Raw genomic sequence first — 110997 nt, 5'->3', positions numbered from 1 at the left:
GGCGGCGGACTTCTTGGCGGTGGAGGAGCGACCGCCCGTGGTGCGCTTGTCCGGCTGGGCGGACTTGGCCTGGGCGGACTTGTCCTGCGCGGAGGACTTGGCCTGGCCGGACTTCGACCGGGTGGATTTCGACGGCGCGCTCTTCGCCGTCCCCTCGGCCTTGGCGGCCTCTCCCTTCGCGCTCGCGCTCTTCTTCGCGGGTGCCTTGCGTGCGGTGGACTTCCGCGCGTTCAGCTGGGTGACCTCGGCGACCGTCTCGCCCTCGCCCTCCCCTTCGCCCTCGTGCTCCTCGCCGCGCGCGGCCTTCGCGGCCTTGACGCTGTTCTCGAGCGCCGCCATCAGGTCGATGACCTTGCCGCCGGGCGCGGCCGGGGCCGTTTCCGTGGCGGGCACCGCGCCGTCCGCCTTCGCGGCGATCAGCTCTTCGACGGCGGTGCGGTAGTCGTCGTGCAGGGTCGACATGTCCACTTCGCCGAGCGTGTCCATCAGGGCGTCGGCCAGGTCGAGTTCGGCCTCGCGGACGCTGACATCGGCCTCGGGCGCGGCCTCGTCGGACGCGCGGATCTCGTCCGGCCACAGCAGCCCGTGCATCGCGATCACGTCGTCGACCACGCGCAGCATCCCGAGCCGTTCCCTCCCGCGCAGCGCGTATTTGGCGATGGCGACCTTGCGGCTGCGCTTCAGGGCCTCGCGCAGCAGGGTGTAGGGCTTGGCGGCCGGCACTCCGTTGGCGGAGAGGTAGTACGCGGAGTCGATCTGGAGCGGGTCGATCGAGTCGGCCGCCACGAACGCGACGATTTCGATCGTCTTGGCCGTGGGCAGCGGCAGGGAGGCCAGATCGGTGTCGGTGATCGGGATCATCGACCCGTCGGCGTCCTCGTACGCCTTGCCGATCTCCTCGCCGCTCAGCTCCTCGCCGTCCAGTTCGCACACCTTGCGGTAGCGGACCCGGCCGCCGTCCGCCGTGTGGATCTGGCGGAACGAGATCGAGTGGTTCTCGGTGGCGTTCACGAGCTTGATCGGGATGCTGACCAGGCCGAACGAGATCGCGCCGTTCCAGATGGATCGCACTGTTTCTCCTCTTCGTCCCCGAGGAGTGCGGTTTGGGTGGTTCGTGGGACTCTCATCGTATGACGCCGATCACCGAGGTGGAGGGGCGGCGGATCGCCCTGTCGAACCTGGAGAAGGTCCTGTATCCGGCGACCGGGACCACCAAGGGCGAGCTGCTGCACTACTGCGCGTCGGTCGCGGACCCGCTCCTGGCCCATTTGCGGGGCCGGCCGGTGTCGTTCCTGCGCTTCCCGGACGGGCCCGACGGGCAGCGCTTCTTCACCAAGAATCCCCCGCCCGGCACCCCCTCCTGGGTGAATACCGCGAAAGTGCCGCGCTCGGACGACAAGGCCGCGCGGCAGGTCGTGGTGGCGGATCTGGCGACGCTGATGTGGGCGGCGAACCTGGTGGTGGAGTTCCACACCCCGCAGTGGCGGGCACAGGCCCCGGCCGAGGCGGACCGTCTCGTCCTCGACCTCGACCCGGGGGCGCCCGCGAGTGTGGTCGAGTGCTGCGCGGTGGCGCTCTGGCTGCGGGAGCGGCTTGCGGCGGACGGGCTGCGGGCGTACGCCAAGACCTCGGGGTCCAAGGGGCTGCATCTGCTGGCGGCGCTCGATCCGACGCCCTCGGAGCGGGTGTCGGCGTACGCGAAGGTGCTGGCCAGGGAGGCGGAGGCGGCGCTTCCCGACCTGGTCACGCACAAGATGGCCAAGGCGCTGCGGCCCGGCAAGGTGTTTGTCGACTTCAGTCAGAACTCCGCCGCCAAGACGACGGCGACGCCCTACACCGTGCGCGCCAGGGAGCGGCCCTCGGTGTCCGCGCCGGTGTCCTGGGCGGAGGTCGAGGCGTGCGGCGCGCCGGACGATCTGATGTTCCTGATCGGGGACATCGGGCCGCGTCTGGAACGCGACGGCGACCTGCTCGCCCCGCTGATGGCTCCCGGCGGCGCGGGCCGGCTGCCGTGAGCGACGGCCCGGGCCCGCCGGTCGAACCCGGCCGCATGGATCACGGCGCGCCGGACGTGGCCCTCCGTCCGCCGGTCGACGTCATGCGCCCCCGGCGCGCGGACGAGATCCCGGCGCAGAACGGCACGCCGGGCGGGTACCAGTACTCCCTCAAGCTGGACGGATTTCGCGCCCTGGCCTTCGTCCTCGACGGTGGACGGGTCTTCCTCCAGTCACGCTCCCGCCGGGACCTCGCCGGGGAGTTCCCGCAGATCCGCGCGTATCTGGGGACGTGCCTGCCCCCGGGCACCGTCCTTGACGGTGAACTCTGCGCATATCGCGAGGGCCGGTTGAGCTTCACCGATCTGCTGAGGTCTCCGGGTGACCGCGCACAGGCGGGGGTGGCGGTGTCCTACATCGCGTTCGACCTGCTCGCGCTGCCGGGCCGGGACGTCAGGGCGCTCCCGCTGCGGGACCGGTGGGACCTGCTCGGCGCCGCGCTCCAGGACGTGGGGCCGCCGCTTCAGCGGGTGCTGGCGACGCTGAACGAGGAGACGGCCCGGGGCTGGTTCCGCGATCTGCGGCCGGTGGGCGTGGAGGGGATCGTGGCGAAGGCGCTGGACTCGCCCTACCGGCCCGGAGGAACGTGGGCGTGGAAGAAGATCCGGCACGCCGACACCCGGGACGCCGCGCTCCTTGGCGTCTTCGGCCCGGCGGAACGCCCCCAGGCGCTCCTGGTCCAGCTGCCCGACGAGCGGATCCTGAAGACGTCACCGCGGCTGACCGCCGTCCAGTCCCGCCAGGTCGCCGAGCTGGTGAGCGGGCGCCTCGGCCCGCCGACCGCCGACCCGGACCACGGCCCCGTCCGCATGCTGACCGGCCCTCTCCTCGTGGAGCTCCGCGAGACGGCGGGCCGCCACGGGACGGCCCGGTTCGTCCGCGTACGGTCCGAAGAGTGAACGCGGCCCCTCACGGGCCGGGTCGGCGACGCCCCCGGGCCAGCCGGGCCCGAGCCCCGGCGGGCCAGGCACCCTTCAGACGCGTAGCCACGTCCTGCGGTCGCGGGCCAGGGCGTACAGGGATGCCACGTCGGCCGGTTTCAGGACGCCTCCCAGGCGGGCGAGGCCCGGGATGTCGCCGTCCTTCAGGACGGTCACGTCGGGGACCGGGCCGCGCTCGACCCGTTCGGCGCCGACCAGGACGAGGACCGGCCGTACGGCGGCAGCCAGCGCGAGACCGGCGCGTTCGGCCTCGTGCCGGATGCCGCGCAGGAGCGGCGCAGGGGCGGCCCGGCCGACGGCGACCAGCGGGTCGGCGATACGCACCCGGCGGCCCCGGGTCGCAACGGAGCGCAGGGTGAACACCCCGGCCGGGCCCACCAGGAGGTGGTCGATCGTGGCCCCGCCGGGCAGCGCGAGCGCGTGCAGGACCCGCCAGCCCGCGCCTTCGAGCCGGTCGAGCGCGTCCCCGGCGAGCTGCTGCGCGGCGAGCGCACGGCGGTGGGGCGCGGTCGTGAAGCGGTGCGCGGGCCACTGCCCGGCCGACTCGTGCAGCAGCGTCTCGCCGGGCCGGTTGGGCGCGAGGTCGTCGTCGGGGTGGAGGAAGAGCCGGACCAGGTCGGCCGGGGTTGGCACGGGCGGCGGCCCGACGTGGAGTTCCCCTACGGCGTACGGGCGCAGCGCGGCCAGCACCTCGTCCTCGTGACCGGCGAGCAGCAGCGCCACGCGTCCGGTGTCCCGGTCGTACCAGGCGGCGGCGCGCCCGTCCGGGAGGCTGACGTACAGTCGCGCCTGTCCGTGCCGGTGCACCGGTGTGACCCGCAGTCCTGCCATGCCCCATCACCCCACCCCGCCATGGGAACAGCCGTTGCCCGCGAGGGCAATAAGCCGGCTGGGCATCGTGCCCCGACGCCACCGCCACCACGCGAGGTCCGGACGCGATGGACGGGGCGCGGTCATGGCCACGACACTGACGCGCGACACGCATCCATGAATACGGGAGGGGAACCACTCAATGATCATCTTCGGCACCCGGAGCTATCTGTACCAGCTCGCGATGCTCACGCTCGTGTGCGGCAACTGCGGCAATCCGGCGGCGCACGCGGTGCGCAAGTACGTCACGAAGTTCACGCTGTTCTTCGTGCCGCTGTTCCCGTTCTCGACGAAGTTCCGCACGCAGTGCACGTTCTGCGGTCTCCAGCAGCAGATCACCAAGGAGCAGGCCGAGGGGCTGCTCGCGCAGCCGGTCGCGCCGCAGTCCTACGGCCAGCCGCAGCCGGGCCAGATGCAGGGGCAGAACCCGTACCAGCAGTGAGCCCGTCCCGGCCCTTTCGTGCCGGGGGCTACGGCGAAGGCGCGGCGCGCGGTGAAATAGCCTGGGGTCACCGCACGACAGGAGCACCTTGACCCGCTACCGCCGCATCGCACTCGTGGCACCCCTGCTGACCGCAGCGGGTGCCCTGATGCTGTCCGGCTGCGGCGGGGCGGGCCACCTCAAGAGCGCGGGCGCGACGCCGACGGCCATCGGCCCCATCCATCTGTGGCCCGATCTGCCGCCCGCCTCGGCGACCCCCAACGACTACGGCGGGACCGACACCGAGCAGGTGCCCGGGATCAAGGTGTCCGGCGGCGACGTGCGCGAGCTGAACCCGGTCGCCGTGGTCCAGGCCGAGGTGAAGGCGCACCCCCACGCCTACAGCGGCAGCGACGGCCTGTACGACGAAACGGTCCGTCAGCTGGGCACCTGCAAGCAGAAGCCGGCCGGCTGCCCGGTGCTCAGGCCCTACTACCGGGACCTGACGGGGGACGGCAAGGACGAGCTGATCCTGGGCATCCGGATGCCGGACCAGGAGCTCGCGGTGCGCTGCTACATGCCGGCCGCCGACGGCGGCCTCATCCGCATCATGTCCACCGTCGACCAGATCATCAGCGTGGACCTCGCGGGCCGCGACGTGATCCTGCGGTCGGTGTCGGCGGGCATGCCGGGCTATGAGTACCGCACCGCCTGGTCCTGGGACGACCACCAGCACGCGATGCTCCCCACCCGCGACGAGATCGTGCGCCGCAAGCAGGGCGCCGACACCCCCGGCAAGCACCACGCGCCGCCCGGTGCCGGACAGCCCACCCCTAAGAAGAAGCCGCCGACGGCGAGCCCGCCGGCCGGTCCCACGGCGGACGCACCATGAACCTTCCCCGGATAACGCGTCCGTCCCGGCTGCCGCTGCCCGCCTGGACCGCGACGCTCACCTGGAAGTCGGCGGTGTTCATCACCGTGATGTGCTGCGCGCTGGCGTCGCTGCTCGGCGTCCTGGTGCACGTGTCGGTGACCCGCCAGACCGTGGGCGAGGCCCGCGACAAGGCGCTCTCCCGGCTCGCCGACGTCACCCAGATGTACGAGGCGGGCGAGCAGCTGCCGCCGGGCGCGGGCATCGACCCGCCGGAACTGCCGGGCTCGCTGCGCGCGCTCGCCCTGTCCGGCAGGCGCGGCACCCTCGTCGACGACGACCGGGGCCGCCCCACCATGTGGGCCGCGGGTCCGGCGGACGGCCGGGCGCTCGCCGCGGAGATCGACTACACCCAGAGCGCCCGCACCATCAACGGCCTGGACAAGGCCATCCTCGGCTCGTCGATCCTCGCGATCGGGGCGACCCTGCTCGTCGGCGTCTTCGCGGTCACCCGGATCACCCGGCGGCTGCACCTGACGGCGACCGTGGCGCGCCGGATCGAAGCGGGCGACCTCGACGCCCGGGTCAACGACCCCCGTACCAAGGACCCCTCGCGCCCGCAGGACGAGGTGGCCACCGTCGCGGGCGCGCTCGACACGATGGCCTCCACGCTCCAGGGCAAACTCCTCAGCGAGCAGCGTTTCACCGCCGATGTGGCGCACGAACTGCGCACTCCGCTGACCGGGCTGCACGCGGCGGCCGAACTGCTGCCCGAGGGGCGCCCCGCCGAGCTGGTGCGCGACCGGGTCAACGCGATGCGCTCGCTCACCGAGGACCTGCTGGAGATCTCCCGCCTGGACGCGGGCAGCGAGACCGTGGACCTGGACCTGCAACAGCTGGCCCCGGTGGTGGAGCGGGTGGTGCGCGCGTCGGCCGCGTCCGGGACGCCCGAGGCGGACACGGTGGTCACGGTGGTGCGGGACGCCTGTGTGGAGACCGACAAGCGGCGTCTTGAGCGGGTGATCGGCAATCTGCTCGCCAACGCCCACAAGCACGGCCGGGCGCCGGTCGAGTTGACGGTGCACGGCCCGGTCGTCACGGTGCGCGATCACGGCCGGGGCTATCCGGCGTATCTGCTCGACCACGGCCCCCAGCGCTTCCGCACCGACGCGGGCACCAAGGGACACGGGCTCGGCCTGACCATCGCGGCGGGACAGGCGGCGGTGATCGGCGCGACGCTCAGCTTCGGCAACGCGCCGGACGGCGGCGCGGTGGCCAGGCTCGAACTGCGCGAGTACGTCGGCCTGACGGCGCCCGAGGGCCACGCGGGCCCGGACTCCGCGTGACGCGTCGTCACGCTTTGCGGTCCCGAAAAAGCGAATTTAGTGTGAGGCAAGCGAATTGAGGGCCGCTCACGTGCGGCCCCGCCCCTTCACAGGAGGCACCATGTTCCTGCGCTCACCCCTTGCCGCCCTCGGCCTGTGCGTGGCCACCGGCGCCGTCGCCGTGCTCGCCACGGCGGGCACGGCGGCCGCCGAGGACACCGCGCACCACGGGTACAAGGGCCGTGTCACCGCCAAGTCCGGCCTGATCCTGCGCGATCGGCCCACCCGGGGCAGCAGGATTCTCGGCCGGGCCCCCTACGGCTCGGTCGTGCACATCTTCTGCAAGTCCGCCGGCGACCGGGTCGACGGGAACAGCCGCTGGTATCTGCTCACCGACGGCACCTGGGCGTGGGGCTCGGCGGCCTACATCGACAACATCGGGCCCGCGCCCCGCTGGTGCTGACCCGCGCCCGCGTCGCGCGGCCGAGGTGGTTGACGGGAGCGAATCCCGGCGCGACGCCGGCCGCTCCCGCCCCGGTCACCCGTAAGGGCCGGCCGGGGCCTTCCGTCCCGTGGGCACCGCCCGCCGTGACCGCTACGTACAGCGTGAGCCGAGCACCGGGCGCCGGTGACGAGCCGTCAGGCATTCCGCCCGACGTCCAACGACATACGGGGACATAAGACGCGCATCTTGCTACGTTGCCTGCCATGACCGCACCGTCGGCGGCGGATGCCTGCCCACCCGAGCTCCGTCTCCCCAAGCGGCGGGGCGTCGAACTCCTTCTGCTGGCCGGTGCCGTGCTGGTCGTGGTCATCGGCTACGTCGACGTCGGGCTCGCCAGGAACCACACGGTGCCGCCCGACGCCGTGCGCTACGGAGCCGGGCTCGGCCTGCTCGCGCTCCTGAGCCACCTCGTGGTCCGCTTCCGCGCGCCGTACGCCGACCCGCTGCTGCTGCCCATCGCGGTGCTGCTCAACGGGCTCGGCCTGGTCCTGATCTACCGGCTCGACCTGGGCACCCCCGCCAACCGCGCCGCCCCCGCCCAGCTGGTCTGGTCCACGCTCGGGGTCGTCCTGTTCCTGCTCGTCGTCCTGGTCCTGCGCGACCACCGCGTCCTCCAGCGGTACGCCTACGTCTCGATGGCCGCAGCCCTGGCCCTGATGCTCGTCCCGATCCTCTTCCCGCCGGTCAACGGCGCCAAGATCTGGATCAGGGCCGGCGGCTACTCCTTCCAGCCCGCGGAGCTCGCCAAGATCCTGCTCGCCGTCTTCTTCGCCGCCTACCTCGCCGCCAACCGCGACGCGCTCGCCGGCACCGGACGCAGGATCCGGCGGCTGCAACTGCCCACCGGCCGGGTGCTCGGCCCGATCGTGATGATCTGGCTTCTGAGCGTCGGCGTCCTCATCCTGGAACGCGACCTCGGCACCTCGCTGCTGTTCTTCGGCATCTTCGTGATCATGCTGTACGTGGCGACCGGCCGGACCGGGTGGATCGCGGTGGGCCTGCTGCTCGCCTCGGCCGGCGCGGCCGCGGTCGCCCTGTTCGAACCCCATGTGCACGCGCGGGTCACCGACTGGCTCGATCCGTACGCCACCATCGACGCGGGCCTGGGCCCAAGCCAGCTCGCCCAGTCCCTGTTCGCCTTCGCGGCGGGCGGCACCCTGGGCTCCGGGCTCGGTCTCGGCCACTCCCTCCTGATCGGTTTCGCCGCGAAGTCGGACTTCATCCTGGCCACCGCCGGAGAAGAGCTCGGTCTGTCCGGACTCACCGCGATCTTCCTCCTGTACGCCCTGCTCGTGGCCCGTGGCTACCGCGCCGGGCTCTGCCTCCAGGGCCCCTTCGGGCGGCTGCTCGCGAGCGGGCTCGCCTCGATCCTGGCACTCCAGGTGTTCGTGATCGCGGGTGGCGTGATGGGGCTGATCCCGCTCACCGGCATGGCGATGCCCTTCCTCGCCCAGGGCGGCTCCTCCGTGGTCACCAACTGGATCATCGTGGCGCTGCTCATCCGGATCAGTGACTCCGCGCGGCGCCCGCTGCCCCCGGTCGAACCGGGCGTCATCGCGCGGTCCCGGCCGGCGCTTGAGGAGACCGCCTCGTGATCCGGTACATGCGGCGGGCCGCCGCCTTCTGCTTCGTCCTGCTGGTGGCGCTCCTGCTCAACGCCGCCCGCGTCCAGGTCTTCCAGGCCGACGCGCTCGACTCCAACCCCGCCAACCGCCGCCTGGCCATTGCCCGTTACCACCAGCCGCGCGGCGCGATCGTGGTCGGCGAGGAGAGCGTCACCGGGTCGAAGGACACCGGCCAGCAGCTGCGCTACGAGCGCACGTACAAGAACGGGCCGCTGTACGCGAGCGTCACCGGTTACGCCTCGCAGACGTACGGCACCACGCTGGTCGAGAACGCGGAGGACCCGGTCCTCGCGGGCACCTCGCCGCTCCTTTCGGTCTTCCCGCTGTGGAACGACCTGACGGGCAGCCGGCACTCCGGGGGCCGGGCCGTCACCACCATCAAGGCCTCGATGCAGCAGGCCGCGTTCAAGGGACTGGCCGGAAAGAAGGGCGCGGTGGCCGCGCTCGAGCCGGCCACGGGCAGGATCCTCGCGCTGGTCAGCAGTCCGTCCTACGAGCCCGGCGTCCTGTCGGGCACCGGCAGGACGGTGACGGACGCCTGGAGGCGCCTGACCAGCGACCCCGACCAGCCCATGCTGAACCGCGCGATCCGCGGGACCTATCCGCCCGGCTCCGCTTTCAAGATCGTGACAGCGGCGGCGGCGCTGGACGCGGGCGCGGTCACGGATGTCGACGCACCCACCGACACCCCTGATCCCTATGTGCTGCCCAACACCGCCACCACCCTGCCCAACGAGGCGAGCGGCTGCGGCAACGCGTCCCTCGCGTACGCCGTCAACGTCTCCTGCAACACGGTGATGGCGGGGCTCGGCGTGAAGGTGGGTCTGGCCAAGATGGTGGAGGCGGTGGGGAAGTTCGGCTTCAACGACACGGGGATCAAGATCCCCTCGGGTGTCGCCAAGTCCAACTTCGACACCCGGATGAGCCCCGACCAGCTGGCCCTGTCCTCCATCGGTCAGTTCGACACCACGGCCACCCCGCTCCAGATGGCGATGGTCTCGGCGGCGGTCGCCAACGGCGGTGACCTCAAGTACCCCTATCTGGTGGACCACAGGACGACCGCGCGCGGCACGACCGTCTCCACGACCCGGCCGCGCACCTACCGCCGGGCCATGAACCCGGCGACCGCTCTGCGGCTCCAGCAGATGATGGTGGACGTGGTGAAGAGCGGCACCGGCACGAGCGCGGCGATCCCGGGGGCGACGGTCGGCGGGAAGACCGGCACCGCGCAGAACGGCATCGGCAACATCGGCAGCCCCTACGCCTGGTTCATCTCCTGGGCCCAGGCCGACGGCACGTTCCGCCCGGCGGTGGCGGTGGCGGTGGTCGTCGAGGACGCGTCGGCCAACCGGGGCGACATCAGCGGCGGGGGCGACGCGGCGCCGATCGCGAAGGCGGTGATGGAGGCGGCGCTGGCGCCGTGACCCGGGCCCCGGTCAGCGGCGGCGGTCCAGCGTGGTCAGGTCGATCTCGATGGGAAACGGGAGGTCGACCTTGAGCTCCTTGTGGAAGATCCCGACCGGGCCGTACGCGTGGGTGGCCGGGTCCAGCTCGTAGACGTACACGACGGCCCCCTCGTCGCTCTTCTCGACCCGCCAGAAGTGCGGGACGCCGGCGCGGGCGTACTTGCGGGGCTTGACCTCACGGTCCCGCACCATCGAGTCCGCCGAGACGACCTCCACCGCCAAAAGGACGTCCTCCGGTTTGAACCAGGTCTGCTCGGGGCCGTCGTCCGCCGCCACGGGCACCACCAGGACATCGGGTTCGGGCCGGTTTCTCCGGTCCATCCGGACGGTCATCTCCCCGATGGCCTCCAGGTGTTCCGGCGCCTGCTTCGTCAGCTCGCCGACCAGGAAGTGAATGGCGCGCGAGTGAAACCGGGTCTGCGGACTCATGAGGACGAGACTTCCGTCGATCAGCTCCGTGTGCGGAGGGAGATTCGGAAGCCGGTCCAGGTCGTCCGCGGTCCAGCCGCCCGCCGGAGGGCGGGGCCACCGGTACTCGCTGTCCAACCCGTCCTCGTCGTCCAGCCCGTACTCGCGTGCGGCGCTCATGATTGCTCCCATGCGACGGAGTCTGTCTCGCACCGCCAGCCTACTCAGGGACAATCCCGGGAGCATCCACACGGAGGGATGAAAGCCGGTCGCACCGTTGACGACGGGACCGGCGCGACCGGTTTCCCACGCGGCGTCAGGACGCCGCCCCCTCCTCGATCGCCCCCGCCACCTCCGCGACCCGCGCCGCCTCCTCCGCGGCGAAGCGCTCCGCGTCCAGCTGTTCGGCGATCTCCTCGTCCTGGGCCATCAGGAGGTCCAGGTTGGAGTCACCGAGGTCGAAGACGCCCATGTCCACGTACGCCTTCTGGAGGCGTTCGCCCCACAGGCCGATGTCCTTCACGCAGGGCACGATGCGGCTGAAGAGCAGCTTCCTGAACAGGTGCAGGAACTCGCTCTGCTCGGTCAGCTCCTCGGCCTCCTTCTTCGGGATGCCGAAGTTCTCCAGGACCTCCACCCCGCGCAGCCGGTCGCGCATCAGGTAGCAGCCCTCGATGACGAACTCCTCACGCTCCTTCAGCTCGGCGTCGGAGAGCTGCTTGTAGTAGTCGCGCAGCGCCATCCGGCCGAAGGCGACGTGACGGGCCTCGTCCTGCATGACGTACGCCAGTATCTGCTTGGGCAGCGGCTTGTCCGTGGTGTCGCGGATCATGCCGAAGGCGGCGAGCGCGAGGCCCTCGATGAGGACCTGCATGCCGAGGTAGGGCATGTCCCAGCGGGAGTCGCGCAGGGTGTCGCCGAGCAGCGCCTTGAGGTTGTCGTTGACCGGATAGAGCATGCCGAGTTTGTCGTGCAGGAAGCGGCCGTAGATCTCGGCGTGCCGGGCCTCGTCCATGGTCTGGGTGGCGGAGTAGAACTTCGCGTCCAGGTCGGGCACCGACTCCACGATGCGGGCGGCGCACACCATGGCGCCCTGCTCCCCGTGGAGGAACTGGCTGAACTGCCAGGAGGTGTAGTGCAGGCGCAGCTCACCCTTGTCGCGGTCGGTCATCCTGGCCCAGTGCGGGGTGCCGTACAGGGTCATCGCCTCGTCGGGGGTGCCCAGGGGGTCGTGCGGGTCGACTTCAAGGCTCCAGTCGATGCGCTTGGCGCCGTCCCACTGCTTGTCCTTGCCCTTCTGGTAGAGGGCGAGCAGCCGCTCGCGCCCGTCGGCGTACTCCCAGCTGAAGCGGGCGGCGCCGGAGGCCGGCACCTGCCAGAGAGGTTCCTGCGGGCCGTTCACATAGAGATCGTGCGTCGACACGTGCGGCTCCTTCGCCTCGCGGACGGCATCGCCCTGCGGCTCAACTTCTGCACACCCTTGTGCAGTTGGCAGGTTCACACGGTGGTAGACGCGGGGTCAACAAGTGGCGCGCAAGGGATTGACGAGCTTGCTGACAAGGAGTCTCATAAGGGGTGACCCCAGGTAACCCAGCCACGAGGTGCCCCTCGCCATGACAACCGTGACCGAAAGCGAAGTGCTCCGCGACGCACTCGGCCTGCTCAGGGACCGCGAACAGGTCGCCGAGCGGCTGCTCGAATCGTCCGCCAAGCACTCCTTCGACCCCGACAAGGAGCTGGACTGGGACGCGCCCCTGGAGGACGGCAAGTGGTTCTGGCCGCCGGAACTGCTCTCCCTCTACGACACCCCGCTCTGGCGCAGGATGTCCGAGGACCAGCGCATGGAGCTGGCCCGCCACGAGGCCGCGTCGCTCGCCTCGCTCGGCATCTGGTTCGAGATCATCCTGATGCAGCTCCTCGTCCGGCACATCTACGACAAGTCGGTCACCAGTAACCACGTGCGGTACGCGCTGACCGAGATAGCCGACGAATGCCGCCACTCGATGATGTTCGCCCGCATGATCAAGAAGGGCGGGGCGCCGACGTACCCGGTGCCGCGGATCTACCACAACCTCGCGCGCGTCCTGAAGACCGTCTCCACCACCCCGGGTTCCTTCGCCGCCACCCTGCTCGGCGAGGAGATCCTGGACTGGATGCAGCGCCTGACGTTCCCGGACGACCGCGTCCAGACCATCGTGCGCGGCGTCACCCGCATCCACGTGGTCGAGGAGGCGCGCCATGTCCGGTACGCCCGCGAGGAGTTGCGGCGCCAGATGATCTCCGCGCCGCGCTGGGAGCGGGAGTTGACCCGGCTCAGCTGCGGCGAGGCGGCCCGTGTCTTCGCCACGTGCTTCGTCAACCCCAAGGTGTACGAGAACGTCGGGCTCGACCGCCGCGAGGCCGTGGCCCAGGTGAAGGCCAGCGGCCACCGCCGCGAGGTCATGCAGAGCGGCGCGGGCCGCCTCACCGAATTCCTCGACGACATAGGCGTCTTGAACGGGGTGAGCCGCAGGCTCTGGAAGAGCTCGGGACTCCTGGCGTAAAGCCCGCTCACGGGGATTACGCTGCCCCATATGAGCTCACCCGCCGCCACCCCCGCCTACCGCAGGCTCAGCGTCGAGGAGCGGCGCGCGCAGCTCCTCGGCGCGGCCCTGTCGCTCTTCGCGCACCGGGCGCCGGAGGACGTGTCGCTCGACGACGTGGCCGAGGCGGCCGGGGTGTCGCGGCCTCTGGTCTACCGCTACTTCCCCGGCGGAAAGCAGCAGTTGTACGAGGCGGCGCTGCGCTCGGCGGCCGACGAGCTCGAAGTCTGTTTCGCCGAGGCGCCGAGCGGCCCCCTGACCCAGCGGCTCACCCGGGCCCTGGACCGCTACCTCACCTTCGTCGACAGCCACGACGCCGGGTTCTCCGCGCTGCTCCGGGGCGGCAGCATGGCCGAGACGTCCCGCACGACGGCCATCGTGGACGAGGTGCGGCGGGCCGCGGCCGAACAGATCCTGGTCCACCTGGAGGTGGAACGGCCCGGGCCCCGGCTGCGGATGATGGTGCGCACCTGGATAGCGGCGGTGGAGGCGGCCTCGCTGATCTGGCTGGACGAGGGCAAGCAGCCCCCGCTGCCCGAGCTGCGCGGCTGGCTCGTGGACCATCTGGTGGCGCTGCTCACCGCCACGGCGGCCACCGACGGGCAGACCGCCGACGCGCTGCGGGCCGCGCTCGTCCATGAGCCCGCCGACGGCGCGGCGGGTGTGCTCGCGCGCCGCGTGGTCCCCGTCGTGAGCGGGGCGGCCCACCTGCTGTGAGACTTGAGGGGTGCGAAGCGAGAACACCCTCTTTGTGGGCGGCCCCCTCGACGGGCGCGTCCTGCCGGTACTGACCGGCCCGACCGGCAAGCCGCCGCAGTGGTACGAGGTGCCCGTGCCCGACCCGGCGGGCGGCCCGGCCACCGTGTACGCCTACCGGCTCCAACCCGCCTCCCACACCAAGCGGCTCGGCCTGCCGCGCGGCTGGAAGTACACCTACGTACCCGAGGGCCGTGAGCCGCGCCGGTGGCCGTGGACGAAGCCGAAGAAGGGCGGCGCCGCAAGCCCCCGCACCGGGCTGCCGCCGCACGAGTGAGGCCAATGGCCCGTTCGCCCTTTTCCTGGTGATTGTCACCCCGGCGCGTGCCACGATCCGGTCCGGTGGGGCCGGAAGGACCGGCCCGCGACCGGAGGTGAGGACATGTCAGCTCGCGTGCGCCCGGTGTGCGCGGCGGCCGTCGCCGTGGCCCTGGCGGCGGCGACGATGGCACCGGACGCGGTGGCCGCGCCTCCGCCCGGCGAGTCCGCGTCGGCGCTGCCCGGGCAGCCGCCCGAGAGCTCGGCCTCGGTCCTGCTGACCCAGCTCCAGACGCTGTACCGACAGGCGGAGGAGGCGACCGAGGCGTACAAGGCCACTGATGTCGAGCTCAAGCGCCTGGAGGCCGAGGACAAGAAGCTGGGCGCTTCACTGGCCTCGGCGCGAGCCGCGCTCGCCCGCGGGCGCAGCGCGGCCGGCCGGCTCGCGCGCGAGCAGTACCAGGGGCGGGGCGATCTCTCCGGATATCTGCGGGTGCTGCTGGCCGACGATCCGCAGAGCGCGCTCGACCAGGGCCATGTGCTGGCCCACGCGGCCGGCGAGCGCCGGGCGGCGGTGGACCGGCTCACCCGGGGCGAGCGGCAGGCCGCCGAGCTGGCACGGGCCTCGCGCCGGGCGCTTGAGGAGCAGCAGGCGCTCGCCCAGCGCCAGCAGCGCGAGAAGGACGACGTCGAACTCCGGCTCAAGGAGGTCGAGAAGCTGCTCGCCGAACTCTCCCCCGAACAGCTGGCCGAACTGGCCCGGCTCGAACAGCGCGGCACCGACCGGGCCCAGCGCGACCTGCTCTCCTCGGGCGCCCTGAGCGGCACCCGGGCCCCGTCGTCCGAGGGCGACCGGGCGCTCACCTACGCGGTGGACCAGATCGGCAAGCCGTATGTGTGGGGCGCCGAGGGCCCGGAGTCCTACGACTGCTCCGGGCTCACCTCACAGGCGTGGGCGCACGCGGGCCGCTCGATCCCGCGCACCAGCCAGGAACAGTGGGCCGAGCTGCCGCACATCGCGCTGACCTCGCTGCGCCCGGGTGATCTGGTGGTCTACTTCCCCAAGGCCACCCATGTGGCGATGTACCTGGGCGGCGGCCTCGTGGTGCAGGCCCCGCGCCCCGGCGCCCGGGTCAAGGTCTCCCCCATCGCGGCCAACCCGCTCCTCGGCGCGGTCCGCCCCGACCCCGCCGCCGATCCGCTGGCCCTGTCCGCGTACCACCCCCCGAGGCTCCCCGAGGGGGCGGCGCAGGGGGTGGACACGGGATACTCCTCCGAGGACGAGCCCAACTAGGCCTGGGCTGCGCCCACTTCGGCCAGGTAGGCGTTGGTCTTGTCGGGGTCGAAGAAGAAGTTCTCGAAGTCGGCCGGGTTGTCGAAGCCGTTGGCGAAGCGGTCGGCCACCGGCGGGAGCTGGCCGGCCGCGCCGATCAGGTTCAGGACGTGCTCCGGGGGGACCCCCAGCATGGCGTTGGTCCACTTCGTCACGTGCTGGGCGGTGTCCCAGTACCGCTCGAAGGTGGCCCGCATCCACTCCTCGTCGTACGCCTTGTCGCCGTGCTCGACGATCGAGGCGAGGTAGGAGGCGGCGCACTTGGACGCCGAGTTGGAGCCCTGCCCTGTGATGGGGTCGTTCGCCACGACGACGTCCGCGACACCGAGCACCAGGCCGCCGCCGGGCAGCCGGCCCACGGGGTTGCGGACGGTGGGCGCGTAGCGGCCGGCCAGCGTGCCGCCCGCGTCGGTCAGCTCCACCTTGGTGGCCCGCGCGTACTCCCAGGGCAGGAACTTCTCCATCAGCTCAAGGGTGAGCGCCAGGTGCTCGGCGGGGTCGCGTACGCCGGTGAAGGCGTCGACCGGGCCGCCGGGCACGCCCTCCCAGAACAGGATGTCGGCGCGGCCCGACGTGGTGAGCGTCGGCATGACGAACAGCTCGCCCACGCCCGGCACCAGGTTGCAGCGCACCGCGTCGAACTCGGGGTGCTCGGGGCGCGGCCCGAGGCCGTGCACATAGGCGACGGCGAGCGCTCGCTGGGGCTCGGTGTAGGGGGAGCGCGAGGCGTCGCGGCCGAACATCGAGACCAGCTCGCCCTTGCCCGCCGAGACCAGGACCAGGTCGTAGGTGCGTGCGAAGAAGTCCAGGTCGGAGACTGCCGCACCGTGGATGACCAGCTGACCGCCACGCTGGGCGAAGATCTCCATCCAGCCGGCCATCTTGACCCGCTGGTCCACCGACTGCGCGAAGCCGTCGAGCCTGCCCACCCAGTCGACGGCGCGCGAGCCGTCGGGGGCCGCGACGGAGACGCCGACGCCCTCGATCCTGGGGGCCTGGGACTCCCAGAAGTTCAGCCCGAGGTCACGCTCGTGCTGGAGCGCGGTGTGGAACATGCACTGCGTGGACATGACCCGGCCGGACCGGATCTCGTCCGCCGTGCGGTTCGACATCAGGGTGACGTCGTACCCCTGTGCCTGGAGCCCGAGGGCCAGCTGAAGGCCGGACTGGCCGGCTCCGACTATGAGTATTCTCCGCATGCGGGACCGTTCTCCGTTATGTGCGTATCTGTACGTGGCGGGCCATGGGGGGTGGGGTCTATTCGGGGCAGGCCTCGAGCGCGTGGCCGACCAGGCCGAGCAGCGACTCGATCACCGAGACCCGGTCGCGCGCGTCCATGATCACCACCGGGATGTGCGGTGCCACGGTGAGCGCTTCGCGTACGTCCTCGGGCTCGAAGGCCTCGGTCCCCTCGAAGTGGTTGACGGCCACGATGTAGGGCAGCCCGCAGCTCTCGAAGTAGTCGAGCGCGGGGAAGCAGTCCGAAAGGCGCCGGGTGTCGGCGAGCACGACCGCGCCGATCGCGCCGCGCACGATGTCGTCCCACATGAACCAGAACCGCTGCTGGCCGGGCGTGCCGAACACGTACAGGACGAGATCGTCATCCAGCGTGATGCGGCCGAAGTCCATGGCGACCGTGGTGGTCAGCTTGTCCGGGGTCGCGGTGAGGTCGTCGGTGTCCTCGCTCGCCCGCGTCATCACCGCCTCGGTCTGGAGCGGGGTGATCTCCGAGACGGACGAGACGAAGGTGGTCTTGCCCACGCCGAAGCCGCCCGCGACCACGACCTTGGTGGCGATGGGGGCCCGGCTGCGGTCCTGCTGCCAGGGGAGCAACCGCTCATCGGGAAGCAGGAGTTCAGAGGCGGCGGCGGAGTCCACTCAGCACCCTTTCGAGCAGTGCGCGGTCGGGCTGGCCCGGGCCGTGCCCGGTCCCGTACACCCGTATCTTTCCCTGGTCGGCCAGGTCGCTGAGCAGCACCCTGACCACACCGAGCGGCATCTTGAGGAGCGCGGAGATCTCGGCGACGGTCCGCATCGCGCGGCAGATCTCCACGATGGCCAGCATCTCCGGCATGACCCGGTGCGTGCCGCCGCCGAGCTCCTTGCGCTCCGGGGGTGCCTCGATGGCCGCGACGAACGTCTCGACGAACAGCACATGGCCGAACCGGGTGCGGCCACCGGTCAGCGAGTACGGGCGGACGCGGGCGGGCTTCCTGTCCGCGCCGCGTTTGGGCAGCCGCGCGGATTTCTCGGCGGGCGGGGTCACTGGGCGGCCTCCATCGACTGGCGAAGTTCGCTGCGGACTTGGGGGGTCAGGACGTGTCCGGCACGGCCCACGAAGAGCGCCATGTGGTAGGCGACGACGCTCATGTCGCAGTCCGGGGTGGCATGCACGCCGAGCAGCGATCCGTCGCTGATGGACATGACGAAGACGCTGCCCTCCTCCATCGCGACCATCGTCTGCTTGACGCCGCCGCCGTCCATGAGCCGGGCGGCCCCGACGGTGAGGCTGCCGATGCCGGAGACGATGGTGGCGAGGTCGGCGCTCGATCCGCGCGGGCCCTGCCGGGCCACGGTGACCTGGCGCTGCTCCGGGTCGGACGAGAGCAGCAGCAGACCGTCCGACGAGACGACCGCGACGGAGATGAGCCCTGGCACCTCCTCGACCAGGTTCCCGAGCAGCCACTGCAGATTGCGGGCCTCGGTGCTCGCTCCGATCGTGCCGGTGCCGCTGCCGGGACTGCCGGTCCCGGTGCCGGTCGCACTCATCCGCGTACCTCCTCGACTGTCTCCCCCGTGTCCGTGTCTGCCTGCTGTGATGGGTCTTCGAGTTCCGCCGCCACGTCGCGACGGCCTTCCTTGGCGCCCTGCTGGAAACCGCCGAGCCTGCGCCGCAGCGCCTCGGCCGCGTCGGTGCCGCCTTTTCGCTCCCGTGCCTGGGCGGGCCCGGCCTTGACGACCCGGGGGGTCCGCTTGGGCAGCCCCTTGTCCGTGACGCGCTGCTGGGGCACCTGTGCGGGCTCGGGGTCCGGGTTGGGGTGGGGCTCCGCGTCGGGCTCCTGTCGGGGCGCGAGCGGCCGCTGCTCGGGCACGGCGGCCCGTGGCTCGGGCAGGCGCATCTCGAACGTCGGCTCGTCGAGGGGGAGCCGGGGCTCGTCCTCGGCCGGCTCGGCGGGCTCGCGGGACGCGGTCGGCTCGGGGAACGCGGCGGGCCCGGGGGACGCGATCGACTCGGGGGGCCCGGCGGGCTCGGTCGCGGTGGGTTTTGCGACCTCCCCGGAGCGTTCCGTGCGCTCCGGCAGCACATTGGAGTTGGCCTCGGCCAGCGCGCCCGGCAGGGTGAAGCGCGGGGCCGCGCCCTCCGTCGCCATCACGTGGGGCGCCTCGGGCGGCGCGTCCGGCAGGACCGCCTTGGGCAGCACCACGACCGCGGCCACGCCGCCCTGCTTCTGCTCCCGCAGTTCTATGCGCACGCCATGCCGGTGTCCCAGCAGCGCCGAGACATGCAGCCCGAGGCCGCCCGCCTCGGTGCCCGGCTCGCCGGGCTCGTAGGACGCGGGGTCCGCGAGTCGGCGGTTCAGCTCGGCGCGCCGCTCCTCGGGCACCCCGATGCCGCAGTCCTGGATCGAGAGCATGATGTCGCCGCCCTCCAGCTGCCAGCCCGACAGCTGCACCTGGGACTCCGGCGGCGAGAAGGACGTGGCGTTCTCCAGGAGCTCGGCGACCAGATGGCTCAGGTCGTCGGCGGCGTACCCGGCGACCTGCGCGTAGGGCGGCAGCGCCTGGATGGAGACCCGCTCGTACCGCTCGATCTCGCTGAGCGCGGCCCGCATGACGTCGACCAGCGGAACCGGGCCGGGGTGGTTGTGGTGGTGCTCGATACCGGCCAGGACCAGCAGGTTCTCGCCGTGGCGGCGGATGACCGTGGCCAGGTGGTCGAGTTTGAACAGGACGGCGAGCTGGTCGGGGTCCTGCTCGTGCTCCTCCAGGCCCTCGATCACGGTGAGCTGGCGCTCGATCAGGCCGAGGCTGCGCAGGCCCAGGTTGACGAAGGCGTGCTTCACGGTGCCACGGGCCCGTTCGAGCTCGCCCGTCAACTCCCGTACGTGGTCGAGCAGTTCGGCCTTCTCGGCGGCGAGACGGGCCAGCCGGGCGCGCTGCTTGGCAAGGTCCTGGTCGAGCCCTTCGGCCCGGGTGTGCTGCTCGACGGCCTTGGCGTGCAGCTCGTTGAGGGAGCGCACGACCTGGGCGAACTCGTCGTTGCGCCCGGTGAAGCGCACCGGCTCCTCGCTCGCCGGCGCCTGGGCGAGACGGGCCGAGCCGCGCCGCACTACGGCGAGCGGGCGGGTCAGGCTGCGGGCGGTGGCGGCGCTGACGGCGATGGCGAGCAGCAACAGCGCGCCGATCAGGCCGACCCGGAGCTCAAGGGCGCTCACGTCGTCGTCGCGCAGCTGCTCGAACCGCTTGACCTGCGCGGTGGCCAGCGCCGCCTCCGCGCCGCGCATCCGGTCGAGCCGCGCGGAGAGCGCGGCGCCCACCGCGTCCGGGTCGGTTTTGCGTTCGGTGGCGCTGAGCTGGGACTGGTCGGTGAGGCGGGTGAGGTAGCCGTCGGCCGCCTCCACCTCGGGTCCGGTGACGGTCGCGGCGACCTTGTCACGGGCGTCGGCGCCCGCGGCCTGGTCGAAGTCGGCCAGCGCGGACTGCTCGCGTACGTGCGCCTGCTGGGCGGCGGCGCTCAGCGCGTCCCGCGCCCGGGCCGCGTCGCCGTCGTCCTTCTCCTTCTGTACGTACTTGCCGGTGGCCGGGTCGAACGTCTTGGCGGCCGGGCCCGCCGGCACCGAGAGCGCGCCGAGCAGCAGCCCACGGGTCGCCGATGCCTGCTCGACCGCCCGCTCCAGCGCGCCGGGCGCCCGGACGGCGTCGGCCGCGCGCGGGGGCGTACGGTCGGCGAGCTCGTCGGCGACGGCGAGGAGCGAGGCGATGACGCCGGAGTACGCCTTCTGCGCCTCCAGGGCGCCGCCCTTGCCGGTGAGCGCGGCGCGGCGCACGGCGGGCACCGTGGCGAGGTCACGCGCGAGGCTCGCGGGGGCGGTGGCGCGCAGCTCGTCGATCCGGCGGTCCACCCGGGCGGCGGGCTCCTTGAGGGCCGCGTCCTGGCCGCTGGGCCGGCCGGCCGCGATGTACTGCGTGACGCCGTCCCGCTCGTCTCCCAGGGCGTGGGCGAGGCTGACCGTCTGCTGGTTCAACTGGGCCAGGGTGGCCAGGTGCTGGGAATCGGTGAGGTCCGCGGAGGCCGCGAACAGGGTGGGCGCACCGGCTCCGAGCACGATGAGGGAGACGACGGCGACGGAGACGACCAGGCGGCTCCGCACCCGTGCGGGGCGCTGCGCGCGTGTGCCGTCGTCGCCCCGAGGCCGCTTGTTCTGCACCGGTGCTCTCAACCTTCACTCGTGTTTGCCAGTCCACCAAGGAAGCCAAGGTGACGACTGGTCATGACGAGTAGTCACTGCTCGGCCACCTGAACGAGTGAACATCACTTCGGAGTTGACCATCAACTCTGGGAGCGTGCCCGCTCACGCCCCGATGAGACGTCGGTTGGAAGTTCCGCGCGGGCTTTGGCAGGATGCCCGCCCACAGCTGGGCGGAGTGGCGGATTCCTCCCGAGATGAGCCGGGTTCGCCTGCTGGTACGGGCCAATTGACGGGCCGTCCGGCGCTGCGGCGGCGTGCGTGGAGGCGTCGTGAAAGCGTCGTGCAGACTGGCCGGCATGCACATCGAGCTCGCCTCCCTTCCCGGCCGCCTTGACCACCCCAACGAGGACTGGGCCGCCACGGCACTGCCCGCGTGCGGACTGGGCGGCGTGCTGGTGGTCCTCGACGGCGTCACGCCGCTGCCCGGCAATGGCGACTGCGTGCACGACGTGCCCTGGTTCACCGCACGGCTCGGCGGCGCTTTGACCGAACTGTCCGCTTCCCGGCAGGATATGACGCTGACCGAGATCCTGGCCGCGTCCATACGGCGCACGGCGGACGCCCACCGCGACACGTGTGACCTTTCTCACCCTCGTACGCCTCAGGCAACCGTGGTGCTCGCGCGGTGGGACGCGGCGGAGCTGGACTATCTCGTCCTGTCGGACTCGGCGCTGCTCATCGAAGCGGCCGACGGCACGGTGCGGGCGGTTCTGGACGACCGGCTCGACCGGGTGCCGCGGGCCTCCCTCGCGTCCGACGCGCTCGCGGACGCACTGGCCCGCAACAAGGAGGGCGGCTTCTTCACGGCGGCCGCCGACCCGTCGGTGGCCGCGCGCGCGGTGACCGGACGCGAGCCGCTGGCCGGGGTGCGGGCGGTGGCGGCCCTCACGGACGGCGCGACCCGCTGGGTCGAGACGTTCCGCGAGGGGTCGTGGGCGGACTGCGTGGCCCTGATCCACAAAACGGGCCCCGAGGGCCTGATCGCCCGGGTGCGGGAGCTTGAGGCGGGGGACGAGGAGCGGGTGTTCCTCGGCGCCGGGAAGCGTCACGACGATGCGACGGTTGTGCTGGTGGAGGTGTAGGCGCGCCAGGGCCGGACGGCGCGTTTGCCCACCCGCCCACCCGGACACCCGGGTCAAAAGGTGCGGCTCCCTGGGGCTCCGCCCCAGACCCCGTCGCGCCTCAAGGGCGCTCGTCCTCAAACGCCGGACGGGCTCAGGGTGCCCATGCAGGCCAGCACCAGCCCCGCCAGGGGCGCGGGGAACTGCGCGCCCAGCCACGCACGGCCCGCAGCCGGGGTTCCCGGGGTTCATCCCGGATGGGCTGAGGAGGCCCGTGCGGGCCAGCGCCGGATAGTCAGGGGCGCGGGGAACTGCGCGAGAACCGACCACCACCCGCACCCCAAAGCGAACCCGCAGGGTCGAACGCAGGCCTAATTGTCCGCCGCAGCCGCGTTCAGCTGGTGGAGGAGGCGGGCCAGCTCCGAGATCTCCACCCGGTCCCAGTTGGCCAGCTTCCGCACATACCGCTCGCGCCGAGCATCCCGCACCCGCCCGAACCTCGCCGTACCCTCCGGCGTGATGCGGACCAGGGAGGCGCGGCCGTCCGCCGGGTCGGGCTCGCGGGCCACGAGCCCGAGGTCTTCCAGGGCGTGGAGCTGGCGGCTCATGGTCGCCTTGCCCACCCCGAAGTACCCGGCGAGCTCGGTCGCGCGCTGCGGCCCCACCTCGTCGAGCCGTACGAGCAGCCCGTACGCCGCCGGTTCGAGATCGGGGTGGACCTCACGGGCCATCTCGCCGGACGAGGCCCTGGCCCGCCGCAGAAAGACGGCGAGCTCGCGTTCGAGCGCCAGGAACTCCGGATCCGGACCGTGCACATCGGCTCCCATGCCATAGGTGTGTCGTGACGGCACAGTATTTCCCAGCGGGCTGTGCGTCCCGTGGCCCGGATGGCGCCCGGGCCGGGCGCGGCTGAAAGTTTCCGCCAGGCCACGCCGTTCTCGCAGCGTGTCGCGGCCACCAAAGGTCTGAACCATCGGCATAACCTGAAGCCTCTTTCGCGCCAACGGTCTACGTGCGTAGCGTCATCTCTGACATGTCCACAGCGATACGCCGACATGTCGACCCAGGCCGTCAAGTCCCAGCCCCCACCGAGCCTTTCGGAGGCACGCAATGCCCGTGCACAGATCCGGAACGGCCCGCCGCGGACCCCTCACCGCGGCCGGGATCCTCCTCTCCTCCCTCACCCTCGTCCTCGGCTTCACCGGCACCTCCGGCGCCGCCGACACCCCTCCGCGCGGCACCGCGACCCTGGGCATGGGCGTCGCCGCGCACGACGGGGTGGGCGGTCTGCCCCGCGACCTGCGCACCGTCCAGACCGAAGGCGTCGACACCAGCAGCCACAACGGCAACGTCGCCTGGTCCACCCTGGCGAACAGCGGCGTGAAGTGGGCCTACGTCAAGGCCACCGAAGGCACGTACTACAACAACCCCAACTTCCCGCAGCAGTACAACGGCTCGTACGACGTGGGAATGATCCGTGGCGCCTACCACTTCGCCACCCCGGACACCACGAGCGGCGCGGCCCAGGCCGACTACTTCGCGGACCACGGCGGCGGCTGGTCGCGCGACGGGCGGACCCTGCCGGGCGCGCTCGACATCGAGTGGAACCCGTACGGCGCCGCCTGCTACGGCAAGTCGGCTTCGGGGATGGTCAGCTGGATCCGCGACTTCGTGAACGAGTACCGGGCCCGCACCGGCCGCGATGCCGTGATCTACACCGCCACCAGCTGGTGGAGCCAGTGCACCGGGAACTCCGGCGCCTTCGGGGCCACCAACCCGCTCTGGATCGCCCGCTACAACACCGACCCCGGCGCCCTCCCGGCCGGCTGGGACTACTACACGATGTGGCAGTACACCTCGTCGGGCCCGACCGTGGGCGACCACTCCCGGTTCAACGGCGCGTACGACCGGCTCCAGGCGCTGGCCAACGGCTGACCGGGCCGTCACAGGAGAACGGGCCCCCGGCGTCGCGTGCGCCGGGGGCCTTCGCGCACCCCGAACGGGCCATGGACCGCACACATGAGCCCATGCCGCGCCCCGCATGCGTCAGGATGGAGACCATGCGCACCTTGGGAGTGGTGAAGCGGGCGGTGGCCCCGGTCGCGGCGGTCGCCGTCGTACTGCTGGCCGGAGCGGGCTGCGGCGGGCGCGCCGCCTCGTCCCCCCAGTCCGATACGGCACCGTTGGGCGGCACGCAGACCAGCGCCGTGCCGGCGCCCCTCACTCCCTCGGTCGGCGTGCTTGTCAGCGGCGGCGACCACTACTGCACGGCGAGTGTGGTGAACAGTCCGCGTGGCAACGTCATCGCCACCGCCGCGCACTGCGCCGCCGCCCATCCGGCCGACCAGCTGGAGTTCGCGCCGGGCTTCTCGGGGGCGGCGGAGGGGACGTATCCGTACGGGAAGTGGAAGGTACGGGCCGCCCAGATCGACGGCCGCTGGACCACGGACCAGGACGACGCCGGCGACTACGCCTTCCTCACACTGGAACCGGACGCGCGCGGGCGCAGCGTGCAGAGCGTGGTCGGCTCCTCGACGCCGGACTGGGGCGCGGGGCCCGACCAGCGCGTCACCGTCGTCGGCTACCCGGTCGAGGACCACAACCCCGAGAACCGCCCCGTCATGTGCACCACCGACTCCCACCGGGACACCGAGGTCGGCGCGATGATGCGGATGCGCTGCGGGGGCTTCTGGGACGGCACGAGCGGCAGCCCCTGGCTGACCGGATACCAGGGGCCGGACCGCATGGGCCGGATCATCGGGGTGCTCAGCGGCGGCGACACCGACGCCGAGTCGACGGCCGTCCTGTTCGACGCCGGGGCCCGCTCGCTGTACGAACGGGCCACCCGCGCCTGACGGCGGCCTCCCGCGCGAAAGGCCCGGGGCTCAGGCCGCCGCGGCGACCGCGACCTGCGCCGGGGAGAGCGCGATCTCCAGGACCTGGCGGACGTCGGTCACGGGGTGGACCTCCAGCTTCTCCAGGACCTCCGGCGGGACGTCGTCCAGGTCGGCCTCGTTGCGCTTGGGGATCACCACGGTGGTGATCCCGGCGCGGTGCGCGGCGAGCAGCTTCTGCTTGAGCCCGCCGATCGGCAGCACCCGGCCGGTCAGCGACACCTCGCCGGTCATCGCCACGTCGGTGCGCACCTGGCGTCCGGACAGGAGCGAGGACAGCGCGGTGACCAGGGTGATGCCGGCGCTCGGGCCGTCCTTGGGGACCGCGCCCGCCGGGAAGTGGACGTGCACGCCCCGGTCCTTCAAGTCCCCCACGGGGAGCTCCAGTTCGGCCCCGTGCGAGCGCAGGAAGCTCAGCGCGATCCGCGCGGACTCCTTCATCACGTCGCCGAGCTGACCGGTCAGGGTCAGGCCCGCCGCGCCCGTCTCCGCGTCGGCGAGGGAGGCCTCCACGAACAGGACGTCGCCGCCGGCGCCGGTGACGGCGAGTCCGGTGGCCACGCCGGGCACCGCGGTGCGCCGCTCGGCCGGGTCCTGGGCGGACTCGGGCACGTGGTGCGGGCGTCCGATCAGGTCGCGCAGGCCGTCGGGGGTGATGGTGAACGGCAGCTCGCGCCGGCCCAGTTCGTGCTCGGCGGCCACCTTGCGCAGCAGCCGCGCGATGGAGCGCTCCAGGTTCCGTACGCCCGCCTCCCTGGTGTACTCCCCCGCGAGCCCGCGCAGCGCGGCCTCCTCCAGAACCACCTCTCCGGTTTCGAGACCGGCCCGCTCCAACTGGCGCGGCAGCAGGTGGTCGCGGGCGATGACGACCTTCTCGTCCTCGGTGTACCCGTCGAGCCTGACCAGTTCCATGCGGTCGAGCAGCGCCTCGGGGATGGCTTCGAGGACGTTGGCGGTGGCGAGGAACACCACGTCGCTGAGGTCGAGCTCGACCTCCAGGTAGTGGTCGCGGAAGGTGTGGTTCTGCGCCGGGTCGAGGACTTCGAGCAGGGCGGCCGCCGGGTCGCCCCGGAAGTCGGAGCCCACCTTGTCGATCTCGTCGAGCAGCACGACCGGGTTCATCGACCCGGCCTCCTTGATGGCCCGGACGATCCGTCCTGGCAGGGCGCCCACATAGGTGCGGCGGTGACCCCGGATCTCGGCCTCGTCGCGTACGCCGCCGAGCGCGACCCGCACGAACTTGCGGCCCATGGCGTGCGCCACTGACTCGCCGAGCGAGGTCTTGCCCACGCCGGGCGGGCCGACGAGCGCGAGCACGGCGCCCCCGCGACGGCCTCCGACGACCCCGAGCCCGCGTTCGGCGCGGCGCTTGCGCACCGCGAGGTATTCGGTGATGCGCTCCTTCACGTCCTTCAGGCCCGCGTGCTCGGCGTCCAGGACCGCGCGGGCGCCCGGGATGTCGTACACGTCGTCCGTGGTCTCGTTCCACGGCAGTTCGAGGACGGTGTCGAGCCAGGTGCGGATCCAGGAGCCCTCCGGCGACTGGTCGCTGGCGCGCTCCAGCTTCTCGACCTCCTTGAGCGCGGCCTCGCGGACCTTCTCGGGCAGGTCGGCGGCCTCGACGCGGGCGCGGTAGTCGTCGCTCTCGTCCTCCTCGCCGCCCTCCCCGTTCAGCTCGCGCAACTCCTTGCGCACGGCGTCGAGCTGGCGGCGCAGCAGGAACTCGCGCTGCTGCCTGTCCACGCCTTCCTGGACGTCCTTGGCGATGGACTCGGCGACGTCCTGCTCGGCGAGGTGTTCGCGCAGCTGCTCGGTGGCCAGCTTGAGGCGGGCCACCGGGTCGGCCGTCTCCAGGAGTTCGACCTTCTGGGCAGTCGTGAGGAACGGCGAGTATCCGGAGTTGTCGGCGAGCGCGGAGACGTCCTCGATCTGCTGGACGCGGTCGACGACCTGCCAGGCACCGCGCTTCTTGAGCCAGGCGGTGGCCAGGGCCTTGTACTCCTTGACGAGCTCGGCCACGTGGCCCGGGAGGGGGTCGGGCAGGGTCTCCTCGACCCGGGTGCCCTCCACCCAGAGGGCGGCGCCGGGCCCGGTGGTGCCGGCGCCGATCCGCACGCGGTGACGGCCCCGGATGAGGGCGCCGGGGTCACCGTCGGAGAGCCGCCCGACCTGCTCGACGGTCCCGAGCACACCGGTCGCGGCGTACGTCCCGTCGACCCGCGGCACGAGCAGCACCTGCGGCTTGCCCCCGTCCGGCCCGGCAGCGGCCTGCGCGGCCTCGACGGCGGCCCGCACCTCGGCATCGGACAGATCGAGCGGCACCACCATCCCGGGCAGCACGACCTCGTCGTCGAGCGGCAGCACGGGCAGGGTGGTCGGTGTGGACGGTGCCGTGGACTCGGTAGCCATGATCTCCCCTTCGGCAGTCAAGTTGAGCTATGCCGACTCAATGCTTGTGAGTGGAGGAATGTTCCCCGAGAGCCGTTCGCTCTGAGCGATCACCCGGGAACCGTGTGGTCATGGCTCCACGCGGCCCGGTTCGGCGGCTCCGGTTTACGGTCCACGCGGTTCCGCTCCCGGCCTGAACACGGCCAGCGCGAAATTCCCGCGCCGTCCCGCGGCCCGCTCCCCTACCTTCGCCACCATGACGCTCACCCCCGCTCAGGCCGCCGCCCTCGCTCACGTTCGCGCCCTGGCGCGCGCGGGCCGGGCGGGGGCCGGGCGCCGGCTCGGTTGGGTGGACGCGGACGCGCTCGCCTCGTCCGTCCTGCGGCGCGCCCGCATCACGCTCAACTTCCACCCGGACCGGCTGCGTCCCGCCGACGGGCGCACCGTCGCCGAAGCGCTCGCCGAGGACGGGGTCTACCGGAACCAGTACGAGACGGGTCTGTCCAACGGCGGCCGGACGGCGTTCCCCGGCGGGGCGCGGGACGAGTGGGAGCGGGGGCTGTTCGGGGGCGCCTACCACCGGCAGGGGGTGCGGCCCGAGGAGCGGCCCAAGTACGGCGCGCTCAACGTGTTCGGCCACACCGACGGCGCCGCGCCCCGCTTCGGCTCCTGTCACGTACGGCTGCGTACCGAGGTGAGTCGGCGGTCCACGTTCTGTCACGGGGACAGCCACCTCGGGCCCACGGACGTGGGGACCGCCGACGCCTTCGCGTGCGTCCTCGCGGGCCTGGCGCAGGCCGGTGTGGATATGCGCGGCATGGCACCGGATGCGCCGGAAGCGATCCCGCACTCGCCCGGCGCCGCGCCCGGGCCGGGCCGCGGCGGGCACGGGCGGGTGCTCGACGGTCACGTCGAGGCCCAGGTGCACGGTCCCATCGTGCTGGGCCGGGACGCCGAGGCGCTGGTGCTCGACCCCTCGTTCCGGGGCACCCGGACGGCCCGGCTGCTCGCCTCGACCGGCGTGCCCCTGGAGTGGCACGCCGGCTTCGTGCTGGCGCCGCACGAAGTGGACGCGCGGTTCCGGGGGGCGGTCATGGTGGCGCTCGCCGAGTGGATCTGCCGCGCCCACTCCCCGCACGGCCTCCTCGACGCCCGGGTGCTCGGGCACGCGGCTGCGGCCGTCGTGCGCGAGCCGCACGCGTGGGCCGCATGGGGCACGCGGGACGAAGTACTCCAGTACATCAAGCAGTTGTGGCACGTGCTCGCGTGGTCGGGGCGGCCCCACGGCGGTGGGGCGTCGGCGAGTGACGGCGGCCGCGCGTGACGGCGGCCGGTGGTCAGCCCGGCTGCGCCGGGAGGCGCACGCGGCGCACCGCCGGCCAGCACGCCACACCCACCAGGAGCGCTATCGGATGGCCCCACGCGGCCAGCGGATCGGCGATGTCCAGGAGGTCCTGCGCGAGCAGCACTCCCACCACGGCCAGGATCGTCCAGCGGAAGAGCGGCACGAGCAGCCCCGCCAGGGCGCCCACCGTGGCCATCAGGCCGAAGCTGATGCCGTAGTCCAGGCGGTGCAGCGAGCTCTCGGGCAGCTGACCCGCCAGCACGGAGAGCGCGACCGGGATCTCGGTGGCCAGGGTGGCGATCACGTGCCCGAGCAGGAAGACGCCCGCCGTGCGCCAGCCGCCGATGCGGTGTTCCAGGGCGGCCAGGACGAAGACGAAGACGACCGCGTAGGGCGACAGGACGCCGCCCGCGATCCACAGCGCGCTGGCGACGATCGCGAGGACCGGCCGGGTCGAGAGATGGGCCACGTCGGTACTCGACCCCTGGAGCAGCGCGTCCACGGTGTCCCGGTCGCCGTACTGGGCGTACAGCGACGTCGCCAGGAGCAGCAGGGCGTAGCCGAAGGCGAACGGGGCGGCGGGCGACGGCAGCACCCGCCGCATCCGGCCCAGCCCGCGGCCCACGCCGAACGCCGGGCCCGGCTCGTCCGCCGGCCCACCGGTCGCCGTGCCGGGGGCTGCGGCGAGGGTCGTGCCGGGCGCCGTGCCGGGCGCTGTGGCGGACCGGGCGCCACTCGCCAGCGCGGCAGCGGAAGGCAGGGAAGCGGCGGGAGACGGTGCAGCCGACGGCAGAGCGGCACCCGAAGGCAAAGCAGCGGCGGAAGGCAGAGCGGCAGCCGAAGACAGGACGACACCCGAAGGCACGGCGGCACCCGAAGACACGGCGGCACCCGAAGACAGGGCGGCACCCGAAGGCACGGCGGCCGCAGAAGGCAGCGAAGCACCCGAGGGCAGCGCACCCGCAGAAGACAGAGCAGCACCCGCAGGCACGGCAGCACCCGCAGGCAGCGCAGCCCCGGAAGGCACGGCAGCAACCGGACGCACCCTGCGCCGCGTCGCGTTGGGCGGCGTGCTCGTCGGAGGGGCGGGCGGGCGGGTTTCGAGCGGGTGCACCGGGTGAGGCCCCTTCCCCGGACCGCGGCGAACCGCGCCCCGCATCAAGCCGCGCCCGCGTCGCCCGGCCGTGTTCCGTACTCGCTTACGTCCCTACAACGCACACCCTCCGCGAACGACTCCGGCCGCGTCTATGGCGTGCACCACAGCAGACAACCTTTGACGCGTCCTGTGCGTCAGGGGCTACCGGCACGTACCCGGCCCCCGGCCCGGCCAACCGTGGGCACAGCGTCCGGCGCGCGCCGGGCCGGGCCCGCAATTCACGTGCGCGGCGGCGCCACGAACGGCATCCTCACGGGCATGGACGACATCGCCACTCTCGATCGGCGCCAAGGACCCCACGGGGAAGTCGTACTGCGCCGGCGCGGGACGCATTTCGAGATCATCGCCAATGGCTGCTTCCTCATGGATACTTCGGACGGCCGCTCGGAGCGCCTGCTCATCGATGCGGCGTACGACACACTCGCGCCCGGCACCGCCCACCCCTCGCTGCTCATCGGCGGGCTCGGCGTCGGGTTCTCCCTCGCACATGCGGTCAGGGACCCGCGCTGGGGCCAAATCGCCGTGGTGGAGCGGGAGGACGCCATCATCGACTGGCACCGCGCAGGTCCACTCCACGCCATTTCCGGGCCGTCCCTGTCCGATTCGCGTACCCGGATCATCCACGCCGATCTGGTGGATTACGTACGTACCGCCCAGGACACCTTCGACGCGCTGTGCCTGGACATCGACAACGGGCCCGACTGGACCGTCACGGAGGGCAACGACCATCTGTACTCCCCGGCCGGACTCGCCCACTGCGCACGGCGGTTGAGACCCGAAGGGGTACTGGCGGTCTGGTCGGCCCAGCCCTCTCCCGCCTTCGAGCAGGCGCTCCGGAATGCCGGATTCACCGGGGTACATACCAAAGAGATCCGAGTTGCCCGGGGCGTCCCTGACGTGGTCCATCTCGGCGTTCGCCCTGCGTAGCCGAGATGCGGAAAGTGCCTCTAGTCTCTGACCGACACAGGGGATCACCCCACGGATCCCCGGGCGAGCACAGTCAGGGCGGGGCAACCGATGGAGCAGACTCACACCGGCCACAACGGCGTCGCGGCGACGCCCGGCGCCCAGCGCAGGGTTTTGGTCGTCGAGGACGACACGACGATCGTGGACGCCATCGCGGCCCGGCTGCGGGCCGAGGGCTTCCAGGTGCAGACGGCCGTCGACGGCCCCGCCGCCGTCGACACGGCCGAGGCCTGGCAGCCGGACCTGATGGTCCTCGACATCATGCTGCCCGGCTTCGACGGCCTGGAGGTCTGCCGCCGGGTCCAGGCCCGCAGGCCCGTGCCGGTCCTCATGCTGACGGCGCGCGACGACGAGACGGACATGCTGGTCGGGCTCGGGGTCGGCGCGGACGACTACATGACCAAGCCGTTCTCGATGCGCGAGCTGGCGGCCCGGGTCCATGTGCTGCTGCGCCGGGTGGAGCGCGCCGCGCTCGCCGCGAGTACGCCGCGCACGGGCATACTCCGCCTCGGCGAGCTGGAGATCGACCACGCGCAGCGCCGGGTACGGGTGCGCGGCGAGGACGTCCATCTGACGCCGACCGAGTTCGACCTGCTGAGCTGTCTGGCGAACACCCCGCGCGCCGTGCTCTCGCGCGAGCAGCTGCTCGCCGAGGTGTGGGACTGGGCCGACGCGTCCGGCACCCGCACCGTGGACAGCCACATCAAGGCGCTGCGCCGCAAGATCGGGGCCGAGCGCATCCGTACCGTCCACGGCGTCGGATACGCGCTGGAGACCCCGGCGCCATGAGCCGGGCCGGAGACCGGGCCCGGCAGCTGCGCGGCAGTGGCGAGCGGCCCGGCTGGGACGAGCCGGGCCGGCGCGGCAGCTGGGCCAGGGCGGGGCGGGGCCTGGGCGCCCGGATCGCCGCCGGGCTCAGATCGGTCTCGATATCGATCAAGACGAAGCTCGGCTCGCTCGTGGTCGTCTCCGTGTTCATCACGACGGGCCTGCTCATGGTGGCCCTGCAAACCCGCACCGAGCTCCGCTTCATCACGGTCTTCTCGGTGATAGCGACCCTGTTGATCACCCAGTTCGTCGCGCACGGGCTCACCGCCCCGCTCGACGAGATGAACACCGTGGCCCGCGCCATCTCGCACGGGGACTACACCCGCCGGGTGCGCGGCGCCGACCGTCGCGACGAGCTCGGCGACCTGGCCGGCACGATCAACCGCATGGCCGACGACCTGGAGGCCGTCGACCGCCACCGCAAGGAACTCGTGGCGAATGTCTCGCACGAGCTGCGCACGCCCATCGCGGCGCTGCGGGCGGTCCTGGAGAACGTGGTGGACGGAGTCTCCGCGGCCGACCCGGAGACGATGCGCACGGCCCTGAAGCAGACCGAGCGCCTTGGCCGGCTGGTCGAGACCCTGCTGGACCTGTCCCGTCTGGACAACGGCGTGGTGACGCTGCGCGCCCACCGCTTCGAGGTGTGGCCGTATCTGTCGGGCGTCCTCAAGGAGGCGAACCTCGCGGCCGCCCAGCGCAAGCTCTCCTCCGGTTCGGGCAACCACCAGCGCACCGACGTCCATCTGCACCTGGACGTGTCGCCGCCGGAGCTGACCGCGCACGCCGACGCGGAGCGGCTGCACCAGGTCGTGGCGAATCTCATCGACAACGCCGTCAAGCACTCGCCGCCGCACGGCCGGGTGACCGTACGGGCCCGGCGCGGCGCCCAGCCCGGCTCGCTCGACCTGGAGGTCCTTGACGAGGGCCCGGGCATACCGCAGTCGGAGTGGCACCGGGTGTTCGAACGCTTCAACCGGGGCACCGCGCCCTCGCCGCACGGCCCCGGCAGCGACGGCGGCACCGGGCTCGGGCTCGCCATCGCGCGCTGGGCGGTGGATCTGCACGGCGGCCGGATCGGGGTGGCCGAATCGGCGCGCGGCTGCCGCATCCAGGTCACCCTGCCGGGGCAACCCCGCCAGCAAAGTTGACGTAAAGTTCGAACCGGAAGCGGTCGTTCTGCGTGGTGTTCCACGGAGGCGGCCCTTCCGGCGCGCGGTCCAGGGGGCCGTGGCCGTACTGCCGCGTACCCAAAGGGACGCGAGGAAGAGCGGAACCACGCTTGTTTCCCGCCATTTCGCGCTCCGAAACCACGCGTCCGGTGTGACTTACACGACTGTGGCATGCCCGGCCTGCGCGTCCAGGCAAGGGAGGCGTAGCCTTTATTTCCGCTGTCCATCACCTTGTGAAGCGGAAGAGGGCGGTTACCGCCGTGTCGTCTCAGTCCCCCAGTAATTCGAGCGTCTCGACCGACCAAGACGGGCAGGGCAAGAACCCTGCGGCCGGCTTTGGTGCCAATGAGTGGCTTGTCGACGAGATCTACCAGCAGTACCTCCAGGACCCCAATTCGGTCGACCGTGCCTGGTGGGACTTCTTCGCCGACTACAAGCCGGGTGCCACCGGCACGGCGGACAACCCTGTTCAGGGTGCTCCCACCGCGCCCGCGCCCGCCCCGGCCGCCCCGGCTCCCGCGGCGCCGGCCGCCGCGCCGGCGAAGGCCCAGGCCGCTCCGGCAGCCGTCCCGGCTCCGGCCCAGGCGAAGCCCGCTGCGGCCGCGCCCGCCAAGCCCGCCGCCGCGCCGGCCGCCGCGAAGCCGGCCCCCAAGGCGGCGACGACCGGTGCGAGCACCGGCTCCACCGGAACGGCCGGGGCCGTGCAGCCTTCTGGGGCCACCGAGGCCCCGGCGGGCCCGGAGTACGTGACGCTGCGCGGCCCCGCCGCCGCGGTCGCCAAGAACATGAACGCCTCGCTCGAGATGCCCACGGCCACGTCCGTGCGCGCCGTCCCGGTGAAGCTTCTGTTCGACAACCGCATCGTCATCAACAACCACCTCAAGCGCGCCCGGGGCGGGAAGGTCTCCTTCACCCACCTCATCGGGTACGCGATGGTGCAGGCGATCAAGGCCATGCCGTCGATGAACTACGCGTTCGTCGAGAAGGACGGCAAGCCGACCCTGGTCAAGCCGGAGCACGTGAACTTCGGCCTCGCCATCGACCTGGTGAAGCCCAATGGCGACCGCCAGCTCGTCGTCGCCGGCATCAAGAAGGCCGAGACGCTCAACTTCTTCGAGTTCTGGCAGGCGTACGAGGACATCGTGCGCCGCGCCCGGAACAACAAGCTGACGATGGACGACTTCACCGGCGTCACCGTCTCGCTGACCAACCCCGGCGGCCTCGGCACCGTGCACTCCGTGCCGCGTCTGATGCCCGGACAGTCGGTCATCATGGGCGTCGGCTCGATGGACTACCCGGCCGAGTTCCAGGGCACCTCGCAGGACACCCTGAACAAGCTGGGCATCTCGAAGGTGATGACCCTCACCTCGACGTACGACCACCGGGTGATCCAGGGCGCGGCGTCGGGCGAGTTCCTGCGCATCGTCGCCAACCTGCTCCTCGGCGACAACGGCTTCTTCGACGACATCTTCGAGGCGCTGCGCATCCCCTACGAGCCGGTCCGCTGGCTCAAGGACATCGACGCCTCGCACGACGACGACGTCACCAAGGCCGCCCGCGTCTTCGAGCTGATCCACTCCTACCGGGTCCGCGGCCACGTCATGGCCGACACCGACCCGCTGGAGTACCGCCAGCGCAAGCACCCCGACCTGGACATCACCGAGCACGGCCTCACCCTGTGGGACCTGGAGCGGGAGTTCGCGGTCGGCGGCTTCGCCGGCAAGACCCTGATGAAGCTGCGTGACGTCCTCGGCGTCCTGCGCGACTCGTACTGCCGCACCACCGGCATCGAGTTCATGCACATCCAGGACCCCAAGCAGCGCAAGTGGATCCAGGACCGCGTCGAGCGCTCGCACTCCAAGCCGGAGCGCGAGGAGCAGCTGCGCATCCTGCGCCGCCTGAACGCCGCCGAGGCGTTCGAGACGTTCCTCCAGACCAAGTACGTCGGCCAGAAGCGCTTCTCGCTCGAGGGCGGCGAGTCGGTCATCCCGCTGCTCGACGCCGTCATCGACAGCGCCGCCGAGTCGCGCCTGGACGAGGTCGTCATCGGCATGGCCCACCGCGGCCGCCTGAACGTGCTCGCCAACATCGTCGGCAAGTCCTACGCGCAGATCTTCCGCGAGTTCGAGGGCAACCTCGACCCGAAGTCGATGCACGGCTCCGGCGACGTGAAGTACCACCTGGGCGCGTCCGGCACCTTCACCGGTCTGGACGGTGAGCAGATCAAGGTCTCGCTCGTCGCCAACCCCTCGCACCTGGAGGCGGTCGACCCGGTCCTTGAGGGTGTCGCCCGCGCCAAGCAGGACGTCATCAACAAGGGCGGCACGGACTTCACGGTCCTGCCCGTCGCCCTGCACGGTGACGCGGCCTTCGCCGGGCAGGGTGTCGTCGCCGAGACCCTGAACATGTCGCAGCTGCGCGGCTACCGCACCGGCGGCACGGTCCACATCGTCATCAACAACCAGGTCGGCTTCACCGCCGCCCCGGAGTCGTCGCGTTCGTCCATGTACGCCACCGACGTGGCCCGCATGATCGAGGCGCCGATCATCCACGTGAACGGCGACGACCCGGAGGCCGTGGTCCGCGTCGCGCGCCTGGCCTTCGAGTTCCGCCAGACGTTCAACAAGGACGTCGTCATCGACCTCATCTGCTACCGCCGTCGCGGTCACAACGAGGGCGACAACCCGCAGTTCACCAACCCGCAGATGTACAACCTGATCGACAAGAAGCGTTCGGTGCGCAAGCTCTACACCGAATCGCTCATCGGTCGTGGTGACATCACCCTGGAAGAGGCCGAGCAGGCCCTTCAGGACTTCCAGGGGCAGCTGGAGAAGGTGTTCGCGGAGGTCCGCGAGGCCACCTCGGCCCCGGGCGAGATCCACTCCTCCGACACCCAGGCGCAGTTCCCGGTCGCCGTCTCCACGGCGGTCTCGCAGGAGGCCGTCAAGCGCATCGCCGAGTCGCAGGTGAACATCCCCGAGCGGATCACCGTCCACCCGCGTCTGATGCCGCAGATGCAGCGCCGCGCCGCCTCCGTCGAGGACGGCACGATCGACTGGGGCATGGGCGAGACCCTGGCCATCGGTTCGCTGCTCATGGAGGGCGTCCCGGTCCGGCTCTCCGGCCAGGACACCCGCCGCGGCACGTTCGGCCAGCGCCACGCGGTCCTGGTCGACCAGGTCACCGGCGAGGACTACACCCCGCTGATGTACCTCTCCGACGACCAGGCGCGCTACAACGTCTACGACTCGCTGCTCTCGGAGTACGCGGCGATGGGCTTCGAGTACGGCTACTCGCTGGCCCGTCCCGAGTCCCTGGTGATGTGGGAGGCGCAGTTCGGCGACTTCGTCAACGGCGCCCAGACGGTCGTGGACGAGTTCATCTCCTCGGCCGAGCAGAAGTGGGGCCAGACCTCCGGCGTCACGCTGCTCCTGCCGCACGGCTACGAGGGCCAGGGCCCGGACCACTCGTCCGCCCGCCCGGAGCGCTTCCTCCAGATGTGCGCGCAGAACAACATGACGGTCGCCATGCCGACGCTGCCGTCGAACTACTTCCACCTGCTGCGCTGGCAGGTCCACAACCCGCACCACAAGCCGCTCATCGTCTTCACCCCGAAGTCGATGCTGCGTCTGAAGGCGGCGGCCTCGAAGGTCGAGGAGTTCACCAGCGGTGGGTTCCGCCCGGTGATCGGCGACGAGCACGTGGACGCGAGCGCGGTGCGCAAGGTCGTGTTCTGCGCGGGCAAGGTCTACTACGACCTGGTCGCCGAGCGCGAGAAGCGCGGCGCGACGGACGCGGCGGCTGCCAACACGGCGATCATCCGCATCGAGCGCCTGTACCCGCTGCCGGGTACCGAGCTCCAGGCGGAGATCGCGAAGTTCCCGAACGCCGAGAAGTACCTGTGGGCCCAGGAGGAGCCGGCGAACCAGGGTGCCTGGCCGTTCATCGCGCTCAACCTGATCGACCACCTGGACCTGGCCGTCGGCGCGGACGTGCCGCACGGCGAGCGCCTGCGCCGCATCTCGCGCCCGCACGGCTCGTCCCCTGCGGTGGGCTCGAAGAAGCGCCATGAGCAGGAGCAGGAGCAGCTGGTGAACGAGGTCTTCGAGGCCTAGTCCGCGGCTGTCGTACGCGATCGAGGGGCCCGGCATCCCGAGTGGACGGGGATGCGGGGCCCTTCGGCGTACCGGGCGCGGGCGGGCGGCCTTCAGTCGCCGGGGCCACCTCACCGCCGGTGCGGCCTCAGTCGCCCGGTGCCCGGGCCGCCTCAGCCGACGGGCGCCACCTCAGCCGGCCCGCGACGACCTCAGCCGATCCGTGCGACGTCAGCCGACCCGTGCGACGTCAGCCGGTCCGCCCGTCGTCGCCGCCGTCCTGCCGGGCGCTGTCCTCCGCTCCCCCGTCCCCTGCGTCGGCGTCGGCGTCTCCCTCGGCGGCGTCCGCCGCCTGAGGCACGCGTATGACCACGCTGCCGCTGGCCAGGTCTATCGGCCCGCGCCCCGGATCGGAGTCACCGACCTCGTCGAGCGTGATCTCCTGCCGGCGGCGCTCCTCCTCGGTGTGCCGCCGCGCGGGAGCGAAGACCTCGTCGAGCCCTCCGAACATCCGCAGCCACCTCCGTCAGTCGTCCCCTGCCTCATACCCCCACAACGCCGCGCCGCGCCTGTCCGATCCCGATCAAGCGAGCGGATTCGGCGGCCTGGGGGGCAGCACGTGCCGGATACGCTGGGGTGACCATCCCGTACGTCCCAGGAGCAAGTTGTGTACTTCACCGACCGCGGCATCGAGGAGCTGGAGAAGCGGCGCGGCGAGGAGGAGGTCACCTTCGAGTGGCTCGCCGAGCAGCTGCGTACCTTCGTCGATCTGAACCCCGACTTCGAGGTGCCGGTCGAACGGCTCGCCACGTGGCTGGCGCGTCTTGACGACGAGGACGACGACGAGGAGTGAGGGCGCGCCGTCCCGAGCGCGGCCGGATCACGTAATACGCGTCAGTCGCGTGGACAGCGGCCGCCGGGCTGGGCCCGGACGCGGCCGTACGCGAGGCTCATGGCCCCCTGGGCGGTGAGGATCGCGCCCGCCGCGGTCCAGCCGCCGCTGCGGCGGGCCAGCCCCCAGGCCGTGAGTGGCAATCCCACCGCGAGCTGGGCGCCTCCCACCAAGCGCGCCCAGGGTGCGCACACCGCAGGGCTCACCGGGTCGGCCTCGGTCGCCGCGAGCCCGGGGCGCGCGGCGTCGCGCGGGCCGGGCCACTCAATGGTCTCTGCACCCTGTTCGAGGGCCGCCGCGCGCAGTTCGTCGGCCGGTTCGCCCGGTGCGAGGCCGCCGGGCAGGCGGATCCCCGTACGGGCGAGGACCGCGAGCAGGCCGAGCAGGCGGACGCGGGCGTCGGCGGCCGGGTCGGGCCGGGTCAGCGCGTCGAGCGCTGCCACGTCGTGCACGGGGTCGAGGACGAGCCGGGCCGCGAAGGTGCGCATCGCCTCGTCCTCGCCCAGCGGGGTGCCGTCGGCGAGCCAGACGTAACCGACCGGGCGGCGAAAGCCGGAGGCCAGGGTGTATCCCGCGTGGGCGTCGTCCCACCACAGGGCGATCGCGGGCCGGCCCACGCCGATGGCGAGCGCGCCCGCCCAGCCGGTCAGCACCTGGTCGACGGGGTCGGCGCCGGGCCGCCTGCGCTCGTAGGACGGGATCAGCACACTCCAGCCCTCGCCCGCCGCGGTGAGCAGCACCGGCTCGCGCAGCAGCTGGGCGACCGGGCGGACCACCGCGGGTTCGGCGCGGCACAGGAGCAGCGCTCCGGGGGCGAGGGCGACGGGCATGAGCCTCACGCTAGGCCATCTTGACCCGTTTCTGACCCATTTCACCGGTTCGCGAAGGTCGCGACTTTCCCAAGGGCTTGACTTTCCCGGCTCGCGATATAACGTGTTTAGGGGACACGCGATATATTGCGTCTACCCCCCAGCTATCCCACTGCTCGTAGCCGTACGAACGCGGCGTCCAGGAGGTCAGCCATGTCCAAGTCCACGTGGTCCGTCCCAGAGTCGCAGAAGCTCACCTTCGACGAACCGGTGACGAGGGTCCAGGTGCGCGTCGTCAACGGAACGGTGAACGTCGTGGGCACCGAGGAAAGTTCCTCGCGCCTGGAGATCTCCTCGGTCGAGGGACCCCCGCTGATCGTGACGCGCGAAGGCTCGACGCTCACCGTCGCCTACGAGGATCTGGCCTGGCGGGACTTCCTCAAGTGGCTCAACCGCAAGGGCTGGAACCGCAGCGCGGTGGTCTCGCTCGCGGTGCCGGCCGACGCGGACGTCGAGGTCGGCACGGTCGGCGCGGGCGCGGTGGTCTCGGGGATCCGGGGGCGCACGGAGGTAAGGGGGGTCACCGGTGACGCCACCCTGGTCAAGCTCGCCGGACCGGTACGCGCCGAGAGCGTCACCGGCGACGTGGAGGCCCAGCGGGTCACGGGGGAGTTCCGGTTCAAGTCGGTCTCCGGCCACCTGACCGTCGTCGAAGGGGCCGGGGCCACCGTGGCCGCCGAGTCGGTCAGCGGCGACATGCTGCTCGACCTCGACCCGGGCCCCCGGGCCTCCGACATCCGCCTGACCACCGTGTCCGGCGAGGTCGCCATCCGGCTGCCGCACCCGGCCGACGCGCGGGTCGAGGCCAACACCGCCAGCGGGGCCGTCTCCAGCGCCTTCGAGGATCTGCGGATCAGCGGACAGTGGGGCACGAAGAAGATCACCGGCACGCTGGGGGCGGGCAACGGGACGCTCAGGGCGACGACGGTCTCCGGCTCGATCGCGCTCCTGCGCAGGCCCGCCACGGCGGACGAGGAGGGGCCGTTGGAGGACCGGGCGCCGGGCGGCGGGCCCGAGCCGGACGCCGAGGCCCCCGCCGACGCCCAGTCCGACTCGACCGGTTCGACCGGCTCGGCCGGTTCGACCAAGAAGGTGCTCTGACATGGCCCCCGTCTTCGCCCACGGTCGCCTCCGCCTCTACCTCCTCAAGCTGCTCGACGAGGCGCCGCGCCACGGATACGAGGTGATCCGCCTGCTCGAAGAGCGCTTCGAGGGGCTGTACGCGCCCAGCGCGGGCACCGTCTACCCCCGGCTCGCCAAGCTGGAGGCCGAGGGCCTGGTCACGCACACCAGCGAGGGCGGCCGCAAGGTCTACTCGATCACTGACGCCGGCCGCGCGGAGTTGGCGGGGCGCGGCGGTGAACTCGCGGATCTGGAAATGGAGATCCGCGAGTCCGTCTCCGAACTCGCCGCCGAGATCCGCGACGACGTACGCGGTGCGGCCGGCAGTCTGCGCGACGACATGCGCCGCGCGGCGCGCGAGTCCCGTACGGGGTCCTCTTCGGCCGGCGCCGGCAAGGGGTTCCCCGAGGCGTCCGACTTCTTCGACGGCGCGTGGGGCGACAAGGAGGCCTGGCAGCAGGCCAAGGACGAGTTCAAACGGGCGAAGCAGGAGTGGAAGGAGCAGGCGCGGCGCGCGAAGGAGGAGTCCCGCCGGGCCCGCGACGAGGCGGAGCAGGCGCGCCGCCAGGCGAAGGAGGCGCAGGAGAAGGCGCGCGAGGACGTGCAGCGCCAGGTGCAGGAACACTTCGCGCGGGGCGACTGGCCCACGGGGGTACGGGAAGGGCTCGCCGAGCTCACCAAGGAGCTGGGCCGGTTCGGTCTGGGGCAGCCTGCGCGGGAGCGGGAGCGGGAGCGGGAGCCGGAGCCGGAGCGGGAGCCGGAGCGGGAGCCGGAGCGGGAGCCGGCGGAGCCGGAGTGGGCGCGGGAGGAGTCCTCCGGTGACCCGGCGCGGGACCTGGACCGGTTGCTCGACCGGTTCCGCGACGGAATCCGGGACGCGGCCCGGGACCACGGCGTGACGGAGTCCCAACTCCGTGAGGCCAGGCGGCACTTGGCAGAAGCGGCGGCCCGAATCACCACCACCCTCCACCCCTGACAGCCCCACCGGGCCGGGGCGCGGCCTGTAGCTGCGGGCCGCACGTGGCCAGTCACGCACGGGCCAACCCCGCGAGCCCGGCTTACACGTGCGGGCCGTGCGCGGCCGACCGCGCAGTTCCCCGCGCCCCTGACCACTTGGCGCCGGCCCGCACGGGGGCTTCAGCCCGGCCGGCACAGTTCCCCGCGCCCCTGGCGGGATTGGTGCCGGCCCGGGCGGCCATCGTCAGCCTGTCCGGCGTTTGAGGACGAGCGCCTTCAGCGCGAACGGGGTCCGGGGCGGAGCCCCAGGATTTTTCCTTCCACCCCCGGAGGGTTTAGGGAAGGGGCGGGGAGGGGCCCCCGGGGTCTGGGGCGAAGCCCCAGGAGGCCGACCCGCACGTGCGGGCCGTGCGCGGCCCGCCGCGCAGTTCCCCGCGCCCCTGACCACTTGGCGCCGGCCCGCACCCTCGGCCGCACCCAGCACCCCCGCCCCAGCAGGGCTCATGCCGGCCCGCGCGGGCACAGTCACCCCGCCCAGCCGGGGGCGACGCCGGCCCGCGCGCACAGTCACCCCGCCACACCGAAGGCGCGGCGCCCGCCCCCGCGCGCGCAATCACCCCGCCCAGCCGAGGGGGCGGCGCCGGCCCGCGCGCACAGTCACCCTGCCCGGTCGATGGCGCGGTTTGCCGGCCCGCGTCCTAGAGGGCCGCCTCGACCGCCTCGTACGACGCCCCGTACCGCTCCAGCACCTCCCCCTCAACCCCCCGCACGGCCAGCAGCCCCAGCAGAAGGTGCTCGTCCCCGATGGACTTCTCCTTCCGCGCCACCACCACCCGCAGCGCCTTCTCCAACACCCTCTTCGCCCCCTTCGTGAAGGCCGGCCTCCCGGAGGGCCACGCCCTGCCCGGCTCGGCGCGGGAGAGCGCGCCAGGACCGTGCACCCCCTCGACCCTGGCGACTATCTCCGCCACGGAGATGCCAAGATCCGCCAACGCCTCCTCGTCCGCCCGGGACATGCCGCCCCGGCGCCGCGCGGCGGCCAGCCCCTCGGCGATCTCGGCACGCCGGCCGGTGACGCCCAGCGCGGCGAGCACGCGGGCCCCCGCCGTGTCCTCGCGGTCGAGGAGCGAAAGGAGCAGGTGCTCCTCGGTCACCACCGGGGACCCCGCGCGGGAGGCGCGCTCCACCGCCCCCGCCACCACCGCCCGCGCGTCACCCGTGAATCGCTCGAACATCAAGACCTCCCGTGCTTCTTGTGGACGGCCTGCCGGCTGACCCCCAGCTCGGCGGCGATCTCCTGCCATGACCAGCCCTGATCGCGGGCGCTGCGCACCTGTACGGATTCGAGCTGTTCCAGGAGCCGGCGCAGCGCGGCGACGGCCCGCAGTCCGACCCTCGGGTCGCGGTCGCCGGCTCGTGCGGCGAGATCGGTTGCCTTGGTCATGGCGTCAACGTACATTGACAACCGCCCATCGTCAACCAAAGTTGACACCCACGCCAAGCAAAAGGCCGCAGCCCGCGCACGTACACCCCGCGCGAAACCACGGCCCACCCCCGCCCGGCCGGACCGGCGTCACTCCACCGTGAGGACGACCTTCCCGAAGACGTCCCCCGTCGCCACCTTCTCGAAGCCCTCCCGGGCCCGGTCAAGCGGAAGCACCTCGTCGATGACGGGACGCACACCCGTCGCCGAGCAGAACGCGAGCAGGTCCTCCAGCTCGTCCTTCGTGCCCATGGTCGAGCCGACGACCTTCAGCTCCAGGAAGAAGATGCGGGTCAGCTCGGCGTGGGCGGGCCGGTCGCCGCTGGTGGCGCCGGAGATGACCAGGGTCCCCCCGGGGCGCAGGGACTTCACGGAGTGGGACCAGGTCGCCGCCCCCACCGTCTCGATCACCGCGTCCACGCGCTGCGGCAGTCGCGCCCCCGATTCGTACGCCTCGACCGCCCCCAGCGCCACCGCCCGCCGGCGCTTGGCCTCGTCGCGGCTGGTGGCGAAGACCCGGAGCCCCGCCGCCTTGCCGAGCACGATCGCGGCCGTGGCGACGCCGCCCCCCGCGCCCTGCACGAGCACCGAATCCCCGGGCCGCACACCGGCGTTGGTGAACAGCATCCGGTAGGCGGTCAGCCACGCCGTCGGCAGGCACGCGGCCTCCGCGAAGCTCATCCCCTTCGGCTTGGGCAGCACGTTCCAGGTGGGTACGGCGACCTGCTCGGCGAAGGTGCCCTGGTACTTCTCGGTGAGGATCGAGCGGCCCTCGGCGGGGCCGACCCCGTGACCGCTCTGGCCGATCACCGAGTGCAGGACGACCTCGTTGCCGTCCTGGTCGACCCCGGCCGCGTCGCAGCCCAGGATCATCGGCAGTTTGTCCTCGGTGAGCCCGACCCCGCGCAGCGACCAGATGTCGTGGTGGTTGAGGGAGGCGGCCCGTACGTCGATCAGGCTCCAGCCGGGGCGCACCTCGGGGGCCGGCCGCTCCCCCAACTCGAGGCCGCTGAGCGGCTGGTCACGGTCGATGCGGGCGGCGTATGCGGCGAACATGGCCCTGACCTTAGGGTGCGCGGCCCGGCCGCCGGAACCTCCCACGGCTGTGACGCCCCGCACGCCGCGAGAGCGCGAACGGCCGTGCCGGGCTCCCCGAAGGAGCGCCCGGCACGGCCGCGTACGCACAGATCCGGATGCCGCTACCGGCGCGCCACGCCCTCGGCGCGGGCGGCGGCGGCGACCGCGGCCGTGACGGCGGGGGCGACCCGCTCGTCGAACGGCGACGGGATGACGTAGTCGGCGGCGAGCTGGTCGCCCACGACATCGGCCAGCGCGTTCGCCGCGGCGATCTTCATGCCCTCGGTGATCCGGGAGGCCCGGACCTGGAGGGCGCCCGCGAAGATGCCGGGGAAGGCGAGCACGTTGTTGATCTGGTTCGGGTAGTCCGAGCGGCCGGTGGCCACGACCGACGCGTACTTGTGCGCGACGTCGGGGTGCACCTCGGGGTTCGGGTTGGCCATCGCGAAGACGAAGGCACCCGGCGCCATGGAGGCGACCGCGGGCTCGGGGACCGTACCGCCGGAGACGCCGATGAAGACGTCCGCGCCGGCGAGCGCGCTCTCCAGGGAGCCGGAAAGGCCCGCCTTGTTGGTGAGTTCGGCGAGCTCGCGCTTGACGTCGGTCAGGTCCGTACGGTCGCTGCTGACGATGCCCTTGCGGTCGGCGACCGCCACATCGCCGAGCCCGGCTTCGAGCAGGAACTTGGCGATGGCCACGCCCGCCGCGCCGGCGCCCGAGATCACCGCGCGCAGGTCGTCGAGCGTGCGCCCGGTGAGCTTGGCGGCGTTGCGCAGGGCGGCCAGGGTGACGACGGCCGTGCCGTGCTGGTCGTCATGGAAGACCGGAATGTCCAGGGCCTCCTGGAGGCGCCGCTCGATCTCGAAGCAGCGCGGGGCCGAGATGTCCTCCAGGTTCACCCCGCCGAAGGAGGGGGCGAGCCGGACGACGGTCTCGATGATCTCGTCCGTGTCGGTGGTCGCGAGCGCGATCGGCACCGCGTCGACGCCGCCGAACTGCTTGAACAGGATCGCCTTGCCCTCCATGACCGGGAGGGAGGCCTCGGGGCCGATGTCGCCGAGCCCGAGCACCGCGGTGCCGTCCGTCACGACGGCGACGACCTGCGACTTCCAGGTGTAGTCGTGGACCAGCTCCGGATTCTCGGCGATCGCGCTGCACACCTTGGCGACGCCCGGTGTGTAGGCGAGGGACAGGTCGTCCTTGTCCCGGATCGGCACGGTGGCCTGCACGGCCATTTTGCCGCCCCGGTGGAGCGCGAAGGCAGGGTCGAAGGATTCGACGGAATCTCCGTAACCCTCCGTGGTGCTTTCGCTGCGAGGATTGACGATCTCCGCTGCCATGGTGTTGTACCCCTTAAGTCTTCATCAGTTGAGGGTGGCCACTCCTTGTTGAGGAGGGGTGGGCGGACCCGCGTACGTGCCCCGCTGAGGGCGGTTGGCCCGCCCCGCGGGGAGGAGGTACGTACGCGCGGGCGCGCCGCACACGCGCCCTGAGCCCCGGATGAGGGGTGTAAGGATCCTTCTTACCGGACAGAGACGTCCGCCGACGAGTCCATATTGACCCAGCGTCGACGCTCCGTCGCAAGCGGCCTCCGTACCGTGACACGACTCTTCACGCGGTGTCCCGACAAGTCGGTTACGCGGCATGAAACATATCCGCATCATGAGATGAACCGGAGAATTCACGGCCGATGGAGGCCCGGCCCGCAGATGGTCCCGCGCCGAGAGCCGGGATGTGGCGGCATGGGCGGATTCGGGGGGTGACCCGTTATCCGATTTTGACATGGCTGCGACCTCGATTTTCGAGGTCCGAATGGCAAGATGCGACTTCACACGCGGTTCACGCCGCGGTCGCGACACCCGAGGACGCGTGCACGACCACCGCCAGGACCTGTGCGTTTCGTTGTACGCACGCCATGGCCACTCCCTCAACACCTGCCGGAGGAACCCGACCATGACCGCAAGCACCACCCGCCGCACGACCGCCGCCACCTCCCGGATTGCCGCGGTCGGCGCGATCGCGGTCGCGGGCGCCCTGCTGGTCACCGGCTGCGGTGACCAGACGAAGAAGGGCTCGGCCCCCGAGTCGTCGGGCGGGGCCTCGAAGTCCGCGCCGCTCTTCTCCAAGCTCCCCGCCAACATCCAGAAGGCCGGCGTCATCAAGGTCGGCACGGACGCCACGTACGCCCCCATGGAGTTCAAGCAGGGCGAGAACATCGTGGGCATCGACCCGGACATCGCCGCGGCCCTCGGCAAGCAGCTCGGCGTGAAGTTCGAGTTCACCAGCGGCACCTTCGACACCCTCCTCGGCGCGCTGCCGACCGGCCGCTACGACGCGGTCATGTCCTCGGTGAGCGACACCAAGGCCCGCCAGGAAGGCCTCGACAAGGACGGCAAGAAGACCGGTACGGGTGTCGACTTCGTCGACTACTACACGGCGAGCACCGGCATCCTGGTCAAGAAGGGCAACCCGCAGGGCATCAAGTCCACCGACGACCTGTGCGGCAAGAAGATCGCCGTGCAGCGCGGCACCACCTATGAGCAGGCCGCCAAGGACCTCGCCGCCAAGTGCGAGAAGGACGGCAAGGGCAAGCTGGACTTCGAGGCCTTCGCCACCGACGCCGAGGCGCAGACGCGCGTCAAGGCCGGCGGCGCGGTCGCCGACCTCAACGACTCCCCGGTGGCCGCGTACATCGCGAAGACCGCGGGCGGCGGCGCCGACTTCGAGGCGGTCGCCAACCCCTCCGACGCGGGCCCCTTCGGCATCGCGGTGGACAAGAAGAACACCCAGCTGCGCGACGCCCTGTCGCAGGCGCTTGACGCGATCATCAAGGACGGCTCGTACAAGACGGCCATCGACAAGTGGGGCGGTGCGCAGGGCGCCGTCACCAAGGCAGCCATCAACGGCGGCTCCTGACCCGCGCACCACTGAAGGGCAGTCGCTGTGACTGACAAGCTCGACAAGACCCCCACCGGCGAGGCGGGAGCCGCGCCGGGGCAGGTCCCCCCGGACGTCATCCGGGCCATCCCGGTCCGCCACTACGGCCGCTGGATCAGCGCCGTCCTCGTCGTCGCCGTGCTCGGCGCGCTCGGGTACGCGTTCGCCCAGGGCAATGTGCGCTGGGCGACGGTGACGGACAAGCTGTTCGACGCCAGCATCCTGACCGGTCTGTGGCACACCGTCCTGATCAGCGTGGTCTCGATGGCGGTGGGCCTGATCCTCGGCGTGCTGTTCGCCGTGATGCGGCTCTCGAAGAACCCGGTGACCAGTTCGGTCGCCTGGCTGTACATCTGGTTCTTCCGCGGCACCCCGGTCTACGTACAGCTCCTGATCTGGTTCAACCTGGCGCTGATCTTCCCGATCCTGAACCTCGGGTTCTACAAGGACTACATGACCGCGGTCATGACGCCCTTCCTCGCCGCCCTGCTCGGCCTCGGTCTCAACGAGGGCGCGTACATGGCGGAGATCGTCCGGGCCGGCATCCAGTCGGTGGACGAGGGCCAGACCGAGGCCGCGCACGCCCTCGGCATGACCCAGACGCAGACCATGCGCCGTGTGGTGCTCCCCCAGTCGATGCGGGTGATCATCCCGCCGACGGGCAACGAGTTCATCAACATGCTCAAGACGTCGTCGCTGGTCGTCGCCGTCCAGTACCAGGATCTGCTGCGCAGCGCCCAGGACGTCGCCGCGACCTCGTTCGCGGTGATGGAGATGCTGTTCCTGGCCTCGCTCTGGTACCTGGCCCTGACCAGTGTGTTCAGCGTCGGCCAGTACTACCTGGAGCGCCGTTTCGCACGAGGTTCGCTGCGCGCCCTGCCGCCCACGCCGCTGGAGCGCGTCAAGTCGAACCTGCTCTCCCTTACCAACTGGCGGCGGTGACCCCATGACTGCACAACCGATGGTCAAGGCGGAGGGCGTCCACAAGTCGTTCGGCCCCGCCCACATCCTCAAGGGCATCGACCTGGAGGTGGCCGAGGGCGAGGTGTTCTGCCTGATCGGCCCGTCCGGTTCGGGCAAGTCCACCTTCCTGCGGTGCATCAACCACCTGGAGCAGATCAACGCCGGGCGGCTGTACGTCGACGGCGAGCTGGTCGGCTACCGGCAGAAGGGCGACAAGCTCTACGAGCTGAAGGACAGCGAGGTCGCCCGCAAGCGCCGGGACATCGGCATGGTCTTCCAGCGCTTCAACCTGTTCCCGCACATGACGGCCGTCGAGAACGTCATGGAGGCGCCGGTCCAGGTCAAGCGGGAGTCCAAGTCGGTGGCCCGCGAGCGGGCGCTGAAGCTGCTCGACCGGGTGGGCCTCGCGGACAAGGCGGGCAACTACCCCTCGCAGCTCTCCGGCGGCCAGCAGCAGCGCGTGGCGATCGCCCGCGCGCTGGCGATGCAGCCGAAGCTGATGCTCTTCGACGAGCCGACCTCCGCGCTCGACCCGGAGCTGGTGGGTGACGTCCTGGACGTCATGCGGGGCCTGGCCGAGGACGGCATGACGATGATCGTGGTCACCCACGAGATGGGCTTCGCGCGCGAGGTCGGCGACTCGCTGGTCTTCATGGACGACGGCGTGGTGGTCGAAGCCGGCCACCCGCGCGAGGTCCTGACGAACCCTCAGCACGACCGGACGAAGTCGTTCCTGTCCAAGGTGCTGTGAGCGTGAGCGCGGGTAAGTAGCCCCGTTCGAAGGGGGGTTGGGGGCGCGAAGCCCCCAACCCCCCTTCCGCGTACGCACCGTGACGCCGACTACTTCAGGGCGAGGAGCAGGGTGTCCGAAGGGGAGGCCCACACGGGGCGGGCCTCGGCGAACCCGGCCGCGCGCAGGGTCTCGGCGTGCCAGGACACCGAGGGCATGTCGCCGTCGGCGTGCTCGCCGTAGATCTCGTACCGCGCGGCGGTCGGTCCGGCCAGTACGGGGTCCTTGGCGGCCAGCGCCCACCACTCGGCCCAGTCCAGGGCGCCGGCGGCCTTGGCGCGGTCCATCGCGGCGTGGCGGTGGGCGCGTTCGGCCGCGTTGATGCGCGGGGTGGCGGGGTCGATCATGTGGTCGGCGTTCATGAAGACGCCTCCCTCCCGCACGAGCCCGGCGACCTGCCCGTAGAGCGCGGCCAGCGGCTCGCTGTGCAGCCAGTGCAGGGCGGTCGCGGTGAGCACGGCGTCGTAGGAATCGTACGGGAGCGCCTTGACCCATCCCGGGTCCTTGAGGTCGGCGCTCACGAAGGTGACCCGCTCGTCCCCGGCGAAGGTGCCGCCGGCGATGGCGAGCAGGGCGGGGTCGAGATCCACGCCGGTGCTCACCGCTTGCGGGAACCTCTTGAGGAGCCGGTCCGTAATACTCCCTGTACCGCACGCGAGGTCCAGCACGCGCGGCGCGGGCCCGACGCAGGCCTCGACCATGTCGAGCATGACCCGGAAGCGCTCCTCGCGGTCCGGCATGTACCACTCCTGCTGACGGTCCCAGCTGTCCTGCCAGCCGCGCCAGGTGGTGCCGCCGCCCGTACCCGTACCTGTTTCCGCACCCGTTTCCGTCACCGGAAACCCTCCTTCGAAGCCGCCGTGTAATACCCTCGATGGGCACCCAGCCGTTACCTGGAACGCCCCCGACCCTAGACCGCCGCCGTAAGGACTACAAGTGGAACTGGCCTATTACTCGGACTACGCCGTGCGCCTGGTCAACACCGAGGAGCCGGCCCGCAACAAGGACACGCTGACGTCGGTCGACGCGGTCCGCGCCCTGTTCGGCACCAACCAGTCGGCGGCCCGCAGGGCCACGGACGCGGACGTGACGCGTTTCCGCTCGGTGCGGGCCCGGCTGCGCGCGGTCTTCGAGGCGGCCGACGGGGGCCAGGAGGTCCAGGCGGTGGACCTCCTCAACTCGCTGCTGCTCGAATTCCCCGTCAGCCCGCAGGTGTCGGGCCACGAGCACCGCGACGAGGACGGCCGCCCGCTGTGGCACATGCACCTGGCCGACCACCCCTCGAACGCGACGGCGGGCTACGCCGCGATCGCCTCCATGGGACTGGCCTTCCACCTCACGGAGTTCGGCGTCGACCGGCTCGGCCTGTGCCAGGCGGCGCCGTGCCGCAACGCCTATCTCGACACCTCGACCAACCGCTCGCGCCGCTACTGCTCGGACCGCTGCGCGACCCGTGCCAACGTGGCCGCCTACCGGGCCCGCAAGCGCCTGGAGACCGAGCGGTCCGACAGCACCGGTCTGACCGAGGAGACGACCCAGGACGCCAGGTAGCCGACCGAGCGCCTGCGCCCGGCCGTCATCGGCCTAAAACGCCCGCGCACCCGGCCGAGCACGAGCTCGGCCGGAACCGCACCGAACGCCCGGCTGTCCACCACCTCGTCGTCGGTGTTGTCCCCCAGCACCCACCAGCCGCTCTCGCGCCGCTCCATCAGCCGCTTGACGATGAGCAGATCCTGCTGCAACGGGTGACGCAGCACCGCCACGTCCCCGGCCCGCAGTTCGGCTCCGTAGTGCACCAGCAGCTGGTCCCCGTGCAGCAGCGTCGGCACCATCGACGTTCCCAGGACCTCCGCGATCCCGAGCGGCACCCTCGGCTCCCGCCCCTCGTCCGTCATACGTCACCCACCTCCAGGCCACCGGCACCCCGCCGCCACTCCCCACGGTACGTTCCGCCACGAGTCCCGGGGCGACCCTGGACTTTTGACCTAAGCCCATGGGGGCACCCGCGAAATACCGTCTCTCACCGAGTAATGTCCCACCTGAGAAGACGATCACGAGGAAGGACAGCTCAATGCTTTCCCGCCTGTTTGCCCCCAAGGTGAAGGTCAGCGCGCACTGCGACCTGCCCTGCGGTGTGTACGACCCGGCCCAGGCCCGCATCGAGGCGGAGTCGGTCAAGGCCGTGCAGGAGAAGTTCCAGGCCAACGAGGACCCGCACTTCCGTGCGCGTGCCGTGGTCATCAAGGAACAGCGTGCGGAGCTCGCGAAGCACCACGTCTCCGTGCTGTGGAGCGACTACTTCAAGCCCCCGCACTTCGAGAAGTACCCCGAGCTCCACCAGCTGGTCAACGACACCCTCAAGGCCCTCTCGGCCGCGAAGGCGTCGACCGACCCCAAGACCGGCGAGAAGGCGCTCGAACTCATCGCCGAGATCGACCGCATCTTCTGGGAGACCAAGAAGGCCTGATCCAGGCCGGTTTCGCCGAAGGAAAAGCAGCACGCTGGAGGGGCCCGGCCGGGGTTTGGTCGGGTCTCTTCGTCATGGGGGCGGCGCGGGCGCGGCGGGCAGGCGGGCGAGCCAGGTCTTTGTCTGGCGCGGGGTCGTGAGGCGTACCGTGCGCAGGGGCTCGTAGTCGGGGTTTCGGGCCCGGGCGGCGATGTCGGCGGCGCGGGACGTGTGCTGGGCCCAGGACCAGCGGGCCGGGTGCTCGGGGCGGAACCAGCCCGTCAGGGTCTCGCGGTTGCCGTTGAAGACCCGTTCCCGCGTCAGCGTCCTGCGCGCCGACCTGCGCAGCACCCGCGGCATGACGACGCGGCGCGGATAGTCCAGCCACACCACCGTGTCCGCGCGTTCCCACAGCAGGTCGCGGACCTCTGTCGGGCCGTAGGAGTCGAAGACCCAGGCCCCGGTGGACGCGATCTCGGCCACCCGCGTCCCGAACCGGGGGTCCTCGGCCCAGCCCGGTCCGGCGTAGAACAGGGCGTCCATCTCGTAATACGGCACGCCGATCCGCTCCCCCAGAGCGCGCGCCAGGGTGGACTTGCCGGCTCCGGTGCTCCCGGTCACGAGAATGCGGTGCATGCCCGCAGCCTAGGCGCATGCGGATGGAGGGCATCCGGCCCGCCGGGCGATCAGGTGCGCGCAGTCCAACGGCGCGGCGCACGTCACGCCCTGAGCCACCGTGAGGAGTGGCCGGGACGCCGGACGCGGCGTGACCCGGCGCACAGCGCGGAAGTGCGGCCTCCGGGTTAGGTTCGGTCGCATGGAACCTCTGGAGCCTCCCTACCCCCGGCTTCTCGTCGACCGTTACGAACCGGCGTTCCGTTTCTACGACGCCGTGCTCCCCCGGCTCACCGGTTGCGCCCTCGCACGAGGCAACGCCTCGTCCGGGTACGCCAGTTGGGACGCGGCGGAGGGCCGTACGGCGCTCGCGCTGTTCGCCCGGGCCGCGATGGTCGCCGCGCTCGGTGAGGACCGGGTGCCACGCGGCGGCGGGTCCCTGGTGATCCACGTGGCCTCGCGCGAGGCGCTGGACGCCGCCGTCGCGCTGTGCGCGGACGCGGGCGGCACCGTCGCGGCCCCGGCGCGGGACCTGCCGGAGTGGGGCCCGGGCATGCGGGCCGCACACATCCTGGACCCGGACGGGAACCTGGTGGAGCTCCAGACGTACTGACCACACGACGCCGCCCTCACCCGAGCCCGCGCCTCACCAGCCGCACCACCTCTTCTTCCGTAAGCCCCAACTCCCGCGCATCGGCGACCAGTTCGCGCACGCGCAGCATGAGGGCCGCCAGGCCCCCCGCCCCCGGGTCGCCCACGACCACCGCTCCCCGGCCCCGGCGCAGCTCGATCAGGCCCTCGTCGCGCAGGCGCTGGTAACCCCTCAGGACCGTATGAACGTTGACGCCCAGGGAGTCCGCGAGGGAGCGGGCCGAGGGCAGGCGGTCGCCGGGCGCCACCTCGCCCTCGGCGATCGCGCGGCGCACCGATGCCGCGATCTGGTCGCCGAGCGGCTGGGGCGAGGCGGGGTCGACACGGAAGAGCATCAGCGTCCCGCCTTCGCCCGGTGGGCCAGGGTGTTGAGCAGCGCCGCCGCCTTGGCCGAGTCGTCCACCGTCACCGCGAACTCCCGGCCGCTCAGGCGCCGTACGACGATCGCCTCGCCCGAGCGCAGCATGAGACCCGACCCGCCCGGACGGAAGCGGTAGCCCCAGCCCCCGTACTCCGTCGGAATGTCGATGTGCCTGCTGTCGGCCCGGTCGATGTCGGACAGCGGCACCCGTATGCGCGGCCAGGGCAGCACGGTGGGCCGGGCGGTCAGGCCGTGCCGGTCCACGGTGACGTAGGGGCGGGAGAAGGCGAGGCAGAGCAGGCCGGCCGGCAGTGCGCCGACCGCGCCGACCGGGCCCGCGGTGAGCATCAGTACGACGCCGAAGACGAGCAGCGCCACTCCCACCACGGACAGGACCCTCGATGGCGCCCGGCGCATCCAGCCGGCCGCCTCACCTTCGGCGAGGTCGAGACGCGGGGACTCGCCAGGACCCTGCGACGGCTCGGGGTCCGAGGCGGGCAGCGCCACCATGAGCAGCCGCCCGATGCCCGCCCCGAGCGCGCCGACGCCCGCGCCGACGGCGATGTGCCACAACGGCATCCGCACCCGGTCCGGGTCGCTCACGCCGGCGTTGGCGAGGAGCACGGCGACCATGAGGTACCCGACGAACCCCGCCGTGGCGTACCCGGCAGCGATCATCCAACGCGTGCCCCGCACGTTGGTGGCGGTCAGCACGACCAGACCCCAAACGGCTCCGAGCCCGAGGTGCAGGGCGGCGGCGAGGCCCAGGAAGGAGGCGCGGCTCGCCGTGTCGTCGGAGTGACCGCGCCCGGTGAAGTGACTGGCCATCGGCTCCGGCAGCCGGTCGCGAAGGAATGCGTACGCCGTCAGGTCGGCGGCAAGCGCGAGCAGGAACGGCAGCGCGGTGACGGCCATTAAGCGGTAGCGGACCCGGTTCATCGATGCCTCCTCGTGCGCACCTCTTCCCTGTTGGTTCGCCGTTGGTCCCCGTTGGGTGCGCGTGTTGTTTGCATAGTAGTAGAACAACGAGGATAGCGGGAGAACAATCCGGACCGGAGGAGGGAGGGAGACCGGAGGAGGGAGGGGAGCGCCCCCGGGACGACGTGGAGCGGCCGCCGTGCGCCGAGGAGTCCGGGGGCGGGCTCTTCGGGGCGCGGCGGCCGCGTGGGAAACAGACGGGAACGGGCTCGGCTAGATCGCGTCCAGGGCGGACGGCTGGAGGCTTGCGCCGGACGGGAGTTGGCGCCGGATGTCATTCAGGACCGAGCCGAAGTCGAGCTCCGCCCGGCCGCTGGCGTACACCGCTCCCCCGTAGTGCAGGGCGACGCCGAGGTCGGGCTCCGGCGGCTTGAGGGAGAGCAGACAGCTGAGCGTGGCCTCCTGGACGGCGCCGTCGTCCGATGAGATGGGCACGGGCATGTCCCATTCGAGGACGAAGTCACGGAGGTTCCCGCCGTCGAGCGCGAAGGTGCCGCTCTCCGTCGGTATCCCCGGTACGGGCCCGAGCGAGTCGAAGCTCGCTCCGGCGAAGTCGACCCCCCTGATCCGGGTCCGCAGTTGCGTCCCGTCCGTGGTGATCGTCAGCGCTTCTGATCCTAGGCGGTCGCGATACCAACCCGCCCATGACTGTGGTGTCATGGGCGGAGATTAGCGGCGTACCCTGCCGTTCGTCACAGGGGGTGACCGAAATGAGTGTTACCGCTTCCTTGTGCCCTTCGAGCCGAGCACCCCGTTGTCGCCTGAGCGGCGAGGCGGTCAACTGGGCTGCGATGGTCGGCAATTGGGGCGACTCCGGCCATTTCGGCACTCGCTGATGCCGGAATCCGTACGACGGCTCACCGGGCGCGGCGGGTCACGAACTCGGCGAGGGCCAGGAGTTCGCCCGCCGAGGTGAGGTCGGGCACGGCGCGCGCCAAGTGGCCGACGGCGCGGGACATCCGGTCGGCGGCGTGGATCTGGGCCCAGTCGCGCCCGCCGGCCCGCTCGACCGCGTCGGCGGCCCTGCGGACCGCTTCGGACCCCATCGGGCCCCGGTGGAGCCCGGCGAGTTCGGCGGCCGCCGGGGTGTCCGAGCCGAGCGCGGCGACGACCGGCAGGGACTTCTTGTGCGCGGCCAGGTCGGCGCCCGCGGGCTTCCCGGTGTGCCCGGGGTCGCCCCAGATGCCGATCAGGTCGTCGATGAGCTGGAAGGCGAGCCCCGCCTCGCGGCCGAACGCGTCCATGGCGGCGACCTCCTCGTCGCCCGCGCCCGCGTACAGAGCGCCGAGCGCGCAGGCGCAGCCGAGCAGCGCCCCCGTCCTGGCCATCGCCATGGCCAAGCACTCGTCGAGCGAGACGTCCTGGGGGCCCCGGTCCTCGAAGGCGCGATCGGCCTGCTGGCCCGCGCACAGCTCGATGACGCAGGCGGTGATCCGGGCGGAGGCGGCGGCGGCCGCGGGGTGCTGGTCGTCGGCGAGCACGCGCAGCGCGAGGGCGAGCAGCGCGTCCCCCACGAGGATGGCGTCCGCGGCGCCGAAGACGGTCCAGGCGGTGGGGCGGTGGTGCCGGGTGGCGTCCTCGTCGATGACGTCGTCGTGGAGCAGGTGGAAGTTGTGGACGAGTTCGACGGCGGCCGCCGCCCGTACCGCCGCTTCGGGACGGCCGCCGAACGCGGTCGCGGCGGCCAGCACGAGGGCCGGGCGGATCGCCTTGCCCGCGTGGGCGCCGGCCGGGGTGCCGTCGGCCTGCTCCCAGCCGAAGTGGTATTGGGCGACCCGGCGCATGGATCGCGGCAACGACTGGACGGTCTCGCGCAGTTGGGGATTGACGACGGCGCGGGTCCGCTCAAGGAGTTCAACGGCCTCGCGGCCCTCCATGGCATCCGGCATTGCCAACAGGTGTGGCCTTTCTCCGAGGGGACGTCGGCGCCGGGCGCACCGCGCGGGTGCGCCCGGTCCTGAGGCTCACCGCCAGCGGCTGACCTCGACGTTCTCCAGGACGCCGAGCGCGTCGGGCACCAGGATGGCGGCCGAATAGTACGCCGTGACCAGGTAGGAGATGATCGCCTGCTCGTCGATGCCCATGAAGCGCACCGAAAGGCTCGGCTCGACCTCGTCCGGGATGCCGGACTGCTGGAGGCCGATGACGCCCTGCTGCTCCTCGCCGGTACGCATGCACAGGATCGAGGTCGTACGGGCCTCGCTCACCGGGATCTTGTTGCACGGGAAGATCGGCACCCCGCGCCAGGCCATCAGGTGGGTGCCCGCCACCTCGACGGACTCGGGGACCAGGCCGCGCTTGTTGCACTCGCGCCCGAAGGCGGCGATCGCGCGGGGGTGGGCGAGGAAGAGCTTGGAACCGCGGCGGCGCGAGAGCAGTTCGTCCATGTCGTCGGGGCTCGGCACGCCGTCGTGCGGCTGGATCCGCTGGCCGTAGTCGCAGTTGGACAGGAGGCCGAACTCGCGGTTGTTGATGAGCTCGTGTTCCTGGCGCTCGCGCAGCGCCTCGACCGTCAGACGGAGCTGGTGCTCGGTCTGGTTCATCGGCTGGTTGTAGAGGTCGGCGACGCGGCTGTGGACCTTCAACACGGTCTGCGCCACGGAGAGTTCGTACTCGCGGGGGGCGCTCTCGTAGTCGACGAAGGTGTGCGGGATGACCGCTTCGCCGACGTGGCCTGCCGACAGGTCGATCGCCGCTTCGCCGTACTTGTTGGTGCGCTGCTCCGGCAGGCTGGAAACCGCCGTGAGGTGGGCCTGCAACGACTCGGAGCGCTCGGCGAGGTTCAGCACGTCGGCCCGGCTGAGGACCAGGACGGTGCACGCGGTGGTGGCGCGGACCGACCACTGCCAGGTGGCGTCGCCCGAGACGAGGGCCTGCTCGCCGAAGTAGGCGCCGTCGGCGAGGAAGCCGAGGCCCGTCTCCGCGCCGTACTGGCCGGCGCCGACCTTCTCGGCCCTGCCGTGCGCGAGCAGGAACACCCGGTCCGTCACATCGCCCGCGGTGACGATGACCTCGCCCGCCCCGTACTCGCGCTGCTCACAGCGGCCGGCGAGCTCGCTGAGCGCCCCGTCGTCCTCGTAGTCGCGCAGGGCCGGCAGCTCACCCAGTTCGGCGGGGATGACGGCGACCCGCTCCCCGGTCTGCACGAAGGTGACCCGGCCGTCTCCCACGGAGTAGCTGAGCCGTCGGTTGACCCGGTACGTACCGCCCTGCACCTGCACCCACGGCAGCGTGCGCAGCAGCCACCGGGAGGTGATCTCCTGCATCTGGGGGGCGGACTTGGTGGTGGTCGCCAAGTTCCGCGCGGCGGCTGTGCCGAGACTCTGTTGCGCGCGGTTCTCGGGACCTGCCTCGACCGACATGTGACTCCTTACTGGGCGCTCTCGCGATCTTCAAGCCGTACTGCGCTGAGAACCCTCCCATTACGGAGAGTCGGCGCGCCATTACTCAAATGAGTGGGACTAGAACGCCTCCGGTACGGGCAGTCCCGCGCGCCGCTCGAACAGTTCCCGGCGGGCGGCGGGGTCTTTAATTTGCCGCGTGGATGCACCTTCTCTACGGTGCTCGCATGCGGCTGACGAGATTCACCGATTTGGCGCTGCGGGTGCTGATGCGCCTGGCCGTCGTCGAGAACACCGAGGCCGCGGATGGCCAGGCCCCGCCCACCACGCGGGAGGTGGCGGACGCGATGCGCATCGCCTACACCCACACCGCCAAGGTCGTCGCCCGGCTCCAGCACCTCGGCCTCATCGAGGCGCGGCGCGGCCGGGGCGGAGGCCTCACGCTCACCACCGCGGGCCGTCTGGCCTCGGTGGGCGGCCTGGTGCGGGAGCTCGAGGGGCCGGGCGACGTGGTGGACTGCGAGGGTACGGTGCCGTGCCCGCTCGCCGCCGCGTGCCGGCTGCGCCGGGCGCTGCGCCGCGCCCAGGAGGCGTTCTACGACTCCCTCGACGAGCTCACCGTGGAAGACCTGGTCGCCGCCCCGACGGGCCCGCTGCTGCTCGGCATCACCCTGCGCTGATCCGCCCACCCCACCCCCGGATCCGGGTGCCGGAGCTCCTTAAATTAGAGTCTCGAATACCAATTCAAGGCCCCAAGGAGAGTCAGCGATGCTGTCCGAGAAGTCGACCGCGACCGTACGCGCCACCCTGCCCGCCGTCGGAGCGGCCATCGGCACCATCACCGAACGGTTCTACGAGCGTCTGTTCGCCGCGCACCCCGGGCTGCTGCGCGACCTGTTCAACCGGGGCAACCAGGCGGCCGGCCTCCAGAAGCAGGCGCTCGCCGGGTCCATAGCCGCGTTCGCCACCCACCTGGTGGACCGCCCGGAGGACCGTCCGGACGTCATGCTCGGCCGCATCGCCCACAAGCACGCCTCCCTCGGCGTCACCGCCGAGCAGTACAAGGTCGTCCACGAGCACCTTTTCGCCGCCATCGTGGAGGTGCTCGGCGAGGCGGTGACCGCTGAGGTGGCCGAGGCATGGGACGAGGTGTACTGGCTGATGGCCAACGCCCTCATCGCCATCGAGGACCGCCTCTACGCGGAACGCGGCGTGCTCGCGGGCGACGTCTGGCGCGAGTGGACCGTGGCCGGGCGCACCGAGGAGACCGCCGACTGCGCCACCTTCCGCCTGCGCCCCGCCGACGGCGCGCCCGCCCCGGACTTCAAGCCCGGCCAGTACGTCTCCGTCCAGGTCGAACTGGCCGACGGCGCCCGTCAGATCCGCCAGTACAGCCTCACCTCCGCGCCCGGTGGCGAGCTGCGCTCCATCACCGTCAAGCGCGTCAAGGGCGCCCCTGACGGCGAGGTTTCCAGCCACCTCCACGCCCGGGTCCGCGAGGGCGACACGCTGCGCGTCTCGGCCCCGTACGGTGACCTCGTGCTCGACGGCGGCGACGCTCCTCTGCTGCTCGCCTCCGCCGGGGTCGGCTGCACCCCGATGGTGTCCATGCTGGAGCAGCTGGCGGCCGAAGGGCACCGCTCCCCGGTGACCGTGGTGCACGCCGACCGCTCCCCCGCAGAGCACCCGCTGCGCGACGACCACGCGGCGCTGACCGCCAAACTCCCGCACGCGGCCGCCCACTTCTGGTACGAGAACCCGGAGCCCGGCCACCCCGCCGACCGCACCGGTCTGGTCGACCTGACGGCGCTCCCGGTGCCGTCGGGCACCCGCGCCTACCTCTGCGGCCCGCTCCCGTTCATGCGCGCGGTCCGCACCCAGCTGCTCGCCAAGGGCGTGGCGGCGGCCGACATCCACTACGAGGTCTTCGGCCCCGACCTCTGGCTCGCCCAGGACTGACGCGTCGCGCGGCGGCGGCGGGCTGTCCGGATCGGCTCGCTCACCAAACCGAACAGATCGCCCCATAGCGGGAGTTGGGGTACAAGCGGTATGAGATGTTCCGTACCGCTATGGAAGGAGGCGGCCATGGCCCCACCCATGTCCGCAGACCAGTTCCTCGCCGCCCTGCGCGCCGAAGGCCTCACCGTCGTGGAGACCGGCCAGTGGCGCGGCCACAACCGGGCCGGGCACGGCGGCTGGGGCCCGGTCAACGGCGTCGTCATCCACCACACCGCCACCAGCGGGTCCGACGCGACGGTCCGCCTCTGCTACGACGGTTACGAGTCGCTGCCGGGACCGCTGTGCCACGGCGTGATCACCAAGGACGGCCGGGTCCACCTCGTCGGCAACGGCCGGGCCAACCACGCGGGCGCGGGCGACGGTGATGTGCTGCGCGCCGTGATCGCCGAGAAGCGGCTGCCGCCGCCGGTGAAGAACGACACCGACGGGAACACGCACTTCTACGGCTTCGAGTGCGAGAACCTGGGGGACGGCAAGGACCCGTGGCCCCAGGCCCAGCTCGACGCCGTCGAGAAGGCGGCGGCCGCCGTCTGCCGTCACTACCGCTGGACCGAGCGCTCCGTCATCGGCCACAAGGAGTGGCAGGTCGGCAAGGTGGATCCGCGCGGGTTCACCATGGACTGGCTGCGCGAACGCGTGCGCGACCGGCTGAAGTGACAATGGACGCATGAACCCCGAAACGCTCGCCCCCCGCCTGCCCTCCCCCCTGGAGGAGGCGGCGGACGAGCGTTTCGCGCGGCACGGGGTACGGCTCTTCCTCAAGCGGGACGATCTGATCCACCCCGACCTGGTCGGCAACAAATGGCGCAAGCTGATCCTCAACCTGCGGGCCGCGGCGGGCCGGCCCGTCCTCACCTTCGGCGGCGCCTACTCCAACCACCTGCGCGCGACCGCCGCGGCCGGGCGGCTGCTCGGCTTCCCCACGATCGGGGTCGTACGCGGCGACGAGCTCGCGGGCCGGCCGCTCAACCCCTCCCTCGCCCGGTGCGCGGCGGACGGCATGCGGCTCCACTTCGTCGACCGCGCGCTCTACCGGCGCAAGTCCTCGCCGGACGTGCTCGCGGGCCTGCTCGACCTGCTCGGGCGTGACGCGTACGTCGTGCCCGAGGGCGGCAGCAACTCCCTTGCGGTACGGGGCTGTACGGCGCTCGGCGAGGAGCTGCGCGGAGTAACGGACGTGGTCGGGGTGGCCTGCGGCACCGGCGGCACCCTGGCCGGCCTGGCCGCCGGTCTCGCCCCCGGCCAGCGGGCGATCGGGGTGCCGGTCCTGAAGGGCGGCTTCCTGACCGGGCAGATCCGCGCCCTTCAGCGCGAGGCCTTCGGCGAGGAGCGGGGGGACTGGACCCTGGACGAGCGCTTCCACTTCGGCGGGTACGCGCGGGTGCCGCCCGAACTGGACGCGTTCGCGCGGGACTTCGAGGAGCGGCACGGGGTGGGGGTGGAGCGGGTGTATGTGGCGAAGCTGCTTTACGCGCTGCTGGGGTTGGCGGAGGAGGCCGCGTTCCCCTCAGGCACCCGCCTGACAGCAACCATCACGGGCCACCCGTGACCCCGTCCCCGCGCCCCTGGGCAAGGCCCGCGCCGGCCCGCACCAACACCCTCAGCCCGTCCGGCGCTCGGGGCTGAGCCCCAGGGACCCCGGGCGCGAACCGTGCGTGGCTGGTCGCGCAGTTCCCCGCGCCCCTGACTACTTGGCGCCGGCCCGCACCAACACCCTCAGCCCGTCCGGCGCTCGGGGCTGAGCCCCAGGGACCCCGGGCGCGAACCGTGCGTGGCTGGTCGCGCAGTTCCCCGCGCCCCTGGCAGGGTTCATGCCGGCCGGCGCGGGCAACCTCAGCCCGTCCTTCGGATCGCGGCCGTGGCTAGGGCTCGCCCTCTCGGTAGGCGGCCGCTTCTTCCAGGTCCAGCCTGCGCAGCAACGTCCGCATCATCTCGTCATCGATCCGCCGAGCATCCCGCAGGGAGACGAAGACCTCCCGCTCCGCCTCGATCATCGCGCGCGAAAGCCGCCGGTAGGTGTCGTCCGCCGACTCCCCCGTCTCCGCGTTGACCGCCCCCAGCCGCTCCCACACCGCGTTGCGCCGCCGCTCAAGGACCGTCCGCAGGCGGGCCGCGAGCGGCGGCGGCAGGGCGTTGCGGTCGTCGGCAAGGAGCTCGTCCAGGCGGGCCTCGGCCGCGCGTGAGGCCTCGCTCTGGGCCTGCGCCTCGGCCAGTGTCTCGGCCTGCACGTCCCGCCCGGGAAGCCCGAGCAGCCGGATCAGCGGGGGCAGCGTGAGCCCCTGCACGACCAGCGTGCCGATCACCGTCGTGAAGGTGAGGAAGAGGACGAGATTGCGCGCGGGGAAGGCGGAACCGTCCGCCATGGTCAGCGGGATCGAGAAGGCGATGGCGAGGGAGACCACGCCCCGCATCCCGGCCCACCCCACGATCACCGGCGCCGTCCAGTCGACCTGCGGCTCCCGGCGCCGTACCTTCTCCGACAGCGCGCGCGGCAGGAACGTGGCGGGAAAGACCCAGACGAACCGGACCGCCACCACCAGCGCGAACACCACCGCCGCGTACCAGGCGGCCTCACCGCCCCCGTACTCCCCAAGTCCCTTGAGCACGACCGGCATTTGCAGTCCGATCAGCGCGAACACCGCGGATTCGAGGACGAAGGCGACCATCTTCCAGACCGCCTCCTCCTGGAGCCGGGTCGCGAAGTCCACCTGCCAGGAACGGTGGCCGAGGTAGAGGGCCACCACGACGACCGCGAGCACCCCGGACGCCCCGACCTGCTCGGCCGCCGCGTACGCGACGAACGGGATGAGCAGCGACAGCGTGTTCTGGAGCAGCGCCTCACGCAGATGGCGGCGCAGCCAGTGGATCGGCAGCATGAGCACGAGCCCGACGCCGATGCCCCCCACGGAGGCGAGCGCGAACTCCTTGAGCCCGCCGCCCCAGGTGGCCCCGGCCCCCACGGCCGAGGCGAGCGCCACCTTGTACGCGGTGATGGCGGTCGCGTCGTTCACCAGGGACTCCCCCTGGAGGATCGTGGTGATCCGGCTCGGCAGCCGCAGCCGGCGCGCGATGGCGGTGGCGGCGACCGCGTCCGGCGGCGCGATCACCGCGCCCAGCACGAGCGCCGCGGTGATCGGCAGATCGGGCACCAGAAGGTACGCGAGAGCGCCGACGGCCACCGTCGCGAACAGGGTGTACCCGACCGAAAGCAGCGCCACCGGCCGCACGTTGGCCCGCAGATCGAGGTAGGAACTCTCCAGGGCCGCCGTGTGCAGCAGCGGGGGCAGGACGAGCGGCAGCACGACGTGCGGGTCCAGGGTGTACGCGGGGACGCCGGGCACGTACGCCGCGACCAGTCCCACCGCGACCAGGAGCAGCGGCGCGGGCACCGGCGTCCTGCGTGCTCCCCCCGCGACCGCCGCGCTCGCCGCGATCAGCGCCACCAGCGGCAATGCGTCCATCAGATCCGTCCGTCCCCATTCACCCGCGCCGGGCGCTCCGTCGTAACCTGGCCATCATGAGCGAGTGTCCGCACGTTGCAGAACTGCCGCGCCCCGAGCCGGCCCCGCTGAACGACACCTGCCCGGAGTGCCTGAAGGAGGGTACGCATCCCGTACAGCTGCGGCTGTGTCTGGTCTGTGGTCACGTCGGCTGCTGCGACTCCTCGCCGCACCAGCACGCCACGGCCCACTTCAAGGAGACCGGGCACGCGGTGATGCGCACCTTCGAGCCGGGCGAGAGCTGGCGCTGGTGTTTCGTGGACGGACTGCTGGTGTGATGACGGGGGTTCGACCCGGCGGTGCCTGGGTACGTCAACCCGGTCCCGGTTCACAGCAATTGGGCACCGCAAACCTCTAGCCACTGTCCGTACTCGTGGGCTTACCATGAGTGACAGCCGCCGGAAGAGCTTCCGGCGACAGGGCACCATGGATCGCGATAGCGTCGCCAGTCCAGGTACGGACCCCGTACCCACGGCCCCGGGATCTCCCCGCTCCCCGGGCCCCGACAGAGCTTTGTGCCACCTTGGAGGTGAGGGTGTCCCAGATCGCAGGCGAGCCCGGTAATCAGGACTTCGTGGAGGTCCGGCTGCCGGCCGCGGGTGCCTACCTGTCAGTGCTGCGTACGGCCACGGCCGGTCTCGCGGCACGGTTGGACTTCACCCTCGACGAGATCGAGGACCTGCGCATCGCGGTCGACGAGGCCTGCGCGATCCTCCTCCAGCAGGCCGTACCGGGTTCGGTGCTGAGCTGCGTGTTCCGCCTCGTCGACGACTCGCTGGAGGTCACCGTCTCCGCCCCGACCACCGACGGCCGGGCCCCTGAGCGCGACACCTTCGCCTGGACGGTGCTCTCCGCCCTGGCCGGCAAGGTCGACTCCTCGGTGGCCGATGACCGCACGGTCTCCATCAGCCTGTACAAACAGCGCGGCGCGGGACCCGGACCGGCGTGAGCGGGGAGGGTCCGGTGCGGGACGACGAGCGCAATCCCGACGTGCCGCGCTCCGCGGACATCCCGGAGCAGCAGGCCCGGCCGCACCCGGTGGATGGCCCTGCGGATGGCCCAGATGGCGTTTGGTACGCGGCGGAGCAGGCAGAGCGGGCGGCCCTTATGAGCGAGCACACCGAGCACAGGCACCACGATCCGCACGACCGCAGCGGGGCGCGGGCGATGTTCATCCAGCTGCGCGAGCTGCCCGAGGGCTCCCCGCAGAAGGCCGAGCTGCGCAATCAGCTGGTACGGATGCATCTGCCTCTGGTCGAACACCTGGCGCGGCGCTTTCGCAACCGGGGCGAACCGCTCGACGACCTGACCCAGGTCGCCACGATCGGCCTGATCAAGTCGGTGGACCGGTTCGACCCCGAGCGGGGCGTGGAGTTCTCGACGTACGCGACCCCCACCGTGGTCGGCGAGATCAAGCGGCACTTCCGCGACAAGGGCTGGGCGGTGCGGGTCCCGCGCCGGCTCCAGGAGCTGCGGCTCGCGCTCACCACGGCGACGGCCGAGCTGTCCCAGCAGCACGGCCGCTCACCGACGGTGCACGAGCTGGCCGAGCGCCTTGGCATCTCGGAGGAGGAGGTCCTTGAGGGCCTGGAGTCGGCGAACGCCTACTCCACGCTCTCCCTGGACGTGCCGGACACGGACGACGAGTCGCCCGCGGTGGCGGACACCCTGGGCGCCGAGGACGAGGCGCTTGAGGGGGTCGAGTACCGGGAGTCCCTGAAGCCGCTGCTCGAAGACCTGCCGCCGCGCGAGAAGCGGATTCTGCTGCTGCGCTTCTTCGGGAACATGACGCAGTCCCAGATCGCGCAGGAGGTCGGCATCTCGCAGATGCACGTCTCCCGGCTGCTGGCCCGCACGCTGGCGCAGCTGCGCGAGCGGCTGCTCGTCGAAGAGTAGAGGCCGAGCGGGCAGGCTCCGTCCGGTGCGCGGTTACGCGTCGCGCACCGGACCGCGGATGCCGAGCGCCTGGGTGGTGGCCGGGTTCACGAGGAGCACCAGGCCGGTGACGGCCACGGCGGCCAGCGCGATGCCCGCGGGGATCCAGGGGGCGCCGTCGGAGTTGAGGAACATCCAGGCGACCGGGAGCGCCATGATCTGGGTGATCATGGCGGGGCCCCGGCTCCAGCGGCGGCGCAGCAGCAGGCCGCGCGCGGCGATCAGCGGGATCAGGCCGAGGACCACCAGGGTCAGGCCGCCCGTCTCGGCCTGGGTGGGCCGGTCGGGCTTGCCGGTCAGGCCCATCACGAGCATGAAGAGGCCACCGGCGACCAGGGCGAGCCCTTCGAGACCGGACAGCGCGGCCGCGGCGGTCAGCCGGCCGGGGCGCGGTCCCTCGGGGGTTTCGGGGGTCTGCTCAGTACTCACCCAGCCAGGGTAGCCCGGCCGGCGCCCGTCTCCCGGGTCCGGCCGCCCGGGCCAGGTGCGCCTCAATACCCCCCGGTAGGTAGTCTGGCGCCCATGCGTGCACTTCTCGTGGTCAACCCGGCGGCTACCACCACCAGTGCGCGCACGCGTGATGTCCTGCTGCACGCGCTGGCCAGCGAGATGAAGCTGGAGGCGGTGACCACCGAGTACCGGGGGCACGCCAAGGACCTCGGGCGGCGGGCTGCCGAGAGCAGTGACATCGATCTCGTGGTGGCGCTCGGCGGTGACGGCACCGTCAACGAGGTCGTGAACGGCCTGCTGCACAACGGTCCGAGCCCCGAGCTCCCGGAATTCGCGGTGGTGCCCGGCGGTTCGACGAATGTGTTCGCGCGCGCTCTGGGACTGCCCAATGACGCTGTGGAGTCGACCGGTGTCATTCTGGACGCGTTGCGCGAGAACCGGAGCAGGACGGTCAGCCTCGGTCTGGCGTCGGGAGTCCCGGGAACGGCGGACGAGGGCGTTCCTGAACGCTGGTTCACTTTCTGTGCCGGGTTCGGATTCGACGCGGGTGTGGTGGGCCGGGTCGAACAACAGCGGGAGCGTGGAAAGCGCTCGACGCACGCCCTCTATTTGCGCCAGGTGGCGCGCCAGTTCTTCGGCGAGCCCCACCGCAGACACGGCCAGATCACGCTGGAGCGGCCGGACGGGGAGACGGTCGAAGACCTCGTGCTCTCCATAGTCTGCAACACCTCCCCCTACACCTACCTGGGCAATCGTCCTCTGTACGCGTCCCCGGAGGCCTCCTTCGACGCGGCCCTCGACGTGCTGGCGCTGACCCGGATGACCACCCCCTCCGCGACGCGTTACGCGACCCAGTTGCTCACTTCCACGCCAGAACGGGGTCCGCGCGGCAAGCACGCGGTTTCCCTGCACGACTTGACGGACTTCACCTTGCATTCCAAGGCCCCGCTCCCCTTCCAGATGGACGGCGACCACCTGGGGCTGCGGAGCAGCGTCGCGTTCACAGGCGTACGCCGTGCACTGCGTGTGATTGTGTGAGTGGAAGGGCCCAAAGTCCTTTCACTCGAACGTTTAGGCTGGCATCCACCCCATGGAAGTACGACTGTGACCCAGTCGACACCGAGGAATCCAAAAAAACTTTCCGGAAGGGGTTGTATCCGCCGCCGAGGTTTGCGAATCTCTACATGGCGATCGGGACGGCCCGCAACACCGGCCTCCACTGAAAGCCAGAACCCCTCCTCAAAACCCGGACCACCACCAGTCCAACTGGAAGATGGCCCTTCCCTTGTTGAGGGATTCGTGAAAGCGTTCACATTCACAAGCACCCCCCCCGCACGTAACACCAAGAGAGGTAGCAGCCATGGACTGGCGTCACAACGCCGTTTGTCGTGAGGAAGACCCCGAGCTGTTCTTCCCCATCGGCAACACCGGTCCTGCGCTGCTGCAGATCGAGGAAGCCAAGGCCGTCTGCCGCCGCTGCCCCGTCATGGAGCAGTGCCTGCAGTGGGCGCTCGAGTCCGGCCAGGACTCCGGCGTCTGGGGTGGCCTCAGCGAGGACGAGCGCCGCGCGATGAAGCGCCGTGCCGCTCGCAACCGGGCGCGCAACGCGACCGCCTGAGCCCCCACACCTGCCTTAGCCCCGCGCGGCGCGTACAGAGCGTACGCACTCACCGCCCCCCGAGCCGCAGCGCGCAGCAGTAGAAACAAACCCACAGCATTCGAGCCCCGAACCGTGTCACATGGTTCGGGGCTCGCTGCTGTGCAGGGCGGTATGGGCCGTCCGGATCATCAAGGCCGTGTACGCCGGCGGAGCCCGGGTACGCGCTACTTCTCGGGGCCCACCGGGATGTCGAGCACGACCTTCGTGCCGCGCTCCGGGGCCGGGACCATGTCGAAGCTTCCGCCCAACTCGCCCTCCACCAGGGTCCGTACGATCTGGAGGCCCAGGTTTCCCGTGCGTTTCGCGTCAAAGCCCTCGGGCAGTCCCCGGCCGTCGTCCCGCACGGTGATCAGCAGCCGGGAGTCCTCGCGGGTGCCGCCGCGCAGCGCCGCCACCTCGACCGAGCCCTGGTCGCCGGGGACGAAGGCGTGCTCAAGGGCGTTCTGCAACACCTCGGTCAGGACCATGGACAGCGGGGTGGCGACCTCGGCGTCGAGTATTCCGAAGCGGCCGGTGCGACGGCAGTCGATCTTGCCGGGTGAGATCTCGGCGACCATGGCGAGGACCCGGTCGGCGATCTCGTCGAACTCGACGCGTTCGTCCAGGTTCTGCGACAGCGTCTCGTGCACGATGGCGATCGAACCGACGCGCCTGACCGCCTCGTTGAGTGCTTCCCGGCCCTGGTCGGAGTCCATCCGGCGGGACTGGAGACGCAACAGGGCAGCCACCGTCTGGAGGTTGTTCTTCACCCGGTGGTGGATCTCGCGGATGGTGGCGTCCTTGGTGATCAACTCCCGCTCCCGGCGGCGCAGTTCGGTCACGTCGCGCAGCAGCACGAGCGATCCGATCCGCGTGCCCTTCGGCTTGAGCGGGATGGCGCGCAGCTGGATGACGCCGTCGTTGCCCTCGACCTCGGCCTCGCGGGGCGCGTAGCCGCTGGCGAGTTTGGCGATGGCCTCGTCCACCGGTCCGCGCGAGGGCGCGAGCTCGGCGGTGAGCTGGCCCAGGTGCTGGCCCACGAGGTCCGAGGCGAGGCCGAGCCGGTGGTAGGCGGAGAGCGCGTTGGGCGAGGCGTACTGGACGATGCCGTCGGCGTCCAGCCTGATCAGGCCGTCACCGGCGCGCGGTGACGCGTCCATGTCCACCTGCTGGCCGGGGAAGGGGAAGGACCCGGCGGCGATCATCTGAGCGAGGTCGGACGCGGACTGGAGATAGGTGAGTTCGAGCCGTGAGGGTGTACGGACGGTGAGCAGATTGGTGTTCCGCGCGATGACGCCGAGAACGCGGCCCTCGCGGCGTACGGGAATGGACTCGACGCGGACCGGGACCTCCTCGCGCCACTCCGGATCGCCCTCGCGCACGATGCGGCCCTCGTCGAGAGCGGCGTCCAGGAGCGGGCGCCGGCCGCGCGGGACGAGGTGGCCGACCATGTCGTCCTGGTAGGAGGTCGGGCCGGTGTTGGGGCGCATCTGGGCGACCGACACATAGCGGGTGCCGTCCAGGGTGGGGACCCACAGGACGAGGTCGGCGAAGGAGAGGTCGGAGAGCAGCTGCCACTCCGAGACCAGCAGGTGCAGCCACTCGAGGTCGGACTCACTCAGAGCGGTGTGCTGGCGGACGAGGTCGTTCATGGAGGGCACGAGGCGAGCGTACCCGCGGATCTCGGCCGATATGACTGCGGGCCGCGGCGCCGGGACGGGACCCTCAGCCCGTCCGGGCACCGCAGCCCGGTTGCCGGCCGACGGGTGTGCGGTCCCCTCGGCCGTCAAAGAGAGGTCACGGCGCGGTCAGGGCAGAGAGCGCCGGGGCCTCGGTTCCGCCCGCCTGTGCGGGGTGGGCGGAAGCGCGGTGTGTTCATTGTGGACTAGACCATTCTGCCCTGTCCATCCGTATGCACGACGCAATATCCCGTGCCGGCCCCGAGGGCGCAACCTTCCGGGGCCGGCACTCTTCTGTAATTACCGCTACAGAATGTGTTACGTTCCTTCCGTAGCGACCGCTACATAATTCACCGGGGTGGAAGGGGCACGGCCATGGGCTCGCTCGACGGGAAGACGGCGCTGGTCACGGGCGGCAGCAGGGGGATCGGGCGGGGCATCGCCGAACGGCTCGGGCGGGACGGGGCGCGCGTGGGGGTGCACTACGCCACCAACGCGGCGGCGGCCAAGGAGACGGTCGCGGTCATCGAGGCGGCGGGCGGCTCGGCCTTCACCGTCGGCCAGGAGCTGGGGGTCCCGGGGGACGCGGCGGCGCTGTGGGAAGCCTTCGACCGCGAGGCCGACGGGGTGGACATCCTCGTGAACAACGCGGGGATCGGGTGGCCCGTGCCGTTCGGGGAGGTCACGGAGGAGACGTACGATCGGTTCTTCGCGGTCAACGCCAGGGCGCCGTTCTTCGTGACGCAGCTCGGCCTGTCCCGCCTGCGGGACGGGGGGCGCGTCATCAACATCTCCAGCGGGCTGGCCCGCGCGGCCATGATGCCGCAGACGCTCACCTACGCGATGACCAAGGGCGCGCTGGACGTCCTGACCCGCAACCTGTCCAAGGTCCTCGGGCCGCGCGGGATCACGGTCAACTCGGTGGCGCCCGGGGTGATCGACACCGACATCAACGCGGACTGGCTGCGGGCGGACGACGGGGCGTGGGCGGCGACGGCGGCGATGTCGCCGCTGGGCAGGGTCGGTGAGGCGTCCGACATCGCCGACGCGGTGGCGTTCCTGGCCTCGGACGACGGGCGCTGGATCACGGGCCAGTGGCTGGACGCGACGGGCGGGGCGATCGCCTAGGGCGGCGGGCGGGGCGGGTCCGTCGCGCGGGCGGGGTGGGTCCGTCGCGCGGGCGGGGCGGGTCCGTCGCGCGGGCGGGGCGGGTCCGTCGCGCGGGCGGGGTGCTTCATCGTGCGGGCGGGGTGGGTCCGTCGCGCGGGCGGGGTGCTTCATCGTGCGTGCCCCCCAATGGCCGTCTCCGTATGCGTGACGGCAACCCCGTCGGACGACCATGGGGAGGGGCGCTCCCTCTGCTAGATTGGTCTATACCACGCCCGTTGCAGTATCACGTCACCAGATCGGCAGGCCCTCGTGGAAGTTGTCATCGTCCCGGACGCCAAGGCAGGCGGCGAGCTCATCGCGGAGTCGATCGCCGCCCTGTGGCGACGCAAGCCCGACGCGCTGCTCGGCGTGGCCACCGGATCGACCCCGATCCCGATCTACGAGGCCCTGACGGCCAAGGTCTTGGCCGGTGACGTGGACGTCTCGCGGGCGCGGGTGTGCCAGCTCGACGAGTACGTGGGGCTGCCGGCCGGGCACCCCGAGTCCTACCGTGCCACGGTGATCCGGCAGGTCGTCGAGCCGCTCGGGCTCGGCGCCGACTCCTTCATCGGCCCGGACGGCTCCGCCGATGACGTACAGGCGGCGTGCGAGGCGTACGACCTCGCGCTGGCCTCGGCCGGCGGTGTGGACCTCCAGATCCTGGGGATCGGCACCGACGGGCACATCGGCTTCAACGAGCCCTGCTCCTCGCTCGCCTCGCGTACCCGGATCAAGACGCTGACCGAGCAGACCCGGGTCGACAACGCGCGGTTCTTCGACGACGACATCGACCAGGTGCCGCACCATGTGATCACGCAGGGTATCGGCACGATCCTGGAGGCGCGGCACCTGGTGCTGCTCGCGACGGGTGAGGGCAAGGCGGAGGCGGTGGCGCAGACCGTGGAGGGGCCGGTGGCGGCGGTTGTTCCGGCGTCGGCGTTGCAGTTGCACCGGCATGCGACGGTTGTCGTGGACGAGGCGGCGGCGTCCAAGCTGAAGCTTGCGCCGTACTTCCGGCACACGTTCGCCAACAAGCCGGTGTGGCAGGGGCTTTAGCCTCCCCGGGGTGCGTTGCGCCTGGGCGGCGGGCGGGGGTGGGGGTGCGCGTTACGCGGGGCGTCCGGGGTGCGTGTGCGGCACCCTTCGCGCAGTTCCCCGCGCCCCTGAGCACGCGCTGCGCGTCGTAGGGCCGTCTGCCCCTGCGGGCCGTGCGTGGCCGTTCGCGCAGTTCCCCGCGCCCCTGGAAGCGCGCTCCGCGCGCATAGGCCGAGATCCCGTGCGGACCGTCCCTGGCTGAGGGGCGCGAGGAACCGCGCGACCAGCCACCTACCGGCTGCGGCCAAGCACGTGCTCAACCACCCCAGGGGCGCGAGGAACCGCGCGACCAGCCACCTGCCGCCTGCCGTCACGCACTCGCCCGAACCACCCAGGGGCGCGGGGAACTGCGCAAACGGCACTCAGCCCGCGGCCGCCCCGCGCGGTCACGGCGTCGCCAATGATGGGAAGCGGATGCGCGTGCTGCACAGGGAGACGGCCAGGGCCGAGACCGCCACCGCGCCCATCCCCCACGCCAGACTCGTGCCGCTCGCGATGAATCCGATCACCGCGGGCCCTGCCAACAACCCCGTCGTCCCCATCGCCGCGACCAGCGCCAACGCGTCCGAACCCTGCCGCGCCGCCGCCACGTACACGCACGGCGTCACCGCCGCGATGCCGAGTCCGACGCAGGCGAAGCCGAGCAGCGCCGGGACCACCCCGCCCGCCAGCAGGGCCAGCGCGAGGCCCGCACCGGCCAGCGCGCTGCCGGCCCGCACCACGCGCTCGTCGCCCCACTTGCCGCGCCAGCCGTCCGCGAAGAGCCGGGCCAGCACCATCATGACCGAGACGACCGCGATGCCCAGCGGCGCGAGGGAGGCCGTCGCGCCGGCGCTGTCCTTCAGATAGAGCGCGGACCAGTCGTTCATGGCCCCCTCGGTGACCGTCCCGAACGCCATCGCGAGCCCCATCCAGATGGTCACCCGGGTGGGCAGGGCCGGCCTGCGGCGCTTCTCCGCGGCGGGCCGCGCCGGCTCGGCCGCGCTCTGGTCCTGCGGCAGCAGACCTCCCCGCGCGCCCAGCACCAGAACCACCAGCAGCGCCGTCGCCGCGCCGAAGTGGACCGGCAGGGCCGGGGAAAGCGCCGTCACGCCGGAGGCGAGCAGCGCGGCCAACAGCGAACCGGCGCTGAACGTCGCGTGCATCCTGGCCATCGTCGTGCGCTGGTAGGCGACCTCCAACGCGGCCGCCTGCGCGTTCATCGCCACGTTCAGGCACCCGACCGCGATCCCGTCGAAGAACGCGATGAGCAGCGTCACCGGGTAGTCGGGCGTGACCGAGAACGCCAGCAGGACCGCGCCGAGGCAGAGCGTGGAGCAGATCGCGAGCCGCCGCGAGCCCAGCCGTTTCGTGAGGACCGCCACGAGCGGGAAGGAGACCGCCGCGCCCGCCCCGCAGGCCATGAGGAGCAGCCCGAGCTCCGCCTCGGACAGGCCGAGCCGCGTCTTGAGGGCTGGGATGCGGGAGACCCACGTGGCGTACTGGAAGCCGAGACAGCAGAACAGGGCCGCGATCGCCACTTGGGAGCGGCGGTATGCGTCGAAGGGGCCGAACATGCGGATTTAGCCTACTTCCATGGACATGTACACCGCGTTCGCTCCGTAGCTCGGCGGCAGTTCGACCTCGGGACGGGGCTGGTAGCCGAGCGGGGCCCAGACGACATGGGCTCCCCTGACGGCCACCATGGAGATGCGCTCGTAGCCCAACCCCCGCGCCACGGAGCGCAGATGAGTGAGCAGGCGGGGCCCGAGGCCCCGGCCGCGCAGATGCTCCGCGATCACCAGGTCGTGCGCGTGCAGGTTGCGCGTCGCCGCCGGGGGCAGTGGACCCGCTTCCTCCGCCCTGCTGAGATCCGGGCTGCTCAGCGGCGGGTACGGCAGGGCGAGGAGGTAGCCGCCGACGCGCCCCTCGTGCTCCACCACGAAGCATGTGCCGGGCGCGTAACGGGACTTGAGGGCCGCCCGCCCCTCCGACAGACCGTCCCGCGCATAGGCGCCGGCTTCCAGGGCCACGATCGCGTCCCAGTCGCCATCGGCCAGCGGGCGGATGACGATGTCCGGGTCCAGTACGAGCCTGTCGTCCGGGACGGTGTTCAGCTGCGGCGTCACCGCGAACCTCCGATGCAGGTGTACGGCAGCGGGTCGAAGCCGTTGAAACCCTGGGTGGTGTAGCCGACGGCGTAGGCGCCGCAGGAGTGGATCCAGACCGGATCCCCCGAGGCGGCCGACGCGGGCACCCGCACCGGCCCCGCCTCGTCGAACGCGTCGTCGCTGTCGCAGGTGGGCCCGGCGACCACGGCCGCGACGCGCGGGCCCGTGTCGTGGCCGGGGAACTCGAGGCGGTACTGCAACGCGTCCATCTCGTACAGACCGTTGAACTTGCCGCAGCTCAGATACAGCCAGTGCCGGCGCGTTCCGTCGTGCCCGCGCCGCGCCGAGAGCCGGGAGACCCGGGCCCGGATCGCGCCGTGGTCGGCGACCAGGTGCCGACCGGGCTCCAGCAGGAACATCAGGGGCGACGCCGACTCCGCGCGCAGCCGCTCCATTCCTTCGCGCAGCACCGCGAAGATCTTGTCGAGGGGCGGGTCGAGCGGCCGGCCCGCCCTGTCGAGGCAGCCGAGCGCGGGCAGGCCGCCGCCGAGGTTGATCCGGTCGAGCAGGATGCCGCGCCCGTTCAGGGTCACGACCAGGTCCGTCAGGTCGTCGATGGCGCTTTGCCAGGCCTCGGCCGTCATCTGCTGCGAGCCGACGTGCACGGACAGACCCGAGGGGACGAGGCCGGTGTCCCGGGCCAATTCCAGGACCCGTACGGCGTCGTCGGCCGAGCAGCCGAACTTGCGGCTCAGGCCCCACAGTGCGCCCTCACCGCTGGTGGCGAGGCGGCAGAACACGCGGGAGCCGGGCGCGTGCTGTGCGATGGCGCGGACGTCCTCGACGCTGTCGGTGGCGAAGTCGCGTACGCCCATGCGGTACGCGGCGGCGATGTCCTGGTCCGATTTGATCGTGTTGCCGTAGTGGATCAGACCGGCCGGCACACCGGTCGCCAGGGCCTGCTCGATCTCGTTGGGGCCGGCCGCGTCGAAGCCCGCGCCCTTCGCGGCGAGGCAGGCAAGCACCTCGTCCACGGGGCACGCCTTCATCGCGAACCGGACCGCGACGCCGGGCAGTTCACGCAGCAGCGCCGCGTACTGCCCCTCGATCCCGGTGAGGTCGAAGAAGATCCGGTCGTCGGTGGCGGCCGCGAGGGCCGCCCGGATGGCCGCGCTCTCACGCATCGTCGCCGCCTTGGAGCGGACCCAGCAACTTGGCGGCCGCCACCAGCGGCCCCCACTCCTCGATGAGCAGCGCGAAGTCCTCGGTGTCGGCCTGCGCCTCGTCGAGCAGGCGATCGCGCAGCGGCATGAGGTGGTCGGCGAACTCGGCGTACTTTCCGCCCAGTTGGCGGTAGCAGCGATCGAGGACGTCGAGTCTGCGGATGTTCTCGGCGCGGTCCTCGCCCGTGCTGTGGGCGACCAGCGCGCCGATCGCGTCGGCGCGGACGTGGTGGCGCTCGTCGAGCAGCGCGCCACGGACGCGCTCCATCTCCGTGTAGACGGGATAGAGGTAGAGCATCGACAGGAGGAACTTGGTCCACCGCAGCTGGTAGGCGGTGAATCCGGGCCCGGTGCGCCGCTCGGGGGTGTAGTAGTTCACGATGTTGCGGTTGTGCACCACGCCGGGAAGCGTCGCGTCCCGCACCACGTGCAGCAGGAAGTAGTCGCTGCCTATGGTGCTGGTGGCGGGCGGCAGCGGCACGCGTTCATAGACCTCGCGGTCGAGGGCGATGTTGCACATGTCGACCCGCCAGATGTCGGGGGTGCCGAGCGTGGACTCGTCGTGCGTGAAGGGGTCGGTCCCGGCGCCGACGAAGGAGTCGTCGACCAGCTCGCGGCGCTCCTCGGGCGGGGTGCCGGCCTCGGCCCACAGGCCGACCACCTCGTAGTAGATCTCCGGGTCCAGGTCGCGTATCTCCCCGATGTCCACCGACAGCTCACCCACGAAGGAACTGCCCACCATCGACACCGGCTTGTACACGTCGGCCGGGTCAAGGCGGGTCCTGGTGACGCCGGGCAGGGCGTCCACGGCGCGCTTGCCGAGGGACAGCAGTTCGTGGTGGATGGGGAAGACGGGTTCGCCGTCGAGTATCTGGTAGCTGCTGTCGGAGTCCCTGCGGTGCACGGACTCGCAGCCCAGCGCGCTCGCGATCAGGAACGCGCGGTTGGTGCAGGCCCCGTAGGACACACCGGCGGGCAGCATGAGGTCGAGCATCAGGTCGGGCTTGGCGACGCCGGCGCCCTCGATGACCCGCCGCAGGAAGTCGCGCTGGCGCGCCTCGTCGAGATGGTGCACGACGACGCCGGGGGACGGTGCCAACTCGCTTACGGTACGGGCGTGTTCGGTGCGAGTACGGTCGTCGGAGGAGTCCAGGACGAGCAGGTGGACCTCGACGTCGAAGTGGGCGGCGGCGTGTGCGGCCTCCTCGTGGACGGCCACGAGAGTGGCCGCGCACGCCCGGTTGGTGGGCAGCGTCAGGCAGATGCGTCGCACGCGGGCTCCTCCGTGGGGGCCACGGGCCCGGTGGTGCCCCACGACGCGAGGCCCAGCAGCTTGGCGCCGAGGTCGTCGAGGGCGGCGGTGGGGTACCGGAGCGCTTCGGGGCGGCGCGCGTCACCGACGAGCGTCTTGTTCCAGTCCGGGGTGCTGAGGGTGCGCCAGGACTCCACGCGCGAGGCGCGCACCTCGTGGTCCGATTCGAGCGCGGGCATCATCGAGAGGTACTGGACCGCGCGGACACCGTTGTCAGAGGTGTTGCGGGCCACGCCGTGCGCGAGCAGGCCGTTCCAGATCAGCAGGTCGCCGGCCTTGAGCTCGGGGCGGACGACCGGGAACTCGGCGCGGTCGGCGTTCGGCCTGATGGGGTCGCGGTCGGCGGGCTGTGCGACCTTCCACTCCTCGAAGCGGCGGAACAGCTCGGGCGAGCACTGGAAACCGCCGTGGTCGTCCTGGGTGTCGTTGAGCGCGATGATGCCCTGGACGCGCTGCGGCAACACACCGAGCGTGGTGTCGACGTCCCAGTGCAGCTCGATGTCGAAGCCCGTGTCGGTGGGCTCGATGTGCGCGCGGTCGCGGTCCTTGATGTTGGGCGGGTTCAGGTTGAGCCGGTCGAGGGTGACCCACAGCTCCTCGCAGTCCCACACGTCGGCGAACGCCTCGTACACCCGCCGCGTCTGACGGCTGTCCCACAGGAGCTGGTGGTGGTACGCCTCCACGAACCCGTAGACGTGCAGGTGCTGTTCGAGCTCGGTGGCGAAGACCCGGTCCTCGGAGTACCAGGTCTCGGGGCGCTCGGGGTCCAGGCCCTGGAAGTCCCAGGCGAAGTCGAGGAGGCGGCGCGCGGCGGCGGCCGGGATCGCCTCCCTGACGATGACGTAGCCGTACGTCTGCCAGAAGGCGAAGTCCTCCTCGGAGAGCACGCGCAGAGGGCGCGTCTTGTCGATGTCGCGCAGCGGGGTGCGGGCGAGGTAGGTCTCACCGCCGTCCGAGCTGAAGTAGGGACGGGCCGAGGCGGCTCGGTAGAGGTGACGGTCGGGGGCCGGCATGCGATCACTCCGGTGGTCGGGGGTCGGGGGTCGTTGGCGTGGGGATCCCGGTGGCACGGGGAACCGGGCCCGGGCGCGGGCGCGGTGGGGTGGCGGCGGGGCGGGGATCGGCGGGGTGCGGTGGCCGGTGCGGACCGGGCGCCTTCGGCCGGGTGTGGTCACGGCCGGTCGGCGGCGGGCGGCGCGGCGGGCGGGGTCGGCTTGCGGTCGTGCTCGCGTCCGGCGCCGGGCGTGCGGCCGGTAACGGCCGCGAGGTGTGCGGCGCCGGGCGGTACGGGACGCTCCCGGGCGGCCCTCGTTCCGGCCGCTTCACCCTGGGGCGTTGCGCGGGCAAACAGGCTCGGAGCGACCGGACTTGGCGGGCTGGGCGCCTCGTCGCGCCGGCCGGCCACCCGGCGGAGAGTGTCCCTCTCGACGACGACAGGGCCGGGGTGCCACCTCCTTGCGCTCGGTGCCGCTCATGGGTCGAGGGCACCCTCACCGATCTTGCGTTCCTCCAAGGTGGACTAGACCAACTTCTGGTGTCAAGCCCGAAGTTGAGGCCGTACAAGTCCGGAATCGGGCCAGTTCACGCACCGGACACACGACGGATACGTACTGTCAAGTAGACCGCCCCGTCGTCGAGTTGAGGGCCTTCCGGCGGGGAATCCGGAACGCGTGGCTCCGGAGAACCGGCGCGATTCGGCCCTCGCGTACACCGAAATTCGGCCCCTTCGTACATCCCCCGCGCGGGGTGGCCGGCGCCCGCACTGGGCCCGCACCCGGCCCGCACATGCAAACGTGGCGGGGTGACGGTCCGCCGACCGTCACCCCGCCACGTGTCTCGTGGGCCGGGTCAGACCCTGGTGATGGCTTCCGCCGCCGCCCGGCCGCACACCCGCGCCGCGCCGTGCGTGGCGATGTGCAGCGCCCCGCGCGGAGCGGCCCGTGGCACGCCCATCTCGACCACGGCCGTGTCCGGGCGGGCCGCGAGGAGCGCGTCCAGGGCCGCCGCCATCCACGGGTGGCGGTGCTCGTCGCGCACCACGGCGACGACGCGGCGCTCCCCCGCGGCCGCGAGCACGTCGGCGGCGGTGCTGTCCGCTCCGTAGGTGCCGCCCTCGGTTCCCGGCAGCAGGGCGGCGAGCTCGGCGCCGATGCTCCAGGGCGTCTCGCTGCTCACCGCGATGTTCATCACGGGCGTGAACGTCGCCACGTACGGGGCGCTCCTCATCGGGCGCCACGACGGCGCCACGGTGACCCGGGCGGCCCGGCGGGCGGCCACCAGGCCGATGTCACCGCCGGAGCCGGTGCCGGGCGCGGTCCCCTCCTGCACCGCCGCGCCCGGCCCCGTCCTGTCCCCCCTGGCCCGCTGGGCCCACGCCGCCAGCGCACGCACGCGCGCCGCCGCGTCGGCCAGCCGCTCCTCGGCCAGCTCGCCGTCCCGTACCGCCGCGACCAGCGCGTCACGCAGGCGCAGGACGGTGCCCTCGTCGCACAGGCCGCCGCCGACGCACAGGGCGTCGGCGCCCGCCGCGATCGCGAGGACGGAGCCCCGCTCGATGCCGACCGTCCCGGCGATGGCCTGCATCTCCACCGCGTCGGAGACGATCAGCCCGTCGTAGCCGAGTTCGTCGCGCAGCAACCCGGTGAGGATGCGCGGGCTGAGCGTGGCGGGACGGGCGGGGTCGAGCGCGGGTAGAAGGATATGCGCGCTCATGACCGACTTGGAACCCGCGGCGATCGCGGCCCGGAAAGGCACCAGCTCACGGGCGTGCAGCGTGTCGAGATCCACGTCGATGCGGGGCATGGCGTGGTGCGAGTCGACATTGGTGTCGCCGTGGCCGGGGAAGTGCTTGGTGCAGGCGGCGACTCCGGCCGACTGAAGGCCCTCGATGTAGGCGGCCGTGTGCCGGGCCACGAGGTCGGTGTCGGCGCCGAAGGCCCGTACGCCGATGATCGGGTTGTCGGGGTTGGAGTTCACGTCGGCCGACGGCGCCCAGTTGAGGTTGACGCCGCACTCGGCGAGCCGGCGTCCGAGTTCGCGGGCGACCTCGCGGGTGAGGTCCAGGTCGTCGACCGCGCCGAGCGCCAGGTTGCCCGGGAAGGACGAGCCGGTGCGCACCTCTATACGGGTGACGTCGCCGCCCTCCTCGTCGATGGCCACCAGGACGTCGTCCCGCTCGGCCCTCAACTGGGCTGTCAGTTCGGCGACTTGGGGGCCGGTGACGATGTTGCGGCCGAACAGGCCGACGGAGGCGAGGCCTTCGCCGATGCGGCGAAGCAGCCAGTCGGGCGCGGTGGTGCCGGTGAAGCCGGGCTGGAGGACGGCGAGCGCGTCGCGGGTCAGTGTGTCGGAGCCCGTGGTCATTGTCGTCATGGGGCGGGGTTATCCCTTCACTGCGCCGGCCGTCAGACCCGCGGCCATCTTGCGCTGGACGAGGAGGAAGAGAATCACGATGGGCACGGCCATCATGGTCGATCCGGCCATCATCGGGGCGTACTCGGTGCCGTGCTGCGTGGTGAAGCTGGACAGCCACACCGTGGCCGTCTGATGGTTCTGGCTCATCAGCATGAGGGCGTAGAGGTATTCGTTCCAGGCCTGGATGAAACCGTAGACCGAGGTCGCCACCATGCCGGGGGCGAGCAGCGGGAAGACCACGCGGATGAAGGCGCCGGTGCGGGTGCAGCCGTCGACCATGGCCGCCTCCTCCAGCTCCTTGGGCACGTTGACGATGAATCCGCGCAGCGTCCACACCGTGAAGGGCAGGATGAAGGTCAGGTACGTGATGATCAGGCCGGAGAGCTTGTCGTACTGACCGAGGTCGTTGAGGAGCAGGAAGACCGGGATGATCATCGCGACCAGCGGGACCATCTGCACCGCGAGGATGCCGACGATGACGATCTTGCGGCCGCGGAAGGCGAACCGGGAGATGGCGAGCGCGGCGAGCAGGCCGACCGCGATGCCGATGACGACGACCACCACCGAGACGGTCAGCGACCGCCCGATCGCACCCCAGAAGTCACCGATCTGGAGCGCCCGGCGGAAGTTGTCGAGCGTGAAGTGCGTCGGGAAGAGATGCGGGTTCGGGTCGATCGCGTCCTTGGCGGGCTTGAACGCGGTGTTCAGCATCCAGTAGACCGGGAAGCCCGCGGTGACGAAGACGAGCAGGCCGAGCAGGTTCCAGCCCAGCTTGGTCTTCCTCCGGGGGGACTTCCCGCGCGTGGCGACCGGCGCCACGGCGGTCGAGGCGGCCATCGCCGCACCGTCCTTTCCGATCGTGGCGCTCACTCGACGTCCCCGATCTTGAGCATCTGGCGCATGTAGACCGCGATCACACCGAGCAGCAGGAGCACGGTGAGCAGGGCGATCGCGGAGCCCTGGGAGTAGTCGTTGACCACGAAGGCCTTGTCGTAGGAGTACGTGGTGAGCAGCTGGTACTCCGGTTCGGGGTGGCCGCCGCGCATCACGAAGACCTGCGGGAAGACGCCCATGTCCCAGATGACCGAGAGCGTCGCGAGCATCACGACGATGGGCTTGAGGATCGGCAGGGTGACGTGGCGGAAGACGCCCCAGGAGCCGGCGCCGTCGAGCCGGGCGGCCTCTTCGAGCTCCTTGGGCACCTGGGTGAGACCGGCGCTGAGCGTGATGACCACGAACGGGACCGCGCCCCAGACCACGAGCACCATGATCACCGCGAGACCCTGGGTGCTGGAGATGAACCAGTTGTGTCCGGTGACATCGACCCCGGGCAACTGGCTGAGCAGCCAGTTCAGTACGCCGTAGTCGCTGTCGAACATCCACTTGAAGATGGTGATCGCCACGACGATGGGCATGCCCCAACTCGCCACGAGCGCCACGTTGATGAGCGTCTTGACCCAGCCCGAGACCCGCTGGAGCAGCAGGGCGACGAGCATGCCGATGACCATGGTCAGGACGACGGCGGAGGCGGCGAAGAGGATGGTGCGCACGACGACGCGCCAGAACTCGGCGTCACCGAGGACGTTCGTGAAGTTGTCCAGACCGACCGACTCGGCGGCCTGGAAGCCCCACAGCTGCGGCTGCCCGAACTTCTGGAAGGACAGGGTGACCAGGCGCACCAGCGGATAGCCGAGGACGAGCGCGAGGACGAGCAGGCAGGGCGCGAGCAGTGCCCAGGGCACCGCCGCTCCCCCGCCCGTGCCCCGCTTCTTGCCCGGCTTTCCCGGCTCTTTCGACCCGGCGCCCGGTTGTGGATCGCGCCGCGTCGGCGGCACCTTGGCGGTGGTTGTCTCTGCGGCACTCATCGCGCGCTCCTGGGGATCCCTCTCTGGAACTGGTCAGGCAGGGCCCCGTCGGCGTGACGGGGCCCTGCCCGGAGGTCACTTGTTGTTGATGACCTTGTCGATCGCGGCGTCCGCGTCCTTCGCGGCGGCCTCGACCGTCTTCTTGCCGGTGCCGATGGCCTGGAGCATGTCCTGGAGGATCTTGGCCTTCTCGACCTGGCCCCAGCCCGCCGCCATGGGCACGAACCAGCTGGACTCGGCGGCGGTGGCCGGCACGGCCGTCTTCGGGTCCGCCTTCAGGGGCGCCAGGTCCGTCTTGTTGTTGGGCAGGTTGCCCTTGGCGACCAGGCCCTTCTGGCCCTGGGTGCCGGTGAACGCGTTGATCCACTCGGCGGCGACGCCCTGCGCCTTGGACTTGACGGGGATCGCGAGGTCCGAGCCGCCGAGGAAGACCGGCATGGGCTTGCCGGACGGGGCCGGCATCACGAAGCTCTCGATCTTGTCGGCGAGCTTGCCCACCTTGTCGTTCTCCGGCAGCGCGGCGTTGGCGCCCTCCCAGGCGGGGCTGAAGACGAGGAAGGAGTTGCCCTGGCCGTAGACGATCGGGCGGTCCGCCTCGTCCTTGGTCTTGTCGCCCTTCATGTACTTGTCGACGACGTTCTTGTACTCGGTCAGGCCCTTGATGGACTCCGGCGAGGACAGGTTGGCCTTGAACTTGTCGCCGTCCTGCTTGGCGATGGAGCCGCCGGCGTCGTACACGAAGGACATGGCCGCGTACCAGTCACGGGTGGGCTGGTACCAGGCGCTGAACTTGTCGCCCTTCGCGGCCTGCACCTTGTCCAGGTCGGCGGTCAGTTCGGCGTAGGTCTTGGGGGTGGCGGTGATGCCCGCGTCGGTGGCGATGTCCTTGCGCCAGGTCGCGGTGCGGCCACCGGCGTAGTAGGGGACGCCGTAGGTCTTGCCGTTGGAGGTGACGGAGGCCTTGAGCGCGTCCAGCCAGGAGGCGGAGTTGTCGAACTTCGACGCGTCGACCTCGGCGAAGGCGCCCTTGCCGGTGTAGGAGGGCATCTCGGAGTTGCCCATCTCCACCACGTCCGGCGCCTTGTCGGTGGCGAGGACGGCGTCGAGCTTGGCGTTCTTGTCCGGCCACCCGTAGTACTCGTGGGTGATCTTCAGGCCGGGGTGCTTGGCGACGATCGCGTCGTCGGCCGCCTTCACCAGCTCGGGCCAGTTCTTCTGGGCATCGACCGTCAGCCAGACGGTGAGCTCCTTGGCGTCGCCCCCCGCGGCGCCGTCCTTCTTGTCACTGCCGCCGCAGGCCGCGGCGCCGATCATGATGCCCGCGACGCCGATCGCCGCGATGAGCTTGCGCTTCACGCCACTCTCCTCAGGGATGACTGACCCCGTTGCCCTCTTCATGGCCCCGCCCACCGCGATGCCGCATACGCGAAGTACTACCCGTGGGACTGGGATTGGTCTTTAATGGTTTAGACCAGTACCGGGAGCTTGGCCTAGACCTTTAGGGGTGTCAAGGGCCGATAAGAACGCCGAGACCGTCCGTTATCGGACCGACACCTCGGCGCCGGCCAGGGCCTCCGCGCCCCCTCCCACGGGCCCCGCGCGCCCCCTTCCGCAGGCCTCACGCGCACCCGCCGAGCTGCCTCCAAGACCCTCCTGGGCTTTAATGGTTTAGACCAACTTGCATACTCCCCCGCACGTCCGCCGCGCGGCGGTGTATAAGAAGGGCTTGTCGATCGCGTTACCGGACCGACACCCTGACGGAGGGCGACGACCCGTGACCGGTCCGTGCCACCATGTGAGCCGCGACAGACGGAGGAGCCGGTGACGGCAGCAGCGCAGCACTCGGGAAGGCAGACCATGGCCGCCGACGGCAGCGGTACCACGGAGGCGGGCGCCGGCGTCCGTACCGCCCGCGTGCCGAAGTACTACCGCCTCAAGCGCCACTTGCTGGAGATGACGGAGACCCTGCCGCCCGGCACCCCGGTGCCGCCCGAGCGGACGCTCGCCGCCGAGTTCGACACCTCCCGCACCACCGTGCGCCAGGCCCTCCAGGAGCTGGTCGTCGAGGGCCGCCTGGAGCGCATCCAGGGCAAGGGCACCTTCGTCGCCAAGCCCAAGGTCTCCCAGCCCCTCCAACTCTCCTCCTACACCGAGGACATGAGGGCCCAGGGCCTCGAACCCACCTCCCAGCTCCTGGACATCGGCTACGTCACCGCCGACGACACCCTCGCCGGGCTGCTCGACATCACCGCCGGCGGCCGCGTGCTGCGCATCGAGCGGCTGCGCCTGGCGAGCGGCGAGCCGATGGCCATCGAGACCACGCATCTGTCCGCCAAGCGCTTCCCGGCCCTGCGCCGCTCCCTGGTGAAGTACACCTCGCTCTACACCGCGCTGGCCGAGGTGTACGGGGTGCGTCTGGCGGAGGCCGAGGAGACCATCGAGACGTCGCTGGCCACCCCGCGCGAGGCCGGGCTGCTCGGCACGGACGTGGGCCTGCCGATGCTGATGCTGTCGCGGCACTCCCTGGACGGCGGGGGCGAGCCGGTGGAATGGGTGCGCTCGGTCTACCGGGGCGACCGCTACAAGTTCGTGGCCCGCCTCAAGCGCCCGGCCGACTGAGCCGGGCCGACTGAGCCGGGCCGACTGAGCCCGTTCGGCCCCGGGCGGACCGTCCGGCCCGAGGCGTCCCGTCCGGAATCCGGACGGGGGTTCCCTTGACCGAAACTGTCCCCTAGATTTCCTGCGCATTGCACAGTGATCCAACGCACAGGTGATCGTGAGGGGACGGAGTCGCCCAATGCCGGAATCGACGGAAGTGAGGAGACCGGTGATCACGCCCGTGCGCGTGGTCATCGCTCTCTGCCTGATCGCGCCCCTGGTCGCGATGGTGTGGGTGAGCTCCTACGCCAAGACCGACCCCACGCTCGGCGGGATCCCGTTCTTCTACTGGTACCAGATGCTCTGGGTGCTGATCTCGACCGCGCTCACCATGGTCGCGTACAAGTTGTGGCAGCACGACCAGCGTTCGCGCGCGTCCGGTGCCGCGTCGGTCTCCTTCGACAAGAAGGGGGGTGCGTCCAAGTGAAGGACGGCGTGAACGGCGTCGCGCTCGGCGTCTTCATCTTCTTCTTCCTGGCCGTGACCGTGATCGGCTTCCTGGCGGCCCGTTGGCGCAAGGCCGAGTCCGCCGAAAGCGCGGCCACCCTCGACGAATGGGGCCTGGGCGGCCGGTCGTTCGGCACCTGGGTCACCTGGTTCCTGCTCGGCGGCGACCTCTACACGGCCTATACGTTCGTGGCCGTCCCGGCGGCGATCTACGCGGCGGGCGCGGCGGGCTTCTTCGCGGTCCCGTACACGATCCTCGTCTACCCGCTGATCTTCACCTTCCTGCCGCGCCTGTGGTCCGTCTCCCACAAGCACGGCTACGTCACCACCTCGGACTTCGTCCGTGGCCGGTTCGGCTCCAAGGGCCTCTCGCTGGCGGTCGCCATCACCGGCATCCTCGCCACGATGCCCTACATCGCGCTCCAACTGGTCGGCATCCAGGCCGTGTTGGACGTCATGGGCGTGGGCGGCGAGTCCAGCAACTGGTTCGTCAAGGACCTGCCGCTGCTCATCGCCTTCGCGGTGCTCGCCGCGTACACCTACTCCTCGGGCCTGCGCGCGCCCGCGCTGATCGCCTTCGTGAAGGACGGTCTGATCTACCTCGTCATCGCGGTGGCGATCATCTACATCCCGATCAAGCTGGGCGGCTTCGACGCCATCTTCAGCGCGGCGCAGCACAAGTTCGCCGGGCCGCCCGGGGGCAAGCCGACCGGGGCGCTCGTGCCCGGCGAGAAGAGCCAGTGGACGTACGCCACGCTCGCGCTCGGCTCGGCGCTCGCGCTGTTCATGTATCCGCACTCGATCACGGCCACGCTCTCCTCGCGCAGCCGCAACGTCATCCGCCGCAACACCACGATCCTGCCGCTGTACTCGCTGATGCTGGGCCTGCTCGCACTGCTCGGCTTCATGGCGATCGCGGCCGGCGTCAAGGTCACCAACGGGCAGCTCGCCATCCCGCAGCTCTTCGAGGACATGTTCCCCGACTGGTTCGCGGGCGTCGCCTTCGCGGCGATCGGCATCGGCGCGCTCGTGCCGGCCGCCATCATGTCCATCGCGGCGGCGAACCTCTTCACCCGCAACATCTACAAGGACTTCATCAAGCCCGACGCGACGCCCTCGCAGGAGGCCAAGGTCTCCAAGCTGGTCTCGCTGGTGGTGAAGGTCGGCGCGCTGGTCTTCGTCCTGACCATGGACAAGACCGTGGCCATCAACTTCCAGCTCCTGGGCGGCATCTGGATCCTCCAGACCTTCCCGGCCCTGGTCGGCGGCCTGTTCACGCGCTGGTTCCACCGCTGGGCGCTGCTCGCGGGCTGGGCGGTGGGCATGGTCTACGGCACGCTCGCCGCGTACGGGGTGGCCTCGCCCACGCAGAAGCACTTCGGCGGCTCCTCCAAGGAGATCCCGGGCATCGGCGAGATCGGCTACATCGGCCTCACGGCGTTCGTCCTGAACGTGGTGGTCACCGTGGTCCTCACCTTCGTCCTGCGCGCGGTGAAGGCCCCCGACGGCGTCGACGAGACCTCGCCGGAGGACTACACGGCGGACGCGGGCGACCCGGGCGTCGCAACCGAGCTGCCGCCGGCGACGGCGGGGGCGGCGCACTGAGGTTCCGCTGAACGACGAAGGGCCGTGGCACCCGGGGTGCCACGGCCCTTCGTCGTGTGGGTCAGCGCACCCAGTCCTTGAGCTGCTCGGTCTGGAGGGTGATCCCCACCGGCTCGGGAAGCTCGATGTCCCGGCCGAAGGGGAGGGTGCGCACCGACGCGTACCGGTGGCCATCGGGCTCGCTGTATACGGAGACCTCGCACGCGGCCCGGTCGATCAGCAGATACAGGGGAATGCCGGTCTCGGCGTAAGCCTGCGGCTTCTCGACGTGGTCACGACGGTGCGTGTCGGAGTCCCACGAGGTCACCTCTACCACCATGAGGATCGATTCGGGGTCCACCCAGTCACCCTGTCCGACGAAGGCGTCGGATGGCGCGAGCGCCCCGCCCGGGATCGCTCGCCCCGCCCGGTACTGCTGAGCCTTGATCCCCTGCCCCGGATGCAACCACAGCTCCGGCCGATGCTGTACGCAGATGCGCGTGAGCCACTGGATGATCCGCCCGTGGTCCCCGTCCGGCATGGCCTTGCTCCTGATGACCCCGTTGATGAATTCGAGCCGCGTCCCCTCCCTCTCACGGGCGGCTATGCGCGCGACGGCCTCGAAATCCTCCGTCAGCATGTGGGGCCGGTCAGTCGTCGCGGTCATGTCGGCTCGCCTCCTTCAGGGCTCTGTCACCGACGATAGCGGAGGCCCCTGACAGTCGGAGGCGGATCGACCGACGACACAACATGTGGGGGGCGCCACCCACAGCGCCCCCCACATGTATGCTCGTCCTCGCTGTCGCCGCAGGGGAATCCGGTGCGAATCCGGAACTGTCCCGCAACGGTATGACTCGTACGGATACGTACGGGCCGAGTCCGACAACCTGCCGACGGCGCTCCCGGTTCGACCGATCCGGGTGCCAGACGTCCGGGCCTCGCGGTTGGGCCGGTGGACGACGCGCTGAGGGCTGCCCCGACGCGCGCCGACGCCTCCCCCGAAGGCCCCGTGCCGAGCGAGGGAGTGCCCCCCACGTGACCATCGCCCCAGCGGATCCCGCTTCAGCGATCACCGATGAGCTCGCGGATGCCCCCGGGACCGCGCTGCTGCGGACCCTGACCGAGTTCACCGCCGACCTCCCGGACACCGACCCGGGCCGGGTCGCCGCCGCCGCGCTGCGGGGCCGCAACGCCCGTTCCGACGCGGCCGAGCTGCGGGAGCTGGCCACCGAGGCGGCCGCGGGGCTCATCTCCGAGGACCCGGCGTACTCCCGACTCGCCGCCCGCCTCCTGACGGTCACCATCGCCGAAGAGGCCGCGAGCCAGGGCGCTGTGTCGTTCTCGGCTTCCGTGGAGACCGGTCACCGCGAGGGTCTGATCGCCGACCGCACCCTCGCGTTCGTCCGCGCCCACGCCGCCCGCCTGGACTCCCTGGTGGACGCCGCGCTCGCCGACGGCGCCGACGACCGCTTCGGCTACTTCGGCCTGCGCACCCTCTTCTCCCGCTACCTGCTGCGCCACCCGATCACCCGCAAGGTCGTCGAGACCCCCCAGCACTTCATGCTGCGCGTGGCGTCCGGCCTCGCCGAGGACGAGTCGGCGCGCGCCCTGGACGAAGTGGCGTCCCTGTACGGCCTGATGAGCCGCCTGGACTACCTGCCGTCCTCCCCCACGCTCTTCAACTCCGGCACCCGACACCCCCAGATGTCGTCCTGCTACCTGCTCGACTCGCCGCTGGACGAGCTGGACTCCATCTACGACCGCTACCACCAGGTGGCGCGGCTCTCGAAGCACGCGGGCGGCATCGGGCTCTCCTACTCCCGGGTGCGTGGGCGCGGTTCGCTGATCCGGGGCACCAACGGCCACTCCAACGGCATCGTCCCCTTCCTCAAGACCTTGGACGCCTCGGTGGCCGCGGTCAACCAGGGCGGCCGCCGCAAGGGCGCGGCCGCGGTGTACCTGGAGACCTGGCACTCCGACATCGAGGAGTTCCTCGAGCTGCGCGACAACACCGGCGAGGACCAGCGCCGTACGCACAACCTGAACCTCGCGCACTGGATCCCCGACGAGTTCATGCGCCGCGTGGAGGCCGACGGCGCCTGGTCGCTGTTCTCGCCGGCCGACGTGCCCGAGCTCGTGGACCTGTGGGGCGAGGAGTTCGACGCCGCATACCGCAAGGCCGAGGCCGCCGGGCTCGCCCGCAAGACCATGCCCGCGCGCGACCTGTACGGCCGCATGATGCGCACCCTCGCGCAGACCGGCAACGGCTGGATGACGTTCAAGGACGCCTCCAACCGCACCGCCAACCAGACGGCGGAGCCCGGCCACACGGTGCACTCCTCCAACCTGTGCACCGAGATCCTCGAGGTGACCGACGACGGCGAGACGGCCGTGTGCAACCTCGGCTCGGTCAACCTCGGCGCGTTCGTGGACACCGAGTCCCAGGGCATCGACTGGGAGCGCCTTGACGACGCCGTCCGCACCGCGGTGACCTTCCTCGACCGGGTCGTCGACATCAACTTCTACCCGACCGAGCAGGCCGGCCGCTCCAACGCCCGGTGGCGCCCGGTGGGCCTGGGCGCGATGGGCCTCCAGGACGTCTTCTTCAAGCTGCGCCTGCCCTTCGACTCCCCCGAGGCGAGGGCCCTGTCGACGAAGCTGTCCGAGCGGATCATGCTGACCGCGTACGAGGCCTCCGCCGACCTCGCCGAGCGGTCAGGCCCGCTGCCGGCGTGGGACAGGACCCGCACCGCGCGCGGCGTGCTGCACCCCGACCACTACGACGTCGAGCTGAATTGGCCCGAGCGCTGGGCCGCCCTGCGCGAGCGGATCGCCGCGGTCGGCATGCGCAACTCGCTGCTCCTTGCGATCGCCCCGACCGCGACCATCGCCTCCATCGCGGGCGTGTACGAGTGCATCGAGCCGCAGGTCTCCAACCTGTTCAAGCGCGAGACCCTGAGCGGTGAATTCCTCCAGGTCAACGGCTACTTGGTGGAGGAGCTGAAGAACCTCGGCGTATGGGACGCGCAGACGCGGGAGGCGCTGCGCGAGGCCAGCGGCTCGGTGCAGGGCTTCGGCTGGATCCCGGCCGACGTGCGCGCCCTGTACCGCACGGCGTGGGAGATCCCGCAGCGCGGCCTGATCGACATGGCCGCCGCCCGCACCCCCTTCCTCGACCAGTCGCAGTCGCTCAACCTGTTCCTGGAGACGCCCACCATCGGCAAGCTGTCGTCGATGTACGCGTACGCCTGGAAGCAGGGCCTGAAGACGACGTACTACCTGCGCTCGCGCCCGGCGACCCGCATCGCCCGCGCCGCCCAGGCCACCACCATCCCCACTCAGCAGGCGGCCCCCGACGCCGACGCCGTCGCCTGCTCCCTGGAAAACCCCGAGTCCTGCGAGGCCTGCCAGTAATGAGCTCGACCGAACACAAGAACCTGCTCGACCCGGGTTTCGAACTGACCCTGCGCCCCATGCGCTACCCGGACTTCTACGAGCGCTACCGGGACGCGATCAAGAACACCTGGACCGTGGAGGAGGTCGACCTCCACTCCGACGTCGCCGACCTCGCCAAGCTCACGCCGGGCGAGCAGCACATGATCGGCCGCCTGGTCGCGTTCTTCGCGACGGGCGACTCGATCGTCTCCAACAATCTGGTGCTCACGCTCTACAAGCACATCAACTCCCCCGAGGCGCGGCTCTACTTGAGCCGTCAGCTCTTCGAGGAGGCCGTGCACGTCCAGTTCTATCTGACGCTGCTCGACACCTACCTGCCCGACCCGGAGGACCGCGCCGCCGCGTTCGACGCGGTCGAGGAGATCCCCTCCATCCGCGAGAAGGCCCAGTTCTGCTTCAAGTGGATCAACGAGGTCGAAAAGCTGGAGCGTCTGGAGACCAAGGCCGACCGGCGCCGTTTCCTGCTCAACCTGATCTGCTTCGCGGCGTGCATCGAGGGCCTGTTCTTCTACGGGGCCTTCGCCTACGTCTACTGGTTCCGCAGCCGGGGCCTGCTGCACGGCCTGGCGACCGGCACCAACTGGGTGTTCCGCGACGAGACGATGCACATGAACTTCGCCTTCGAGGTCGTGGACACCGTCCGCAAGGAGGAGCCGGACCTCTTCGACGACGAGCTGGAGCAGCAGGTCACCGACATGCTGAAGGAGGCGGTCGCCGCCGAGCTCCAGTTCGGCCGCGACCTGTGCGGTGAGGGCCTGCCCGGCATGAACACCGAGTCGATGCGCGAGTACCTGGAGTGCGTCGCCGACCAGCGCCTGACCCGGCTCGGCTTCCCTGCGGTGTACGGCTCGTCGAACCCGTTCTCGTTCATGGAGCTCCAGGGCGTCCAGGAGCTGACGAACTTCTTCGAGCGCCGCCCGTCCGCCTACCAGGTGGCCGTCGAGGGCTCGGTGGGCTTCGACGAGGAGTTCTAGGCCCGTCGTGAACGGCCGAGGCCCCGCTCCCCCAGGCGAACTCCGGGGGGCGGGGCCTCAACTCATGGGCGTACCGCGTCAGTTGTTCGGGACCGTCTCGTAGCGGGCGGTGCCCTCCGCCATCTGCTTCAGCGCGTCCTTGCGGTCGCGCTTGGAGAGGCGGTCGATGTAGAGCCGCCCGTACAGGTGGTCCGTCTCGTGCTGGAGGCAGCGCGCGAAGTAGCCGGTGCCGCGCACCTTGATCGGGTTGCCCTCGGCGTCCTGGCCGCTGACCTCGGCGTAGTCGGGGCGGGCCAGCTCGGCGTACGCGGTCGGGACCGAGAGGCAGCCCTCGTTGGACTCGTCAAGGACGCGCAGCTCGGCCGGGAGCTCTTCGATGACCGGGTTGCAGACGACGCCGACGTGCCGCACGCCCTCGTCGTCCAGGCAGTCGTAGACGAAGACCTTCAGGTCCACGCCGATCTGGTTGGCCGCGAGGCCCACGCCCTCGGCTGCCTTCTGGCTGGCGAACATGTCGTCGATGAGCTGGGCCAGCTCGCCGTCGAAGGCGGTGACGTCCTTGCACTCCTTGTGCAGGACCGGGTTGCCGACGACCGTGATCGGGCGGGCGGTGCCGCGCTCGCGGTGGGCCAGCTCACGCGCCTCGCAGTCCTCCGTGTCCACGACGAACCCGTCGTTCTCGACCTGCTGGTCCGTCTGCTGCTGCGCCATGTCCGCCGTAAGCCTTCCTCAAAAACCTGATTCCGATCCCGTACAGCCTAAGGCCAGGCCCGGCCGGGCTCCGCTGCCGTTCAGCAGACTTCTTCCAGATCCCGCCACTCGCGGCTGTCCGGATTGTCGGCCACCCAGCCGTCCAGGAGCCCGCGCACCAGACCGGCCGGGGCCGCGAGGCCGCATTCGCGTTCGGGGACCCACAGGTCGCCGTTGGTGCGGTGGCCCAGCGGGCCGGGGTGGCCGGGCTCGCTGTGGTCGTGCGGGTCCAGGTGCTCGCCGTCGCCCTCGTCGCTCGGCATCTGGGACTCCGAGCAGGCCCGGCACAGCAGCCGCACCGAGGAGGACCAGTCCTCCGCGGCGAAGCCCGCGTCGGCCGCCAGGCGCTCCAGGGCGTCCCGGTCGGCCTCGGTGGCGGCCTCCAGGAGAACGACCCAGGTCGGCACGGGCGAGGGCGCCCACAACTCGATCTCGTCGAAGACCGGGAAGGACGGCCCGGCCGCCGTGGTGCGCTCGCCGTGCGGGACGCCGTCGTGGAGCACGACCTCGCCCCAGCGCCGCCCCGAGGACGGCAGCGGGATGGACAGGACCTCCATGCGGGCGGGGTCCAGCCTGCGGCCCCACACCACCTCGGCCTCGCCCTCGGGCGACAGGCGCACGGCGGCGCTGCCCAGCTCCATGCCGACGGGCTCGCCGCTGCCGGTGGCCTCGCCGGGCACCTTCAGGCCGTACGCCTGCCAGGCACGGCGGGCCAGCGGCCAGTCCTGGAGCGCGGTGGCCGCGATGCCGACGTTCCACCAGTCGGGGGCGCCGGTCTCCTTGTCCAGCAGCGCCACGGCGCGCAGCCCCGCCGCTCTGGCCTGCTCCCAGTCGTGCCGGAACTTGTGCAGGAGCGCCAGGTTGAACCAGGACTCCGACAGCCAGGGCTCCAGGTCGGCGGCGCGCGTCAGCAGCGCGCCGGCGTCCTCGTACCTGCCGTCGCCGATCAGCGTGAACGCACGGTCTGTGGCCTGCCGCCACGAGGCGGAGGGCCGGTGCCGTCCCTTGCCGAAGATCCTCACGATTCCCGCCTGCCCAGACCGGCCCCGACTACCGGGTCGGTCTTACGGTCTCCCAGTTTTCTGGGTTCTTTTCGCATCCAACCATGCCCGGCCGGAAGGCCGCTCATTACTCCTGGGTTACCCAGGTGGGACCCGGGTCAGACAGCCCCGGGCCAGCACGCGTGCCAGGGACTCGACAACGTGCGGATGGTAGTCACGGCCGGTGCCCAGGCGCAGCTGTTCGAGTGCGTTCAGCGGGCCGCCGGGGTCCTCGGCGCCCTCCGCGAGGTCGTCGTAGGCGTTGACCGCGCGGATGATGCGGGCGGCGAGCGGCTGCTCCCGGTACGGGTCGGCCTGGCGTTCCACGATGCGGGCGACGTCGGCGGGCACCCCGGTCTGGCGCACGACGGCGCCGCCGAGCAGGGCGATGCGGCGCTGTTCGGCGGGGGGCAGGACGGCGGTGGCGCCGGCGGGCACGGGGTCGAGCAGGGACAGCTGCCCGATGTCGTGCATGAGCGCGGCGTACTCGAGGACGGTCAGCTCGCTCGCGCCGAGCCCGAGCTCGCGCCCGACGGCCCGGCTGAGCTGGGCGACCCGGCGCGCGTGGCCCGCCGTGGTGTATCCGGCGATCTCGGTGGCGCGGGCCAGTGAGGTGATGGTCTGGCGGTAGGTGGTGCGTACGGCCGCGTACCGCCGGAACGCGAGCTGGGTCAGGAGCAGCGGCACACAGAACACCGGCAGCGCCCACAGGCCCGCCACGGCGACCGCGAGGGCCATGACGGTGCCGGTGGCGACGACGGCCGACCCGATGCCGAGCAGGCCGCGCAGCTCGTCGCGCAGGAGCGGGCCGAAGGGGTGGCGGGTGCGGGCGTACAGGAGCAGGGCGGCGACCACCGCGTCGCACAGCGCGGTCAGGACGAGCAGCAGCAGGAGAACCAACGCGGCGCGGGGTCCGTGCCCGGACCAGTCGTCCAGCAGCCCCGAGTCGGAGAGCGGCTGGAAACAGACGGCGGCGAAGCCCGCGGTGAGCACCCGGCGGGCCATTTCGTCCGGGCCCGGCCCGCGCCCGGCGGCCACGTGCGGTACGCAGCCGAGGAGGGACGCGGCCACCACCACGGCGATCACCTGGAGCACCCCGTGCCCGGTGGGGTGCCCGGCGTTCTGGCCGAGCAGGGCGTAGGCGAGGGCTCCGGCGGAGGCGAGCGGGGCGGGGTCGCGTTCGCCGTCCCTGGCGCCCCAGCGGGCCAGCTCGCCCACCGCGATGAGCGCGCCGAAGGCGACGGCGGTGCGGGGCTCGGCGAGCGGGCCGCGCACGGTCGCCGCGAGCGCCCAGGCGGTGAGCGCCCAGGCCAGGGTGTGGGCGGTGAGCACGGGCAGGGTCGGGCGGCGGGCCATGTCAGGCGCCGGGTGTGCTGGAGGGGCGGGCGGCGGGGCGCGGGCCGTCGGCGGGCGGCCTGCGCCCGTCCGCCGACGGCCCGGACGGCCCGGTCCGCCCGGTCGGCCCGGGCACAGGCACGTTTCCGCGCGGGGCGGCGGCGGCCGGCTCGGCCGCGGTGACCTCCACGTGCCAGCCGTGGCGTGAGAGCGCCCGCACCAGGCCCTCCACCACGCGCGGGTCGAACTGCGCGCCCGCGCACCGCCGCAGCTCGCCGACGGCCGCCGTGACGGGCCGGGCCCGGCGGTAGGAGCGGGTGGAGGTCATCGCGTCGAACGCGTCGGCCACCGCCACCACTCGCGCGGCCTCGGGGATCTGCGCGCCGACCAGACCGTATGGGTAGCCGCTGCCGTCGAGGCGTTCGTGGTGGTGCAGGATCGCCGCGCGCGCCTCGCCGAGGAAGCCGATGCCGCGCACCATCTCGTGGCCGTACTCGGGGTGCAGCTCGATCACCGCGCGCTCCTCGGGGGTGAGCGGGCCGTCCTTCCTGAGCACCCGGGTGGGCACCCCGAGCTTGCCGACGTCGTGCAGGATCCCGGCGAACCGGATGACCTCAAGCCGCCCTTCCGCCATGCCGAGTTCGCGAGCGATCAGCTCAGAGGCGCGGCCGACCCGTTCGCTGTGGCCACGCGTGTACTTGTCCTTGATGTCGACGGCCTGGACGAGTGCGCGGATGGTGGCCTGGTGGGCGGCGCGCTCGCGGTGGTACTGGGCGAAGACCCAGCAGGAGATGTACATGGGCAGCAGTACGAACAGCGCGGCGGGCGGCCCGAACCGGCTGCGCCACAGGACCGCCATCATCAGCCCGGCGAGCCCGTGCACACAGTGCGGCGCGAGCGAGCGCAGCAGCAGCCCCCGCCAGGCGGTGCCGACGGGGCGGCGTTCGGCGGTGGCCAGGATGAGGCCGTCGAGCGCGGTCAGGACGAGGCAGAAGACCAGCGCGGCGGCCCCGGCCGGCAGCAGGGCGTAGGGGAAGTCGGGGACCGCCCCGGGCGCGCGGCCGCCGAGCACGGTCCGCCCGCCGAGCAGCTGGTGGCAGCGGGCCGCCGTGGCCGCGGCGACGGCGAGCTGGGCGGCCCGCCAGATCCTGCGCACCCGGCGGGGCTCGTCCTCGACGTACGCGAGGAGCGCGCCCGGCACCGCCACGAGCGCGGCGGCGCCCGGCGGAAGCAGGAAGACGGCGGCGAGCAGCCCCGGGAAGAAGGAGCCGGAGGCGACCGGCACGTCCACCCGCCCGGCGAGCACGGGGCAGCGGGCCGGCCACTCGCACAGCGCGTACAGGCCGGCCAGGAGCGCGACGGCGGCCCAGGGCACGCCCGGGCGCAGCAGGGGCAGCGCGCACGCGCAGGCGCCGACGGCGGTGATCGCGACGACGAGGCGCGCCCGCACCGGAATGTCCCGCGCTCCGCTCGGCTCCGCCATGGCCCCCACCTCCCCATCCGCCCGGGCAGCCCGTTGCGTACAGCTTCGCGAGGATAGGCCCGTCGGGGGCGGCGGTCAGGCGCATGGCCCAAATAGGCGGTTTCGAGCCACCCGGATTCGCACCTTCGGGTGATATCGCGGAGAAGGAACACGAAGAGCGGCCCCGGCGATGGCCGGGGCCGCTCTCAACTGTCCTGCCACGGGCGGCAGTTCACCCGTGCTTGACCGTCCGCGTCACGGCGGCGGTCGGCGGGGTCACTCCGGCCGGAGCGTCGGCACCTCTCCGGTGACCACGTCCTGCTCGGGCACGGCCTGCCCCGAGCGGATCAGGTCGATGCGGCCCATCACCTTGGAGCGCAGGTCGCTCGGCACGTCGTCCGAGCCGCAGCAGCGCTTCACCAGCTTCTTCACGGCCTGTTCGAGCCCGTACTTCTCCAGGCACGGCGAGCACTCCTCGAAGTGCACCTCGAACTTGTTGCAGTCCGTGGGGGGCATCTCGTGGTCCAGGAACTCATAGAGGTGGTCAAGGACCTCAGAGCACTCCGTCTCGTGCGGCTCTCCGCAGCTCATGAGCCCGAGCCTTTCGCTTCGTCCGACTCACCGGCGCCCGCCGGGACGAGCCCGCGGTCACGGGCGTAGTCCTCCAGCATTCCGCGCAACTGGCGGCGGCCCCGGTGCAGTCGGGACATCACCGTACCGATGGGTGTACCCATGATGTCCGCGATCTCCTTGTACGCAAAGCCCTCTACGTCCGCGAGATACACGGCGATGCGGAACTCTTCCGGAATGGCCTGGAGGGCCGCCTTCACGTCCGAGTCGGGCAGGTGGTCGAGCGCCTGCGACTCGGCGGAGCGCAGACCGGTGGACATGTGCGACTCGGCACGCGCGAGCTGCCAGTCCTCGATCTCCTCGGCGGCGCTGCGCTGGGGCTCGCGCTGCTTCTTCCGGTAGGAGTTGATGAACGTGTTGGTGAGAATCCGGTAGAGCCAAGCCTTCAGGTTGGTGCCCTCGCGGAACTGGTGGAACGACCCGTACGCCTTGGCGTACGTCTCCTGCACCAGGTCCTCCGCGTCCGCCGGGTTGCGCGTCATGCGCAGGGCCGCCGAGTACATCTGGTCGAGGTAGCCGAGGGCATCCCGCTCGAAGCGCGCGTTGCGCTCGGCGGTGGTCTCTTCCACGTGGCCGTCGTCGGTCCCTGTGACCGGACCCACCTCCTCGAACGGTGTGCTGAGTCCGAATGCGGACCCACTCGAATCGGAGGATAGACGACGATCCGCTCCGCCCGCCGCTCGAATAGAGCTGGCCTTGGCCGCGGAAAGCACCGTCCACTCCAGGTCAGAGGCGGCCTTGCGGCTCGGGCAGATGGTCGAACCCATGCGACGGACTCCCTCTCCACAGCTGGTCTGCGTATCCCTTACGTCGGCGACAACAGCCCGCCCGCATCCGGCATTCCCGGCGTCACGGGGCGAGCCCGCCGAACCAGGCGGCAACCGCCCCTGTGATCACCTCCAGTGCGTCCTGCTGGGTGAGCGGGGCCCGTTTGGGGACGGCGAAGCCGTGGTCGGCGCACGCCACCTCCACCAGTTCGTGGGGCCCTTCGGGGAATTCGGCGGGCTTGCCGAACGGGTCGTTGCCGCCCTGCACCACGAGGGTGGGCACCCCCGCGCCGAGCAGTTCCGCCGCCCGGGTCTTGTCCGGGCGGCCCGGAGGGTGCAGCGGGAAGCTCAGGGCAAGGACGGCGGCCGCGCCCAGTTCCGCCGCCGTACGGCACGCGACCCGCGCACCGGCGCTGCGGCCGCCCGCGACGACGGGCAGTGCCCGCTCCGCCAGAGCGGGCCACAGGCCCCGCCATCCGGTGTCCAGCGTCTTCGGCGCCGGGGCCAGCTTCTTGCCCGCCACCCGCCAGGGCTGCTCCACCAGGGCCACGCTCACACCGAGCGGCGGCAGGGCGCCGGCCAGCGCCTGGAGGTCGCGGGCCTCGATGCCGCCGCCCGCGCCGTGGCTCACGGCCAGCAGCAGGCGGGGCTTCTCGGCGGGATGCCAGGTGATGCGCGCCGCACCGGCGCCGGTCTCAACGATCTCGCTCTCGCTCACGGACCCCATCCTGCGTCACCCGAGGTCCCGGCACGGGGACCCGAGCAGGAGGATCGGAGCAGGGGGATCGGAGCAGGCCGATCGGAATCCGGAACGGGCGGATCAGAACAGGGTGCCCACCTCCGGTCCCTCCAGTTCCTTGAGCAGTTCGGGGCCGTTGTTGCGTACGTTGCTGACGGCCGTCGACACCGGATAGGCGCGCATCAGGCCGCCGGGCGGCGGAGTCAGGAGCGCCCGTACGTCCTCGATGTCCTGGCGGGCCGGGTCCAGCCACGCCGACCAGCGGTCCGGGGTCAGCATGAGCGGCATCCGGGGGTGGATGTCGGCGAGCGAGGACGGGCCCTCGGCGGGGGCCACGCCCAGCGGTCCCGTCTCCGCCTCGGTGGTGACCACGGAACAGGTCACCCACCAGGCCGAGGGGTGGTCGTCGGGCAGGGTGCGGTCGCGCCAGAACTCGTACAGGCCGGCCATCGCGAAGACCGAGCCGTCGGCGGGGGTCACGAAGTAGGGCTGCTTGCGCGGCCGCTTCTTCTTGCCCTCGACCTCCAGCTCGCGCTCCCCCGTGCCGGTGACCCATTCGTAGTAGCCGTCGGCGGGAATGACGCAGCGGCGTGCGGCGAACGCCTTCTTGAAGGAGGGCTTCTCGTGGATCGTCTCGGCCCGCGCGTTGATCATCCGGGCCGCGCCCTCGGGTGACTTCGCCCACGACGGCACGAGCCCCCATTTCAGCGTGCGCAGCTGACGGACCGGGCGCGGATCACCGGTGTCCTTGAGCGGGCGCTCCAGGACGACGTAGACCTCTTTGGTGGGCGCCACGTTCCAGTCCGGCTCCAGCGTCTGGGCCGGGTCCCACTGCTGTACCTCGAAGACCCCGGCGAGATCCTCGGGCGCGCGGCTCGCCGCGTACCTGCCACACATGTCCAGCCTCCCCACTGGGCCGCACCGACGCCGGGCCGGACGGCCGTGTCGCGCACCGGGCGTGCGCGGTGCCTTGTCCTCGCAGCATCCAAGGGTGACAGACGGCCGGCGCCCCGCGCCGGCGAGTCCGTCGGCGGGGCGGGCGGGAACCTCCGGCGGGGCTGCGCTCGTCCTCTCCCCCACACCACCAGCTACCCGCCGTACGCCCGTGCGGTGCCCGCTGCCAGACTGCCACGGCGCCCGTACCCCGTGAGGAGCCGTCCCCGACATGTCCGCGCTGCAAGACTTCCAGCTCTTCGGCACCCAGAGCCCGCCCGCCCAGTGGCTGGTGGTCGCGACGGGCCTGGCCGCGCTCGCCGCGATCGTCCCGCACGGTCTGTGGCGCCTGTCCCGCAACGCGATCACCATCGCCCACGAGGGCGGCCACGGCCTGGTCGCGCTCGTCTCGGGCCGCCGCCTCGACGGCATCCGGCTGCACTCCGACACCAGCGGCCTCACCGTGAGCCGGGGCAAGCCGTACGGCCTCGGCATGATCCTCACCGCGGCCGCCGGCTACACCGCGCCCCCGCTGCTCGGCCTCGGGGGCGCCTGGCTGCTCGCGGCCCACCACGTCACCCTCTTCCTGTGGCTGGCCACCGCGCTGCTGCTCGCCATGCTGGTGATGATCCGCAACGCCTACGGCGTCCTGACCGTGGTGATCACCGGCGCCGCGTTCCTGCTCGTCTCCTGGCTGACCGGCCCCGACGTCCAGTCGGCGTTCGCGTACACCGCCGTGTGGTTCCTGCTCCTTGGCGGCGTACGCCCCGCCTTCGAGCTCCAGCGCAAGCGCCGCCGCTACAACGACGGGGACTCCGACGCCGACCAGCTCGCACGGCTCACTCATGTACCACCGGCGCTCTGGCTCTTCCTCTTCCACGCCGTTTCTGTCTGTTCACTGATCGGCGGCGGCCGCTGGCTGCTCGGCCTGTAGGTCATGGCCCCACTAAAGTGAGGGCCATGACCGAAACGCCCGTGCACCCCGCCCTCTGGCCCGCCCCCCTCGCGAGCAAAGCCGTCGACGCGACGGTCACCGTGCCCGGATCGAAATCGGTCACCAACCGGGGCCTCGTCCTGGCCGCGCTCGCCGCCGAGCCCGGCTGGCTGCGCCGCCCCCTGCGCTCGCGCGACACCCTCCTGATGGCGGAGGCCCTGCGCACCCTGGGTGTGGGCATCGAGGAGGGCGTGGGGCCCGACGGCTCGGGCGAGGCCTGGCGGGTGATCCCGGCCGGCCTGCACGGCCCGGCCACGGTCGACGTCGGCAACGCCGGCACGGTCATGCGCTTCCTTCCCCCGGTCGCCGCCCTCGCCGACGGCCCGGTCCGCTTCGACGGCGACCCGCGCTCCTACGAGCGCCCGCTCGGCGGGGTCATCGAGGGCCTGCGCGCGCTCGGCGCCCGCATCGACGACGACAACCGGGGCGCGCTGCCCATGACCGTGCACGGCGCGGGCGCCCTTGAAGGCGGCCGGGTGGAGATCGACGCCTCATCCAGCTCCCAGTTCGTCTCGTCCCTGCTGCTCTCCGCGCCCCGCTTCAACCAGGGCGTGGAGGTTCGTCACGTGGGCGCCGCCCTGCCGTCGATGCCGCACATCCGGATGACGGTGGACATGCTGCGCTGCGTGGGCGCCCAGGTGGACGAGCCGGAGACGGGCGGCGAGCCCAACGTGTGGCGGGTCACCCACTCCGCGCTGCTCGGCCGCGACCTGACCGTGGAGCCCGACCTCTCCAACGCCCAGCCGTTCCTCGCCGCAGCCCTCATCACCGGCGGCACGGTCGTCATCCCCGACTGGCCGGCCCGCACCACCCAGCCCGGCGACCAGCTGCGCCAGATCTTCACCGAGATGGGCGGCGCCTGCCAACTGACCGAGCGGGGGCTCGTGTTCACGGGCTCGGGCCGCATCCACGGCATCGACGTGGACCTGAGCGAGGTCGGCGAGCTGACCCCGGGCATCGCCGCCGTCGCGGCCCTCGCCGACTCGCCCTCCACGCTGCGCGGCGTGGCCCACCTGCGGCTGCACGAGACGGACCGCCTGGCCGCGCTCACCAAGGAGATCAACGAGCTCGGCGGCGATGTGACCGAGACCGAGGACGGGCTGCACATCCGCCCGCGCACGCTGCACGGCGGCGTCTTCCACACCTACGACGACCACCGGATGGCGACGGCCGGCGCGATCATCGGCCTCGCGGTGGAGGGCGTGGGGATCGAGAACGTGGCGACGACGGCCAAGACGCTGCCCGACTTCCCCGAAATGTGGGAAGCGATGCTGGCGGGGTCCGGAAGCTGAGCGGGGCTTAAGACCATGCGCCGTTACGGCAAGAACCCGGACGAGGACGACATCCGCGTCCGCCCCAACCCCAAGGGCAACCGCCCCCGCACCACCATCCGCCCCAAGCACGAGGACGCGGCCGAGGGCATGGTCCTCACCGTGGACCGTGGCCGGCTGACCTGTCTGGTCGAGGGCCGCACGATCCACGCCATGAAGGCCCGCGAACTGGGCCGCAAGGCGGCCGTGGTGGGCGACCGGGTCGACATCGTGGGCGACCTGACCGGGAAGAAGGACACGCTCGCGCGGATCGTACGGATCGCCAAGCGCACCTCGGTGCTGCGCCGCACGGCCGACGACGACGACCCCTACGAGCGCGTGGTCGTCGCCAACGCCGACCAGCTCGCCATCGTCACCGCCCTCGCCGACCCCGAGCCGCGCCCCCGCCTCATCGACCGCTGCCTGGTGGCGGCGTACGACGGTGGACTCACACCGCTCCTCGTGCTGACCAAGTCGGACTTGGCGCCGGCCGACGAACTCCTGGAGATGTACGGCGCGTTGGGCGTCCCGCACGTGGTCACCTCGCGCGACGAGCTGTACGAGGGCGACGCGGCGGACCGGGTGCGCGAGCACCTGCACGGCAAGGTCACCGCGTTCGTGGGCCACTCGGGCGTCGGCAAGACGACCCTGGTCAACGCGCTGGTGCCCGAGGCGCAGCGGCGTATCACCGGCCATGTCAACGCGGTCACCGGGCGCGGTCGGCACACCACCACCTCCGCGCTCGCGCTGCCTCTGGACAGCGCGGACGGCGGCTGGGTCGTCGACACCCCGGGCGTGCGGTCCTTCGGCCTGCACCACGTCGATCCGTCCCGGGTGATCCTGGCCTTCCCCGACCTCGTGCCGGGCACCGAGAACTGCCCGCGCGCGTGCAGCCACGACGAGGCGGAGTGCGCGCTCGACCAGTGGGTGGCGGACGGGCACGCCGATCCGGCCCGGCTGTACTCATTGCGCCGACTGCTCGCCACCCGGGAGCGACGCGAGGGCGACTGACCGGTTTTCAGGGGCGCCCGCCTGCTCTTCATTGCATAATCGCACCAAGTGTTGACCATGCAGTCGGCGATGACGCGTTGCGGGAGGCCCTGGACATGGCGTGGCTGCTGGTCGTGGTGGCGGGAATCCTCGAGACGGGGTTCGCCGTCTGTCTGAAGCTGTCGCACGGTTTCACGCGGCTGTGGCCGACGATCGCTTTCGCCTCGTTCGCGCTGGGCTCCTTCGGTCTGCTGACGCTGTCCCTGAAGAAGCTGGACGTGGGCCCGGCGTACGCGGTGTGGACCGGCATCGGGGCGACCGGGACGGCGATCTACGGCATGGTCTTCCTCGGCGACGTGGTCTCCGTCCTCAAGCTGGTGTCGATCTCGCTGGTGATCGTGGGCGTGATCGGACTCCAGATCTCGGGCTCCGCGCACTGAGCCGGCGGCCCGAGCGCGGAGCCGGAACGTCACGGCGAACGCCGGGTCACGGAGCGGCACCTGGCGTCACCCGTCGAGCCGCTGTGCCCTCACGTACCGGCAGCCGCCCGAGCACGGCGCGGACGTACGCGGCGTGCTCCTCCTCCCGTCCGGGCGGCGCCACCACGCAGGACAGGCCGATTCGGACCGCCGTCTCGCAGTACCGGGCGAGCTCCGCCGGGTCCGCGCCGGGCGCCTCCCGCTCCAGCGCCGCGAGCGCCCTGTCCCGTACGGCGGCCACGAGTTCGCCGGGGCCGGGGACCCCGGCGTCGGCGCGCCGCTGGGCCGGCACGACGCGGCCGGGACCCGGGAGGCGGACGGAGGGCGCGGGGAGGCGCGGGCTCCAGCAGCCGGTGAGCAGGGCCCGCACGAGGGGACGGGAGCGGGCGGCGCGAAGGGTCCACTCCGCGAGGCGCACGAGGCGGTCGGCGGGGTGCCCGCCGGGAGCGGGGGGTTCGGCGAGCGCTCTGTCGACGCCGCGCAGATAAACATCGGCCTCCCGGCGCACCAGCGCGCGGGCCAGACCCTCCTTGCCGCCGAACTCGTTGTAGAGGGTCTGCCGCGAGACCCGGGCACGCGAGGCCACGTCCACCATCCGGACCGCCGGCCAGGGCAGCGTCTCGAGCGCCGTCAGGGCGGCGTCCAGTAAGGATTCCCGCGCTGTGGGCATGGTCGCCTCCGAAGCGCCCGGGGCCTTGTGAGTGGCTTCGCGTTCAGCGTTGACGCGCTCGCCGGGACAGTCAAGGGGCGCCGGGGGCGCTCGCACGGGCGTCCCGGAGTGCGGGCGCTGTGGTCGCTGCCCCGGCCGATCGCTACGGTGGTGGCCATGCCCGACTATCACGATGATCTGCGTCTCGCCCACGTTCTGGCGGACGCCGCCGACGCGGCCACCATGGACCGGTTCAAGGCGCTCGACCTGGTGGTCGAGACCAAACCGGACATGACCCCGGTGAGCGAGGCCGACAAGGCGGCCGAGGAGGTCATCCGGGGGCATCTGCAACGGGCCAGGCCGCGCGACGCGATCCTCGGCGAGGAGTACGGCCTGGAGGGCACGGGCCCTCGGCGCTGGGTGGTCGACCCGATCGACGGCACCAAGAACTACGTCCGTGGCGTGCCGGTGTGGGCGACCCTGATCTCCCTGATGGAGGCGGGCGAGAACGGGTTTCAGCCGGTGGTGGGTGTCGTCTCGGCGCCCGCGCTGAACCGGCGCTGGTGGGCGGCGAAGGGCCATGGCGCCTTCACGGGCCGCAGCCTGACCTCGGCGACGCGCCTGAAGGTGTCCAGCGTCTCCAAGCTGGCCGACGCCTCGTTCGCGTACTCCTCGCTGGACGGCTGGGACGAGCGGGGCAAGCTGGAGGACTTCCTCGATCTGACCCGGGAGTGCTGGCGCACGCGCGCGTACGGCGACTTCTGGCCGTACATGATGGTCGCCGAGGGCTCGGTCGACTTCTGCGCCGAGCCCGAGCTGTCGATGTGGGACATGGCGGCGAACGTGATCGTGGTACAGGAGGCCGGGGGCGTCTTCACCGGCCTCGACGGCCGTCCGGGCCCGCACAGCGGCAACGCGGCGGCCTCCAACGGCCTGCTCCACGAGGAACTGCTCGGCTACCTGGGCGACGCGCCGCAGGCCTGACCCAAGGCTTCGTCACGGAGCGGAGCCGGCCCGCGTCCGGGAGCGGCCCTCGCGCATGAGGCCCCTGAGGGGCGTGAGTCGTACTTTTACGCGCCCCTCAACGGGCCTCTACTCACCCCTTGTTGACGTCCGGTCCGGATGCGACTCTAGGAGTCCCCCCACTTGTGAACGTGTGAATTCGTCTCGGAGCGGACGCCGTTGACCGCGGTCGCCGCGCCCGATGCCGAATCCACCCAGGAGGTGGCTCCCTTCATGCTCGTCCGCGACGCCATGAGCACCATGGTCCTCACGATCGGCCCCGCCCACACCCTCCGCCAGGCGGCCCGCCTGATGTCCGCGCGCCGGGTCGGCTCGGCCGTCGTCCTCGATCCCGACACCAGCGGCCTCGGCATCCTCACCGAGCGCGACATCCTCAACTCCCTCGGCCTGGGCCAGGATCCCGACCACGAGACCGCGAGCCGGCACACCACCACCGACGTCGTCTTCGCCGCGCCGTCCTGGACCCTGGCCGAGGCCGCCGACGCCATGACGCACGGCGGCTTCCGGCATCTGATCGTGCTGGACGGCCACGGACCGGTGGGCGTCGTCTCGGTGCGCGACATCATCCGGTGCTGGTCCCCCGCGCGCCGTGAATCGGCGCTGACCGGCTGACACGCCGACGGGCCGGGCCCCCGAAGGGAACCCGGCCCGCCGATCATCCCCGGCGATCGGCCCGGGTCAGCCGCGAAGGGCCTGGACCGCGGCTTCGAGCCGCTTGCCGAAGTCGCTGTCCGCCTGACGGAAGTTGTTGATCGCCCGCTCGACGATGTCGTCGCGCGACACCTTGGCGATGAACCCCGAAAGGTTCTCGATCAGACGGGCCTTCTCGTCCTCGGAGTAGAGCCGGTAGAGGTTCCCGGCCTGCACGAAGTCGTTGTCCTCGGCGTGCACGGGCGCCTGCGTGCTGCCGGTGACACCGGTGATCTGGCTCCCTTGCCACAGCGGGCGGTCCGTCTGGAAGGGGCCGCCGAAGCTGTTGGGCTCGTAGTTCTTCGCGCCCTTGTGACGGCCGTCGTACAGGTAGCCGTCACGGGAGTTGGTGCGCGCCTCGGTGGCGTGCGGGCGGTTGACCGGCAGGTGGTCGGCGTTGATGCCGACGCGGTAGCGGTGCGCGTCGCCGTACGCGAAGAGCCGGCCCTGGAGCATCTTGTCCGGGGAGGGACCGATGCCGGGGACGAAGTGCGCCGGGCTGAAGATGGACTGCTCGACCTCGGCGAAGATGTTCTCCGGGTTGCGGTTGAGCTCCAGCTTGCCGATCTCGATCGGCGGGTAGTCCGCGTGCGGCCACACCTTGGTGAGGTCGAACGGGTTGAAGCGGTACGTCGCCGCGTCCGCCTCCGGCATGATCTGCACCTGCACGGTCCAGGACGGGAAGTCGCCGCGCTCGATGGCCTCACGCAGGTCGCGCTGGTGGCTGTCGGGGTCCTCACCGGCGAGCTTGTTGGCCTCGGCCTGGGTGAGGTTCTTGATCCCCTGGTCGGTCTTGAAGTGGTACTTGACCCAGAAGATCTCGCCGGCCTCGTTGTTCCACTGGAACGTGTGCGAGCCGAAGCCGTCCATGTGGCGCAGGGTCGCCGGGATGCCCCGGTCGCCGAAGAGCCACGTCACCTGGTGGGTGCTCTCGGGGCTCAGACCCCAGAAGTCCCAGACGTTGTCGGCTTCCTGGCTGCCGGTGTACGGGTCGCGCTTCTGGGTGTGGATGAAGTCGGGGAACTTGATGGCGTCCTTGATGAAGAAGACGGGCGTGTTGTTGCCGACCAGGTCGTAGTTCCCGTCCTCCGTGTAGAACTTCAGCGCGAAACCGCGGGGGTCGCGCACGGCGTCGGCCGAGCCGAGGTTGCCGGCCACGGTGGAGAAGCGCAGAAACGTCTCGGTCTGCTTGCCGACCTCGGAGAGGAACTTGGCGCGCGTCCACTGCGAGACGTCACGCGTGACGGTGAAGGTGCCGTACGCGCCCGCGCCACGGGCGTGCACGATGCGCTCCGGGATGCGCTCGCGGTTGAAGTGGGCGAGCTTCTCCAGGAGCGACTGGTCCTGGATGAGCACCGGGCCGCCGGCGCCCGCGGTCGCGCTGTTCTGGTTGTCGGCGACCGGCGCGCCGGCCTCCGTCGTGAGCGGTCCCTGTGTCACGTGCGCCTCCTGCGTCATGTCCTGCGTGTCCTGTCCCTCGGTGCCTGCCGAACCGATCCTACAATGGACATTGTCTAAGTCAAATGAATGTCCAAACCCACACCGGTTCGGAACTGGACCCCTCCCCTGTTAGGCTGGCCCTCATGAGTGACCTACTGGAACGACTGCGCGGCCGTGGCTGGCGCATGACCGCGCAGCGGCGCGTCGTGGCCGAGGTCCTTGACGGCGACCACGTCCATCTGACGGCGGACGAGGTGCACGCGCGGGCCGCGGAGCGACTGCCGGAGATTTCCCGGGCGACGGTCTACAACACGCTGGGCGAGCTGGTGACGCTCGGCGAGATCCTCGAGGTCGCCACCGACCGCCGCGCCAAGCGCTACGACCCGAACGCGCACCGGCCCCATCAGCACCTGGTCTGCGCCCAGTGCGGCGCGATCCGCGACGTCCACCCGCAGGGCAACCCCCTGGCGGACCTGCCCGACACCGAGCGCTTCGGCTTCACGATCGCGGCCGTCGAGGTCACCTACCGGGGCACCTGCCCCAACTGCGCCGCGGCCTGACCACGACGCGCCGGCGCCCTCGCGGCGCCGGCAGTCATCGCGACGGCGGTCGTGTTTCCCTGTCGGCGCATACGACCGAGGCCCGGATCCTCGAAAGGATCCGGGCCTCGGTCGATCAGTAGCGGGGACAGGATTTGAACCTGCGACCTCTGGGTTATGAGCCCAGCGAGCTACCGAGCTGCTCCACCCCGCGTCGGTGAACCCAACCTTACGGGACGGCACCGGGCGGCGCAAATCTGTTCTCCGGCCCCTGGAGCGGACTCAGAACCCGGGCGTCAGGCCGCCGGTCAGGCCGTGAGCTCCTGGTGCAGCGCCTCGCGCAGCCGGGCGGCCCGCTCGGCCACCTCCGCCGGACCCAGCTCCACGGCCCTCGCACACCAGCGCTGGCCCTCACTCAGCTCGCCGTGGCGGGCGGCGAGCAGGGCGAGGCGCAGCGCGGCCCGCCCGTGCCCCGCGTGGGCGGCGCGGGTCCACCACAGGGCCGCCTCGCGCTCGCGGCCCTCGCGGGCGAGTAGCAGGCCGAGGTTGAAGGCGCCGTTGCGGCTGCCCGCCTCGGCGGCCTCCCCGTACCAGCGCGCGGCCGCCGCCAGGTCGCCCCGGTCCGCCGCCAGCATGCCCACCCGCACCTGGGCGCGGCGGTGGCCCTGCCGCGCGGCCCGCTCGTACCACTCCTCGCACTCGGTCTTCTCGGCCAAGGGCTCGCCGAGCGCGGGCGGGCCGGGCGGCGGCTGGCGCGCGTCCAGGACGGTGGCGAGCCGGAAGGCGGCCTCGGCGCTGCCGCCGCCCGCCGCGCACCGCAGGTGCCGCTCGGCGGCCTGTTCCTCGCCGTCGCGCAGCAGCGCGATGCCGACCTGGAGGGCGGCGTCGGTGTGCCCGGCGGCCGCCGCCCGCTCGTACCATTTCAGGGCCGTACGGTCGTCGTCGCGGCCGGCGAAGAGGATGCCGAGGTTGAAGGCGGCGTCCACACTGCCGGCTTCGGCGGCCTTGGAGAACCAGGGCTCGGCGCCGGTCGGGTCGCCGGCCTGGAGCAGCAGGATCGCGAGGGCGTTGGCGGCCTCGCGGTGCCCGCTGTAGGCGGCCCTGCGGTACCACTGCTCGGCCTGGGCCGTCCGGTTCTGGGCGGCGCAGAGCAGCCCCAGGTTGTAGGCGCCGTTCACATCGCCCGCGGTCATCGCCGCGCGGTACCAGCGCTCGGCGGTCTGCTGTTCGCCGCGTGCCGCGTGCAGCGCGCCCAGCGCGTTCGCGGCGTTGCCGTCGCCGTCCTGGGCGGCGCGCAGCCACCACACGGCGGCGCTCTCCTCGTCCCCCGCGTCGCGCAGGAGGAAGCCGAGCGCGCAGGCGGCCTTGGCCTCGCCGTCCTTGGCGGAGGTCAGATACCAGCGGCCGGCCTCCTTGAGCTCGCCGCGTTTCTCCAGGATCGCGCCGAGGTGCAGGGCGGCGCGGCGGTGCCCGCGCGCGGCGGCCTGCCGGTACCAGGGCTCGGCGTCCTCTGCGCCGCTCTCGCCGTCCGCCGGCTGCCCGACAGCGATGTCACCGGGGGCCTCACCCGCCGTCTCGCTCTCGACGCGCCGGTCGATGAGGCCGGCGAGGCGGTAGGCGGCCTCGCGGTGTCCCTGCTCGGCGGCGGCACGCAGCCAGCGCTCGGCACCGATGTCGCCGCGGTGCTCCAGGAGGTCAGCGAGCGCGTACGCGCCCAGGGCGTGGCCCTGCTCCGCGGACTGGCGCAGCCAGTACTCGGCGGCCGGTTCGTCACCGCGCTCGCGGTAGTGGCGGCCGAGCGCGTGGGCAGCGGCGGCGGACCCCGCGACGGCGGCGATCCGCCACCAGCCGGCCGCCTCGTCGGTGTAACCGCGCTGGTGGAGCAGGACACCCAGGTTGTTGGCGGCGGCCCGGTCGCCCTCGGCGGTGGCGCCCCGCAGATAGGGCTCGGCGCTGTCGAGGTCGCCGCGGCGCAGCAGCAGGGAGCCGAGGACGCTCATGGACTCGGCGTCGCCGCTGTCGGCGGCGCGCCGGTGCCGCGCCTCGGTCTCGGCGTCGGCGGTGTCGGCGTCATCATCGGAGCGTGTCTGCACAAACCGCCCTGTTTCCAACAGAGTTGCCCTGTCCCCCATAAATACCATCGTCGCACCACCCGCAACCCGCGTACACCTGGTATACCGCAGCCAGTGAGGTCACTTCAGCGTTTTGTCGACATGCCCACAGAGAGACACACCAAACCCCGTGTACCCCAACTCCCCCTGAGAAGACCCAATTTCACGCCAACGGGTTCCAGCCACCGGTCAACGGCCGTCCCCGCACACGCGATCCGGACGCGACGAGGGCCCGGATCCTTGAAAGGATCCGGGCCCTCGTCAGCAGTAGCGGGGACAGGATTTGAACCTGCGACCTCTGGGTTATGAGCCCAGCGAGCTACCGAGCTGCTCCACCCCGCGTCGGTAAACACAACGCTACCACGCTCCGGTCCGGGCCCGGACCGGAGCCAACCTGGTCTGCCCAGGTCAGCTCCGGTCCCGGGGCTCCGGTCCCGCGCCCCTGCTCCGGTCCGGCCGGCGTCAGCTCTTGGGCTTCGAGGCGTTCGCCTCCGCGTCGGCCGCCTTCTGCAACGCGTCCTGGAGCGCCTTCTGGCTGTCGCCGTAGGTCTTCCAGTCACCCTTGGCGAGCGCCTTCTGGCCGTCGTCGTACGCCTTCTGCGCGTCCTTGATGGCCTGGTCCACGGTGGCGTTGCCGGAGGTGGGCGGCGTGGTGGTCGGCGGCGTCGTGGTGGACGGCGGGTTCGGGTTCGTCGTGGACGGCGGCGTCGCCCCGTCGGCACCGAAGGCCGCGTTCAACGCGTCGGCCAGAGTGTCCTTGAAGACGGTCTTGTCGCCGTAGGAGACGCCGACCTTCTTCAGGAGCGGGTAGTTGGCGCTGCCACCGCGCGCGTACACCGGCTCGATGTAGAGGAAGCCCCCGCCGAGCGGCACGGTCAGCAGATTGCCGTAGTCGATCTCGGAATCGGTGCCTCTCAGGTTCCGTACGAACTCGGCGACTTCGGGCAGGCCGTTCAGCTTGCTCTGGACCTGCTGTGGTCCTTGCACGTTGTCAGTGACGCGCAAGAGTCTGATCTTGCCGTAGTCCTTGCTCGCCGCGTCCGCGTCGACCGCCATGAAGCCGCCGAGGTTGGGCCGGCCGTTGGGTGTGAACGTCGTGGTCAGCGAGAACTTCTTCCCCTCGCTCTCGGCGTTCGGCATCTTCATGGACAGGTAGTACGGCGGGACCGCGTTGTTGTCCTTGTTGGTCGGATCGTCCGGCACCTGCCAGGCGTCGCTGCCGCTGTAGAACTGCGCGGGGTTGGTGACGTGGTAGCGGGTCAGCAGCTCGCGCTGGACCTTGAACATGTCCTGCGGGTACCGCAGGTGCGCGCGCAGCTCGTCCGGGATCTGCGACTTGGCCTTCACCGTGCCGGGGAACGCCTTCATCCAGGTCTTGAGGACCGGGTCCTTGTCGTCCCACTGGTACAGCGTGACCGTGCCGTCATAGGCGTCGACGGTCGCCTTCACCGAGTTACGGATGTAGTTGACCTGGTTCTGCTGGGCCACCACCGCGCGCTGGTTGTCCGTCAGCGAGTCCGTGGTGGTCTCGCCGAGCGTGGTGCGCGAGGCGTAGGGGTAGCCGTTGGTCGTCGTGTACGCGTCGACGACCCACTGGATGTGCTTGCCCACGACCGCCGGATAGGCGTCGCCGTCGATCGTCAGCCAGGGGGCGACCGCCTCGACGCGCTCCTTGGGGGTGCGGTTGTAGAGGATCTTCGATCCCTTGCCGATGGCACCCGAGTACAGGATCTGCGGCTCGTTGAGCGTCACGGCGTACGCGGCCCGCGTGAAGGGGTTGGCCAGGCTCACGCCGCCCTTGCCCTGGAAGCTCGTGGTGACCTGGCCCTTGCCCTCGCTCTCGTAGTCGAGTTCCTTCTGGGGCCCGCCGACGATCGAGTACTGGTCGGTCTTCTCGCCGTAGTAGACGCGCTGCTCGTAGCCCGAGGGGAGCTGGCCGGTGGTGGGCAGGCTCGACTCGGTGAAGTCCGGCGCGCCATTCACGTCCACGCTCGTGCCCTTGGCCGCGATCGCGCCGAAGCCGTGGGTGTAGGTGAAGTGGTCGTTGATCCAGTTGCGCTTGATGCCCTTGAGGTCGAGCTCGCGCAGACCGATGACGGTGTCCTGCTCCTTGCCGTCCTTGTCCTGGTAGCGGTCCACATCCAGCGTCGAGGGGAACTGGTAGTACTTACGCTCCTGCTGGAGCTGCTGGAAGGCGGGCGGGACCACATTGGGGTCGATGATCCGGTAGCTCGCCGCCGAGTCCGCGTCCGAGCGGAGCTTGGGGTTGGCCGTGGCGTCCGTCGTGCCCTTGTAGTCCGACACCTGCGCGTTGTCGATGCCGTACGCCTCGCGGGTGGCGTCGATGTTCTTCTGGATGTACGGCGCTTCCTTGGCCTGCTCGTTGGGCTGGACCTGGAACTTCTGCACGATCGCGGGGTAGAGCCCGCCAATGAGGATCGCCGAGAGCACCATCAGGCCGAAGCCGATGACGGGCAGCTGCCAGGTGCGGCGCCACAGCGTGGCGAAGAACAGCACGGCGCAGATGACCGCGATGCAGAACAGAATGGTCTTCGCCGGCAGATAGGCGTTGGCATCGACGTACCGCAGGCCCGTCCAGTTGCTGGCCGCCTTGAAGTCACTGGACTTGACCGCGAGGCCGTACCGGTCGAGCCAGTACGCCACGGCCTTCAGGAGCACGAAGACCCCCAGCAGCACCGAAAGGTGCCCGGTGGCCGCGCCCGTGGCGCGCGCGCCGGGGCTGGTGATGCGCAGGCCGCCGTACAGATAGTGCGTGAGGGCGGCGGCGATCAGCGACAGGACGGCGGCCGCGAAGCCGAAGCCAAGCAGGAAGCGGTACCAGGGCAGGTCGAAGGCGTAGAACGACACGTCCAGCTTGAACTGGGGGTCCTTCTGGCCGAACGGCACCCCGTTGACCCACATCAGCCAGGTCCGCCACTGGCCGGACGCCGAGGCGCCGGCGATGAGCCCGATGAGCGCGGTGATCCCGAGCAGCATCCACTTCTTGTACGGCGCGATGCCCATCCGGTAGCGGTCGAGGCTCTGCTGTTCGAGGGACATCGCGCTGAGCGGCGGCCGCAGCCGGTGCGCCAGCCAGATGTTCAGGCCGACGGCCACAGCCATCAGGAGCCCGAAGACGGCGAACAGTCCGATCTTGGTCCACAGCTGAGTGGTGAACACCGACGAGTAGTGGACCGAGCGGTACCAGAGCCAGTCGGTCCAGAACCCCGCGAACATGACGAAGGCCATGGCAAGCACGGCCAGAATGCCCAGTGTCATGAGCAGGGTGCGGACCCGGCGGGACGGCCGGCCGACTCTGATCCGTGGCCCGGACGGGCCTGAGCCGCGGTCCGGCATCTGGAAAGCCAACGTGCGCACCTCGAAGTTCGCTGTCGTATGAGCGGGCCCCGCGATCGTAGAGCCCACTCATGCAACTTACTGAGGCTTTACTCAGTTCCCGATCGGGGGGTGAAAGAGGGCAGGATGTTGTCCATGTCCAACGTTTCCCCCTCAGGTCCCCCGATGGCCGCGAGCCCGCTCACCCGCGCGGTGCTCGAAATCGACGAGTACGCCTCCGTCCTCGGCTGGGACAAGCCGGCCCGCCTGTTCGCGCTCGTCGACACCGCGAAGCTCCGGGCCAAGGCGCCGAACCTGGTCTCCACCGCCGACGACGCGGCCGTCTCCGGGCTGACCCCGATCGAGCAGGAGGAGATCCCGCGCAACAAGCCGCTGGACAAGTTCCTCGGCACGATCGCCTGGCCCGACTCGGTGGCCGGCTGCGCGCTCACCGTGGAGCGCCTGATGCTGCCGCCGTCCGCCGAGGCGTCGGTGCCCGAAGGACTGAGCGACAAGGAGCTCGCCAAGTGGGTGGCCTCCCACCCCGATCGCCAGGAGGTGCGGATGACGGTGGCGGTGCTGCGCGGCGGCGCCCGTGAGTCCGCCATCCGGCTGCGCGAGAAGGACTCCGCGACCGAGGTCCTGACCGGCCCCGACCTGGTACCGGGCCTGGCGGAGGCGCTGGCCGCGACGTTCGCCTAGCCGCCCGACGGGGACACGGCCTACCTCACTTGGGCGAGCAGCTGGGCAGCCCGGCCGTGTCCCCCGTACGGATCTTGTCCAGCGCCTGCCGCGCGTCGTGCAGGGAGTCGACCTTCACCAGGGTCAGACCCGAGGGGATGTCGGCCGCGGCGGCGGCGCAGTTGTCCTTGGGCGTCAGGAAGTAGCGGGCGCCCGCCTGCCGCGCGCCGATCAGTTTCATCTCGATGCCGCCGATCGGGCCGACCTTGCCTGCGTCGTCGATCGTGCCGGTGCCCGCGACGAACTTCCCACCGGTCAGGTCATCGGGCGTCAGCTTGTCG

105 protein-coding genes, 2 tRNA genes and 1 riboswitch (2 of these 108 running past the window's edge) are annotated in these 110997 nt (G+C 71.4%); of the genes, 53 read left to right on the top strand and 54 right to left on the bottom strand.

Annotated features, from left to right (window positions below; translation table 11 throughout):
• Nucleotides 1-1071, bottom strand: the 5' portion of a protein-coding gene (gene ku / locus ABR738_RS27555) for a non-homologous end joining protein Ku (RefSeq protein WP_350232647.1). Its footprint begins 99 nt before the window's first position; the window shows 1071 of its 1170 coding nt (coding positions 1-1071); its start codon is at nt 1069-1071; its stop codon lies beyond the left edge, outside the window.
• Nucleotides 1072-1130: 59 nt separating this feature from the next.
• Here ku and ligD point away from each other — a divergent pair, with 59 nt between their 5' ends.
• Both ligD and ABR738_RS27545 read left to right on the top strand, forming a co-directional pair.
• Nucleotides 1131-2015: a non-homologous end-joining DNA ligase gene (gene ligD, locus ABR738_RS27550; RefSeq protein WP_350232646.1), complete on the top strand. Its 885-nt coding sequence runs from the start codon at nt 1131-1133 to the stop codon at nt 2013-2015.
• 35 nt (nt 2016-2050) lie between these two features.
• On the top strand, nt 2051-2953 hold the full coding sequence (locus ABR738_RS27545; RefSeq protein WP_350232645.1) for an ATP-dependent DNA ligase: 903 nt from the start codon (nt 2051-2053) through the stop codon (nt 2951-2953).
• A gap of 75 nt (nt 2954-3028) precedes the next feature.
• Here the strand turns inward: ABR738_RS27545 and ABR738_RS27540 are convergent, their stop codons facing one another.
• Entirely contained in the window at nt 3029-3826 is a 798-nt protein-coding gene (locus ABR738_RS27540) for a nuclease-related domain-containing protein (RefSeq protein ID WP_350232644.1), read from the bottom strand.
• Between the two features lie 181 nt (nt 3827-4007).
• Between ABR738_RS27540 and ABR738_RS27535 the strand changes: the two genes are divergently transcribed.
• From ABR738_RS27535 to ABR738_RS27510, 6 genes are all read left to right on the top strand, one after another.
• Nucleotides 4008-4307 (top strand): zinc ribbon domain-containing protein, encoded by a 300-nt coding sequence (locus ABR738_RS27535; RefSeq protein WP_350232643.1) that lies wholly within the window; start codon nt 4008-4010, stop codon nt 4305-4307.
• Between the two features lie 88 nt (nt 4308-4395).
• Nucleotides 4396-5178, top strand: coding sequence for a hypothetical protein (locus ABR738_RS27530; protein WP_388456380.1), 783 nt, complete (start codon nt 4396-4398; stop codon nt 5176-5178).
• Nucleotides 5175-6503 carry an ATP-binding protein gene (locus tag ABR738_RS27525; RefSeq protein ID WP_350232642.1) on the top strand — a complete coding sequence of 443 codons (1329 nt, stop codon included), beginning with the start codon at nt 5175-5177 and terminating at the stop codon, nt 6501-6503. The genes ABR738_RS27530 and ABR738_RS27525 overlap by 4 nt, the downstream gene beginning before the upstream one ends.
• 100 nt (nt 6504-6603) lie before the next feature.
• A complete protein-coding gene (locus tag ABR738_RS27520; protein ID WP_502964153.1) occupies nt 6604-6945 on the top strand; it encodes an SH3 domain-containing protein in 342 nt (113 codons plus the stop codon).
• A 245-nt stretch (nt 6946-7190) separates the two neighbouring features.
• On the top strand, nt 7191-8582 hold the full coding sequence (locus ABR738_RS27515; protein ID WP_350232641.1) for an FtsW/RodA/SpoVE family cell cycle protein: 1392 nt from the start codon (nt 7191-7193) through the stop codon (nt 8580-8582).
• Nucleotides 8579-10036, top strand: a complete 1458-nt coding sequence (locus tag ABR738_RS27510; RefSeq protein WP_350232640.1) for a penicillin-binding transpeptidase domain-containing protein — start codon at nt 8579-8581, stop codon at nt 10034-10036. Before ABR738_RS27515 ends, ABR738_RS27510 begins: the two co-directional genes overlap by 4 nt.
• A gap of 12 nt (nt 10037-10048) precedes the next feature.
• Here the strand turns inward: ABR738_RS27510 and ABR738_RS27505 are convergent, their stop codons facing one another.
• Together ABR738_RS27505 and ABR738_RS27500 are read right to left on the bottom strand one after the other, a co-directional pair.
• Nucleotides 10049-10666, bottom strand: a complete 618-nt coding sequence (locus tag ABR738_RS27505) for a Uma2 family endonuclease (protein WP_350232639.1) — start codon at nt 10664-10666, stop codon at nt 10049-10051.
• Nucleotides 10667-10802: 136 nt separating this feature from the next.
• The gene (locus ABR738_RS27500; protein WP_350232638.1) at nt 10803-11909 is read right to left on the bottom strand and encodes a ferritin-like domain-containing protein; all 1107 of its coding nucleotides are present in this window, start codon (nt 11907-11909) and stop codon (nt 10803-10805) included.
• Between the two features lie 190 nt (nt 11910-12099).
• Here ABR738_RS27500 and ABR738_RS27495 point away from each other — a divergent pair, with 190 nt between their 5' ends.
• The 4 genes from ABR738_RS27495 (at nt 12100) to ABR738_RS27480 (ending at nt 15376) form a co-directional block, all read left to right on the top strand.
• Nucleotides 12100-13029: an AurF N-oxygenase family protein gene (locus ABR738_RS27495; RefSeq protein ID WP_350232637.1), complete on the top strand. Its 930-nt coding sequence runs from the start codon at nt 12100-12102 to the stop codon at nt 13027-13029.
• Nucleotides 13030-13059: 30 nt separating this feature from the next.
• Nucleotides 13060-13785 (top strand): TetR/AcrR family transcriptional regulator, encoded by a 726-nt coding sequence (locus ABR738_RS27490; RefSeq protein WP_350232636.1) that lies wholly within the window; start codon nt 13060-13062, stop codon nt 13783-13785.
• Nucleotides 13786-13795: 10 nt separating this feature from the next.
• Entirely contained in the window at nt 13796-14101 is a 306-nt protein-coding gene (locus tag ABR738_RS27485; protein WP_350232635.1) for a DUF8847 domain-containing protein, read from the top strand.
• Nucleotides 14102-14206: 105 nt separating this feature from the next.
• Nucleotides 14207-15376: a C40 family peptidase gene (locus ABR738_RS27480; protein ID WP_350232634.1), complete on the top strand. Its 1170-nt coding sequence runs from the start codon at nt 14207-14209 to the stop codon at nt 15374-15376.
• On the opposite strand, the gene ABR738_RS27475 is transcribed toward ABR738_RS27480, so the two are convergent.
• Genes ABR738_RS27475 through ABR738_RS27455 form a run of 5 tightly spaced genes read right to left on the bottom strand, consistent with a single transcriptional unit; the run spans nt 15373 to nt 20844 of the window.
• On the bottom strand, nt 15373-16614 hold the full coding sequence (locus ABR738_RS27475) for a styrene monooxygenase/indole monooxygenase family protein (RefSeq protein WP_350232633.1): 1242 nt from the start codon (nt 16612-16614) through the stop codon (nt 15373-15375). The genes ABR738_RS27480 and ABR738_RS27475 overlap by 4 nt on opposite strands.
• A gap of 58 nt (nt 16615-16672) precedes the next feature.
• Nucleotides 16673-17293 carry a GTP-binding protein gene (locus tag ABR738_RS27470; RefSeq protein WP_350232632.1) on the bottom strand — a complete coding sequence of 207 codons (621 nt, stop codon included), beginning with the start codon at nt 17291-17293 and terminating at the stop codon, nt 16673-16675.
• Entirely contained in the window at nt 17271-17681 is a 411-nt protein-coding gene (locus ABR738_RS27465; protein ID WP_350232631.1) for a DUF742 domain-containing protein, read from the bottom strand. The genes ABR738_RS27470 and ABR738_RS27465 overlap by 23 nt, the downstream gene beginning before the upstream one ends.
• Nucleotides 17678-18184 carry a roadblock/LC7 domain-containing protein gene (locus tag ABR738_RS27460; RefSeq protein ID WP_350232630.1) on the bottom strand — a complete coding sequence of 169 codons (507 nt, stop codon included), beginning with the start codon at nt 18182-18184 and terminating at the stop codon, nt 17678-17680. The genes ABR738_RS27465 and ABR738_RS27460 overlap by 4 nt, the downstream gene beginning before the upstream one ends.
• Nucleotides 18181-20844: a nitrate- and nitrite sensing domain-containing protein gene (locus tag ABR738_RS27455; protein ID WP_350232629.1), complete on the bottom strand. Its 2664-nt coding sequence runs from the start codon at nt 20842-20844 to the stop codon at nt 18181-18183. The genes ABR738_RS27460 and ABR738_RS27455 overlap by 4 nt, the downstream gene beginning before the upstream one ends.
• Before the next feature lie 338 nt (nt 20845-21182).
• On the opposite strand from ABR738_RS27455, the gene ABR738_RS27450 reads away from it, so the two are divergent.
• Nucleotides 21183-21968, top strand: a complete 786-nt coding sequence (locus ABR738_RS27450; RefSeq protein WP_350232628.1) for a hypothetical protein — start codon at nt 21183-21185, stop codon at nt 21966-21968.
• A 350-nt stretch (nt 21969-22318) separates the two neighbouring features.
• Here the strand turns inward: ABR738_RS27450 and ABR738_RS27445 are convergent, their stop codons facing one another.
• A complete protein-coding gene (locus ABR738_RS27445) occupies nt 22319-22774 on the bottom strand; it encodes a MarR family winged helix-turn-helix transcriptional regulator (RefSeq protein WP_350232627.1) in 456 nt (151 codons plus the stop codon).
• 283 nt (nt 22775-23057) lie between these two features.
• Between ABR738_RS27445 and ABR738_RS27440 the strand changes: the two genes are divergently transcribed.
• Entirely contained in the window at nt 23058-23882 is an 825-nt protein-coding gene (locus ABR738_RS27440) for a lysozyme (RefSeq protein WP_350232626.1), read from the top strand.
• Nucleotides 23883-24007: 125 nt separating this feature from the next.
• Nucleotides 24008-24802 (top strand): trypsin-like serine peptidase, encoded by a 795-nt coding sequence (locus tag ABR738_RS27435; protein ID WP_350232625.1) that lies wholly within the window; start codon nt 24008-24010, stop codon nt 24800-24802.
• Between the two features lie 30 nt (nt 24803-24832).
• Here ABR738_RS27435 and lon read toward each other — a convergent pair whose 3' ends face one another.
• Nucleotides 24833-27250, bottom strand: a complete 2418-nt coding sequence (lon, locus tag ABR738_RS27430; RefSeq protein WP_350232624.1) for an endopeptidase La — start codon at nt 27248-27250, stop codon at nt 24833-24835.
• A gap of 235 nt (nt 27251-27485) precedes the next feature.
• Here lon and ABR738_RS27425 point away from each other — a divergent pair, with 235 nt between their 5' ends.
• Nucleotides 27486-28553 (top strand): DUF3626 domain-containing protein, encoded by a 1068-nt coding sequence (locus ABR738_RS27425; RefSeq protein ID WP_350232623.1) that lies wholly within the window; start codon nt 27486-27488, stop codon nt 28551-28553.
• Between the two features lie 13 nt (nt 28554-28566).
• Here ABR738_RS27425 and ABR738_RS27420 read toward each other — a convergent pair whose 3' ends face one another.
• Nucleotides 28567-29199: a rhomboid-like protein gene (locus ABR738_RS27420; RefSeq protein ID WP_350232622.1), complete on the bottom strand. Its 633-nt coding sequence runs from the start codon at nt 29197-29199 to the stop codon at nt 28567-28569.
• Nucleotides 29200-29988: 789 nt separating this feature from the next.
• Between ABR738_RS27420 and ABR738_RS27415 the strand changes: the two genes are divergently transcribed.
• From ABR738_RS27415 to ABR738_RS27400, 4 genes are all read left to right on the top strand, one after another.
• Nucleotides 29989-30657, top strand: a complete 669-nt coding sequence (locus ABR738_RS27415; protein WP_350232621.1) for a spermidine synthase family protein — start codon at nt 29989-29991, stop codon at nt 30655-30657.
• Between the two features lie 90 nt (nt 30658-30747).
• Nucleotides 30748-31485: a response regulator transcription factor gene (locus ABR738_RS27410; RefSeq protein ID WP_350232620.1), complete on the top strand. Its 738-nt coding sequence runs from the start codon at nt 30748-30750 to the stop codon at nt 31483-31485.
• The gene (locus ABR738_RS27405; RefSeq protein ID WP_350232619.1) at nt 31482-32672 is read left to right on the top strand and encodes a HAMP domain-containing sensor histidine kinase; all 1191 of its coding nucleotides are present in this window, start codon (nt 31482-31484) and stop codon (nt 32670-32672) included. Before ABR738_RS27410 ends, ABR738_RS27405 begins: the two co-directional genes overlap by 4 nt.
• A gap of 281 nt (nt 32673-32953) precedes the next feature.
• Nucleotides 32954-36808, top strand: coding sequence for a multifunctional oxoglutarate decarboxylase/oxoglutarate dehydrogenase thiamine pyrophosphate-binding subunit/dihydrolipoyllysine-residue succinyltransferase subunit (locus ABR738_RS27400; RefSeq protein WP_350232618.1), 3855 nt, complete (start codon nt 32954-32956; stop codon nt 36806-36808).
• Nucleotides 36809-37037: 229 nt separating this feature from the next.
• Here ABR738_RS27400 and ABR738_RS27395 read toward each other — a convergent pair whose 3' ends face one another.
• A complete protein-coding gene (locus tag ABR738_RS27395; RefSeq protein WP_350232617.1) occupies nt 37038-37298 on the bottom strand; it encodes a DUF6191 domain-containing protein in 261 nt (86 codons plus the stop codon).
• 156 nt (nt 37299-37454) lie between these two features.
• Between ABR738_RS27395 and ABR738_RS27390 the strand changes: the two genes are divergently transcribed.
• Nucleotides 37455-37640, top strand: coding sequence for a DUF6104 family protein (locus ABR738_RS27390; protein ID WP_037674049.1), 186 nt, complete (start codon nt 37455-37457; stop codon nt 37638-37640).
• A 41-nt stretch (nt 37641-37681) separates the two neighbouring features.
• On the opposite strand, the gene ABR738_RS27385 is transcribed toward ABR738_RS27390, so the two are convergent.
• Entirely contained in the window at nt 37682-38509 is an 828-nt protein-coding gene (locus ABR738_RS27385; RefSeq protein ID WP_350232616.1) for a hypothetical protein, read from the bottom strand.
• Between the two features lie 192 nt (nt 38510-38701).
• Here ABR738_RS27385 and ABR738_RS27380 point away from each other — a divergent pair, with 192 nt between their 5' ends.
• Nucleotides 38702-39649 carry a DUF4097 family beta strand repeat-containing protein gene (locus ABR738_RS27380; protein WP_350232615.1) on the top strand — a complete coding sequence of 316 codons (948 nt, stop codon included), beginning with the start codon at nt 38702-38704 and terminating at the stop codon, nt 39647-39649.
• A gap of 1 nt (nt 39650) precedes the next feature.
• Nucleotides 39651-40646: a PadR family transcriptional regulator gene (locus ABR738_RS27375; protein ID WP_350232614.1), complete on the top strand. Its 996-nt coding sequence runs from the start codon at nt 39651-39653 to the stop codon at nt 40644-40646.
• A gap of 679 nt (nt 40647-41325) precedes the next feature.
• Here the strand turns inward: ABR738_RS27375 and ABR738_RS27370 are convergent.
• The 4 genes from ABR738_RS27370 to ABR738_RS27355 all read right to left on the bottom strand — a co-directional run bounded on the left by ABR738_RS27370 (nt 41326) and on the right by ABR738_RS27355 (nt 44527).
• Complete coding sequence (locus ABR738_RS27370) at nt 41326-41862, bottom strand: Clp protease N-terminal domain-containing protein (RefSeq protein WP_350232613.1); 537 nt, start codon at nt 41860-41862, stop codon at nt 41326-41328.
• A complete protein-coding gene (locus tag ABR738_RS27365; RefSeq protein ID WP_350232612.1) occupies nt 41862-42071 on the bottom strand; it encodes a helix-turn-helix domain-containing protein in 210 nt (69 codons plus the stop codon). Before ABR738_RS27365 ends, ABR738_RS27370 begins: the two co-directional genes overlap by 1 nt.
• 129 nt (nt 42072-42200) lie before the next feature.
• Complete coding sequence (locus tag ABR738_RS27360) at nt 42201-43166, bottom strand: zinc-binding dehydrogenase (RefSeq protein ID WP_350232611.1); 966 nt, start codon at nt 43164-43166, stop codon at nt 42201-42203.
• A 143-nt stretch (nt 43167-43309) separates the two neighbouring features.
• Nucleotides 43310-44527, bottom strand: coding sequence for an NAD(P)-dependent malic enzyme (locus ABR738_RS27355; protein WP_350232610.1), 1218 nt, complete (start codon nt 44525-44527; stop codon nt 43310-43312).
• A gap of 613 nt (nt 44528-45140) precedes the next feature.
• On the opposite strand from ABR738_RS27355, the gene ABR738_RS27350 reads away from it, so the two are divergent.
• The 3 genes from ABR738_RS27350 to ABR738_RS27340 are packed head-to-tail and all read left to right on the top strand — an operon-like array spanning nt 45141 to nt 47838.
• Nucleotides 45141-46103, top strand: coding sequence for an ABC transporter substrate-binding protein (locus tag ABR738_RS27350; RefSeq protein WP_350232609.1), 963 nt, complete (start codon nt 45141-45143; stop codon nt 46101-46103).
• A gap of 27 nt (nt 46104-46130) precedes the next feature.
• Nucleotides 46131-47066 carry an amino acid ABC transporter permease gene (locus ABR738_RS27345; protein WP_502964152.1) on the top strand — a complete coding sequence of 312 codons (936 nt, stop codon included), beginning with the start codon at nt 46131-46133 and terminating at the stop codon, nt 47064-47066.
• Nucleotides 47067-47070: 4 nt separating this feature from the next.
• The gene (locus ABR738_RS27340; protein ID WP_350232608.1) at nt 47071-47838 is read left to right on the top strand and encodes an amino acid ABC transporter ATP-binding protein; all 768 of its coding nucleotides are present in this window, start codon (nt 47071-47073) and stop codon (nt 47836-47838) included.
• An 89-nt stretch (nt 47839-47927) separates the two neighbouring features.
• Here ABR738_RS27340 and ABR738_RS27335 read toward each other — a convergent pair whose 3' ends face one another.
• Nucleotides 47928-48617: a class I SAM-dependent methyltransferase gene (locus tag ABR738_RS27335; RefSeq protein ID WP_350234766.1), complete on the bottom strand. Its 690-nt coding sequence runs from the start codon at nt 48615-48617 to the stop codon at nt 47928-47930.
• Between the two features lie 196 nt (nt 48618-48813).
• Between ABR738_RS27335 and ABR738_RS27330 the strand changes: the two genes are divergently transcribed.
• Complete coding sequence (locus ABR738_RS27330) at nt 48814-49428, top strand: CGNR zinc finger domain-containing protein (protein WP_350232607.1); 615 nt, start codon at nt 48814-48816, stop codon at nt 49426-49428.
• Here ABR738_RS27330 and sodX read toward each other — a convergent pair.
• On the bottom strand, nt 49347-49772 hold the full coding sequence (gene sodX / locus ABR738_RS27325; protein ID WP_350232606.1) for a nickel-type superoxide dismutase maturation protease: 426 nt from the start codon (nt 49770-49772) through the stop codon (nt 49347-49349). The two genes, ABR738_RS27330 and sodX, sit on opposite strands and share 82 nt — an antisense overlap.
• Nucleotides 49773-49948: 176 nt before the next feature.
• On the opposite strand from sodX, the gene sodN reads away from it, so the two are divergent.
• Nucleotides 49949-50344: a superoxide dismutase, Ni gene (gene sodN, locus ABR738_RS27320; RefSeq protein WP_350232605.1), complete on the top strand. Its 396-nt coding sequence runs from the start codon at nt 49949-49951 to the stop codon at nt 50342-50344.
• A 72-nt stretch (nt 50345-50416) separates the two neighbouring features.
• On the opposite strand, the gene ABR738_RS27315 is transcribed toward sodN, so the two are convergent.
• On the bottom strand, nt 50417-50959 hold the full coding sequence (locus ABR738_RS27315; protein ID WP_350232604.1) for a P-loop NTPase family protein: 543 nt from the start codon (nt 50957-50959) through the stop codon (nt 50417-50419).
• 181 nt (nt 50960-51140) lie between these two features.
• On the opposite strand from ABR738_RS27315, the gene ABR738_RS27310 reads away from it, so the two are divergent.
• The gene (locus ABR738_RS27310) at nt 51141-51551 is read left to right on the top strand and encodes a VOC family protein (RefSeq protein ID WP_350232603.1); all 411 of its coding nucleotides are present in this window, start codon (nt 51141-51143) and stop codon (nt 51549-51551) included.
• 16 nt (nt 51552-51567) lie between these two features.
• Here the strand turns inward: ABR738_RS27310 and ABR738_RS27305 are convergent, their stop codons facing one another.
• The 5 genes from ABR738_RS27305 to ABR738_RS27285 all read right to left on the bottom strand — a co-directional run bounded on the left by ABR738_RS27305 (nt 51568) and on the right by ABR738_RS27285 (nt 56290).
• On the bottom strand, nt 51568-51924 hold the full coding sequence (locus ABR738_RS27305; RefSeq protein WP_350232602.1) for a GntR family transcriptional regulator: 357 nt from the start codon (nt 51922-51924) through the stop codon (nt 51568-51570).
• Nucleotides 51924-52889 (bottom strand): DUF1648 domain-containing protein, encoded by a 966-nt coding sequence (locus ABR738_RS27300; protein WP_350232601.1) that lies wholly within the window; start codon nt 52887-52889, stop codon nt 51924-51926. Before ABR738_RS27300 ends, ABR738_RS27305 begins: the two co-directional genes overlap by 1 nt.
• Before the next feature lie 252 nt (nt 52890-53141).
• On the bottom strand, nt 53142-53588 hold the full coding sequence (locus tag ABR738_RS27295; RefSeq protein WP_350232600.1) for a DUF6304 family protein: 447 nt from the start codon (nt 53586-53588) through the stop codon (nt 53142-53144).
• Nucleotides 53589-53785: 197 nt separating this feature from the next.
• Nucleotides 53786-54817 carry a family 2 encapsulin nanocompartment cargo protein polyprenyl transferase gene (locus ABR738_RS27290; protein WP_350232599.1) on the bottom strand — a complete coding sequence of 344 codons (1032 nt, stop codon included), beginning with the start codon at nt 54815-54817 and terminating at the stop codon, nt 53786-53788.
• Nucleotides 54818-54892: 75 nt separating this feature from the next.
• The gene (locus ABR738_RS27285) at nt 54893-56290 is read right to left on the bottom strand and encodes a family 2B encapsulin nanocompartment shell protein (RefSeq protein ID WP_350232598.1); all 1398 of its coding nucleotides are present in this window, start codon (nt 56288-56290) and stop codon (nt 54893-54895) included.
• Nucleotides 56291-56496: 206 nt separating this feature from the next.
• Here ABR738_RS27285 and ABR738_RS27280 point away from each other — a divergent pair, with 206 nt between their 5' ends.
• The 4 genes from ABR738_RS27280 (at nt 56497) to ABR738_RS27265 (ending at nt 59837) form a co-directional block, all read left to right on the top strand.
• Nucleotides 56497-56949: an RrF2 family transcriptional regulator gene (locus ABR738_RS27280; RefSeq protein WP_350232597.1), complete on the top strand. Its 453-nt coding sequence runs from the start codon at nt 56497-56499 to the stop codon at nt 56947-56949.
• Between the two features lie 88 nt (nt 56950-57037).
• Nucleotides 57038-58228: a globin domain-containing protein gene (locus ABR738_RS27275; protein ID WP_350232596.1), complete on the top strand. Its 1191-nt coding sequence runs from the start codon at nt 57038-57040 to the stop codon at nt 58226-58228.
• A gap of 126 nt (nt 58229-58354) precedes the next feature.
• On the top strand, nt 58355-58945 hold the full coding sequence (locus ABR738_RS27270; RefSeq protein ID WP_350232595.1) for an N-acetylmuramoyl-L-alanine amidase: 591 nt from the start codon (nt 58355-58357) through the stop codon (nt 58943-58945).
• 10 nt (nt 58946-58955) lie between these two features.
• Complete coding sequence (locus tag ABR738_RS27265) at nt 58956-59837, top strand: 1-aminocyclopropane-1-carboxylate deaminase/D-cysteine desulfhydrase (protein ID WP_350232594.1); 882 nt, start codon at nt 58956-58958, stop codon at nt 59835-59837.
• Nucleotides 59838-60150: 313 nt separating this feature from the next.
• On the opposite strand, the gene ABR738_RS27260 is transcribed toward ABR738_RS27265, so the two are convergent.
• Nucleotides 60151-61749, bottom strand: a complete 1599-nt coding sequence (locus ABR738_RS27260; RefSeq protein ID WP_350232593.1) for a Na+/H+ antiporter — start codon at nt 61747-61749, stop codon at nt 60151-60153.
• Between the two features lie 56 nt (nt 61750-61805).
• On the opposite strand from ABR738_RS27260, the gene ABR738_RS27255 reads away from it, so the two are divergent.
• From ABR738_RS27255 to ABR738_RS27245, 3 genes are all read left to right on the top strand, one after another.
• Nucleotides 61806-62066, top strand: a complete 261-nt coding sequence (locus ABR738_RS27255) for a UBP-type zinc finger domain-containing protein (RefSeq protein WP_350232592.1) — start codon at nt 61806-61808, stop codon at nt 62064-62066.
• Nucleotides 62067-62323: 257 nt separating this feature from the next.
• Nucleotides 62324-62737, top strand: a complete 414-nt coding sequence (locus ABR738_RS27250; RefSeq protein ID WP_067163834.1) for an ATP-binding protein — start codon at nt 62324-62326, stop codon at nt 62735-62737.
• Nucleotides 62734-63684, top strand: coding sequence for an RNA polymerase sigma factor SigF (locus ABR738_RS27245; RefSeq protein WP_502964151.1), 951 nt, complete (start codon nt 62734-62736; stop codon nt 63682-63684). The genes ABR738_RS27250 and ABR738_RS27245 overlap by 4 nt, the downstream gene beginning before the upstream one ends.
• A 33-nt stretch (nt 63685-63717) precedes the next feature.
• Here ABR738_RS27245 and ABR738_RS27240 read toward each other — a convergent pair whose 3' ends face one another.
• Nucleotides 63718-64152 (bottom strand): hypothetical protein, encoded by a 435-nt coding sequence (locus tag ABR738_RS27240; RefSeq protein WP_350232590.1) that lies wholly within the window; start codon nt 64150-64152, stop codon nt 63718-63720.
• Nucleotides 64153-64245: 93 nt separating this feature from the next.
• Between ABR738_RS27240 and ABR738_RS27235 the strand changes: the two genes are divergently transcribed.
• Both ABR738_RS27235 and ABR738_RS27230 read left to right on the top strand, forming a co-directional pair.
• Nucleotides 64246-65211, top strand: coding sequence for a diacylglycerol/lipid kinase family protein (locus ABR738_RS27235; protein ID WP_350232589.1), 966 nt, complete (start codon nt 64246-64248; stop codon nt 65209-65211).
• A gap of 322 nt (nt 65212-65533) precedes the next feature.
• Nucleotides 65534-65791, top strand: a complete 258-nt coding sequence (locus ABR738_RS27230) for a WhiB family transcriptional regulator (protein ID WP_004937597.1) — start codon at nt 65534-65536, stop codon at nt 65789-65791.
• 206 nt (nt 65792-65997) lie between these two features.
• On the opposite strand, the gene ABR738_RS27225 is transcribed toward ABR738_RS27230, so the two are convergent.
• Complete coding sequence (locus ABR738_RS27225) at nt 65998-67464, bottom strand: sensor histidine kinase (RefSeq protein WP_350234765.1); 1467 nt, start codon at nt 67462-67464, stop codon at nt 65998-66000.
• A gap of 402 nt (nt 67465-67866) precedes the next feature.
• Here ABR738_RS27225 and ABR738_RS27220 point away from each other — a divergent pair, with 402 nt between their 5' ends.
• The gene (locus ABR738_RS27220) at nt 67867-68619 is read left to right on the top strand and encodes an SDR family oxidoreductase (RefSeq protein WP_350232588.1); all 753 of its coding nucleotides are present in this window, start codon (nt 67867-67869) and stop codon (nt 68617-68619) included.
• A 291-nt stretch (nt 68620-68910) separates the two neighbouring features.
• Nucleotides 68911-69696 (top strand): glucosamine-6-phosphate deaminase, encoded by a 786-nt coding sequence (gene nagB / locus ABR738_RS27215; RefSeq protein WP_350232587.1) that lies wholly within the window; start codon nt 68911-68913, stop codon nt 69694-69696.
• Nucleotides 69697-70121: 425 nt separating this feature from the next.
• Here the strand turns inward: nagB and ABR738_RS27210 are convergent, their stop codons facing one another.
• From ABR738_RS27210 to ABR738_RS27170, 9 genes are all read right to left on the bottom strand, one after another.
• Nucleotides 70122-71291 carry an MFS transporter gene (locus tag ABR738_RS27210; RefSeq protein WP_350232586.1) on the bottom strand — a complete coding sequence of 390 codons (1170 nt, stop codon included), beginning with the start codon at nt 71289-71291 and terminating at the stop codon, nt 70122-70124.
• A gap of 6 nt (nt 71292-71297) precedes the next feature.
• On the bottom strand, nt 71298-71843 hold the full coding sequence (locus tag ABR738_RS27205; RefSeq protein WP_350232585.1) for a GNAT family N-acetyltransferase: 546 nt from the start codon (nt 71841-71843) through the stop codon (nt 71298-71300).
• Nucleotides 71840-73009 carry a type III PLP-dependent enzyme gene (locus ABR738_RS27200; protein ID WP_350232584.1) on the bottom strand — a complete coding sequence of 390 codons (1170 nt, stop codon included), beginning with the start codon at nt 73007-73009 and terminating at the stop codon, nt 71840-71842. Before ABR738_RS27200 ends, ABR738_RS27205 begins: the two co-directional genes overlap by 4 nt.
• A complete protein-coding gene (locus ABR738_RS27195) occupies nt 73002-74321 on the bottom strand; it encodes a DUF6271 family protein (protein ID WP_350232583.1) in 1320 nt (439 codons plus the stop codon). The genes ABR738_RS27200 and ABR738_RS27195 overlap by 8 nt, the downstream gene beginning before the upstream one ends.
• Nucleotides 74303-75373 (bottom strand): phytanoyl-CoA dioxygenase family protein, encoded by a 1071-nt coding sequence (locus ABR738_RS27190; protein ID WP_350232582.1) that lies wholly within the window; start codon nt 75371-75373, stop codon nt 74303-74305. The genes ABR738_RS27195 and ABR738_RS27190 overlap by 19 nt, the downstream gene beginning before the upstream one ends.
• A gap of 835 nt (nt 75374-76208) precedes the next feature.
• Nucleotides 76209-77732 carry a glycoside hydrolase family 3 protein gene (locus ABR738_RS27185; RefSeq protein WP_350232581.1) on the bottom strand — a complete coding sequence of 508 codons (1524 nt, stop codon included), beginning with the start codon at nt 77730-77732 and terminating at the stop codon, nt 76209-76211.
• 9 nt (nt 77733-77741) lie between these two features.
• Nucleotides 77742-78611, bottom strand: a complete 870-nt coding sequence (locus tag ABR738_RS27180; protein ID WP_350234764.1) for a carbohydrate ABC transporter permease — start codon at nt 78609-78611, stop codon at nt 77742-77744.
• Between the two features lie 29 nt (nt 78612-78640).
• Nucleotides 78641-79639, bottom strand: coding sequence for a carbohydrate ABC transporter permease (locus ABR738_RS27175; protein WP_350232580.1), 999 nt, complete (start codon nt 79637-79639; stop codon nt 78641-78643).
• 75 nt (nt 79640-79714) lie between these two features.
• The gene (locus tag ABR738_RS27170; protein WP_350232579.1) at nt 79715-80995 is read right to left on the bottom strand and encodes an extracellular solute-binding protein; all 1281 of its coding nucleotides are present in this window, start codon (nt 80993-80995) and stop codon (nt 79715-79717) included.
• Nucleotides 80996-81496: 501 nt separating this feature from the next.
• On the opposite strand from ABR738_RS27170, the gene ABR738_RS27165 reads away from it, so the two are divergent.
• The 3 genes from ABR738_RS27165 to mctP all read left to right on the top strand — a co-directional run bounded on the left by ABR738_RS27165 (nt 81497) and on the right by mctP (nt 84349).
• On the top strand, nt 81497-82258 hold the full coding sequence (locus ABR738_RS27165; protein WP_350234763.1) for a GntR family transcriptional regulator: 762 nt from the start codon (nt 81497-81499) through the stop codon (nt 82256-82258).
• Nucleotides 82259-82436: 178 nt separating this feature from the next.
• Complete coding sequence (locus ABR738_RS27160) at nt 82437-82724, top strand: DUF3311 domain-containing protein (RefSeq protein ID WP_350232578.1); 288 nt, start codon at nt 82437-82439, stop codon at nt 82722-82724.
• Complete coding sequence (mctP, locus tag ABR738_RS27155) at nt 82721-84349, top strand: monocarboxylate uptake permease MctP (protein ID WP_350232577.1); 1629 nt, start codon at nt 82721-82723, stop codon at nt 84347-84349. The genes ABR738_RS27160 and mctP overlap by 4 nt, the downstream gene beginning before the upstream one ends.
• 61 nt (nt 84350-84410) lie before the next feature.
• On the opposite strand, the gene ABR738_RS27150 is transcribed toward mctP, so the two are convergent.
• Entirely contained in the window at nt 84411-84995 is a 585-nt protein-coding gene (locus ABR738_RS27150; protein WP_350232576.1) for a Uma2 family endonuclease, read from the bottom strand.
• Nucleotides 84996-85108: 113 nt separating this feature from the next.
• A riboswitch (cobalamin riboswitch) is annotated at nt 85109-85237 on the top strand.
• Between the two features lie 126 nt (nt 85238-85363).
• On the opposite strand from ABR738_RS27150, the gene ABR738_RS27145 reads away from it, so the two are divergent.
• Nucleotides 85364-87742, top strand: a complete 2379-nt coding sequence (locus ABR738_RS27145) for a ribonucleoside-diphosphate reductase subunit alpha (protein ID WP_350232575.1) — start codon at nt 85364-85366, stop codon at nt 87740-87742.
• Nucleotides 87742-88758, top strand: a complete 1017-nt coding sequence (locus ABR738_RS27140) for a ribonucleotide-diphosphate reductase subunit beta (RefSeq protein WP_350232574.1) — start codon at nt 87742-87744, stop codon at nt 88756-88758. The genes ABR738_RS27145 and ABR738_RS27140 overlap by 1 nt, the downstream gene beginning before the upstream one ends.
• A gap of 78 nt (nt 88759-88836) precedes the next feature.
• Here ABR738_RS27140 and def read toward each other — a convergent pair whose 3' ends face one another.
• From def to ABR738_RS27100, 8 genes are all read right to left on the bottom strand, one after another.
• The gene (def, locus tag ABR738_RS27135) at nt 88837-89469 is read right to left on the bottom strand and encodes a peptide deformylase (RefSeq protein ID WP_350232573.1); all 633 of its coding nucleotides are present in this window, start codon (nt 89467-89469) and stop codon (nt 88837-88839) included.
• 80 nt (nt 89470-89549) lie between these two features.
• Nucleotides 89550-90530 (bottom strand): tetratricopeptide repeat protein, encoded by a 981-nt coding sequence (locus ABR738_RS27130; protein WP_350232572.1) that lies wholly within the window; start codon nt 90528-90530, stop codon nt 89550-89552.
• Between the two features lie 117 nt (nt 90531-90647).
• On the bottom strand, nt 90648-91904 hold the full coding sequence (locus tag ABR738_RS27125) for an HD-GYP domain-containing protein (RefSeq protein WP_350232571.1): 1257 nt from the start codon (nt 91902-91904) through the stop codon (nt 90648-90650).
• 1 nt (nt 91905) lies between these two features.
• On the bottom strand, nt 91906-93366 hold the full coding sequence (locus ABR738_RS27120; RefSeq protein ID WP_350232570.1) for an HD-GYP domain-containing protein: 1461 nt from the start codon (nt 93364-93366) through the stop codon (nt 91906-91908).
• Between the two features lie 255 nt (nt 93367-93621).
• Complete coding sequence (rsrA, locus tag ABR738_RS27115; protein ID WP_350232569.1) at nt 93622-93936, bottom strand: mycothiol system anti-sigma-R factor; 315 nt, start codon at nt 93934-93936, stop codon at nt 93622-93624.
• Nucleotides 93933-94577 carry a sigma-70 family RNA polymerase sigma factor gene (locus ABR738_RS27110; protein WP_167157084.1) on the bottom strand — a complete coding sequence of 215 codons (645 nt, stop codon included), beginning with the start codon at nt 94575-94577 and terminating at the stop codon, nt 93933-93935. The genes rsrA and ABR738_RS27110 overlap by 4 nt, the downstream gene beginning before the upstream one ends.
• Nucleotides 94578-94824: 247 nt before the next feature.
• Nucleotides 94825-95469 (bottom strand): alpha/beta hydrolase family protein, encoded by a 645-nt coding sequence (locus ABR738_RS27105; RefSeq protein WP_350232567.1) that lies wholly within the window; start codon nt 95467-95469, stop codon nt 94825-94827.
• A 93-nt stretch (nt 95470-95562) separates the two neighbouring features.
• The gene (locus ABR738_RS27100) at nt 95563-96378 is read right to left on the bottom strand and encodes an SOS response-associated peptidase (RefSeq protein ID WP_350232566.1); all 816 of its coding nucleotides are present in this window, start codon (nt 96376-96378) and stop codon (nt 95563-95565) included.
• Between the two features lie 268 nt (nt 96379-96646).
• Here ABR738_RS27100 and ABR738_RS27095 point away from each other — a divergent pair, with 268 nt between their 5' ends.
• The 4 genes from ABR738_RS27095 to ABR738_RS27080 all read left to right on the top strand — a co-directional run bounded on the left by ABR738_RS27095 (nt 96647) and on the right by ABR738_RS27080 (nt 100148).
• Entirely contained in the window at nt 96647-97348 is a 702-nt protein-coding gene (locus ABR738_RS27095) for a M50 family metallopeptidase (RefSeq protein ID WP_350232565.1), read from the top strand.
• Between the two features lie 26 nt (nt 97349-97374).
• Complete coding sequence (gene aroA, locus ABR738_RS27090) at nt 97375-98700, top strand: 3-phosphoshikimate 1-carboxyvinyltransferase (protein WP_350232564.1); 1326 nt, start codon at nt 97375-97377, stop codon at nt 98698-98700.
• A gap of 15 nt (nt 98701-98715) precedes the next feature.
• Complete coding sequence (gene rsgA, locus ABR738_RS27085; RefSeq protein ID WP_350232563.1) at nt 98716-99729, top strand: ribosome small subunit-dependent GTPase A; 1014 nt, start codon at nt 98716-98718, stop codon at nt 99727-99729.
• Nucleotides 99730-99824: 95 nt separating this feature from the next.
• Entirely contained in the window at nt 99825-100148 is a 324-nt protein-coding gene (locus ABR738_RS27080) for a DMT family transporter (protein WP_350232562.1), read from the top strand.
• 46 nt (nt 100149-100194) lie between these two features.
• Here the strand turns inward: ABR738_RS27080 and ABR738_RS27075 are convergent, their stop codons facing one another.
• On the bottom strand, nt 100195-100857 hold the full coding sequence (locus ABR738_RS27075) for a TetR/AcrR family transcriptional regulator (protein ID WP_350232561.1): 663 nt from the start codon (nt 100855-100857) through the stop codon (nt 100195-100197).
• 156 nt (nt 100858-101013) lie between these two features.
• Between ABR738_RS27075 and hisN the strand changes: the two genes are divergently transcribed.
• On the top strand, nt 101014-101820 hold the full coding sequence (gene hisN, locus ABR738_RS27070; RefSeq protein WP_350232560.1) for a histidinol-phosphatase: 807 nt from the start codon (nt 101014-101016) through the stop codon (nt 101818-101820).
• 252 nt (nt 101821-102072) lie between these two features.
• The gene (locus tag ABR738_RS27065) at nt 102073-102471 is read left to right on the top strand and encodes a CBS domain-containing protein (RefSeq protein ID WP_350234762.1); all 399 of its coding nucleotides are present in this window, start codon (nt 102073-102075) and stop codon (nt 102469-102471) included.
• A 66-nt stretch (nt 102472-102537) separates the two neighbouring features.
• On the opposite strand, the gene ABR738_RS27060 is transcribed toward ABR738_RS27065, so the two are convergent.
• Entirely contained in the window at nt 102538-103989 is a 1452-nt protein-coding gene (locus ABR738_RS27060; RefSeq protein ID WP_350232559.1) for a catalase, read from the bottom strand.
• 143 nt (nt 103990-104132) lie between these two features.
• Between ABR738_RS27060 and ABR738_RS27055 the strand changes: the two genes are divergently transcribed.
• Nucleotides 104133-104549: a Fur family transcriptional regulator gene (locus tag ABR738_RS27055; RefSeq protein WP_350232558.1), complete on the top strand. Its 417-nt coding sequence runs from the start codon at nt 104133-104135 to the stop codon at nt 104547-104549.
• A 119-nt stretch (nt 104550-104668) separates the two neighbouring features.
• Here ABR738_RS27055 and ABR738_RS27050 read toward each other — a convergent pair.
• The 4 genes from ABR738_RS27050 to ABR738_RS27035 all read right to left on the bottom strand — a co-directional run bounded on the left by ABR738_RS27050 (nt 104669) and on the right by ABR738_RS27035 (nt 109996).
• Nucleotides 104669-104742 (bottom strand) — tRNA-Met (locus ABR738_RS27050).
• 94 nt (nt 104743-104836) lie between these two features.
• Nucleotides 104837-106669: an SEL1-like repeat protein gene (locus tag ABR738_RS27045; protein WP_350232557.1), complete on the bottom strand. Its 1833-nt coding sequence runs from the start codon at nt 106667-106669 to the stop codon at nt 104837-104839.
• A 238-nt stretch (nt 106670-106907) separates the two neighbouring features.
• Nucleotides 106908-106981, bottom strand: a tRNA-Met gene (locus ABR738_RS27040).
• Nucleotides 106982-107101: 120 nt separating this feature from the next.
• Entirely contained in the window at nt 107102-109996 is a 2895-nt protein-coding gene (locus tag ABR738_RS27035) for a UPF0182 family membrane protein (RefSeq protein ID WP_350234761.1), read from the bottom strand.
• A gap of 135 nt (nt 109997-110131) precedes the next feature.
• Here ABR738_RS27035 and ABR738_RS27030 point away from each other — a divergent pair, with 135 nt between their 5' ends.
• Nucleotides 110132-110677: a PPA1309 family protein gene (locus tag ABR738_RS27030; RefSeq protein WP_350232556.1), complete on the top strand. Its 546-nt coding sequence runs from the start codon at nt 110132-110134 to the stop codon at nt 110675-110677.
• 25 nt (nt 110678-110702) lie between these two features.
• Here ABR738_RS27030 and ABR738_RS27025 read toward each other — a convergent pair whose 3' ends face one another.
• Nucleotides 110703-110997, bottom strand: partial view of a YlbL family protein gene (locus tag ABR738_RS27025; protein ID WP_350232555.1) — the 3' end only. It continues 794 nt past the right edge of the window; only the last 295 of its 1089 coding nucleotides appear in the window; its start codon lies beyond the right edge, outside the window; it ends in the stop codon at nt 110703-110705.

The organism is Streptomyces sp. Edi4, assembly GCF_040253615.1.
Lineage (GTDB): Bacteria > Actinomycetota > Actinomycetes > Streptomycetales > Streptomycetaceae > Streptomyces.
This window is presented reverse-complemented; position numbering and strand designations above follow the sequence as displayed.

What these genes read in the sequence shown, in the direction of transcription:
- ABR738_RS27120 (WP_350232570.1), bottom strand. Translation starts at nt 93,366, where the DNA reads ATGGCGGAGCCGAGCGGAGCGCGGGACATTCCGGTGCGGGCGCGCCTC.
- ABR738_RS27310 (WP_350232603.1), top strand. Translation starts at nt 51,141, where the DNA reads ATGGAACCTCTGGAGCCTCCCTACCCCCGGCTTCTCGTCGACCGTTAC.
- ABR738_RS27260 (WP_350232593.1), bottom strand. Translation starts at nt 61,749, where the DNA reads ATGGACGCATTGCCGCTGGTGGCGCTGATCGCGGCGAGCGCGGCGGTC.
- ABR738_RS27150 (WP_350232576.1), bottom strand. Translation starts at nt 84,995, where the DNA reads ATGACCGCGACGACTGACCGGCCCCACATGCTGACGGAGGATTTCGAG.
- ABR738_RS27190 (WP_350232582.1), bottom strand. Translation starts at nt 75,373, where the DNA reads ATGCCGGCCCCCGACCGTCACCTCTACCGAGCCGCCTCGGCCCGTCCC.
- ABR738_RS27290 (WP_350232599.1), bottom strand. Translation starts at nt 54,817, where the DNA reads ATGCCGGATGCCATGGAGGGCCGCGAGGCCGTTGAACTCCTTGAGCGG.
- aroA (WP_350232564.1), top strand. Translation starts at nt 97,375, where the DNA reads ATGACCGAAACGCCCGTGCACCCCGCCCTCTGGCCCGCCCCCCTCGCG.
- ABR738_RS27075 (WP_350232561.1), bottom strand. Translation starts at nt 100,857, where the DNA reads ATGCCCACAGCGCGGGAATCCTTACTGGACGCCGCCCTGACGGCGCTC.
- sodN (WP_350232605.1), top strand. Translation starts at nt 49,949, where the DNA reads ATGCTTTCCCGCCTGTTTGCCCCCAAGGTGAAGGTCAGCGCGCACTGC.
- ABR738_RS27185 (WP_350232581.1), bottom strand. Translation starts at nt 77,732, where the DNA reads ATGACGACAATGACCACGGGCTCCGACACACTGACCCGCGACGCGCTC.
- ABR738_RS27445 (WP_350232627.1), bottom strand. Translation starts at nt 22,774, where the DNA reads ATGGGAGCCGATGTGCACGGTCCGGATCCGGAGTTCCTGGCGCTCGAA.
- ABR738_RS27235 (WP_350232589.1), top strand. Translation starts at nt 64,246, where the DNA reads ATGCGTGCACTTCTCGTGGTCAACCCGGCGGCTACCACCACCAGTGCG.
- ABR738_RS27285 (WP_350232598.1), bottom strand. Translation starts at nt 56,290, where the DNA reads ATGTCGGTCGAGGCAGGTCCCGAGAACCGCGCGCAACAGAGTCTCGGC.
- ligD (WP_350232646.1), top strand. Translation starts at nt 1,131, where the DNA reads ATGACGCCGATCACCGAGGTGGAGGGGCGGCGGATCGCCCTGTCGAAC.
- ABR738_RS27380 (WP_350232615.1), top strand. Translation starts at nt 38,702, where the DNA reads ATGTCCAAGTCCACGTGGTCCGTCCCAGAGTCGCAGAAGCTCACCTTC.
- ABR738_RS27100 (WP_350232566.1), bottom strand. Translation starts at nt 96,378, where the DNA reads ATGTGTGGCAGGTACGCGGCGAGCCGCGCGCCCGAGGATCTCGCCGGG.
- ABR738_RS27410 (WP_350232620.1), top strand. Translation starts at nt 30,748, where the DNA reads ATGGAGCAGACTCACACCGGCCACAACGGCGTCGCGGCGACGCCCGGC.
- ABR738_RS27105 (WP_350232567.1), bottom strand. Translation starts at nt 95,469, where the DNA reads ATGGGGTCCGTGAGCGAGAGCGAGATCGTTGAGACCGGCGCCGGTGCG.
- ABR738_RS27335 (WP_350234766.1), bottom strand. Translation starts at nt 48,617, where the DNA reads ATGCCGGACCGCGAGGAGCGCTTCCGGGTCATGCTCGACATGGTCGAG.
- ABR738_RS27425 (WP_350232623.1), top strand. Translation starts at nt 27,486, where the DNA reads ATGACGCTCACCCCCGCTCAGGCCGCCGCCCTCGCTCACGTTCGCGCC.
- ABR738_RS27525 (WP_350232642.1), top strand. Translation starts at nt 5,175, where the DNA reads ATGAACCTTCCCCGGATAACGCGTCCGTCCCGGCTGCCGCTGCCCGCC.
- ABR738_RS27305 (WP_350232602.1), bottom strand. Translation starts at nt 51,924, where the DNA reads ATGCTCTTCCGTGTCGACCCCGCCTCGCCCCAGCCGCTCGGCGACCAG.
- ABR738_RS27140 (WP_350232574.1), top strand. Translation starts at nt 87,742, where the DNA reads ATGAGCTCGACCGAACACAAGAACCTGCTCGACCCGGGTTTCGAACTG.
- ABR738_RS27300 (WP_350232601.1), bottom strand. Translation starts at nt 52,889, where the DNA reads ATGAACCGGGTCCGCTACCGCTTAATGGCCGTCACCGCGCTGCCGTTC.
- ABR738_RS27180 (WP_350234764.1), bottom strand. Translation starts at nt 78,611, where the DNA reads ATGGCCGCCTCGACCGCCGTGGCGCCGGTCGCCACGCGCGGGAAGTCC.
- ABR738_RS27370 (WP_350232613.1), bottom strand. Translation starts at nt 41,862, where the DNA reads ATGTTCGAGCGATTCACGGGTGACGCGCGGGCGGTGGTGGCGGGGGCG.
- ABR738_RS27270 (WP_350232595.1), top strand. Translation starts at nt 58,355, where the DNA reads ATGGCCCCACCCATGTCCGCAGACCAGTTCCTCGCCGCCCTGCGCGCC.
- hisN (WP_350232560.1), top strand. Translation starts at nt 101,014, where the DNA reads ATGCCCGACTATCACGATGATCTGCGTCTCGCCCACGTTCTGGCGGAC.
- ABR738_RS27520 (WP_502964153.1), top strand. Translation starts at nt 6,604, where the DNA reads ATGTTCCTGCGCTCACCCCTTGCCGCCCTCGGCCTGTGCGTGGCCACC.
- ABR738_RS27175 (WP_350232580.1), bottom strand. Translation starts at nt 79,639, where the DNA reads ATGAGTGCCGCAGAGACAACCACCGCCAAGGTGCCGCCGACGCGGCGC.
- ABR738_RS27545 (WP_350232645.1), top strand. Translation starts at nt 2,051, where the DNA reads ATGGATCACGGCGCGCCGGACGTGGCCCTCCGTCCGCCGGTCGACGTC.
- ABR738_RS27405 (WP_350232619.1), top strand. Translation starts at nt 31,482, where the DNA reads ATGAGCCGGGCCGGAGACCGGGCCCGGCAGCTGCGCGGCAGTGGCGAG.
- ABR738_RS27065 (WP_350234762.1), top strand. Translation starts at nt 102,073, where the DNA reads ATGCTCGTCCGCGACGCCATGAGCACCATGGTCCTCACGATCGGCCCC.
- ABR738_RS27440 (WP_350232626.1), top strand. Translation starts at nt 23,058, where the DNA reads ATGCCCGTGCACAGATCCGGAACGGCCCGCCGCGGACCCCTCACCGCG.
- ABR738_RS27030 (WP_350232556.1), top strand. Translation starts at nt 110,132, where the DNA reads ATGTCCAACGTTTCCCCCTCAGGTCCCCCGATGGCCGCGAGCCCGCTC.
- ABR738_RS27165 (WP_350234763.1), top strand. Translation starts at nt 81,497, where the DNA reads ATGGCCGCCGACGGCAGCGGTACCACGGAGGCGGGCGCCGGCGTCCGT.
- ABR738_RS27315 (WP_350232604.1), bottom strand. Translation starts at nt 50,959, where the DNA reads ATGCACCGCATTCTCGTGACCGGGAGCACCGGAGCCGGCAAGTCCACC.
- rsgA (WP_350232563.1), top strand. Translation starts at nt 98,716, where the DNA reads ATGCGCCGTTACGGCAAGAACCCGGACGAGGACGACATCCGCGTCCGC.
- ABR738_RS27230 (WP_004937597.1), top strand. Translation starts at nt 65,534, where the DNA reads ATGGACTGGCGTCACAACGCCGTTTGTCGTGAGGAAGACCCCGAGCTG.
- ABR738_RS27055 (WP_350232558.1), top strand. Translation starts at nt 104,133, where the DNA reads ATGAGTGACCTACTGGAACGACTGCGCGGCCGTGGCTGGCGCATGACC.
- ABR738_RS27450 (WP_350232628.1), top strand. Translation starts at nt 21,183, where the DNA reads ATGCACATCGAGCTCGCCTCCCTTCCCGGCCGCCTTGACCACCCCAAC.
- ABR738_RS27540 (WP_350232644.1), bottom strand. Translation starts at nt 3,826, where the DNA reads ATGGCAGGACTGCGGGTCACACCGGTGCACCGGCACGGACAGGCGCGA.
- ABR738_RS27435 (WP_350232625.1), top strand. Translation starts at nt 24,008, where the DNA reads ATGCGCACCTTGGGAGTGGTGAAGCGGGCGGTGGCCCCGGTCGCGGCG.
- ABR738_RS27045 (WP_350232557.1), bottom strand. Translation starts at nt 106,669, where the DNA reads ATGGTATTTATGGGGGACAGGGCAACTCTGTTGGAAACAGGGCGGTTT.
- ABR738_RS27365 (WP_350232612.1), bottom strand. Translation starts at nt 42,071, where the DNA reads ATGACCAAGGCAACCGATCTCGCCGCACGAGCCGGCGACCGCGACCCG.
- ABR738_RS27220 (WP_350232588.1), top strand. Translation starts at nt 67,867, where the DNA reads ATGGGCTCGCTCGACGGGAAGACGGCGCTGGTCACGGGCGGCAGCAGG.
- ABR738_RS27035 (WP_350234761.1), bottom strand. Translation starts at nt 109,996, where the DNA reads ATGCCGGACCGCGGCTCAGGCCCGTCCGGGCCACGGATCAGAGTCGGC.
- lon (WP_350232624.1), bottom strand. Translation starts at nt 27,250, where the DNA reads ATGGCTACCGAGTCCACGGCACCGTCCACACCGACCACCCTGCCCGTG.
- ABR738_RS27415 (WP_350232621.1), top strand. Translation starts at nt 29,989, where the DNA reads ATGGACGACATCGCCACTCTCGATCGGCGCCAAGGACCCCACGGGGAA.
- ABR738_RS27375 (WP_350232614.1), top strand. Translation starts at nt 39,651, where the DNA reads ATGGCCCCCGTCTTCGCCCACGGTCGCCTCCGCCTCTACCTCCTCAAG.
- ABR738_RS27095 (WP_350232565.1), top strand. Translation starts at nt 96,647, where the DNA reads ATGTCCGCGCTGCAAGACTTCCAGCTCTTCGGCACCCAGAGCCCGCCC.
- ABR738_RS27265 (WP_350232594.1), top strand. Translation starts at nt 58,956, where the DNA reads ATGAACCCCGAAACGCTCGCCCCCCGCCTGCCCTCCCCCCTGGAGGAG.
- ABR738_RS27475 (WP_350232633.1), bottom strand. Translation starts at nt 16,614, where the DNA reads ATGCGGAGAATACTCATAGTCGGAGCCGGCCAGTCCGGCCTTCAGCTG.
- ABR738_RS27515 (WP_350232641.1), top strand. Translation starts at nt 7,191, where the DNA reads ATGACCGCACCGTCGGCGGCGGATGCCTGCCCACCCGAGCTCCGTCTC.
- sodX (WP_350232606.1), bottom strand. Translation starts at nt 49,772, where the DNA reads ATGACGGACGAGGGGCGGGAGCCGAGGGTGCCGCTCGGGATCGCGGAG.
- ABR738_RS27490 (WP_350232636.1), top strand. Translation starts at nt 13,060, where the DNA reads ATGAGCTCACCCGCCGCCACCCCCGCCTACCGCAGGCTCAGCGTCGAG.
- ABR738_RS27505 (WP_350232639.1), bottom strand. Translation starts at nt 10,666, where the DNA reads ATGAGCGCCGCACGCGAGTACGGGCTGGACGACGAGGACGGGTTGGAC.
- ABR738_RS27200 (WP_350232584.1), bottom strand. Translation starts at nt 73,009, where the DNA reads ATGCGTGAGAGCGCGGCCATCCGGGCGGCCCTCGCGGCCGCCACCGAC.
- ABR738_RS27460 (WP_350232630.1), bottom strand. Translation starts at nt 18,184, where the DNA reads ATGAGTGCGACCGGCACCGGGACCGGCAGTCCCGGCAGCGGCACCGGC.
- ABR738_RS27495 (WP_350232637.1), top strand. Translation starts at nt 12,100, where the DNA reads ATGACAACCGTGACCGAAAGCGAAGTGCTCCGCGACGCACTCGGCCTG.
- ABR738_RS27385 (WP_350232616.1), bottom strand. Translation starts at nt 38,509, where the DNA reads ATGCCCGTCGCCCTCGCCCCCGGAGCGCTGCTCCTGTGCCGCGCCGAA.
- rsrA (WP_350232569.1), bottom strand. Translation starts at nt 93,936, where the DNA reads ATGAGCTGCGGAGAGCCGCACGAGACGGAGTGCTCTGAGGTCCTTGAC.
- ABR738_RS27275 (WP_350232596.1), top strand. Translation starts at nt 57,038, where the DNA reads ATGCTGTCCGAGAAGTCGACCGCGACCGTACGCGCCACCCTGCCCGCC.
- ABR738_RS27210 (WP_350232586.1), bottom strand. Translation starts at nt 71,291, where the DNA reads ATGTTCGGCCCCTTCGACGCATACCGCCGCTCCCAAGTGGCGATCGCG.
- ABR738_RS27355 (WP_350232610.1), bottom strand. Translation starts at nt 44,527, where the DNA reads ATGGCAGCGGAGATCGTCAATCCTCGCAGCGAAAGCACCACGGAGGGT.
- ABR738_RS27480 (WP_350232634.1), top strand. Translation starts at nt 14,207, where the DNA reads ATGTCAGCTCGCGTGCGCCCGGTGTGCGCGGCGGCCGTCGCCGTGGCC.
- ABR738_RS27255 (WP_350232592.1), top strand. Translation starts at nt 61,806, where the DNA reads ATGAGCGAGTGTCCGCACGTTGCAGAACTGCCGCGCCCCGAGCCGGCC.
- ABR738_RS27350 (WP_350232609.1), top strand. Translation starts at nt 45,141, where the DNA reads ATGACCGCAAGCACCACCCGCCGCACGACCGCCGCCACCTCCCGGATT.
- ABR738_RS27225 (WP_350234765.1), bottom strand. Translation starts at nt 67,464, where the DNA reads ATGAACGACCTCGTCCGCCAGCACACCGCTCTGAGTGAGTCCGACCTC.
- ABR738_RS27280 (WP_350232597.1), top strand. Translation starts at nt 56,497, where the DNA reads ATGCGGCTGACGAGATTCACCGATTTGGCGCTGCGGGTGCTGATGCGC.
- ABR738_RS27160 (WP_350232578.1), top strand. Translation starts at nt 82,437, where the DNA reads ATGCCGGAATCGACGGAAGTGAGGAGACCGGTGATCACGCCCGTGCGC.
- def (WP_350232573.1), bottom strand. Translation starts at nt 89,469, where the DNA reads ATGGCGCAGCAGCAGACGGACCAGCAGGTCGAGAACGACGGGTTCGTC.
- ABR738_RS27340 (WP_350232608.1), top strand. Translation starts at nt 47,071, where the DNA reads ATGACTGCACAACCGATGGTCAAGGCGGAGGGCGTCCACAAGTCGTTC.
- ABR738_RS27535 (WP_350232643.1), top strand. Translation starts at nt 4,008, where the DNA reads ATGATCATCTTCGGCACCCGGAGCTATCTGTACCAGCTCGCGATGCTC.
- ABR738_RS27125 (WP_350232571.1), bottom strand. Translation starts at nt 91,904, where the DNA reads ATGGCCCGCCGCCCGACCCTGCCCGTGCTCACCGCCCACACCCTGGCC.
- ABR738_RS27295 (WP_350232600.1), bottom strand. Translation starts at nt 53,588, where the DNA reads ATGACACCACAGTCATGGGCGGGTTGGTATCGCGACCGCCTAGGATCA.
- ABR738_RS27080 (WP_350232562.1), top strand. Translation starts at nt 99,825, where the DNA reads ATGGCGTGGCTGCTGGTCGTGGTGGCGGGAATCCTCGAGACGGGGTTC.
- ABR738_RS27395 (WP_350232617.1), bottom strand. Translation starts at nt 37,298, where the DNA reads ATGTTCGGAGGGCTCGACGAGGTCTTCGCTCCCGCGCGGCGGCACACC.
- ABR738_RS27360 (WP_350232611.1), bottom strand. Translation starts at nt 43,166, where the DNA reads ATGTTCGCCGCATACGCCGCCCGCATCGACCGTGACCAGCCGCTCAGC.